We start from the raw sequence: 115,343 nt of genomic DNA, 5'->3' as shown, positions 1-115,343 counted from the left end.
AGCAGAAGCCGGCCGGGGTGCTCTCCGGCGGCGAGCGCAACCGCCTCAACCTGGCGCTCACCCTCAAGCAGGGCGGCAACCTGCTGCTCCTCGACGAGCCGACCAACGACCTCGACGTGGAGACCCTCTCCTCGCTGGAGAACGCGCTGCTGGAGTTCCCCGGCTGCGCCGTGGTGGTCTCCCACGACCGCTGGTTCCTGGACCGGGTCGCCACCCACATCCTCGCCTACGAGGGCGAGAGCAAGTGGTTCTGGTTCGAGGGCAACTTCGAGTCCTACGAGAAGAACAAGGTCGACCGGCTCGGCGCCGAGGCCGCCCGGCCGCACCGCGCCACCTACAAGAAGCTCACCCGCGGCTGATCCCGCAGGCGAGCAGACGGACGCCGGCCGGTGGCCCCGCCCCTCGGGGCGGGGTGCCGCGCCGGCGCCGGTGGGTCGGCACCGGCCGCCGGAACCGGGTACGCCCGAGAGCAAGAACGAGGAGAGCACCCCCGTGGCACGCCACATCTACTCCTGCCCGCTGCGCTGGTCCGACATGGACGCCTTCGGCCATGTGAACAACGTGGTCTTCCTGCGCTATCTGGAGGAGGCCCGGGTGGACTTCATGTTCACCCAGGCTGCCGAGGCCGGTGCCGGGGAGTTCGCGGGCGGCTCGGTGGTGGCCCGCCACGAGATCGACTACCTCAAGCCGCTGGTCCACCGGCCCACACCGGTCACCATCGAGACCTGGGTCACCCGGCTCGGCGCCGCCTCGCTCACGGTCAGCTACCTGGTCAAGGACCGTGGCGAGGACGGCCGCGAGACCGTGTACGCGCGCGCCTCCACCGTGATCGTCCCCTATGACCTGGCGGCCGGCCGCCCCCGCCGGATCACTCCGGTGGAGCGGGCGTTCCTCAGCCGCTTCATGGACCAGCCCGACGACATGGACCAGCCCGACGACGCCGACCAGGTGCTCGGTGCGGTCGGTGCGGCCCGCAACGAAGAGGCCGAACGGATCGAAGGGGCAGTGGTCTGAACACCGCGCCCGCCATGACCACGCTCCAGCTCGCGGACCAGGGCGAGGCCGCCGACCTGGCGGCCTTCCTCGCCCGGCTGCTCCGCTACGACCGGGCCGCCGCCGTCCGGCTCCAGGCTGCCCCGGCTCCGGGTGCCCCCGCCGCTGCCGCTGAGCCCGCCGCCGCCGAGTCCATGGCCGCCGAGTCCACGGCCGCTGAGCCCGTCGGGTCTGCCGAGCCCGCAGCGGGGGTGCTGGCGGTCTTCGGCCGACTGCCGCTGGGCAGTGCCGGGGCGGTCGTCGTACGCACCGCCCGGCTCGCCGGCCTGGGAGAGCGGCTGGACGCGACCGTCTCGGCCGGGCAGCTGCTGGAAGCCCTGGACGAGCCGGCGGCCGCGCTGCGCGTCCCGCCCACCGTCACCGGCCCCGCCTGGGCCGGGCTGCTGCCGCCCCGTACCGGCTGGCGGCGCCTCGCCTCGCCCGCCGCCGCCCCGGTGGCCGCCGCCGTGGCCCAGGCGGTCGCCGAGTTCCGTGCCCGCAGCGAGGCGCTGAAGTCGGGCAGCCGTACCCGCGCCGCGCTGGACGCGCTGGCCGACGAGATCTGGTCCCGACCGCTGGAGGCGGCCCCGGCCGTCCCGCTGCGGGCCGCACACGCCGCCCAGGTGCTCGGCTTCATCCGTCCGGGCACCGGGCTCGCGGTCTTCGCGGCGGGCGGCTGGCTGCGGCTCAGCGCACCGCACGGGTCGGTCGCCCTGCGCAGCTCGGCCGCTCCCGGGAGCGGCCTCGGGCTGACGCCGATCGGCTGAGCGGCCGGGAGGACGGCTGGGGCGGACGGCTGGGGCTGGTGGCGCAGGCTGGCGGCGGGGGCCGCTCAGGCCGGGTCGTCCAAGGTGTTGATCATGGAGGCGGCGGCGTAGGTGAGGTAGTCCCACAGCTGGCGCTCCAGGTCGGGGCGGAGCTCTGCCTCGTCCAGGGCGGTACGCATATGGCGCAGCCACGCGTCATGGGCGGCCCGGTCCACCCGGAACGGCACATGCCGCATCCGCAGCCGGGGGTGGCCGCGCCGGTCGCTGTAGGTGCGGGGGCCGCCCCAGTACTGCATCAGGAAGAGAGCGAAGCGCTCCTCGGCCGGGCCGAGGTCCTCCTCCGGGTACATGGGCCGGAGCAGCGGGTCCTCCGCCACCCCCTGGTAGAAGCGGTGCACCAGGCGGCGGAAGGTCTCCTCGCCGCCGACGGCGTCGAAGAACGTCTCCTCTTCGGCGGGTCCTCGTCCGATCTCTGTCACCCCACCATGGTCGCAGAAGCCACGGGCGGGCCGGGAGGGGACTCCTCCCCTGCCGGCCCGCCCGGTCGGTGCGCGGCTCCCGCCGGGCCATCCGTGGCCGGTGGCTACGCCTCGTCCCAGCTGAAGAAGCGCCAGGCGATGGCGGTCACCACGGCCGCGAACAGCAGCAGGCCGCCCATGGTGGGCAGCGCGTCGCCCAGGCCGCCGCCCCGGGTGAGCACGCTCTGCACGGAGCTCACCAGGTAGCGCAGCGGCATCACGTCGGAGATGGTGCGCAGCCACTTCGGGGCGTCGTCCAGCGAGAAGAACGACCCGGAGAGGAACGACATCGGCAGCACGATGATCTGCGCCATGCCGTTCGCCGCCTCCTCGGTCTTGGCCACCGCGCCGACCAGCAGGCCGATCGACATGAAGGCGATGGTTCCGCAGATCACCAGCGGGATCACCAGCCACCAGTTGCCGGTCAGCTTCAGCCCGAAGTAGGGCAGGGTGGCCACCACCACGAAGATCGTGGTCTGGAGGAGGGAGGTCAGCATGCTGACCCCCACCCGGGAGGCGACGATGGCGCCCGCGCTCACCGGGGCGAGCCGGAGTCGGCGCAGGATGCGCTTCCTGCGCCAGGAGACCAGGGTCAGTGCGGCGCTGAAGACGGCACCGGTGGCGAGGGCCCAGCCGAGCAGTCCCGGGGTGAAGAACTGGATCGGCTTGATCGACTCGTCCTCGACCTGGACCGCCTTCAGGGTGTACGCCGGGGGCTTGCCGGTGGCCTCCTGGTTGGCCTGCTGGACGAGCGAGTTGACGATGCCCTGTACGGTCCCGGAGCGCACCTGGTCGGCGGCGCTGAAGTGCAGCACCACGGTGCCGTCGGCGCCCTGCTCGATCAGCGCGTCCAGGTCGCCCTTGCGGACCTTGCCGAGCGCGTCGGCCTCGTCGGGCTCCCGGGAGACGGTGAGGACCTGTGCCAGGTCCTCTCTGGCCTTGCCCTGTACGGAGTCCAGCACCTTCACGGCGCCGACCTGGCCGACCTTGGCGTGGGGGGTGCTGACGCTCTTGAAGAGCGCGCCGAAGATCAGCAGGAACATCAGCGGGAAGATGATCACGAAGAAGAGCGCCGCGCGGTCCCGCAGGAAGGTGACGATCATGACCCGGGACAGGCTGCGGAAGGCTTGTACGCCGCCTCCGGTCACTCGGGTCGGAGTGGGTGGGGCCGGGGCCGGGGCCGGGGTGGTGGTTGGGGTGGTTGGGGTGGGGGTGGTGGGCTCGAGGTTGGTCACGCCCGGTACTCCCGTCCGGTCAGGTGGAGGAAGACGTCCTCCAGCGTGGCGCCGCGCACCTCCAGGCCGCGCAGTGCGCCCTGCTCGGCGAGTACGGACAGGACGGGGGCGGGCTGGTGGGTCGCCACGGAGAGCGACACGCCGTCGTCCTCGACCGAGGCGACCTCGGCTCCGGCGGTGGCCAGCAGGTCCCGTACGACGGATGCCTCGACCACGCCGGACTCGACGGTGATCCGGGTCGTCTGGTCCAGTTCGCGGACCAGGGCGGCCGGGGTGCCCGTCTTCAGGACCTTGCCGTGGTCCATGACGGAGACGCGATCGCAGAGGATTTCGGCCTCGTCCAGGTAGTGGGTGGTGAGGATGACGGTGCGGCCCTCGGCGTTGATGTCGCGCAGCAGGTCCCAGAGGTTGCGGCGCGCCTGGGGGTCGAGACCGGTGGTGGGCTCGTCCAGGAACACCAGCTCCGGGTTGTGGACCAGGGCACAGGCGATGGAGAGGCGCTGGGCCTGGCCGCCGGAGAGCTTCTCGGCCCGTACGCCGCCGAGGTCGGACAGGCCGACCCGGTCCAGCATGGCGTCGGCCGGCTTGGTACCGACGCCGTAGAGGGAGGCGAAGGTGTGGATGGTCTCGCGGGCTGTCAGGCGGTCGAAAAACGCGGATGCCTGGAACTGGACGCCGATGCGGGGCAGCAGGTGCGCGTTGCGCGGCCAGGGGTTCATGCCCAGCAGTTCGACGTGGCCCTCGTCGGCCTCGCGGATGCCCTCCAGGATCTCCAGGGTGGTCGTCTTGCCGGCCCCGTTCGGCCCCAGGATGCCGTAGAACTCGCCCGTCTCGACGGTCAGGGTGACGCCGTCGACCGCTTGGATGTCCCCGTACCGCTTTCGGATTCCGTCGGCGGTTATCGCAGCTTTCATGTAGCAACACCCTAGGGACGGGAGGGCTCTGGGGGGAGCTCGTTTTTGCAACGGGCCCGGGGTTCTGCGGGGGCGTGGTGGGGGTGGGTGGGGGTGTGTGGGTGTCGGCCGGTCCGGGGTGGGGGTCCCGGGCGTCCGGTCTTGTCGGCCCGCCGACCGCGAGGAACGAGTGGTCGGCGCTCCGACGTCGATCCATGGGCCCCTCCTCGCCGAAGGCGGGCAAGGAGGGAGGGTGCCCGGGACCCCCACCCCTCCCCGTCCGCCACCCTTCCGCCCGGAGGGGGGGAGGGAGGTCCGTGCGTGGTGGCTGTTGGTGGGCTGGGGCGGGTTGGTGGGGGGAGGAGGAAGGTTTGAGTGGGGTTGGGGTGGGTCGGTTGGTGCGGGTTGGTGGGGGTCAGGAGCAGTGGATGGTGATGGTGGTCCAGGCGCCGACGTGGATGCGGTCGCCGTCCTTGAGGGGGATGGCGGTGTGCGGGGCGATGGTGTCGGGGGCGCCGTTGACGGTGGTGCCGTTAGTGGAGTCCTGGTCGACCACGATCCAGTTGCCGTCCGGCTGCTCCTGGAGCAGGGCGTGCTGGTGCGAGGCGCCCGGGTCCTCCGGGGGGACGGAGAGGTCGATCTCGGGGACGGTGCCGCGGTGGTGGCTGCGGCGGCCGATCCGGAGCTGGCCGCGCCCGGTCATGGGGATGCGGCGCTCGGGGCAGTACGGCGGGAAGTACAGCCCCTGGGCCTCGGGGCCGCTGCGGGACATCATCTGCGTGAAGTACTCCCGGTCGGCGCTGACGACCGCCACCCAGGTGGCCCGGCTGGGCGGAGGCTCCGGGCTCTGCGGGGGCTGCGGCACGGGCGGGGTGAGCCGGAAGTCGGTGTCATAGCCGCCGTAGGAGGGAGCGGGCTGCGGCGATGATTGGTGTGGTACGTCCTGGTTCGGGGGGTAGTTGCCGAACAGGTCGGGGCTGGGCTGCGGCGGGTAGTTGTAGCTCTGCTGCTGAGGCGGCTGGGGCGGGTAGCCGTAGCCCTGCTGCTGCCGGGGGGCCTCGGCCGGGGGGCGGTGGGCGCCGGGGAGGTCGTAATCGTAGCCGCACTCCTCGCAGTATCTGCCGGTCTGCGGGGTGCGGCAGATCGGGCAGTTGGCCAGGCCGCCGGTGGCCTCGGGGTCGGCGAACGGCGGAGGAGCCATGCCCTGGGCGGGCCGGGCGCCGTACGTCCCGGGGGCGCCCGATGGCGGTGCCATCGGGAAGCCGCAGACGTCGCACCAGTCCTCCGCCTGCGAGTCGTGACCTCTCGGGCAGATCGGCATCAGAGCCCCCCAACTACTTCTTCACGCGTACGGTCTTCGTGGAGCGGGTTTCGAGGGTCATCTCGTCGGCCTCGCTCACATGCTTGCGGAACCGAACGGTACCTTCCTTCGCGTCGACCACGTCCACCACCTTCTGCAGCAGTTTGAAGGTGCCCTCGTTGCCGGACGCCTGGGCGAGCCGAACTGCCTTGCCCAGCTGGGCGGTGGCGAGATCGAGGTCGCCGTCGCGGTGGGCCGCCAGGCCCTGCTGGATGGACTCGGTCAGCTCGGCCTGGCCGGTGTAGTGGGCGACCTGGGGGCTCATTCGGGTGGAGGAGGCCAGGTCGTCGGTCCAGACGGCCTTGGCCAGGCCCTGGGCGAGCACCTCGGTGGAACCGTCGGGCTGGGGGAGCACCAGGCTGATCCGGGCGGCGAGCATCTCGTTGCCGACCGCCGCGGCGGGGACCCGTACGCAGAGGTGGAAGTCGCGGCTCTCGTCGCCCCAGGAGCCGGTGGGGTAGTCGCCGGCCCGGGGCCCGGCCTCGGTGCGGCGGTCGGTGAGGTCGATGACGGTGGGCGCGACCTGCTTGACGAAGACGACGGTGGCGTTCTGCGGCGTCCAGACGCGCAGGCCGACGTCGGCCACCCCCTTGCCCATGGCCGTCTCCATCATGGCGCGGAAGTCGTCGGCCAGGCCGGCGGGGTCGGCGACGATGTCCACGCTGCCGAGGAGGGCGGTGGAGATCCGGCGCAGCTCGGCCACCGTCCAGTCGGTGCCGACGCCTCGGCAGTCGCAGGTGAAGTGCCCGCTGACGGCGTCGAGGGTTTGACCGAGCACCTCCGGCTTCTCGTGCTCGTTGCGGCCGTCGGTGAGCAGGATGCCGTGCCGGATGGAGATGTCGCGGCGGCTGAGGAAGAGGCTGTCGGCCTTGCGCAGCCAGGTGCCGATGGCCGTGCCGCCGCCGGTGGTGAGGCGGCGGAGCGCCTGCTTGGCCGTGGCGCGGGTGCTGTCGTCGGCGACCGCGAGCCGGCCGTCGCCGGGGTAGACCTCGCGGGCCTCGTGGCTGCCGGCGACGACGGCGAAGGCGACGCCGTCGCGCAGGGTGTCGATGGCGGCGGCGGTGGCCTCGCGGGCGGCCCGCATCTTGGTGGGCGGGTAGTCCATGGAGCCCGAACAGTCCACCATGATCACCACGGCGGCGTCCGGTCCGTCGGCCAGCGGGCGGCCGCCGGAGGTGCCGCCGCCGGTGGCGGTCACGGTGGCGATGGCGTTGACTTCGACGGCGCCCTCGGGGAGGTACTCGTTCTGGAAGACCTCCACGGCGAAACTCGGAAGATTGGACTTGGACAGCTTGGCCATCGCCGATGCTCCTGTCGCGGGAATGTCAGGTGGTGGGAGGCACCACGGGCAGGTCGACCACGGTGGGGGTCCGCTCGACGCTCTCGGGGCGCCGGACGGGGGCGGGCGGGAAGGGCAGCACGGCGACGGTGATGTTGTCGTGGCCGCCGCCGGCCAGCGCGAACTTCACCAGCTCCTGGGCGGCGCGCAGCGGTTCGGTGCGGGCGTCGGCCGGGACGGCGTCGGCGAGGGCGGTGGCCGCCTCGGCGTAGTTCCACAGGCCGTCGGTGCAGACCAGCACCACGCCGGGGACGTGCGGGGTGAAGCTGAGGGTGTGCGGGTCCAGCTCCCCGGCGTCGGCGCCCAGCCAGCCGGTGATGGCATGGGCCCGGGGGTCGGCGTACGCCTCGGCCTCGGCCATCAGGCCGGCCGACACCATCCGGGCCGCCCAGGAGTCGTCCTCGGTCAGCCGGTACGGTTCGGCGGTCTCCCGGTCGTCCGGGACCCAGTACGCCCGGCTGTCCCCGATCCAGCCGATGGTGACCGTGCCGCCGGTCGCCACGGCGGCGACGCAGGTGCAGGCGGGGGAGTTGTGGTGGCCGTCGCCGGGGGCCGGGCCGGTGCCGTCGTACGCCAGGGCGTCCACCGCGCGGGCGGCGTCCAGCAACGCGTCGTGCATCGCGCGGAGCGGCTCGGTGCCGGACTCCAGCGCGGTGAGCAGCGACTCGGAGGCGGTGTCCGAGCCGGACTGGGACGCCTCGTCCGGCCGGGTGGCGGAGGAGACACCGTCGCAGACCACGGCGACCACGGCGGAGGCGCCGTCGGGCAGTGAGGTGGCGGCGACGGTGAAGCAGTCTTCGTTGCGGTGGTGCCGGACGCCCCGGTCGCTCACCCCCGCCACGCCGTCCAGGGCCCGCTCCATGTGGTCGCGGGGGCGGGGCTGGGCGGCGCCGCAGCTGTCGCAGTAGCCGTCGTCGGCGATGTGGCCGCCGTCGCAGCGGGTGCAGGGCGGGCCGGCGGCGGCTGACTCGTCCTCGTCGTCGAGCAGGAGGTGGGCGGGGGCGGCGAGGACGAAGTCCCCAGTGGTGGAGGCGGAGTCCCCAGTGGTGGAGGCGGAGTCCCCGGTACCGGAGTCGCCGGTGTCGGGGGTGGGGGCTGGCGGTGGGTCTGCCAGGTTGGTTCCGCACGCGCCGCAGAACACGTCTTCGGGTTCCAGCGGCTCCGCGCAGGACGGGCACACGGTCATCTGCGGCATCCTTGTCACACCCATGTCCTGGGCCGGGTACGGTTCGCCTGCTCCACGAGGGCGAACCGGGTCTCCTGCCGGTCCGCCAACCGGGCCAGCACCCGGTAGGAGTCCTCCAGGGCCCCGCGCAGTTCCCGCTCGGTCGCGGGATGCCCCAGCAGAGTGATCCGCCGGGCCGGGTCCTGCTGGTCCGGGCCGCCTCCGGCGAGCACCCAGCCGAGCGCGGTGCCCAGCACCTCGACGGACAGCTCCGCGCGCCGGCGGGTGTCCAGCAGCAGGCCGGACAGCGCGGTGGAGCAGGCGTCGAGGTCGGCGTGGAGCGGCTCGGCGGCGGAGCGGCCGCGAATCCGGGCCCGTACGGCGGCGACCCGGGCCGCGACATGGTGGCTGGAGGTCTCCGGCACCGACTCCAGGACGTGGACGGCCGCGTCCCGGTCGCCCGCCGCCAGCCGCACCCGGGCCAGGCCGAAGGCGGCGCTGACATAGCCCCGGTCGGTGGTCCAGACCCGGCGGTAGAAGTCGGACGCCGCCTGCGGCAGGCCGCGCAGCTCGGCGCAGAGGCCCAGCGCCAGCTTGGGCGCGGCCTCGCCCGGGAAGGCGGCGTACACGGCGTGGAACGCCTCGGCGGCGGCCGCGAGCGAGGCGTCGTCGGGGGCGTCGGCGGCGAGTGCGGCCAGGCCCCGGTACCAGATGGCCCGCCAGTCCGCCGAGCGGTCGTCGTCCAGTTCGGCCAGGGTGCTCCGGACGGCGGCCGGGTCGCCCTGCTCGATGTGGGCCCGCAGCTCGCGCAGCCGCAGCTCCGGCGAGGCGACGGCGGCGCTGCGCAGTGCGGTGATCACCTCGCCCGGGGAGGTCGCGACCAGGGCGGCCAGGAAGCCCGCGTTGGGGTCGGCCGGGTCGATCCCGGGCACCGGCAGCGACAGCGCGGCTGCCCGCGCGGCCGGCTCGACCACGCGCGGCGGGCCGCTGGGGGCGGCCGGGAGCGCGGCCGGGCGGCCACGGCGGCCACGGGCCGCCGCCGGGGGCTCGGGCGCGGCGTCCGGCGGTACCAGGTCGGTGTCCACGACGCGCAGTTCCGGCCCGAAGAGCAGGGACGGGGCGGGGCGGGGGCGGCCGTCGTGGAGGCTGAGCACTTCGCGCAGCACGCCGGTCAGCTGGTCGGCCATCTCCTCGGCGAAGGAGAACCGCTGGTCGGGGTCGGGGTCGGTGGCGCGGGCCAGCAGCCGGTAGAAGGAGTCGTAGCGGGCGAAGACCTCGACCTGCTCGGGGCCGGGCAGGCTGTGGCGGTGGGTGGTGGTGTAGCCCTGGAAGTCGAAGGTGAGGACGGCCAGGGTGCGGCCCACCGTGTAGAGGTCGGAGGCGGGCGAGGGGCCCTCGGTGGCGATCTCGGGCGCCTGGTAGCCGACCGTGCCGTAGATCGGCCCGTCGTCGTCCAGGCGGCGGACCGCACCCATGTCGATGATCTTGAGCGTGTCCTCGCTCTGGATCACGTTGTCGATCTTGAAGTCGCAGTAGACCAGGCCCAGGCTGTGCAGATGGCCGAGCGCCGGCAGCGCCTCCAGGGCGAAGGCGATGGCCTGCTCGACCGGGAGCGGTTCACGGCGGCCGTCGGGCCCCCGGCGGGCGTCGGCGATCTCCTTGAGCGACTTGCCGCCGACGTACTCCATCACGATGTAGCCGTCGGTGGACCCGGTGCGGCTGTCCGGGTGCTCCACGAAGTTGATGATGCGGACGATGTTGGGGTGGTCCACCTCGGCGAGGAAGCGGCGCTCGGCGATGGCCACCGCGAGGGCGTCCTCGTCGCCGGTGTCCAGCAGGCCCTTGAGCACCACCCAGCGGTCGTTCACCCGGCGGTCGATGGCCAGGTAGATCCAGCCGAGGCCGCCGTGCGCCAGGCAGCCCACCACCTCGTACTGGCCGCCCACCAGATCGCCGCGCAGCAGCTTGGGGGAGAAGGAGTAGGTGGTGCCGCACTGGGTGCAGAAGCCCTCGCTGCGGCCCGGCTGGTCGCCCCGGCCCCGGCCGACCGGGGTCTCGCACTTGCTGCAGAACCGCTTCCGCTCGGGGACCTCGGGGTTGTCCAGCACCGCCGCGCGCGGGTCCGGGCGCGGTATCGGCGGCACTGCCACCAGCCCGGCGCCCAGTCGGCCCCGGGTGCGGGTGCCGCCGGTGCTGCGGCTGCCGCGCACCGAGAAGGAGCGGCGGGAGCCGCCGGCGGTCGGGCCGGTGGTGGCCGGGCCGGTGGTGGTGGTCGGGCCGGTGGAGCCGGCGGACGGTTGGGCGGTGCCGGCCGGTGCGGGGGCGGGGGATGCCGGGGCCAGGCCGCATTCGGTGCAGTAGCCGTCGGCGTCGATCTCGCCGGTGCAGCCGGGGCGGGCGCAGCCGGTACCGGGCGCGGTGGCACCGGCGGAGCCGGTGGTGGCGGCGGACGGTTGGGCGGTGCCGGTCGGTGCGGAAGACGGCTGGGCGGTGCCGGTCGGTGCCGGGGCCAGGCCGCATTCGGTGCAGTACCCGTCCGCGTCGATCTCGCCGCCGTCGCACCCCGGCCGCGTGCACGGAACGCTCATGAGCTCCATCCCCCTCGCCCGCTAGTCCGCAGGCCGTCCGTCGGACGGCTGCCCGTCCGCACTCCCGGCCGCCGAGCCGGCGGCCGGTTCCGACACCGGGCGCAGCGCCTGCTGGTAGCGCCCCACCGCCGACTCCGCGGCCCGCAGGTCGCACGGCGCGCTCCACAGCAGCCGGCGCGCCTTCTCGTACCGCTCGGTGATCTCCGGGTCCTCGGCCAGCCCCAGCCGGGCGCCCATCGCCCGGTAGGCGTCCAGCCGGCCGCGCAGCTCCGCCCGGACGGCGAGCGGCCGGGTCACCGAGGTCAGCGAGTGCCGCGCCCGCAGCAGCTCCTTGTCCGCCGCGTCCTCCAGCGAGTCCAGCAGCGGCGCCAGCCGGTGCCACTGGCCGTGGTGCCGCAGCTCGGCCGCCGCCGCGATCCGCTCCCGCAGCGCCGACGCCGGGCCGGGCACCGCCGGCACCTCGGTCGCGGCTATCTTGGCCAGCACCTCGCCGCGCGCCCGGCGCGCCTCGGCCAGTGTGGCGTCGGCTCGGGCCAGCACCTCGCCGACCTGCTGCAACCGCTCCTCCGCCTCGTCGCGCAGCCGCAGCAGCGCCTCCAGCTCCACCCGGATGCCGTCCAACTCCCGGGCCGCCCGGTCGAACCGGCCGGTGTCCACCGTCCCGGCGGCCGCGCCGCGCGGCTCCTCGGGGCGGTCCCCGGCGGGCTCCCAGAGCGACAGCGGATCGGAGAGCACCTCGCCGCGCAGCGCGAGCAGTTCCCCGCCCAGCTGCTCCAGCGCGTCCCCCGCCGGGTGCACCCCGGGGCCCACTCCCACCGAGCGGGCCAGCGCCCGCACCCGTTGCAGCTCGGCCACGAGCAGGTCTATCCGGGCGGGCAGCGCGGACCAGACCGCGTCCGCCGCCGCCACCACGTCGATCACCGCCGCGTACCAGGCGTTCATCCGCTCGACCAGCTGGGCGAGGCTCAGTTGCTCGCTCAGCCGCGCCGGGCCGGCCAGCCCCCTGGTGGCGTCCGGCAGTTGGCCGCCGGAGACGGTGACCCCGGCGCCCTGGAGCAGTTCGGTGAGCTCCACCAGCTCGGCCTGGCCGGGCCGGGTGCGGCGCGAGCGCACCGCGCGGGCGGCGGCCAGTGCCTCGGCGTACCGGTCGAAGAGCGACCAGAGCAGCGCGCCGCCCTGCTCGACGACGGTCCAGCGCTCGGCGGTGCGCCCGGTCAGCTCGGCGCCGTCCAGCAGCCGTCGGCCGGGGTGGTCCTGCAACGCGAGCAGCGCCGCCTCGATCGCGTCGCGCTCCGCGCCCAGCCGTACCAGAGCGCGGTCCACCTCCTCCCGGTTCATCACCGGGCCCGCAGGTCCCGTCAGCGCCATGCCCCGCCTTCCTCGACTCCCCGTGTGCTCGTACGTCCTACGGAAGTTACCGCGCCTTCGGCGGTCCGGCCGACGGCCCCAGGTACGGCTCCAGCCAGTGGTGGTAGCTCCGCTGCCAGCCGCCGTGCCGGTAGTCCTCCAGCACCTGGTTGACCCGGGCCACCAGATCGGTGTCGCTCTTCTTCATGGCCACACCGTACGGCTCGTCGGTGAGCGGTTCGCCGATCAGGTGCACGGTGGGGTCCTGGGCGACCTGCCCGGCGCCGAGCGCGTTGTCGGTCATGGTGGCGTCGACCTTGCCCAGTTGCATCAGCACCAGGCAGTCCAGCTGGTTGTCCACCAGGCGGACGGTGGCGCCGTGCGCGTCCCGCTTGAGCTCGTCCTGCGCCGTCGAGCCGTCGGCGGCGCAGACCGTCTTGCCGTGGAGCGCCTGGTCGACCGTCCGCGCCCCGGAGGACCGGGGGACGATGATCTGCTGCCCCGCCTCGAAGTAGGGGGTGGAGAAGGCGACATCGCCCAGCCGGTCGCAGGCGATCGACACGGTACGGACGATCAGGTCGACGTCGCCGGACTTGATCGCGTCCCACCGTTTGGCCGTGGGCACGGTCTTGAACTGCACCTCGGCCCCCGGTTCGCCCAGGATCGCGTCGGCGATGGCGTGCACCAGGTCGATGTCGAAGCCCTCGAAGTTGCCGCTGGCGGGATTGCGGTAGCCCCAGCCGAAGCTGTTCTGGTCGACCCCGGCGATCAGATGGCGGCGCCTTTTGATCTCCTGGACCTTGGGCCCGCTGTCGTCGGTACTGGGGGGCACGCTCCGGGGCATGTTCCCCGTGGTGCAGCCGTCGGCGGCGGCCTGTACTGCGGCGGCGGGTGCGCTGCGCGTCACCGGCGCCGCCGCGGGCCGCGCCGGTGACGCGCAGCCGGCCAGCGCCAGCGCCATCGCGAGCGCCGCCGCCGAGCGCCGTGCCCGGCGCGGCAGTCTCATCTGTGCCATCCCGATCCCCCTCACCGGTACTCGGCCAGTCGGCGGCCGATGCCCAGCAGTGCCCCGGCGGCGGCGAGCACCGCGAGCACACTCGCGCCCACTGCCAGCCCGGTGACCGCGTCGCGGCCGTTGTCGGCCGCCGCCAGGAAGTCCTGCTGCTCGTGCTCGACCGCCGCCGCCAGGCTGTGGTCCATCCGCTCGAAGGCGGCTTCGGTGGTCGGCGCCTTGCCCTGCCCCACCGTGTCGTTCACCGCCGTCGTGTACTCGCCCTTGTCGTTGGCGGCGGCTGCGGTGTCGTGCAACCCGTCCCAGCTGCGGAAGTCGGCCACGGCGGCCTGCACCTGGGACCTGCTCGCCGGGTCACCGGACGTCAGCGACAGCGCCTGGCTCAGAGTGCCGCCGGAACCGTCGCCCCGACTGCCCGCCAGCTGGGTGCTGACCGCCTGCCAGCGCTCGGCGTAGGCGGTGGTGGAGCCGCGCGCCACCAGGTTGAGGTTCTCCGCCCCCCGGCACTGCAGCGCCTGGATGCGGGCCTGGTCCAGCGCCCGCAGCGGCGCCGCGCCGCCCCGGTCGCTGGCCGCGAGGTCCGATCGGGCCACCCCGTGGCCGACCAGCACCCAGAGCAGCGCCGCCGCGACCGCCGCCGAGGCGCCCAGCAGGCCGGGGTTGAACACCCGGTTGGTCCGCCGGAAGAGCAGCCACTGGAACCGGACCAGCGCCGCCAGCGCCAGCACCCCGAGCAGGATCGAGGCGTACGGCACAGCCCGCGCGTCGGCGTAGTCCTGCCGCACCTGCCGGTTCTGCGCCTCGTACAGCTGCTGCGCGGCCGCCAGCATGCCGTGCGCCTTGTAGCGGTCGTCGGGGGCCAACTGGTCGCGCTGCTGCATCAGGGCCGAGGCGAAGCGCAGATAGGCGCCGCCGAGCGGCAGCCCCGAGCGGTTGTAGGACCGGGCGGTCTCCACCAGGCCCGCGTAGACCGGGAGCTGCTCATTGAGCGCGGTCAGCCACTGCTGGCTCCCGGACGACGCCGTGGTGCGGGCGGCCGCCTGTGTCAGCAGGCGCGAGGCGCGGTCCAGATCCTGTTCATAGCGCTCCCGAACGGCCTTGGGCTCGCTCCCGGCCAGCAGGAACCCGGTCGCGGCGGTGGTGTCCGCGTCGGCCAGCGAGCGGTAGATCTCCGCCGCGTCCTGGCTCAGCGGCTGGCTGACCTCCACCAGATGGTCGGCCGCCCGTGCCCGCCGGTCGACCTGCCACCCCGTCACCGCGCCGAACGCCAGCACCAGCACGGTCAGCACCAGCCCCGCGACGCGCAGCCGCCCCGGCGCGGTGCGCGCCACCTGCGGCAGCCGGCGCCACGCCTCGGCGAACGCCGTCGGCCGGCGGACCGGTGCTCCCCGGCCGCCGGGCCCACTCGGCGCGCCGACCGGGGAACCGGCCTGCGTCTGTGTGCTCGTCACACACCCCACCCCTCCCCTGCGGACCGCCAGGCAGGAGGGGTTTCGGCCCCTCCGCCAGCAGTATGGCCACCAGGTACGACAGCGACACCGGAATTGCGCTGGACTTGAGCTTCGACCAAGCGGGCAACCCCGGATGTTCCGTGATCAGACGACGCCCCGGGCCCCGGCGGTGGTTCCCGGCGGACGGCGGGAGGCGGGGCGGCCCGCTCACGGTCCGGGGAGCAGCCACCACAGGGGCGCGTGGTGCGACTCGACCGCCGGGGCACGTGCGCCGGAGCGCCCCGCCGCCGGCCCGCGCCGGGGGGCGGGCAGTGGGGCGGGCAGTGGGGCGGGGCGCTCCGTTCGGCCGTGGCGGGCGAGGTCAGGCGGCGGGCCGCCGCCCGGCGTACGAGGCGCGCAGCCGCTGCTGCGCGGCCGGGCCGCCGCCCAGCCCCTCGACGGCCAGGTGGTCCAGGCCCAGCAGGGCGGCGCCGACCACCGGCGGCGTGGTGACCACGCGCGGTACGGCCAGCGGCGCCCCGGCGGCCAGTCGCGCCCGGACGGCGTCCAGCAGCAGCGGCTGCCGGGAGGCCAGCACCCCGCCGCCCAGCACCACATCGGCGGGGGCGTCCAGGAGCTCCAGGCGGCGCAGGGCGACCAACGCGAGCCGGGCGACCTCCTCGGCCTGCCGCTCCACCAGATCGAGGGCCACCCGGTCGCCGCCCTCCGCCGCCGCGAACAGCAGCGGCACCAGCTCGTGCAGCCGCACCTCCGCAAGCCGGCCCAGGTGCACCGCCTCCGCCACGGCGGTCGCCGACGGCAGCCCGAAGTATCCGGCGGTCGCGGCGGCCAGCGCGGTGGCCGGACCCCGCCCGTCCTCGGCCCGTACCGACCACCACATCACTTCGAGCGCCAGCCCGCTGCCGCCGCCCCAGTCCCCGGTGATGGTGCCCAGCGCCGGGAAGCGCGCGGTGCGGCCGTCCGGCAGCAGCCCGGCGCAGTTGATGCCCGCGCCGCAGACCACCGCGACCCCGCGCGGCGCGTCCGTACCGGCCCTGAGCAGCGCGAAGGTGTCATTGGCCACCACCGCCGTGCGGCTCCAGCCCCGCGCGGCGAGTGCCTGCTGCAACCGCTGCTCCTCCACCGGCAGGTCGGCGTTGGCCAGGCAGGCGGAGAGGTGGGTGACCAGTGGTCCGATCCCGGCGGCGGTGTCGAGCCCCGCCTGGGCGGCGGCTGCGGCGACCAGCGGGGCCAGCCCGGCGACGGCCGCCTCGGCGCCGACCAGATGGGGGGTGAAGCCGCCGCCGCGTGCGGTGCCCAGTACGGTGCCGTCCGCCGTCACCAGCGCCACGTCGGTCTTGCTGTTCCCGGCGTCCACCGCCAGGACGCCGGAGACCAGCTCCGGCTCCGTGGTGCCGACCGTCCCCGCGCCGATCGGATTGCCCACGGTGTCTTCCCTCGCCGGGCCGTCGGCCCTGCGGTCGTTCTCCATGCTCTGCTCCACACCGCCCCCGTCCTGCTCCGCCGCGATCTGCCGGGTACCGCCGCCGAGGCTCATGCCCAGGCCAGATGGGCTCGGTTGTGGGCGAGCAGCCGGTCCGTCAGCTGGTCGGCCAGCTCCAGCTGGCCGACCAGCGGATGGGCGAGCAGCGCGTCGAACACCCGGTCGCGGCCGCCGTGCAGCGCGGCCTGGAGCGCCAGTTGCTCGTACGCGGTGACATGGGCGATCAGGCCCGCGTACAGCGGGTCCACCGGGCGCTGCGGCAGCGGCCGGACGCCGGTGGCGTCCACCAGGGCGGGGACCTCCACCACCGCGTCGGCGGGCAGGAAGGGCAGCGTGCCGTCGTTGCGGACGTTGACGACCTGCACCGACCCGCTGTCACTGCCGAGCAGCGCCGCCACCAGGGCCACCGCCGCCTCGGAGTAGTAGGCGCCGCCGCGCTTGGCGAGCAGCTGCGGCTTCTCGTCCAGCGCCGGGTCGGCGTACATCTCCAGCAGCTGCCGCTCGATGGCGGCGACCTCGGCCGCCCGGGAGCCCTTGGCCAGCAGCTCCTGGACCACGGTGTCGTGCTGGTAGAAGTAGCGCAGGTAGTACGAGGGCACGACGCCGAGCCGGCGGACCAGGTCGAGCGGCAGGTCGATGTCCGCCGCGACGGCCGCGCCGTGCGCCGCCAGCAGCTCGGGCAGCACCTCGCGGCCGCTCTCGCCGCCGGGGGCGTCCAGCAGGGTGACGCCGCGCTCCCAGGTGAGGTGGTTGAGGCCGACGTGGTCCAGCCGGACGCGCTCCGGCGCCACGCCCAGCAGGGCGGCGAACCTGCGCTGGAAGCCGATGGCGACGTTGCAGAGCCCGACCGCCCGGTGCCCGGCGGTCTGCAGGGCGCGGGTGACGATGCCGACCGGGTTGGTGAAGTCGACGATCCAGGCGTCCGGGTTGGCCCGGCGGACCCGCTCCGCGATGTCCAGCACCACCGGTACGGTGCGCAGCGCCTTGGCCAGCCCGCCGGCGCCGGTGGTCTCCTGGCCGACGCAGCCGCACTCCAGCGGCCAGGTCTCGTCGCGGCCCCGGGCGGCCTGGCCGCCGACGCGCAGCTGGAGCAGCACGGCGTGCGCGCCGTCCACGGCGGCGTCGATGTCGGAGGTGGTGGTTATGGTCGCGGTGTGGCCCTGCTTGGCGAAGATCCGCCGGGCGAGGCCGCCCACGAGTTCCAGCCGGTCGGCAGCCGGGTCGACCAGCACGAGTTCGCCCAGGGGGAGGGTGTCGCGCAGCCGGGCGAAGCCGTCGATGAGTTCCGGGGTGTACGTGGAGCCGCCGCCGACGACGGCGAGCTTCAGCGAACCGGGGGAGGTGGTGGACATGTCAGCCCTTGACCCCTGTCAGTGTCACGCCTTCGATGAAGGCCTTCTGTGCGAAGAAGAAGAGGACGATGACGGGCGCCATGACCAGCAGGGTCGCGGCCATCGTCAGATTCCAGTTGGTGTGGTGGGCGGCCTTGAAGGACTCCAGGCCGTAGGAGAGGGTCCAGGCCTTCTCGTTCTCGCCCGCGTAGATCTGCGGGCCGAAGTAGTCGTTCCAGCAGAAGAAGAACTGGAAGAGGGCGACGGCGGCGATGGCCGGCCTGGCCATCGGCACGACCACCCTGAGCAGGGTGCGCAGCTCGCCGCACCCGTCGATCCGGGCCGCCTCCAGGTACTCCCGGGGGATGGTCAGCAGGAACTGCCGCAGCAGGAAGATGGAGAAGGCGTCACCGAAGGCCATCGGGATGATCAGCGGCCACAGGGAGCCGGACAGATGCAGCTGCTTGGCCCAGAAGAGGTACATCGGGATCACGACGACCTGCGGCGGGAGCATCATCATCGAGATCACGGCCATCAGCGCGATCCGCCGCCCCCGGAAGCGGAACTTGGCGAGCGCGTAGGCGACCGGGAGGCTGGAGAGGATGGTCAGCACCGTGCCGAGGCCCGCGTACAGCAGGGTGTTGCGCCACCAGGTGAGGAAGCCCGGGGTGTGCCACACCTTGGTGTAGTTGCCCCACATCCAGTGGTGCGGCCACAGGTCGGCGGTGAGCGCCTGCTGGTCGGTCATCAGCGAGGTGAGGAGGAGGAAGACGAACGGCAGCAGGAAGAACAGCGCGGCGGCGATGCCCAGGGCGTGCACGGCGATCCAGTGCAGCACCGTGCGGCGGCGGGCCGCGCGGGCGGCCGGGGTGGGCTGGGCGCGGAGCGCCGGGGCGGGGAGTACGTCGGTCATCTGATCGCGGCCCTTCTCAGTCCTCGGGGCCGATGAGGCCGGAGCGGCGGCGCAGCAGCAGCGCGGTGAAGGCCATGGCGACGGCGAACAGCAGCAGCGCCACCACGCTCGCTGAGCCGTAGTCGAAGCGCTGGAAGCCGAGGTTGTAGACCATCTGCGGCAGGGTCCAGGTGGAGCCCGCCGGGTAGCCGGGTTCGAACTGCTGCCCGGAGTTGCCGACGATGCCGCTGGCGACCTTCCCGGCGACGATGGCCTGCGTGTAGTACTGGAGCGTCTGGATGACCCCGGTGACCACGGCGAACATCACGATGGGGGAGATGTTCGGGTAGGTGACGAACCGGAAGCGCTGCCAGGGCCCGGCGCCGTCCAGCTCGGCCGCCTCGTACTGCTCCTTGGGGACGTCCAGCAGAGCGGCCATGAAGATGACCATCAGATCGCCGATGCCCCACATGGCGAGCAGGGTCAGGGTGGGCTTGGACCAGGTCGGGTCGGTGAACCAGCCCGGCTGCGGCAGCCCGAGACTGCCCAGCAGATGGTTGACCGGCCCGGTGCCGGGGTTGAACAGGAAGGCGAAGCCGATGGTTGCGGCCACCGGCGGTGCCAGGTACGGCAGGTAGAACGCGGTGCGGAAGAAGCCCGCGCCGGTCTTGATCTTCGTGATCAGCAGCCCGATGCCCAGCCCGAACAGCACCCGCAGCGTCACCATGACCACGACCAGCCAGAGGGTGTTGCGGACGCCCTGCCAGAAGTACGGGTAGTCCTGGAGCACATACCGCCAGTTCTTCAGCCCGCTGAAGGTCGGCGCGGCGAAGCCGTCATAGTGCATGAAGGAGAAGTAGGCGGTGGAGATCAGCGGATAGGCGAAGAAGACGCCGAAGCCGATCAGCCATGGCGAGAGGAAGGCCAGGGTGCGGGCCGCCTCCCGGCGGCGCTTGCTGCGCAGCGCCGCCGGGACGGGGAGCGGGGTCGCCATCGCGGTCACTTGGCCTGGTCGATGGCGGCGTCGATCTCCTTGTCGACGCCGGCCAGGCCCGCCTTCAGGTCGGAGACCTTGCCGGCTTCGTAGGCGTAGCCGAAGTTCTGCAGGCTCACCTGGTAGGCGCCGCCGTTGATGCTCGCCGGGGTGGTGCTGGAGTCGGCGTTGCCGGCGATGTCCAGGAAGGTCCTGAAGTTCGGGTCGGAGTCGACCTTGGGCGACCGCAGCGCCGCGAAGGTGCTGGGCACGTTGTGGATGGCGTTGGCGAAGCCCACCACCGCGTCGGTGTCGGTGGTCAGGTACTTCACCAGCTCCCAGGCGGCGTTCTGCTTGGTGCTGGTGTGGGCGATGCCGATGATGGTGCCGGTCTGGTAGCCGCGGCCGTAGCTGCTCGCCAGGTCGTCCGGCACCGGGAAGGGCGCGGTGCCCCAGTCGAACTTCACACCGTCGGCCTGGAGGTTGGCGATCCGCCACTCGCCGTCGATCGCCATCGCGACCTGGCCGGTCTCGAACGGGTTCTTCTCCGAGAACTCCTCACCGAAGCCGCTCCGGTACTTCTCCAGCTTCTTGAAGCCGCCGAGGTCGGACACCAGCTTCTGCTGCCACTGGAACATGGCGGTGACCTTGGGGTCGTTCGCCAGGTTGGACTTGCCGGCGGAGTCGAAGTAGGTGGCGCCCCACTGGCCCAGGAAGTGGGTCGGGGTGGACTCGTAGCCGTGGAAGTCCGGCATGAAGCCCAGTCGGCTGTAGCCGTCGCCGGAGGTCTTGGTCAGCTTCTTGGCGTCCTCGGCGAACTCGGAGAGCGTCTTCGGCGGGGCGGTGATGCCGGCCGCCTTGAAGGCGTCCTTGTTGTAGTACAGCCCGTAGGCGTCGGCCAGCAGCGGCAGTGCGCAGCGGGTGCCGTTGAACTGGGTGTACTGGGCCATCGCGGCCGGGAAGGTCTTGGCGACGTCGATCCCGGACTTGGCGAGGAACGGCCCCAGGTCCGACCAGACGCCGGAGGAGCAGAACTTGCCGACGTTGTCGGTGGTGAAGGAGGACACCACGTCGGGGGCGTCGGAGCCGCCGGCCCGCAGCGCCTGGTTGATCTTGTCGTCGGTGACGTTCTTGACCACATTGACGTGGATGTTGGGGTGGGCCTTCTCGAAGGCGGCGATGTTGTCGTTGATCGCCTTCACCTCGTTCGCCTGGCTCCAGCCGTGCCAGAAGGTGAGGGTGACGTCCTTGGAGGCGTCGTCGTTCGCGCTGCCCTCGCTGCTCCCGGTGCACGCCCCGGCGAGCAGGGCCAGCGAGGCGGTGCAGGCGAGGGCGGCGGCGGTTCTGCGCGCTCGGCGCGTGGTCGTGGTCACGGGGGTGTCCTCCTGGAGGGCGTGGCGGGCGACGGTGCCCGGCCGCGTGAGGGAAGGGGAAGAAGAACCGTGGACTGCTGAGCTGCTGAGCTGCTGGATCGCTGGGCTGCCGGGTCGGCGGGGTTGCCGGGTCGGCGGGGTTGCCGGGTCAGTGGGTGGTGAAGGCCGCCTCGCGGGCGGTGGCCAGCGCGCTCTGCAGCGCGCCATGGACGACCGGTGATCCTTCGAGGGCGCTCACCCGCAGCCGTGGCCGGGGTACGGCCAGCCCGGTCAGCTCCTCCTGTACGAGGGCGCGCAGCCGTTCGCCGCCGGCCCGGGGCACATCGCCGGAGAGCACCACCAGCTCCGGGTCGATCACCGCGACGATCGCGGCCAGCCCGGTGGCGAGCCGGTGCGCCAGCTCGGTGAGGACGGCGTCGCCCGTCGGCGCGGTCAGCGCCCGGGTGACGGCCTCCTCGGCGCTGCGGGCACTGATCCCGTGCTCCCGGGCCAGCGCCACCACGGCCGGTGCCCCGGCCAGTTCCTGGAAGCCGCCGGAGTTCTCCCGGCGGACGTTGCGGATCAGCGGTGCGCCGGGCAGCGGCATGTAGCCGACCTCCCCCGCCCCGCCGGTGAAGCCCCGGTGCAGCCGGCCGGCGATCACGATCGCGGCTCCGATGCCCTCGGCCGCCCACAGCAGCACGAAGTCCTCGCAGCCCCGGGCCTCGCCCAGCGCCTGCTCCGCGACGGCGGCCAGATTGACGTCGTTCTCGAAGGCCACCGGGCAGCCGAGCTCCGCCGCCAGGTCGGCCAGCAGCCGGGGGGAGTGCCACCCGGTCAGGTGCGGCGCGTACCGCAGCCGGCCGGTGAGTGGGTCGATGGCCCCCGGCGCGCCGATCACGGTCTGCGCCAGCTGCCCGCGCTCCAGCCCGGCCTTGCGGACCGCCTCGTCCACTGCGGCGGTCACCCGGGCGACGGTGCCCGCCGCGGCCTGGCGCCCCGGGGTGGGCAGCCGGTGCTCCCCGACCACCCGGCCGGTGATGTCCGCCACGGCGACCCTGATCCGGGCCGGGGTGACGTCCAGCCCGGCGACATGGGCGGCGGTCCGGTTCAGCTCGTACAGCTGGGCGTTGGGGCCCGGACCGCCGGCGGTGGTACCGACCGGCACCACCAGCCCGGCGGCCTCCAACCGGGCCAGCAACTGGGAGGCGGTGGGCTTGGACAGACCGGTGAGGGTGCCGATCTGCGTCCGGGAGAGGGGGCCGCGCTCCAGCAGCAGGTGCAGTGCGGCGCGGTCGTTGATGGCGCGCAGCAGGCTGGGGGTGCCGGCGATCGGGGTGGCCGATGCGGGGTTGCCGCCGGTGCCGGTCACTCGCCACCTCCTGGGCTGGACGCTGAACTGTTAGGAAACTTTCCTATCGGTGGCAGGAAGGTAGGACCGCCCCGTCGGCGGTGTCAATGGCCGTCGGCGGGGTGGATGCCGAAGCGTTACCGGGTGGACGAGTGACCGGATGGCAACGCTCGGTAAAAGTGTGCTGCGAGTCACACGCACTGACACTCCGTCACGGTGTACGCGCGACGGGCGGCGAAAATAGCGGGGAGCGGCCATTTGCGAACGCATTCGCCACTACCCAACGTCATGGATTCTTCAGGATTGAACATATGGACCGGAAGGCCGGTTTGACGGGCGATGGCCATCAGTGAAGGATCTCAGTCGTGCCGCACACGGAGCAGTCCGCAGCGGTGCGAGGGGTGCGGACGGTCGTACGGGAATGCCCTTGGAGGCGCCCGATTGCGTGTATCACCGGGCAGTTTCCGGCCTGCCCGGCGATGGCGTGAAATAACGGCAGACCGTATATCCGGGAACCGGCGCGGCGGAACCCGGGAAAGGGGTGGATACGGCTGTCGCCGCCCGCCCGCACTCCGGCCGGTCGCGGCGGGGCCTGCTCCAGGCCCGCCGGCGACCGGCGCGGTGCCGGCCGGGGGGCCGGCCGGCACCGCAGCCTCTCCGCCCGGGTGGGGTGGACAGCAGACGGCCCCGGCACCCTCACGGGCGCCGGGGCCGTCCCACGTCCCGGGGCGGTCAGCCCTTGCCGAGGTCGCGGCCCGCGCCCGACCCCGAGCCGCTGCGCGGCTGCGGCGCCACCGGCGCGGCGGTGTCCAGCGGCCGCGCCGCCAGCGACTGCGGGGAGTCCGGGTCGGCCAGCGCCGACGGCGGCGCCGCCTCGGCCCCCGGCGCCGCAGCGGGCGCCGCAGGACCGTCGGACGCCGGCCCGGACTGGTGCTGGAGCGTGATCCCGGCCTCGTCGAAGGCCGTCTTCAGCCGGGCCCGCAGCGTCCGGGTGTAGCTCCCCGCCTTCCCCGGCATGGTGCGGGCCGCCACCCGCAGCACCACCGAGTCGGCCGCCACCGACTCCACGCCGAGCACCTGGGCCGGCTCCCAGAGCAGCTCGTCCCAGGGCGCGGACTTGGCCAGGTCCTCCGCCGTCGCCAGGATGACCGTCTGCACCCGGTCCAGGTCCTCCCGGTAGCCGACCTGCACATCCAGCGTGGCGGTGGACCAGCCCTGGCTCATGTTGGCGATCCGCTTGACCTCGCCGTTGCGGACGTACCAGATCTCGCCGTCCGCGCCGCGCAGCTTGGTCACCCGCAGCCCCACCTCCAGCACCGTGCCGCTGGCCACCCCCGCGTCGATCTCGTCGCCGACGCCGTACTGGTCCTCCAGGATCATGAAGACGCCGGAGAGGAAGTCGGTGACCAGGTTGCGGGCGCCGAAGCCGATCGCCACCCCGGCCACCCCGGCGCTGGCCAGCAGCGGCGCCAGATTGACCCCCAGCGCGGAGAGCACCATCAGCGCGGCGGTGCCCAGGATCACAAACGACGACACGCTGCGCAGCACCGACCCGATGGCCTCCGAGCGCTGCCGCCGCCGCTCGGCGTTGACCAGCAGCCCGCCCAGCCGCCCGGTGATCGCGGCGGACTCCTCGGTGGACCGGGTCATCCGGCTGATCAGCTGGGTGATCAGCTTGCGCAGCACCGCCCGCAGCACCAGGGCCAGCAGCACCACGAAGACGATCCGGACCCCGCCCGCGACCCAGTCCTGCCAGTTCTGGTCCACCCAGCTGGCCGCCTGGTTGGCGCTCTGCTGGACCTCGGTGAGGCTGGTCGGGGTGTTGCCGAGCAGGCCGCCGCCGGGGGTGGCGCCGGGGGAGGGGGACGGCGACGGGCCGGCGCCCGCAGCGAGGAGGCCGGTGGTACCGGACCAGGTCACGGCGAGAACCCTTCGGTTCGGGGGTGGTACAACGCATCACCCTACCGGCGTACCGATTCCGCTCCCCGTCCCCCCACCGGGGCGCTCGGCCGCCGCCCGTACGCCGGGCCGGTACCCCGCGCGCCCCCGGTGGCGGGGACAGTGCGCCACCGGCCGGTGGCACTGGGCGACCGGGTGAAGTGAATCAAGGCGCCGCGCTGGGCATATCCGTTGTGGGAGAACACACACCCGGTCCGTTACACGGGATTGGTGGCGCCGTGTGGAGGCATACGGCGACACTGAGGGGAGATCGCGTAGCGATACGCGACCACCCGCTCGTCCCGGCGCGAGCCACGCGCCGTAGGCGTACAAGGAGGCATCCGTGCCGCATGTCCTCGTCCTCAACGCGTCGTACGAGCCACTCGGCGTCGTATCGATGCGCCGCGCACTCATCCTGGTCCTCAACAACAAGGCGGTCAGCCTGGAGGACTCCGGGATCACCATGCACAGCGCCACCAGCGTCGTCACGGCGCCGTCAGTCGTCCGTCTGACCCGCTTCGTGCGAGTCCCCTTTCGCGGCCCCGTGCCGCTCACCCGGCGGGCGCTGTTCGCCCGCGACAACGGCCGCTGCGTCTACTGCGGCGCCGCGGCCACCAGCGTCGACCACGTCGTGCCGCGCAGCCGCGGCGGCCAGCACCGCTGGGACAACGTGGTCGCCGCCTGCCGCCACTGCAACCACGTCAAAAGCGACCGCCACCTCTCCGAACTCGGCTGGCGGATGAAGCGACCACCCGCGCCACCCACGGGGCTCGCCTGGCGCATCATCGGCACCGGGCACCGGGACCCGAGGTGGCGTCCCTATCTGGAACCGTACGGCGGCCGGGAGCAGCTCGGAGAGTCGGACCACACCGACCACATCGGGCACCACGGCCAGCCGCCCGTCCCCCTCGACCGCTCCCCCCAGGGGCGGACCCTCCACGACCGCCGCGGACAGCCCGCACAGCAGCTCTCCGCCTGACCCCGCTGCCGGGTCGCTCGGCCGGTACGAGCACCGGCACGGCATGCCTCATGGGCCGGCGGCGCCTCCGCGAAGGACGCGCCGCCGGCCCGCCGCATGTCCGGCGCCGCTACGGCAGCGGGCCGTCCTCCACCGGCGGCTCGGAGCCCTCCGGCGCGGGGGGCGCCGCGGGAGGGGAGGCGAACGGCGAGTCGGTGGGGTCGGCCGGCGGGACGACCGGCGGGTCCGCCGGGCCGACGGGGTCGACCGGGGGCGTGGCCACCGGCGGGGTGGTCACCGGGACGGGCGGCGTGGTCGGGGTCTGGGACCCGGTGACCGCGTACGCCTCGATCCGGGAGAGCGAGTAGCCGAACCGGTTGGCCGCCAGCACCCCCTGGACGCGCAGATAGCGGGCCCCGGGGGCGTCGAAGCGGACCGTCTCGGTGCCGCCGTGCCCGTCCGCCACCGCCGCCGCCGTGGTCCAGATGACACCGTCGGCCGAGGTCTCGATCCGGTAGGCGACCGCATAGGCGTTCTGCCAGCTCAGCACGGCGTCGCTCTGCCAGTGCAGCACCACCTGGCCCAGCCGGGCCGGCTGCGGCAGCTCCAGCTGCACCCAGGAGTCGTCGCCGCCCGAGGAGGACCAGCGGGTGTCCGGGTCACCGTCGGTGACCGCGCTCGCCGGGTGGCTGCTGCCGCTGTCACCCGAGGAGCCGGCGACGGCGCCGAGCGCCAGGTCGGGGCCGGAGGTCGGCGGGACCACCCGGACGTCCAGCTCCTGCTGCACCGTACGGCCGCCGGAGGTGAAGGAGACCGGCACCCGATACTCCCCGGTCGGGGTGTCGGCGGCGGCCGAGACCCGCAGCGGCGCGGCGAGCCGGCCGCCCCGGGGCACCGTCAGGTCGCCGGGCGCGGAGACCCTCAGCCCCTTGGCCTCCTTGGGCACGTGCACGGCCAGCCGGCCGGCCGCCGCCCCCGCCCGGGTCGCCTCCAGGACGGCGTCGACCGTGGCCGGCCGGTCCTCGCCCGCGACCACGTCCAGCGTCGCGGGGGAGACCTCCAGCCGGGCGACCGGGGTGTCCGCGTACCAGGGGACGATCTCGTTGACGACCGGCGCCGTGGCGCCGCCCGCCCAGGTCAGCCGGATCGCGTCCGCGTCCCGGCCGCCGGCGGGCAGCTCGGTGTAGCCCGGCCGCAGCTCGCCCAGCCGGACCCAGTCACCGTCGGCCCGCCGCACCTGCACCACCGCGCGGGCCGGCACGGACGGGTCGGTGAGCACCGACACCCGGTCCAGCGGCCGCAGCGCCCCCAGGTCCACGGTGAGCTGCTGGTCGGTGCCGTCGGCCGGGGCCGGAGCGGCGCGGAAGGCGGTGTCCGGGTCGCCGTCCACCGCCGCCTCGGCGGAGGAGCCGGCGGCGGCGGGCGGACCGGCGCTGACCGTCGGCCGCTCCGTCCCCGGGGCGGTCACGGTGAACTCCCGGACCGAGACCGTCGTCTCCTGCGTCTCGGTGGCGCGCAGCCGCACATAGCGGGCGACCGTGCCGGCCGGCAGCGCGGCGGAGACCGTCCGCTGGTCACCGACCTCGGTGACCCGGTGCCAGCCGCCGGAGCCGGTGGAGTACTCCAGCACGGCGTGGCGCAGATAGCCGTCGTCCACCGCCTCGGCGGTGTCCGCGCCGACCGGCGCCGCGTCCCGGGCGCCCATCCGCACCTCGATCCGGCCGATCGGCTGGTCGGAGCCCAGGTCGACGCCGACCGAGTCGTCCCGCTGCGGCGGGGCGTCGCTCCAGAAGAAGGTGCCCGGGTCGCCGTCCGTCATCAGCGCCGCGCCATGGCCGGGCTCCGGGCCCATGGTGGTGGTCGCCCGCGCGCCGCTGCCGCTGACCCCGGACCAGCTGTCCGCCGTCTTCAGCACCCGCTTCAGGAACGGGTCGAGCACGCCGTCACCGATCGTGGCCGAGCCGTGCCCGATCTCCGCCATCACGCCGCGCAGCGTCAACCGCGCCTGCCAGGCGCCCGCGCCGTCCCCGGCGCGCTGCGCCAGCAGCATCGCCACGGCCGAGCGCCCTGCCCTGCCGTACCGGGCGAGCTGGTCCAGCCACGGCCCGGCCTCGGCGGCCAGCGCGCCGTCCGCCACCGACCGCAGCGCCTGCGGCGCCTGCTCCATCGCGCCGAAGGCCGAACTCAGCGCGGCGGCCGCCTGCTTCAGCCGCTGCTCGTCGGCGGCCGCGCCGCCGCTCGGCGCGACGGTCGGCTCCAGCGCCGCCCAGAAGCGGTGCAGCAGCGGCTGGAGGTAGCCGGACTCCTCCTCGGACAGCGGGGAGGAGGAGCTGTTTCCGGCCAGCGTCTGCAGTGCGCCGCCCGCCGCCGTGTCCGTGTCGCCGGCCAGCGCCCGCAGTGCGCCGCGCCAGGAGTCCTGCGGCTGGTAGCCGGCGGGGTTCCAGGCGTAGTCGGCGGCGGTGAACAGGGCGATCCGGGAGGCGACCGGCTGCTCCATCGCGTTGACCAGCAGGGCGGCCGAGCCGGTGGCCACCCCAGCCTCGCGCCCGGTGTACGGGCCCAGGTAGAGCCGGTCCTCGGACCAGTCGTTGACCGGGTAGTTGTCCATGGTGACCAGCCGGTGGGCGAGCACCGCCTCGGTGTCCCGCAGCTGGTCGGCGCTGATCTTCGCCGGCACCACCCCGACGCCCGTCCACACCACCTGCACCGCCCCGGGCAGCGCCTTGGCCAGCGCCTCCCGGTACGGCGTGGCGCCGTCCTGGTGGTACTCGGTCGGCAGCACCGAGAGCGGCGCCAGGCCCTGCCCGGCGTGCCGGGCCGCGAAGCGGTCCAGCACCTTGCCGACCAGCTCGCCCTGCGCTCGGGCCGCCGCCTGCGGCCCGGTGCCGTAGGTGCTGCGGTCGCCGTCGCAGTGCCACTCGTCGTACGACACGTCCTGGAACTGCAGCTGGAAGGAGCGGAAGCCCAGCTTCCACAGCGACTCCAGCTTGGCGACCAGCGCCGCCGCGTCCTGCTCCGAGCTGTAGCAGAGCGACTGGCCCGGGGCCAGCGCATAGCCGAGCACCACGTGGTTGCGGGCGGCGCGGTCGGCCAGCGCCCGCAGCTGGGCCTGCTGGCCCTCCGGGTACGGCTCGCGCCACTGGGACTGCCGGTACGGGTCGTCACCGGGCGCGTAGAGGTAGCTGTTCTGCTTGGTACGGCCCAGGAAGTCCAGCTCGGAGAGCCGCTGCTCCGCCGTCCAGGGCTGGCCGTAGAAGCCCTCGACCGTGCCGCGTACGGCGGTCGACGGCCAGTCGCGCACCGACACGCCCGGCAGCCCGCGCCCGGCGGCGGCCGACTGGCCCTGCCCGGCCGGCACCGCCGTGACCAGCTGGCGCAGCGTCTGGGCCGCGTCGAAGGTGCCCTCGGCGTCCACCCCGGCCAGCACCACGGCGCCATAGCTGCCGCCGCCCGGCGCGGGCAGCTGACCGGCTGACAGCACATAGCCGCCGGCCGGCAGCCCGGCCGGGGACGGCGCCTCGGTGTCCGGACGGCCCGCCGCCACCGCCAACTGCCGCAGCAGCCGGTCGGTCTGCCCGTCGGCGCCCTCGGCGAGGCCGCCGACCAGCACGGTGAGGCTCCCGGCGGTCGGCACCGGCGGCTGCCGGACCACGGACACCTCGGTGGCCCCGGCGCCGCGCAGCACCTCGGCCACCGCGTCCAGCGCGCTCCGGTCGGCCGCCGGGGTGGCGACCACGGCCGCCCGGCGCGGCACGGTGACGGCGCGCCCGGCGGCCCGCTGGTCCTGCGGGCGGGGGAAGACGGCGGGGACGGCGACCGTGCTGCGGGTGCCGCTGTGCTCGTCCGCCGTGACGGCGGTCCCGGCGCCGGTGGCGCCACCCGGATTCGCGGCGGCGGGCTGCGCCCCGACGACCAGGCCGCCGACCACGGCGGCGGCGGACAGCGCGGCGGTGGCCCGCAGCGCGGCGCGGCGGCCGCTCTGGCGCTGCGGCGGCCGGGCGGCGCCCTCGGCCCGCTCCCGGCGGACCCGCTCCAGCAGCGGTTCGGTGCCCTTGAAGTCGGCGATCAGCCGGTCGGCGGCCAGCGGGGCGACCCGGCGGGCCGTCCTGGCGGTGGTGCGGCGGGCGGCGAGCGCCGCCGGGTGCTGGAGCGCCTCGCGCAGGGCGGCGCTGCGCTCCATCCGACGGCGGAGCTCGGCCCCTGCCACGGCGGGGACCGAGAGGCGGCTCTGCACGGGTCCTCCTCGCAGCGGGTCGTCCAGGGGGCGCACCGGTCACGGCGGGCCGGGCGGCCCCCGGGGACCACCTGTGCACCGTGCGCGGATTCGGCAAGAGCCCACCACCCGGACGGGCCGAGTGTCAACGCCTCCGACGCCTATGCCCGGTTTGTCGGTCAGGTATCACGCTGATGGGTCCCGGACGACGTGCGACAACGCGTATGACGTACCGTCAGACGGCCTTTTGCCGCAGGTACGCGACCACCGACCGGCCCGCCCGGGTTCACCCGCAGCGGGGAACCCGGGCGGCGGCGGGGCGCGGCGGAGTGCCGGGCGGCGGCGGCCGGGGTAGGGGTCTAACCGTCATCTTTTCCGTACGGCGTCGCCGACCCCGAGGAGCCCGACGTTGGCCGCATCCCTCGACAGTCCCCCCGCGTCCGACGACGGCGCCGCCGACCCCGGCCCGCCACCGCTCCCCGAGGACCTCGCCGAGCTGGCCCGCGTCCACCGGGTGGACACCACCCGCGACACGAGCGGCGGCGCCGTCCCCGTCCCGGGGGAGACCCTGGTGGCGGTGCTCGCCGCCCTCGGCGTGGACGCCGCCACCCCGCGGGCCGTCCGCGCCGCCCTGGAGCAGCACCGCCACCGCGAGGCCGCCCGGCTGCTGCCGCCCTGCGTGGTCGCCAGGACCGGCCGCCCGGTGGCGGTCGCGGTACCGGGCGGCGCCGAGCTCTGGGTCGAGCTGGAGGACGGCGGCGTACGGCAGGTCGCGGCCAGCGCCGGCACCCACGCCCGGGTGCTGCCCGACCTGCCGCTCGGCCGGCACACCCTGCACGCCCGGCTGCCCGACCGGTCCGCCACCGCCCCGCTGATCGTCGCCCCCGCGCGGCTGGCCCCGCTGCCCGGCCGCAGCTGGGGGTTCCTGGTCCAGCTGTACTCGCTGCTCTCCGAGCGCTCCTGGGGAATGGGCGACCTGGCGGACCTCGCGGACCTGGCGCAGTGGTCCGGTCATGCGCTCGGCGCCGGCTTCGCGCAGGTCAACCCGCTGCACGCGGCGCTGCCCGGCGCGCCCTCCGACCCCTCCCCCTACCGGCCGTCCTCGCGGCGCTTCCCCGACCCGGTGCACATCCGGGTGGCGGCCGTCCCCGAGTACGCCTACCTGCCGCCGGACGCCCGGCAGCGGGCCGACGCGCTGGCCGCGCGCGGCGCCGCGCTGCGCGACACCGTGCTGCTGGAGGAGGGCCTGATCGACCGGGACGCGGTCTGGGAGCTCAAACGCCAGGGCCTGCACCTGGTCCACCAGGTCCGCCGCAGCACCGGCCGGGAGGCCGCCTACCGGGCGTTCCTGGCCCGGGAGGGCGCCCGGCTGGAGGACTACGCCACCTGGTGCGCCCTGGCCGAGCAGCACGGCGCCAACTGGCGGGACTGGCCGGCCGAGCTGCGCGACCCCGCCGCCCCGGCGGTCGCCCGCGCCCGCGAACGCCACGCCGACGCCGTGGAGTTCCACCGCTGGCTGTGCTGGGTGGCCGACGACCAGCTGGCCGCCGCCCAGCGTGCCGCCACCGACGCGGGCATGGCGGTCGGCCTGATCCACGACCTGGCCGTCGGCGCCCACCCCGACGGCGCCGACGCCTGGGCCCTCCAGCGCTACCTGGCCGACGGCATCTCGGTCGGCGCCCCGCCGGACGCCTTCAACGCCCACGGCCAGGACTGGGGCCTGCCGCCCTGGCGCCCCGACACCCTCGCGGAGACCGGCTACGCCGCCTTCGCGGACCTGCTGCGCGGCACCCTGCGGCACGCCGGAGCGCTGCGCATCGACCATGTGATGGGCCTCTTCCGGCTCTGGTGGGTCCCCGAGGGCCTGCCGCCCACCCAGGGCACCTACGTCCGCTACGACCACGAGGCGATGCTCGGCGTCCTCGCCCTGGAGGCGCACCGGGCCGGCGCCGCCGTCATCGGGGAGGACCTGGGCACGGTCGAGCCGGGGGTGCGCGAGGAACTGGCCGAGCGCGGCATCCTGGGCACCTCGGTGCTCTGGTTCGAGCGGGACTACGGCCCGGACGGCACCGGCGGCCCGCTGCCCCCCGAGCGGTGGCGCGAGCAGTGCCTGGCCACCCTCACCACCCACGACCTGCCGAGCACCGCCGCCCGGCTCTCCGGCGAACACGTCGAGCTGCGCCACCGGCTCGGACTGCTGGCCCGGCCGCTGGAGGAGGAGCAGGCCGAGGACGAGGCCGAGCGCGAGGAGTGGCTCGGTGAACTCGCCCGGCAGGGGCTGCTGACCGTCCCGCCGTACGGGGAGGGGCCGGCCGCCGACGGCGACCGGCCCGACCCGGGGCCGCACCTGCCGGAGCCGGTCGCCGCCCTGCACCGCTGTCTGCTGCGCACCCCGGCCCGGCTGGTCGGCGTCTGGCTGCCGGACACCCTCGGCGACCCCCGGCCGCAGAACCTCCCCGGCACCTGGGACCAGTACCCCAACTGGCGGCTGCCGGTCGCGGACGCCACCGGGCGGCCCGTCACCCTGGAGGAGCTGGCCGCCGCCCCCCGCACCGCCGAACTGGCCGCGCTGTTCGGCGGACCGGGCGGCCTGCGGGACTGAGCGGCGCGGGGCCGCCGGGGGGCCATCGGGGGGCCATCGGGGTGGCCGGGGACGGTTGGGGCGACCCCGGCGCGCGGAGCCGCCACGGGGGTCGCTACCTTAGGAAACGTGGACAAGAGGAATGCCCTGCGTGCCGGAGCGGTCTCGGCCGTCGCCACGCTGATGCTGCTGATGACGTCGCCCGCCTTCGCCAACATCCGGGACGACGGCGACGACCCGGGCAAGGGGCTGAGCGTCGGGGAGACCGTCGGCCTGTACGTGGTCATCCCGATCGTGGCGTTCCTGGTGATCGCCGGCCTGGTCGCGCTGCCGTCGATCACCGGCAGGAAGAAGAAGTCCTGACCCCGTTGCGGTAGGACCCCCGCAGCCGTACCCCGGAGCACCGCCGGCCCGCCCGGCGGTGCTCCGGCATGCCCGGCCGCTCCCGGATGCCCGGCCGCTCCCGGATGCCCGTGACACCGTCCAGGATGGGAACCGACATCCGGCGAGCCGTCCTTGGCAGAGCGGCGCGGTGCGGGGGCTGGCGCCCGTGGGCCTCGGCGGCGGACCGCCCGGCCACCCCGATGCTCCCGGAAGGCCACCGGCCGGCGCGGGCAGCGCCGGCGTAATGGGTGGCGGCTCAGCCGTCGTGCCCCGGGGGCGGGGTGTCCGCCGGGCCGACGATGTCGCGCAGCAGGGCCGTCCGCTCCTCGGCGCCCTCGGCCGAGAGCAGTGCGGCGAGCACCGCGATCCGGGCCTGGGCGGCCCGCAGCCTGCCGGTGAGGACGCCGCCGGCCGCCGCCAGGTCGACCGCCCCGCCGCCGGTGTACAGCGGCGTGACCGCTCCGGCGGGCACCCGGGTGGTGACGGCCACCAGCACCCCGGCCCGTACCGCCCGAGCCACCGCCTCGGTGAACTCCGGCGTCGCGTTCCCCGCACCCGTACCGACCAGCACCACGCCCTGCGCGCCCGCCGCCACCGCCGCGTCGAAGAGCAGCGGGTCGGCGTCGCAGTGGTGCGCCACGATGTCCACCCGGGGCGCGGCGGCGTCGGCGGCGGGCAGCGGCAGCGGCGCCCGCCGGGGCAGCCGGGGCAGCGGGCCGACCGCGCCGAAGCCGACCTTGCCCAGCGGCGGCCGGCACGGGTCGGCGAAGGCGTCCGGTGCCACGGTGTGCATCTTCACCGTGCCGCGTGCCGCGTGCACCAGCCCGTCGAAGACCACCAGCACCCCGGCGTCCCGCACCCGGGAGGCGGTCAGCAGCGCGTCGTGCAGATTGGCCGCCGCGTCGCTGTCCGGGTCGTCCAGCGGCCGCTGCGCCCCGGTGAGCACCACCGGGCGCGGGTCGCGGTGGTAGAGGTCCAGCAGGAAGGCCGTCTCCTCCAGGGTGTCGGTGCCATGGGTGACCACCACCCCGTCGACCTGCGGGTCGGCCAGCGCCTCGCGTACGGCGTGCACCACCGCCAACTGGTGCCGGGTGGTCAGCCGGGAGCTGTTGACGGTGAACAGGTCCACCACCCGGACGTCGACGCCCTCGGGGAGCGCGGCGGCGGCGAGCACGTCCCGGCCGTGCGCCTCGGCGGCGTAGCCGGTGCCCTGCCACCGGCTGGCGATGGTGCCGCCGGTGCTCACCACGACGACCCTGCGCTGCTCGGTCTTCTCCATATGGGAAGAATATCCGAATTGTTCTGGCATATGGTTGCCAAGACAACCCGTCCGGAGGCCATTCGGTGGCAGGAGGATGCGCGGTGGACGCGATCGACAGAAGAATCCTGCGCGAGCTCCAGGCGGACGGCAGGCTGACCAACCAGGAGCTCGCCCAGCGGGTGGGCCTCTCCCCGTCGCCCTGTCTGCGGCGGGTCCGGCGGCTGGAGGAGGACGGGGTGATCCGCGGCTACCGGGCGGCGGTGGACCCCGCCTCGGTGGGGCGCGGCTTCGAGGTCTTCGTCACCGTGGAGGTGCGGCGCGACCGGCGGGCGGTGGAGGCGTTCGAAGCCGAGCTGGCGGGCATCCCGGAGGTGATCGAGGCGTACCGGCTCTACGGCGCGCCCGGCTGCCTGCTGCGGATCGCGGTCGCCGACAGCGAGGAGTTCGAGCGGTTCTGGATCGAGCGGCTGACCGCCCTGCCGGGGGTCAACGAGGTCAACTCCCAGTTGATCATGAAGCGCATCAAGGACCCGGCCGGCCTCCCGGTCGACTGAGGCCCCCAGCCCAGCCCAGCAAGCCCAGCCCAGCACAAGGCAGCGCGGGCGGGGCCGCCCTCCGGCCCCGCCCGCGCTGCGCACCCCTCCCGGGGGCTACTCCACCGAGGTGTCGCAGACCAGCCGGCGGCGGTGGTCCACAGTCCGCTCCGGCCCGGTCAGCCGCAGCCGCACGGTGTGCCGCAGATCGGCGCTGGAGGCGCCGAACCGCAGTTCCAGGTCGCCGGGCTCCACGATCCGGCGGCCGGCCAGACCGGTGAAGGACGACAGGTCCGCGTGGAAGCGGAACCGCACCCGGCGCTCCTGCCCGGCGGCCAGCGGCACCCGGGTGTAGCCGATCAGCCGGACATCGGGCCGGGTGGTCTGGGCGACCGGGTCGTGCAGGTAGAGCTGCACCACCTCGGTGCCGTCCCGGTCACCGGTGTTGCGCACGATCAGCTCGATGTCGGCCGAGCCGTCGGTGGGGATCTCGGCCGGCACCTCCGTGTCGGCGAGCTCCCAGGCGAACGAGGTGTACGACAGCCCGTGCCCGAACGGGTAGAGCGGTGTCGGGTCCAGGTTGCTCACCCCGCCGGCCAGCCCGAGCGGCGGCTGGAGGTACGTCCACGGCTGGCCGCCCGTCCCCTGCGGCACGCCGACCGGCAGCCGCCCGGACGGGTTGATCCGGCCGGAGAGCACTCCGGCCAGCGCCGGGCCGCCCTCCTCGCCGGGGAAGAACGCCTGCACCGTCGCCGCCAGCCGGTCCGCCCAGCGGCCCAGCGCGTACGGACGGCCCGTCACCAGCACCAGCACCACCGGCTTGCCGGTCGCCAGCAGCGCGTCCAGCAGCTCGCCCTGCTTGCCGGGCAGCGTCAGGTCGGCCGCGTCGCAGCCCTCACCCGAGGTGCCGCGCCCGAACAGCCCCGCCCGGTCACCGAGCACCGCCACGCAGACGTCGGCCGCCTGGGCCAGCTCGACCGCGGCCGCGATGCCGGAGGTGTCCGGGCCGTCCACGTCGCAGCCCTGCGCGTACTCCACCGTCGCGTCGGGGAACTCCGCGCCCACCGCGGCCAGCACCGTGGGGATGTCCACGCCCAGCGGCACCTCGGGGTGCGAGACGCCGACATGGCTGGGGAAGGAGTAGCAGCCGAGCATCGCCAGCGCGTCGTCGGCGCGCGGCCCGACGACCGCGATCCGGGCGTCGGCGGCCAGCGGCAGCGTGCCGCCGGGGTTGGCGAGCAGGACGCAGGACTGCTCGGCCAGCAGCCGGGCCAGCGCCCGGTTCTCCGGCGGGTCCAGGTCCACCGTGCCGCGTGCCTGCTCGGGGTCGACCCCGACCAGCCCGGCCGGCAGCGGCGACCAGTCCGGGTCCAGCAGGCCCAGCTCGCACTTCTGCAACAGCACCCGGTGCAGCGCCCGGTCGACCAGCTCCTCCGGCACGCTTCCGTCCCGTACGGCGCCGACCAGCGCGTCACCGTACGCCCGCACGGTGGGCAGCTCCACGTCGACGCCGGCGGTGAGCGCCAGCCGGGCCGAGTCGGGGCGGTCGGCGGCGACCCGGTGCAGGATCTCCAGGAAGCCGATGCCGAAGTAGTCCGCGACCACGGTGCCGGTGAAGCCCCAGGTGTCACGGAGCAGCCCGGTGAGCAGCGAGACGTCGGCGGCGGCGGGCACCCCGTCGATCTCGGCGTAGGAGTGCATCACCGAGCGGGGGCGGCCCTCCTGCACGGCCATCTCGAACGGCGGCAGGATGACGTCGGCCAGCTCGCGGGCGCCGGCCCGCACCGGGGAGAGGTTGCGGGCGCCGGCCGAGGCCGAGTAGCCCGCGAAGTGCTTCAGGGTGGCGACGATCCCGGCGGACTCCAGCCCGCGCACATAGGCGGTGGCGACGGTGGCGACCAGGTACGGGTCCTCGCCGATGGTCTCCTCGACCCGGCCCCAGCGCAGGTCGCGCACCACGTCGAGCACCGGGGCCAGGCCCTGGTGCACGCCGACCGACCGCATGTCGCGGCCGATCCGGTGGGCCATCTCCGCGACCAGTGCCGGGTCCCAGGAGGCGCCCCAGGCCAGCGGCACCGGGTAGGCGGTGGCCCCCCAGGCGGTGAAGCCGGCCAGGCACTCCTCATGGGCGAGCGCGGGGATGCCGAAGCGGCCGGCCGCGATGATGGCCTGCTGGGCGCGGGCCAGCGACACCGAGCCGACGCCGGGGTCGACCGGCGCGGTGCCGAACGGCCGGGTGAGCTGGCCCAGCCCCCGGGGGATCAGGGTGTCCCAGTCGACGTCGTCGACCATGTCGTTCTGGTGCGGTGCGACCCCGTCGCCGTCGGCGTCGGCGCCCACCCAGATACCGTAGAGCTGGGCGGACTTCTCCTCCAGGGTCATCCGGCCGATCAGGTCGGCCACCCGCGCCTCGGGGGCGAGCGAGGGGTCGCGCCAAGGGCCCTCTGCGGGCGGACCCGCGGCGGCCTCAGGGGCTTCCGGGGTGGGGTGGATTGCCATCGGACAGGGGTTCCTCTCGGTAGTGGCAGGTCTGCGGCGGCGGGGCGGGCTACTTGCCGCCAACCCCCATCAAGCCGTTGATCAGGGCGCGCCGGGCGACGAGGTAGACCGCGAAGATGGGGATCGCGGAGAGCACCACGGCGGCCAGCAGGCCGGGTACGTCGAGGCCGTACTGCCCCATGAAGTTGAAGAGTCCGAGGGTCAGCACATGCTTCTCGTCCGACTGGGTGAAAATCAGCGGGAATAGGAAGCCGTTCCAGGCCTGGATCGCGGAGTAGATGCCCACCGTGCTGATGCCGCTCTTGGAGAGCGGCACCGCCAGCTGGAGCAGCATCCGCAACGGCGACGCACCGTCCAGCGCCATCGCCTCGTACAGCTCCTCCGAGATGTCGCGCAGCGTGCCGGTGAGCACCAGCACGGACACCGGCATCGCGAAGGCGGCGGTGGGCAGGATGATCGCGGGGAGCGTGTCGTACAGGCCCATCTTGCTGATGAGCAGGTAGAGCGGCACCACCACGGCCTGGGCGGGGATCGCCACGCCCAGCAGGAAGATCCGGAAGGCCAGGTTGGACCACCGGTTGCGGTTGCGCACCGCCACGTAGGCGACGGGCACCGAGAGCACCAGGACGATGGCGACCGTCGCCACCGCCACGATGACGGTGTTGAACAGCCACGAGAAGTAGCCGGTGTCCACCGCGGTGCCGTAGTTGGCCAGCGTGGGGTGGGTGGGGAAGGCCAGCGGGTTGCCGGTGAGGGCGTCCTCGCGGTGCATCAGCGAGGCCGAGATCATGGTGTAGACCGGGACGAGCACGATGACCAGCCAGACCAGCGAGCCGAGGCCGGCCAGCGGGTTGGCCTTGAGGCGCCACCGGCGGCGCGGGGCGGCGGCCGGAGCCGGGGCGGGAGGCGTCACGGGCGGAGCCGCGGGGCGGGTGTCGGTGGACATCTCGTCACATCCCTTCCCGGGTGGACCGCATCGAACCGAAGCCGCTGAAGCGGACCAGCACCAGCGACAGACCGGTGGCCAGGATGACCAGGGCGGTGGCGATGGCACTGGCATAGCCGAGGTCGTAGGTCTGGAAGCCGGTCCGGTACATCAGGTAGGGCAGCACCGTGGTGTCGGTGCCCGGACCGCCCCTGGTCATGATCAGCACGGTCTCGAAGTAGGTCAGCGAGCCGACGATCATCAGCACCGAGGAGGTGGTGATGGTGTTGCGCAGCTGCGGCAGGGTGATGTGGAAGAACTGCCGGTACCGGCCGGCGCCGTCGATCGAGGCGGCCTGGTAGAGCACCTCCGGGATCTGCCGGGCGCCGCCCTGGTAGAGCAGGGTGTGGAACGGCATGAACTGCCAGCCACCGACGAAGATCACGGTGAGCAGGGCGCCCCGGGAGGAGCCGAGGACGTTGGGGGAGATGCCCAGCCAGGGGCCGATCTCCTTGATCACGCCGAAGTTGGGGTCCAGCAGGGCGTGGAAGAGCAGTGCGACGGCGGTGCTGGAGAGCAGCAGCGGGATGAAGAAGACCGCCGACAGCACGGCCCGGTTGCGCTGCCGCCCAGCCGCCCAGACGCCCAGCAGCAGCGAGATGGGCGTCTGGAACACCCAGCTGATGGTGGTCAGCAGGAAGCTGAGCCAGGCGGCCTGGCGGACGTCCGGGTCCTTGAACAGCTTGGTCCAGTTGTCCACCCCGATGACCGTCGGCGAATTCAGGCCGTCCCAGTGGCAGAAGGACAGGTACACGGCCAGGCCCAGCGGGACCACCGCGAACATGGCGAAGAACAGCACGCCCGGCAGGGCCCAGGCCGCGTGTGGGCGGCCGGCACTGTCACCGGCCGCCACACGGCCCCGCTGCTTCTGGAGCGGAGTTGCGATCGTCATCGTTACTTGAGGGCCTTCAGCGCAGCCACGAACTGCTCAGGGCTGGACTTGCCCGCGAACAGCTTGTTGATCTCGGTCAGCATCGGGGTGGCGATGTTGGCCTCAAGGGCCTGGTCCCAGGAGAGGGTGAAGCTGGGGGCCTTCTGCACCATCTGGTACTGGAAGGTGGCGAACTCGGGGTTGGGGGCGGAGCCCAGCTCGGACTCGGCGGAGGTGGTGGTGGGGATGTCACCGTTCTCCAGCAGCGCCTTGGAGTAGGACTGGGCGGCCATCGTCTTGACGAACGCGATGGCGGCGTCCTGGTGCTTGGTCTTGGCGTTGATCGACCAGTAGTTGTTCGGGTTGCCCACCACGTCGTTGACGTCACCGACGCCGCCGGTCACGCTCGGGAAGGTGGTCCAGCCCAGGTCCTTCTTGGCGAAGTCCGGGAACTTGCCGAGCTGGGTGGAGTACTCCCACGAGCCCATCAGGTGCATCGCGGCCTTGCCCTGCGCGAACAGCGCGGGCGCGCCGCCGCTGCCGTAGCCGACCGAGGTGAAGTTGGAGCCGAAGGCGCCCTCGTCCACCAGCTGCTTGACGGTCTGCGCCGCCTTGAGCACCGCCGGGTCGCCCCAGCCGGAGGAGTCGCCGTCCTGGATCTTCTTGAAGACCTCCGGACCGCCGATCCGGTCCACCAGGTACTCCAGCCACATCAGCTCGGGCCAGGTGTCGGAGCCACCGAGCGCGAACGGCGTGATCTTCTTGGCCTTCAGGGTGGTGATGTCCGCCTGGAGCTCTTCCCAGGTCTTCGGCGGCTGAAGGTTGTTCTGGGCGAACACGGCCTTGTTGTAGAAGAGGATGACCGGCTGCATACCGCGCATCGGGATGCCGTACATCTTGCCGCCCAGGCTGCCCGCGGCCATGACGGAGGGCAGGAAGCCGCTCTTGAGCGTCTCGTCGCTCTCGATGGTCGAGGTGAGGTCGACCAGCTGACCGGCGTCGGCGTACGGCTTGATGGAGCCGCCGCCCCAGTTGAAGAAGATGTCCGGGGCGTTGGGGGAGCCCATCGCGGTGCGGAGCTTGTTGACGTAGTCGGTGCCGGGGATCGAGACCAGCTTCACCTTGACCTTGGAGGTCTTGTTGAACTCGTCGACCGCAGTCTTCTGGATCTTGACCGAATCGTCACCGTAGACATAGGCAGTGATGGTGCCGCCGCCACCACCGCTGCCGACGCTGCCACTGGAGCTTCCGCACCCGGCGAGAACGGCCGTCAGTGCCGTCGCAGCGGCAACCGCGGTCAATCTCTTCGTACACGTACCGTTGCTGGAAAAGCCCGACCGCATGGTGGCGCACCTCTGTCGAATGTTTCGGCGGATATTGCGAATGTTGCCGGAACCGTACGGGGGTGTTTCCGAGCCGTCAAGGGGGTAGGCCACACTGGATGCGGGCGGTGGAGGGGGGCTTGAGCTGTGCCGACAGGCCGCTACCATCCCTCCATGAGTACCGCAGAGGTCCAGCCTCGCAAGGAAGAGCCGCCGTCCGCCGGATCCTCCGCAGGGGGTGCGACACTGGCTGAGATCGCCAGGGCTGCCGGGGTTTCGGCTCCGACAGTTTCGAAAGTGCTCAACGGCCGCGCCGATGTGGCGCCCGCCACGCGCAGCCGGGTCGAGGAGCTGCTGCGCCGGCACGGCTACCGGCGGCGGCGCAGCGGCAGTCAGCAGCTCCAACTGCTGGACCTGGTCTTCCACGAGCTGGAGAGCTCCTGGGCGATGGAGGTCATCCGGGGCGTGGAGAACGTCGCCCGCGAGGAGGGCTTCAGCCTGGTGCTCTCCGAGAGCGCCGGTCGGCTGATGCCCGGTCAGACCTGGGTGGACGGCGTGCTGGCCCGTCGGCCGGTCGGGGTGATCCTGGTGCTGTCCGACCTGGACGCGGACCAGCGCACCCAGCTGATCAGCCGTGACATACCGTTCGTGGTGGTCGATCCGGCGGGCGACCCCGGTGATGACGTGCCCTCCATCGGCGCCACCAACTGGCACGGCGGCCTGGCCGCCACCCGCCACCTGGTGGAGCTGGGCCACCGCCGGATCGCGGTGATCGGCGGCCCCTCCTCGATGATGTGCAGCCGGGCCCGGATCGACGGCTACCGCGCCGCCCTGGAGACGGCGGGCATCGCGGTCGACCCGGAGCTGGTCCGGGAGGGCGACTTCCACCATGAGTCCGGCTACGCGGTCGGGCTGGAGCTGCTGCGGCTGCCGGAGCCGCCGACCGCCGTCTTCACCGGCAACGACCTCCAGGCGCTGGGCCTGTACGAGGCCGCCCGCGAACTGGGCCTGCGCATCCCCGAGGACCTTTCGGTGGTCGGTTTCGACGATCTGCCGATCGCCCGCTGGGTGGGGCCGCCGCTGACCACCGTCCGCCAGCCGCTGACCGAGATGGCCGAGGCCGCCGCCCGGCTGGTGCTGGACCTGGGCCGGGCCGGCCCCACCGCCGCCACCCGGGTCGACCTGGCCACCACCCTGGTGGCGCGGAGCAGCACCGCCCCGCCGCGACGCTGAGCGGGGCCGCCGCCCGGCCGGTGCCGCCATCGGCCCGCGCAGATGTATTGACGGTCGCGGAAGCAGAGCCGTAACGTCTCCGAAGCAGATCGGACGGGAGATCGAAAGTTTCGGTCCCTCAATCTGCTTCTTCTGCCCCGGTATCCGGGTAGGAGCGGCCCGGCCCCCGCACTCGCCCGATGCGCGAAGGGAGGCGTGCGGCCCCGCAACTCGCGACCCGTCACCGCTCTGGGTCGCCCGATCGGGTCCGCACCCGCCATATGTCCCGACCCCAGTCACCCCAGCAGTCTGCCAGTGCCCGCAATCCCGTGCTGCCGGGCTTCTACCCCGATCCGTCCGTCTGCCGGGTCGGCGACGACTACTACCTCGTCAACTCCTCCTTCGAGTACTTCCCCGGGTTGCCCCTGCACCACAGTCGCGACCTGGTCCACTGGCGGCCGATCGGCCATGCCATGGACCGCCCCGAGCAGCTGCCGTTGGACGGCGTGCGCCCCTCGGGCGGCCTGTACGCCCCGGCGCTCACCCACCACGACGGGCGCTTCCACCTGGTCTGCACGCTGGTCGACGGCACCCGGGAGTCGGGCACCTTCCTGCTCACCGCCGACGACCCGGCCGGCCCCTGGTCGGACCCGCTGTGGCTGCCCGAGGCCCCCGGCTTCGACCCCTCCCTCTTCTTCGACGACGACGGCTCCGCCCACCTGCTGGGCACCCGCCAGATCGACCAGGCCGGGCACACCGAGATCTGGATGCGCGCCCTCGACCCGGCGGCCGGCCGGCTCACCGGCCCCGAACACATCCTCTTCCGGGGCGCCCTGGTCGACGCCGTCTGGGCCGAGGGCCCGCACCTGATCCGGCATGACGGCTACTACTACCTGCTGCTCGCCGAGGGCGGCACCTTCCACGAGCACGCCGTCACCGTCGCCCGCAGCCACACCCTCACCGGCCCGTACGAGAACAACCCGCGCAACCCGGTACTCACCCACCGCCACCTGGGCCGCGCCTTCCCGGTGACCGGCACCGGCCACGCCGACCTGGTCCGCACCCAGCACGGCGACTGGTACGCCCTGCTGCTGGCCTCCCGTCCCAGCGGCGGGGACTTCGTCAACCTGGGCCGGGAGACCTTCCTCGCCCGGGTGGTCTGGGAGGACGGCTGGCCAGTGGTCAACCCCGGCGTCGGACGGCTGGAGGAGACCGCCCGGACGGCCCTGGAACCGCACCCCTGGCCCGCGCCCGACCCGGTCGACCACTTCGACGCACCCGAGCTCGGCCCGCAGTGGAACCTGCTGCGCACCCCGCGCACCGAGCTGTACAGCCTCACCGAGCGCCCCGGACACCTGCGGCTGCGGCTGCTCCCGGAGACCCTGGACCGGCAGGTCACCCCGGCCTTCGTCGGCCGCCGCCAGCAGCATCTCGACTTCACCGCCGAGACCGAGCTGGACTTCGAGCCCGGCGCCGACGAGCAGGCCGGGCTGGTGCTGCTCCAGAACCACGACTTCCACATCCGGCTCACCGTCACCCGGACCGCCGACGGCGCCAAGGCCGCCTGGCTCACCGTCCGCAGCGCGGGCGCGGACATCCAGCGGGCCGAACTGCCGCTGGCCGCCGGTCCGGTCCGGCTGGCCGTCCGGGCGCACGGCCAGGACTACACCCTGCTCTGCTCCCAGCGGCCCGACCACTGGGAGACGCTCGCCACCGTCGACGGACGCGTGCTCAGCAGCAGTGTGGCCGACAGCTTCACCGGCGCCTATGTCGGCCTGTACGGCACCGGACCGGCCGGCGGCGGCTCACCCGGCGCCGACTTCGACTGGTTCCGCTACGCCGGGGCCGACCGCCCATGGGCGGCCGAGCACGAGTCGGCCCCCTGAGCCGCCAGGCCGGCTGACCCGGCCCCTCCCCAGACCACCGGCGGTGCGGGACCCGACCCCGCTTCTGTGCCGCACCGCCGGTTTCACCCGAACCAACTGTCATGACCCTGCCCAGCGCATCCCCAGCCCCCGCCGGCCCCGGCCGGCGGACGCACCACCGTTCGTGTTTCGCCACCCCGGAACCAGGGCCCGCTCCCAGCGCGCCCACAACGGAAGGGACATACCCCACCATGCGCCACCCGCTCACCCCCAGGACCGCGAGATGGCCCAAGGCCGCCGTCGCGATCGCGGCCTGCGCCGCCACCGCCATCGGCGTGGCCGTGCTCCCGTCGAACGCCCAGGCCGCAGGTAGCTCGCTGGGCAGCCTCGCCGCCGCCAAGGGCATCTACTTCGGCGTGGCGGTCGCCAACGGGACGCTCAACAGCAACACCACCTACAAGAACCTCGCCGGGACGCAGTTCAACTCTGTCACCCCGGAGAACGAGATGAAGTGGGACACGATCGAGTCCTCCAAGGGCTCGTTCAACTACTCGGGGGCGGACTCCATCGTCTCCTTCGCCCAGGGGAACAGCCAGAAGATCCGTGGCCACAACCTGGTCTGGCACTCCCAGCTGCCCGGTTGGGTGAGCAGCCTGCCCACCAACCAGGTGCAGGCCGCGATGGAGAACCACATCACCAACGAGGTCACCCACTACAAGGGCAAGATCTACGCCTGGGACGTCGTCAACGAGCCGTTCGACGACAACGCCAACCTGCGCACCGACGCGTTCTACAACGCGATGGGCAGCGGCTACATCGCCGACGCGCTCAAGACCGCGCACGCTGCCGACCCCAGCGCCAAGCTCTACCTCAATGACTACAACATCGAGGACCTGGGCGCGAAGAGCAACGCCATGTTCAACCTGATCAGCTCGCTCAAGCAGCAGGGCGTGCCGATCGACGGCGTCGGTCTGGAGAGCCACTTCATCGTCGGCCAGGTGCCGTCCACGCTGAAGGCCAACATGCAGCGCTACGCCGACCTCGGCGTGGACGTGGCCATCACCGAGCTGGACGTCCGGATGCCCACCCCGGCCTCCGCCGCCAACCTCAACCAGCAGGCCACCGACTACGCCAACGTGGTCAACGCCTGCCTCCAGGTGTCCCGCTGCGTGGGCGTCACCGCCTGGGACCTCGACGACGGCCACTCCTGGGTGCCGGACACCTTCTCCGGCCAGGGTGCCGCCACCCTGTACGACGCGAACTACAACCCCAAGGCCGCCTACACCGCGGTTCAGAACGCCCTCGGCGGCGGCACCACTCCGCCCACCAACCCGCCGACCACGCCGCCCACCACGCCCCCGACCACGCCGCCCACCACGCCTCCCACCACTCCCCCGGGTGGCGGCGGCAACGGCTGCACCGCGACCTACACCGTTGCCAGCCAGTGGGACATCGGCTTCACCGGCAACGTCGACATCAAGTGCGCCCCCGGCTCGTCGCTGAGCAAGTGGACGGCCAGCTGGACCTTCGGCTCGGCGAACCAGAAGGTCACCCAGGCCTGGAACGCCGACTGCACCCAGAGCGGCACCAAGGTCACCTGCAAGAACCTGTCCTACAACGGCACCGTGCCCTCGGGCGGTACCACCTCCTTCGGCTTCAACGGCAACTGGAGCGGCAGCAACCCGATCCCGACCGTGACCGTCAGCTGACCGGCTGACCCGGACGGACCGGGGGGAGGGGAGGCGCGGACCGCGCCTCCCCTCCCCCCTCGTGTGTCGCTGTGCCGCTGTGCCGCCGTCCGGCGTCAGCGCCCGCCGGCCGCCCGGTCGGCGGCCTGCGCCCGCAGCGCCCGCTCCACCCCGGCCCGGGACTCCACCACCATCCGGCGCAGCGCCGGGGACGGCTCGGCCGCGGCCAGCCAGGCGTCGGTGGCGTCCAGCGTCGCCTGCTCCACCTGCGTCGCCGGGTACAGCCCGACGATGATCTGCTGGGCGATCTCATGCGTCCGCGACTCGAAGACGTCCTTGATCGCGGCGAAGTACTTCGCGGTGTACGGCGCCAGCAGCTCCCGCTGCTCCACCTGTACGAAGCCGCCGATCACGGCCTCCTGCACCGCGTTGGGCAGGGTGGCCGCCTCCACGACGCTGGCCCAGGCCTCCGCCTTGGCCGCGGCGGTCGGGCGGGCGGCCCGGCAGGTCGCGGCATAGCGCTCGCCGGCCGCCGTCCGGTCGCGCTCCAGCTCCGCGTCCACCGCCTTGTCGTCGGCCACCCCGGTCGCCACCAGCCGCAGCAGCAGCGCCCAGCGCAGCTCGGTGTCGACGGCCAGGCCGGCCACCGACCGCGAACCGTCGAGCAGGCCCGACAGCAGCGCCAGGTGCTCCGGCGAACGCGCCACCCCGGCCAGCGCCCGCGCCCAGGCCAGCTGGTGGTCGCCGCCGGGCGCGGCGGCGTGCAGCTGCTCCGCGCAGGCGTCGGCCCAGCGGGTCAGGCCCTCCTCGCGCCACTCCGGGGCCGCGTACAGGCCCAGCGCCAGCTGGACCTGGCGCTGCACCGTCTGCACCACGCCGATGTCGGACTCCCGGCCGAGGCCGGAGAGCACCAGCGACAGGTAGTCGCGGGTCGCCATCTCGCCGTCGCGGGTCATGTCCCAGGCCGAGGCCCAGCACAGGGCGCGCGGCAGCGAGTCGACGAAGCCGCCCAGGTGCTCGGTGACCACGGCCAGCGACTCCGCGTCCAGCCGAACCTTGGCGTACGACAGGTCGTCATCGTTGAGCAGGAACACCGCCGGGCGGGCCCGGCCGGCCAGCTGCGGCACCTCGGTGCGCTCGCCGTCCACGTCCAGCTCGATCCGGTCGGTGCGGACCAGCGAACCGTCCCGCAGCTCGTAGACGCCGACCGCGATCCGGTGCGGCCGCAGCACGGCCGCGCCCTTGGCGCCCTGCGGCAGCGCCGGGGCCTCCTGGAGCACGGTGAAGGAGGCGACGGTGCCGTCCGCGGCCAGCTCGATCTCCGGGCGCAGGATGTTGATGCCCGCAGTCTCCAGCCATGCCTTGGACCATGCCTTGAGGTCGCGGCCGGAGGTCTCCTCCAGCGCCCCCAGCAGGTCCACCAGCCGGGTGTTGCCCCAGGCGTGGCTCTTGAAGTACGCCTGTACGCCGCTGAAGAACTCGTCCTGGCCGACGTACGCCACCAACTGCTTGAGCACCGAGGCGCCCTTGGCGTAGGTGATGCCGTCAAAGTTGACCTGGACGTCCTCCAGGTCGTTGATCTCCGCCATGATCGGGTGGGTGGACGGCAGCTGGTCCTGCCGGTATGCCCAGGTCTTCATGGAGTTGGCGAAGGTCGTCCAGGCGTGCGGCCAGCGGCTGCCCGGCGCCTCCGCCTGGCAGATGATGGAGGTGTAGGTGGCGAACGACTCGTTCAGCCAGAGGTCGTTCCACCACTCCATGGTGACCAGGTCGCCGAACCACATGTGGGCCAGCTCGTGCAGGATCGTCTCGGCCCGCGCCTCGTACGCCGCGTCGGTCACCTTGGACCGGAAGACGTACTGGTCGCGGATGGTGACGGCGCCCGCGTTCTCCATCGCGCCGGCGTTGAACTCCGGCACGAAGAGCTGGTCGTACTTGGCGAACGGGTAGACCTGGTCGAACCGCTCCTGGAAGTAGGCGAAGCCCTGCTTCGTCACCTCGAAGATCTGCTCGGCGTCCAGGAACTCCCGCAGCGACGGGCGGCAGTAGACGCCCAGCGGCACCGTCTGGTCGCCGTCCCGGTAGGCGTCGAAGACGCCGACGTACGGACCGGTGATCAGCGCGGTGATGTAGGAGGAGATCCGGGGGGTCGGCGCGAACGCCCACCGCTGGGTGCCCTCGGCCTCGCCCGCCACCGGCTCCGGCGTCGGGGAGTTGGAGACCACCGTCCAGCCGGCCGGCGCGGTCACCGTGAAGCGGAACTCCGCCTTGAGGTCCGGCTGTTCGAAGGACGCGAACACCCGCCGCGCGTCCGGCACCTCGAACTGGGTGTAGAGGTACGTCTCCCCGTCCACCGGGTCCACGAAGCGGTGCAGGCCCTCACCGGTGTTGGTGTACGCGCAGTCCGCGACCACCCGCAGTTCGTTCTCGGCGGCCAGCGAGGGCAGCGCGATCCTGCTCTCCGCGAACACCTCGGCGGGGTCGAGGGCGGTGCCGTTGAGCACCACCTCGTGCACCGCCGGTGCGACCAGGTCGATGAAGCTCGCCGCCCCGGGCTCGCGGGCGGTGAACCGGACCACGGTGGTGGAGCGGTAGGTTCCGCCGTCCCGGGCGCCGCCCAGGTCGAGCTCGATGTCGTAGGCGTCCACGTGGAGGAGCTGGGCCCGGGTGCGGGCCTCCTCACGGGTCAGGTTGGTGCCAGGCACGTCGCGTGACTCCTTCGTCGTCGTTCCGGGGCATCCTCCCACGCCCCCACCCGAGCCGCCCGGCCATCTCCGCCCCGGTCGGTGCGCTTGCCGCGAACGCGGCGGGGCCGGGCGCGCGGGGCCGGATCAGCCCCCGTCGGCCGCGTACCCGGACAGCGGGGAGCCGACCGTGGTCTGCGGCGCGACCACCACCTGGGCCGGGCCCAGCCACACCCTGCTGTAACGGAGCGTGAAGGAGACGGCGTCCTTGGGGAGCGTGGCCAGCGGGGTGGCGGCCCCGGTCGCCGGGTCCAGCGTCACCAGCCGTGACGGCTCGTCGTAGGTGCCGTACGACACCGCCTGCACCCGGCCGTCCGCCGTGAGCCCGACCGCTCCGGCGCCGTCCTTGCCGCTGCCCGACCAGTGCCACAGCTCGCGGCCGGAGGCCAGGTCGTAGGCGATGACGGCCGGCCGCTCGCGTTGCTCCTCGGAGCGGGCGAACAGCGTGCCGCCCCGGACGAAGGACTCGGGCACCGGGTCGCCCAGCTCGGTGAAGCGCAACTTGCCGTAGGCGCCGTCCGGCAGCGGGATCTTCGCCTGCGGTCGGCCGCCGGAGTCGAAGCTCAGCAGGTACTCGTTGTCCGGCTCCTGGACCAGGTCCACCACCACCGGCTCGGCGGACAGCAGCCGGGACACATTGGGATACCGCCCCGGGAGCGTCCACTTCCAGCGGGTGCGGCCGGTGCCCGCGTCCAGCGCGCGCAGCTGCGAGCGCTCGGCCTTGCCGCCGCAGAAGTCGTCCACCACCACGGTGTCGCCCCCGCCGCGCAACTGCGACAGGCAGATGTCGTCGCGGTCGTGGAACGTCCAGGCGGTCGAGCCGTCGGTGATCCGCAGGCCGCCGGAGGCATTGGGGTTGCCGATCACCACGGTGCTGTCGGAGACGAACACGTCGGTGCTGCCCACCTGGTCGCCGTGGAGCGGCTTGACGGTGTGCGTCCACCGGATGCGGCCGGTCGCCGCGTCCAGCGCGGAGACCAGGGCGCAGTTGTGCTTGCCCCGGTCGAAGGCGACCGCCGCGACGCCGTCCTTGTTCGGGGCGGGCGCCATCGCGCAGACGTCGGTGGCGCCGGCCGGTGGCGTGAGCGTCCACAGCGGGCGGCCGGTGGACAGGTCGTACGCCCGGACGCCGGTGGCCGAGCCCCGGACGATCGCGCCGGGCAGCAGCCAACTGCCCATCAGCCGGTCGTCGATGTCCACCTTGGCCGGGGCGGGCAGCTGCCAGGCGGCCGCGAGGGTGCCGCCGAGCGCCGGCCGCTCCGTCCCCGGGGCGGTCGGGCCGGAGCCGCCGCCGGGCGTCGCGGTGCCCGTGGCGACCACCCCGGGGGCGGTGGCCTGCCGGCCCTGATCCTTGCCGTCAGCCAGCAGCACCACCCCCAGGCCGATCAGCGCGAGCACCACCACCCCGGCGACGATGCCCCCGATCAGCCCGGCCCTGCTGCGGCCCGGCACGGGCGCGGGCCCGGGGAACGGGGCATAGCCGGGCGGGCCGCCCGGGTGGCCCGGGGGCTGCTGCCCGTACGCCGGGGGCTGCTGCCCATACGCCGGGGGCGGCGCCGGATAGCCGTACTGGTGCGGGTGGCCGTACTGGTGGGCGTGGCCGGGCTGCTGCTGCGCCGGATAGCCGTACCCCGGGGGCGCCGGGTAGCCGTACCCGGGCGGCGCGGCCTGCGGCGGGGCGTACGGCTGGTCGAGCTGCGGCTGCGCCGACTGCTGGGCCGGTGGCGCCCAGGGGGCCTGCGGCTGCTGCGGGGGACCGGCCGTCAGCGGGCGTGCCCCGGCGGCGGCGGGCACCGGCGGCGCGGCGGCCGGCCGGGTGGGCTGGTCGGCCACCGCCGCCTGCGGCGACGGTGCGGGCGGCGGCGCGGCCGCTGCGGGCGCGCTCGGCGGTTGCAGCGCGAAGTCCTCCTCCGCCCCGCCGCCCCGCTTGCCCAGGGTCACCCCGCGATGGGGGCGGGGTGGCCGGGCCTGGGCGGCGCCGCCGCCCTGAGTGGGTGAATCCCCCGTCATGCCTGGTTGCGCTTCCGTTCGGTGTCGCTGACCCCGCCGCGCCTGCCGGCCGCGAAAGGTGAGGACATCGTAGAGGCGCCCACTGACAGCCCGGTCACCGGGCGCGACCGGCCCCCGCACACCCGGTGACCGCCCGTCAGCCGTGCGGCTGGCCCGGCGGGCTGCCGACCCCTGTCTTGCATGAGCAGTGCTCGACGCCGTCCCCGCGACCACGGCCGCGGCCCCCCGGCCGCACTTGACTTCAACCGCCCTTGAAGTTGCAGCCTCAGGGGCGGAACCGACGATCGACCGGAGGCGGACAGGATGCGCGCGGTGTGGATGAGGGAGTTCGGCGGGCCGGAGGTCCTGGTCGCGGGGGAGGCGCCGGACCCGGTGGCCGGGCCGGGGCAGGTCGTGGTGGAGGTGGAGTTCGCCAACATCACCTTTGTGGAGACCCAGTACCGGGCGACCGGCGCCGGTCCGTTCCCCGCCCGGCCGCCGCTGGTCCCCGGCAACGGCGTCGGCGGCGCGGTCGCCGCCGTGGGCCCCGGGGTCGACCCGGCGCTGATCGGCAGGCGGGTGGTCAGCGGCACCGGCGGTTCGGGCGGCTACGCCGAGCGGGTCGCGGTCGCGGCGGACGGGCTGGTCGCGGTGCCCGCCGGCTTGGCCATGGACACTGCGGTGGCGCTGCTGGCCGACGGCCGTACGGCGCTGTCGCTGGTCCGGGCGGCGGCGCCGCGCCCGGGGGACCGGGTGCTGGTGGAGGCGGCAGCGGGCGGCGTGGGCACCCTGCTGGTCCAGCTCGCCGGGGCGGCCGGTGCCACCGTGGTCGCGGCGGTGGGCGGCCCGCGCAAGGCCGATGTCGCCCGTGGGCTGGGCGCCGCCGTGGTCGTCGACTACCGGCAGCCGGACTGGTCGGAGCGGGTGCGGGAGGCCGTCGGCGGTCTGGACGTGGTCTTCGACGGCGTGGGCGGTGCCATCGGCCGCTCGGCGTTCGAGCTGGTCGAGCGCGGTGGGCGGATGTACAGCTACGGGCTGGCCGGGGGCAGTTGGGCGGACGTCCCCGACGAGGCCGCCGCCGCCCGCGAGGTGACCATCCGCCGTGGCCCGCCGGGCAACCCGGCCCGACTGCTCGCCCTCACCGCCGACGCGCTGGCCGAGGCGGAGGCGGGCCGGCTGCGCCCGCTGATCGGCCAGCGCTTCCCGCTGGAGCGCGCCGCCGACGCGCATCGCGCCATCGAGACCCGCGCCACGGTGGGCAAGACCCTGCTGACCGTCCACCATCCCTGATGGATGGTCAGCCGCTCTCGGCGTCGATCCAGGCCAGGTATGCGGCGCTGCCCCGCTGGATGTCCACCGCGATGATCTCCGGGGTGTCGTAGGTGTGGTGCTCCTTGACCACCTGCTCCAGCGCGGCGTAGCGGGCGGCGGTCGTCTTGTAGAGCACCCGCCACTCCTCGTCCAGCCGGACGGCGCCGTCCCACCGGTAGACGGAGCGGATCGGCCCGTCGATCTGCGCGCAGGCGGCGACCCGGGCCTCGACGGCGGCGCGGGCCAGCAACTCGGCCCGCTCGGCGCTGTCGGTGGTGGTCAGTACGGTGAGGTGGTCGGTCATCGTGCCCCTCTCGGGTGCGCGGCGGCCGCGTCGCACGCCTGGGCGCGCAGCGCTCGGGCGAGGTCGTCGCGGCACTCCAGGACCAGGCGGCGCAGGGCGGGGGCCGCGCCGGGGTGGGCGGTCAGCCAGTCGTCGGTGGCGGCGAGCGTCCGCTCGGTGGTCTGGAGGCGGGGGAAGAGGCCGCTGACGATCCGCATGGCGATCTCGATGGAGCGGTTCTCCCAGACGTCCTCCAGCACCGCGAAGTACCGGGGTGCGTACGGCGCCGTCAGCTCCCGCTGCGCGGACCGCTGGAAGCCGCCGATCCGGGCGTCGACCAGCGCATTGGGCAGCTCGTCGGACTCCACGACCGCGCGCCAGGTCTCGGCCTTGGCCTCGGCGGTGGGCAGCGACGCCAGGGCGAGGGTCTGTAGGCGGCGACCGCTGGCGGTGTCGTCCCGCTCCAGCTCGGCGGCCAGGTCGGCCTCGGTGGCCGGCCCCGCGCCGGCCAGCGCCTGCCACAGCGTCCAGCGCAGCTCCTGGTCGACGTCCAGGCCGTCGATCCGGGCGCTGCCCGCCAGCAGGCCGCTCACCAGTTGCAGATGCTCGGGCGAGGACGCGGCCTGGGCGAACGCCCGGGTCCAGGCGAGCTGGTGGTCGCTGCCGGGGGCGGCGGCGCGCAGTTCGCGCAGCGCGCCGTCCGCGAGCAGCCGGCCGGCCTCCGCGCGGTGGTCGGCGGCGGTGAAGAGTTCCACCGCCGTCCACGCCTGCTGGTGCAGCGACTGGAGGACGCCGATGTCGGACTCCTGCCCGGCGAAGCGCAGCACCAGGTCCAGGTAGTCGCGGGCGGGCAGCAGGCCGTCCCGGGTGGAGTTCCACAGCGCGGACCAGGCCAGGGCGCGGGCCAGCGGCTCGGTGATGTCACCGAGCGCGTGGCGCAGCGTGCCGAGCGAGGTCTCGTCGAAGCGGATCTTGCAGTACGTCAGGTCGTCGTCGTTGAGCAGCACCAGTTCCGGCCGGGGCCGGCCGGCCAGCTCGGTGACGGCGGTGCGGGCGCCGGCCACGTCGAGTTCGGCGCGGGCGGTGCGGACCAGGGCGCCGTCCGGGTCGCGGTTGTAGAGGCCGACGGCGATCCGGTGCGGGCGCAGCTCGGGGTGGTCGTCGGCGGCTTCCTGGAGGACGGCGAGCTCGGTGATCCGGCCCTCGGCGTCCACGGTCAGCTGCGGGGTGAGCGTGTTGACCCCGGCCGTCTGCAGCCAGGCGCGCGACCACTCGGCCATCGCCTCGCTGCCGCGCCCGGAGGTGTCGGCGAGCACGGCCAGCAGGTCGTCGAGCACGGTGTTGCCGTACGCGTGCCGCTTGAAGTAGCGCCGCGCGCCCTCGAAGAAGGCGTCCCGGCCGACGTAGGCGACCAGCTGCTTGAGCACCGCGGCGCCCTTGGCGTAGGTGATGCCGTCGAAGTTGAGCTTGGCGTCCTCCAGGTCGCGGATGTCCGCGGTGACCGGGTGGGTGGTGGGCAGCTGGTCCTGCCGGTACGCCCAGGCCTTGCGGCGGTTGGCGAACGAGATCCAGCCGCTGTGGTACCTGGTCGCCTCGACCAGCGAGAAGGTGCCCATGAAGTCGGCGAAGGACTCCTTGAGCCACAGGTCGTCCCACCACTGCATGGTGACCAGGTCACCGAACCACATGTGCGCCATCTCGTGCAGGATGACGGTGGCGCGGCCCTCGTACGCGGCGTCGGTCACCCGCGACCGGAAGACGTACTCCTCGCGGAAGGTGACGCAGCCCGGGTTCTCCATGGCGCCGATGTTGTACTCGGGCACGAACGCCTGGTCGTACTTGCCGAACGGGTACGGGTAGTCGAACTCCTGGTGGAAGAAGTCCAGCCCCTGCTTGGTGACGGTGAAGATCTCGTCGGCGTCGAAGTGCTTGGCCAGCGACCGGCGGCAGAGCGCGCCCAGCGGGATCTCCAGGGTGCTGCCGTCGGCCAGCTCGCGGCGGTAGCGGTCGCGCTCCACGTGGTACGGACCGGCGACGACGGCGGTGATGTAGGTGGAGATCGGCTGGGTGGGTGCGAACCGCCAGCGGCGCAGCCCCTCGCCGTCCGCGACCGGCTCGGCGGCCGGGGCGGAGTTGGAGAACACCTCCCAGTGGGCGGGCGCGGTGACGGAGAAGGCGAACGGCGCCTTGAGGTCGGGCTGCTCGAAGTCGGCGAACACCCGGCGGGCGTCGGCCGGCTCGTACTGGGTGTACAGATAGGTTTCGCCGTCCACCGGGTCGGTGAAGCGGTGCAGGCCCTCGCCGGTGCGGCTGTACGCGCACTCCGCGTCCACCACCAGCTCGTTGACCGCCGCCAGGCCGTCGACCGCCACCCGGGCGCCGTCGAAGACCTCGGCCGGGTCCAGCGCGCGCCCGTTGAGGACGACGGAGTGGACGGCGGGGGCCAGCAGGTCCAGGAAGGTGGCCGCGCCGGGCTCCGAGCAGCGGAAGCGGACCGTGGTCCGCGAGCGGAACGTCCCTGCCGTGCCGTCGGTGACCGGCACCACGGCGGAGCGCAGGTCGAGGTGGACGTCATAGCCGTCCACGGTCAGGATGCGGGCCCGCTCCCGGGCCTCGTCACGGGTCAGGTTTCGTCCCGGCACTGCGGTACTCCTTTGTCCGGCTTGTGGCGGTATGCGATTGAGGGGCGGGTACGCCGTCCGCATCCTTTCACGCCATCCGCGCCCAGGGCCGCCCCAGGGGAATGGGCCGCCGCCGGGCCGCGTTGCAGCACTGCGCTACCACTGTGAGTCCCGTTGCGGCGAGACCCCGTTCAGAAGGATTGCGACCTTGAGCGTCGAAGAGACCAAGACAGCCGACTTCTGGTTCGACCCGCTGTGCCCCTGGGCGTGGATGACCTCCCGCTGGATGCTGGAGGTGGAGCAGATCCGCCCGGTGCGGACCCGCTGGCACGTCATGAGCCTCGCCGTCCTCAACGAGGGCCGCGAGGACCTGCCCGAGCAGTACCGCGACTTCCTGAAGACCGCCTTCGGCCCGGTGCGGGTCTGCATAGCCGCCGCCCAGCAGCACGGCGACGACGTGCTCGGCCCGCTCTACACCGCGCTCGGCACCCGCTTCCACAACCAGGAGCAGCCGCGCGACCGCGCCACCATCGAAGCCGCGCTGGAGGAGGTCGGCCTGCCCCGCGAGCTGGCCGACGCCGCCGACACCGACGCGTACGACGACGCGCTGCGCGCCTCGCACAAGGAGGGCATCACCCTGGTCGGCGAGGACGTCGGCACCCCGGTGATCGCCGTGCCCGGCCCGGACGACGAGCGGATCGCCTTCTTCGGCCCGGTGGTCACCCCCATTCCGCGCGGCGAGGCGGCCGGCCGGCTCTGGGACGGCACGCTGCTGGTGGCCGGCACCCCCGGCTTCTACGAGATCAAGCGCACCCGCACCGCGAGCCCCTCCTTCGACTGACGGACCGGCCCACCGGTACGGACCGGCCCCGGCGGAGGATGCCTCCGCCGGGGCCGCCCTGCCCGCCCGGAACGGCGCGGGTGGAGGACCGGGGCCGATCCGGACTGGTCTCCACCGGAAGGACGCGGCCGGACCCGCAATGGTTCCCGTACGTGACCCCGAGGGCGCGCAGCGTGACGCGAGCGCCCTCGCCGGGCGCCGCAGCGCCCGCCGTTGCCGGAACTCCACAACGCCCCGCGCTGCGGCTTTGTCAGCACCGGCCGGGGTGCCGGACCGGGGCCGACCAGTAGGTTCACAAGGGTTAACCCACCGCCTGCCCCCCACCTCCAGCGGAGACCACCAGCATGAGCACCGCCACCGCCTCGATCCGCCCCGGCGCCGTCCTCGCCGACCTGCTGCCGGCCGCCGCCGGGGCCCGCGCCCTGGCCCGCGACACCGCCCTGGTCGTCGGGGGCGCCGCGCTCACCGGCCTCGCCGCGCAGTTCAGCCTCCCGGTGCACGGCTCGCCGGTGCCGGTGACCGGCCAGACCTTCGCCGCGCTGCTGGTCGGCACCGCCCTGGGCGCCCGGCGCGGCACCGCCTCGCTCGGCCTCTACCTGCTCGCCGGTATGGCCGGGCTGCCCTGGTTCTCCGAGGGCGCCTCCGGAGCCGGCCTCGCCACCCTGGGCTATGTCATCGGCATGGTGCTCGCCGCCGGACTGGTCGGTGCGCTCGCCCGGCGCGGCGCGGACCGGGGACCGCTGCGCACCGCCGGCGCGATGCTGCTGGGCAACCTCGCCATCTACGCCGTGGGCGTGCCCTACCTGGCCGCCTCGATCCACGTCCCGCTCAGCCGCGCCGCCGACCTCGGCCTCTACCCGTACCTGCTGGGCGACGGCCTGAAGATCGCCGTCGCGATGGGCGCCCTGCCGCTCGCCTGGCGCCTGGTCGGCCGCCGGGGCTGACCCGCCCGGACCGGCGGCGGCCGGGCCCCGGCCCCCGGGCCCGACCGCCCCGCTCGGCCGACCCTGGGCACTCCCCGGGGCGCCCGCCGTGCAACACTCCTGGGTATGCGCGTGTACCTGGGATCCGACCACGCCGGATACGACCTGAAGCAGCACCTCGTCCAGTGGCTGAAGGACGCCGGCCACGAGCCGGTCGACTGCGGGCCGCACCTCTACGACGCCGAGGACGACTACCCGCCGTTCTGCCTGCGCGCCGCCGAGCGCACCGCCGCCGACCCGGAGGCGCTGGGCATCGTCATCGGCGGCTCGGGCAACGGCGAGGCCATCGCCGCCAACAAGGTCAAGGGCGTACGGGCGGCCCTCGCCTGGAGCGAGGAGACCGCCACCCTCGGCCGCGAGCACAACAACGCCAATGTGCTCAGCATCGGCGCCCGGATGCACACCGAGGAGCAGGCAACCCGTTTCGTCGAGGTCTTCCTGGCCACGCCGTTCTCCCCGGCCGAGCGCCACAGCCGCCGCATCGCGATGCTGACCGAGTACGAGACCACCGGCGCGCTGCCGCCCATCCCGGCCCACCACCCGCAGGAGTCCTGACCGCCCCGTGCCCGAGGGACACACCATCCACCGGCTGGCCATCGAACACCTCCGGGCGTTCGGTGGCCGGCCCGTTCGCGCCACCAGCCCGCAGGGGCGCTTCGCCGCGAGCGCCGCGCTGCTCGACGGCCGGGTGCTGGACGGCGTCGAGGCGCACGGCAAGCACCTCTTCCTGGGCTTCGGCGGGACCGGCTGGGTCCACGTGCACCTGGGCCTGTACGGCACCGTCACCTTCGGCGCCGCGCCCGCGCCGCCGCCGGTCGGCCAGGTGCGGCTGCGGCTGGCCGGCGCGGACGGCTACGCGGACCTGCGCGGGCCCGCCGCCTGCGAGCTGATCACCGCCGCCGAGAAGGACGCCCTGCACTCCCGGCTCGGCCCCGACCCGCTGCGGCCGGCGGACGACCCGGAGCGGGCCTGGCAGCGGATCTCCCGCAGCCGCAGCCCGGTGGCCGCGCTGCTGATGGACCAGAAGGTGCTGGCCGGGGTCGGCAACGTCTACCGGGCCGAGGTGCTCTTCCGGCTCGGCATCAGCCCGCACCGGGCCGGCCGCGACCTCACCCGCACCGAGTGGGACGCCCTCTGGGCCGACCTGGTCGAGCTGATGCGCGCCGGTGTCGCGGCGGGCCGCATCGACACCGTACGGGCCGAGCACACCCCGGAGGCGATGGGCCGGCCACCCCGGGTGGACGACCACGGCGGCGAGGTCTACGTCTACCGCCGCACCACCATGCCCTGCCTGATATGCACCACCCCGGTCCGCACCGAACCCCTCGCCGCCCGCAACCTCTTCTGGTGCCCCACCTGCCAGCAGCGCTGACCGCGGAATCCGCCCCCAGCCAGGCACCCGCCCTGCCGCCGTGGTCCCCCGGCGCCCCCGGGCGGCCCGCACGCCGGACGGCGGCGCGCGGTGGCCCCGGGGCGCCCCCTCGCGCACCCCGCGCCGACCCGCAGGCCGCCCGGCGCACGGCCGACGGATACTCCCTGGCGTGCGCCGTTGCGCCGCCTCCGCCGCCCAGACCCCCACTCGGTGCGAAACGGCCGAAGTCCGGCCCTCCGCCGGTACCGGCCGTCGACGGCCAGCAGGAGTGCTGGATAAGGTCAAGGCCCATGGCAGGCAGCACGCCGGGCACCACCCCCCGGTCAACCGCGACGGCCCGGGTGCGCAAGGCGCTCCGCCGGGCCTATCGCAGGCTGCGCAGAACCGGCGTCGACTACTTCCGCGGCGATGCCTCCGACTGGCTGGCCTTCGGCGTGCTGCTGGTGCTCTGCCCGATCCTGGTGGTGCTCAACATCGGGGTGCCGGTCTGGTGCCCGCCCACCGCCCTGGTGCTGCCGATCCTGGCCGGCGCCTTCCTGCTGCGGCCCAGCAGTCTGGTGCTGCTGTACGCCACCGCCGCCGCCGGGCTGTCCGTGGAGTCGGTGGTGCACGCCACCGCGCGCAGCATCAGCCACCACGCCGGCTCCTACCCCGAGGGCGTCACCCCGGGCGCCGCGCTGGTCGTCGGCGCGGTGGGCGTGGCCGGGCTGCTGCTCGCCCAGTTCCGCAACCGGGTCGGCGTGCCATGGCGCGGCGGCGGCTCGATGCTCTTCGACCTGCGCGAACGGCTGCGGGTGCAGAGCCAGATCCCGCTGCTGCCGGACGGCTGGCACGCCGAGATGGCGCTGCGCCCGGCCGGCGGCCAGTCCTTCTCCGGCGACTTCGTGGTGGCCGCCCGTACCGGGTCCGGCAGCAGCGTGCTGGAGGCGGTGGTCGCGGACGTGTCCGGCAAGGGCATGGACGCGGGCTCGCGGGCGCTGCTGCTCTCCGGCGCGTTCGGCGGTCTGCTGGGCTCGCTGCCGCCGCACGACTTCCTGCCCGCCGCCAACGGCTATCTGCTGCGCCAGGAGTGGGAGGAGGGGTTCGCCACCGCCGTCCACCTCGCCCTGGACCTGGACACCGGCGAGTACGAGCTGCTGTCCGCCGGCCATCTGCCGGGGATGCAGATGTGCGCCGGAGCGGGGCAGTGGAAGCTCAAGGAGGCCGCCGAAGGGCCGCTGCTCGGCATATACGACGGCGCCAAGTTCGAGGGCGTACGGGGCAGACTGGACCACGGTGACCTGCTGCTGCTCTGCACCGACGGCATGGTGGAGGCGCCGGGCCGCGATCTGGCCGAGGGCATGGACCGGCTGATGGGCGAGGCCGACCGGCTGGTGGCCGGCGGCTTCGAGGGCGGTGCCTGGCGGCTGATAGAGACGGTGGCCAAGGACATCAACGACGACCGCGCGCTCCTGCTGATCTGGCGCGACTAGCCGCCGCAGGGCGGGGTGGCGCCCTGTCAAACCGCCGAGTCGATCTTCGGACAATTCGCTGCGGGTCGCCGCGCCCTCGCGACCGCCCGCTCGGCTCCGGGGTCGTCCGTGCACCGCGTACTGCGGGCGCCGGAACGGCGGGCGGCCGTGCCGGGGCCGAATACCTGCGCCACGCACCGTGTTCGGCGCATTTTCGCTGTGACGGACGTGTCGCGATGTGACGCGTGCGACGAGTCCTTTACGGAGTGCGTACGGCAGACCAGACTGGGGTCGGGCGGGACCGGGCGGGTGCTCGGGGGGAAGTCGTCGGACGGCACACACGGCGGCGGAACCACGAGGGCTTCACCGGTCGTCCCTGCCCCGGGGCCGTCAGCACCGGTCCCTGAGCAGTCGCGACCGAGGAAGTGAATCCGGGTGGTCTTCTCCGTCTCCGCGTTGGTCCTGTTCGCCATCATCCTGATCATCCTGATCAGAAACAAGACGATGAAGCTGGCGCACGCGATACTCGGTGCGCTCTTCGGCTTCTTCCTCGCGCAGTCCTCGGCGGCGTCGCCGCTCCAGGATTTCTTCAGTCAGATCGCCAAGACCCTCAACGATCTGGCGAGCTGACCGGCTGACGACCCGTCGACCTCACCGGCTGCCCCTTCACCGGTCGGCCCTTCACCGGTCGGCCCGCCAGGCGCCCCACCAGCGGCGCAGCAGCCCCCCGCCCCGGGGCGCCGGCGGCCGTGGACCGGCGGGTGCCCGGCCGGGCGGCGCGGGGTCGGTGAGCGGGCTCAGCTCCGCCGTCCGCAGCGCCGCCGCATCGGTGCCGTCCGCCAGCAGCAGGACGTAGATCCTGGCCCAGCACAGGCGCTCACCGCGCGGCCAGTCCAGGGTGCGCAGCGCGGCGGAGGCGGCTTCCGACACCTCGCCGCCCACCCGCACCTCCGCGACGTCGTCCCCGGCCCGGCCGCCCAGGAACAGCTTGACGCCGTTGAGCAGCGGATGGTCGAGCGCCGGGAGCAGCTGTTCGGCCAGCGCGGGCAGTATCTGGTTGTCGCGCAGCCACTCCGCCAGCGCATCGCTGCCGAAGCCGAAGACGCACGCCGGGCCCTGCACCGCGTGCCAGCCCGGCACCCCGCCCGGCCGGTCCGGCCCGTAGTGGTCGCCGTGCTCGCCGCGCCGGTCCAGCAGCTCGACCACGGTGGCGGCGGTGGTGGTTCCCCACATCCGTACGGCGTTGTCGAGCTTCTCCTCCTCGGTCTTGCCGAGGCCGGCCGCGCAGTCCCAGAGCACCGGTGTGTCGGAGCGCCCGAGGTGCAGCACAAAGCCCAGGTCGACATGGCCGCCGGTGGCGTCGGGGTGCTCCCGGACCGCCACCGCCGTGGTCCCCGGGCCGCGCACCACGGCGCCGTCCGCCCGGAACTCCCGGCCGTAGCGGGCCATCTCGCGGACCACGCTGCGCTGTATGACGTCCAGTCGCTCCTGGGGACCCAAGGCGCACTCCTCTGGTCTCGAAGGGACGGTCGACCGGTCGAACACCTGTGAGGCTAGCGGCGCCGCCGCCCATCGGCGAAACTTTCGCCGGTCGGCCGCGCCCGGCCGACCGCCGCCGACGCTCGATCAGATCCCCGCCGGACCACGCGGATGGGCCGCCCGGCCCGCCGTCGTACGCACCGGGCACCGGGCACCCTATGCCGGTGCCCGTACCAAGCAGTCAGGCCCCGGGCCAGCGATCGACTCGCTGGCCCGGGGCCTGACAGGGTGGAGCGGGCGACGGGAATCGAACCCGCGTAGCCAGTTTGGAAGACTGGGGCTCTACCATTGAGCTACGCCCGCGTGTGCGTACGCCGGAGACGTACCGCCCCGGGATCGCGGCCGACCCCGAGGACGCGCTCAGCCTACCCGGTCGGCCTGCCCCGATGCACACCGCTCGCCGATCCCGGCGGAGGTGGCCCCGCGTAATTCGGGGGGACCTCCCAGGTGAGCATGTACGCTACCTGTCGTTGCAACGGGGTGTGGCGCAGGTTGGTAGCGCGTCCGCTTTGGGAGCGGAAGGTCGTCGGTTCAAATCCGGTCACCCCGACAGCACGGGAAGTCCCCCGCCCGCCCGGGTGGGGGACTTCCGCCGTACCGGGCCGGTCTCCGGGGCTCAGCTGCCCGTCGGCCGTCCGTCCGGGTTTGTGGTACCGGTAGGATGGATCGCTGGCGACCGCTCGTGTGGCATGCTCACCGTTCGGCCGTCCGAGGGCGAGGAGCACGCTCACCGTCCGTACGGGAGATGCCGCTCCATGTGGCCCATCGCCCGTCTCGCCGGCCGCCCAAGCCCTCACGGGCCCCCGCCCGGCGGACAACCCGACCGCAAAGCCCCAAGGAGACCCAACCGTGAAGAGCGCCGTGGAGACTCTGAACCCGACCCGGGTTCGACTCACCGTCGAGGTGCCCTTCGAGGAGCTCAAGCCCAGCCTCGACGCGGCGTACAAGAAGATCAACCAGCAGGTCACGGTTCCGGGCTTCCGCAAGGGCAAGATCCCGGCTCGCGTCATCGACCAGCGCTTCGGCCGTGCGGCGGTGCTGGAGGAGGCCGTCAACGACGCCCTTCCGCGCTTCTACACGCAGGCCGTCGACGCGGGCAAGATCGAGGTCCTCGGCCAGCCCGACATCACCGACATCGCCGGCGTGGAGCACCTCGCCGACGGCGGCGACCTGAAGTTCACCGCCGAGGTGGACATCCGGCCGGAGATCACCCTGCCCGAGTTCGCCGGCATCGAGGTGACCGTCGACGCGGTCGAGGTCACCGACGAGGACATCGACGCCTCCCTGGAGCAGCTGCGCGAGCGCTTCTCCTCGGTCAAGGCCGTCGAGCGCGCCGCCGCCGACGGCGACGTGGTGGTCGTCGACCTGGAGGCCAAGGTCGACGGTGAGGTGCCGGAGGACGGCACCGCCACCGCCGTGTCGTACGAGATCGGCTCCGGCCGCTTGCTCGACGGCATCGACGAGGCCGTCATCGGCGTGGAGGCCGGCGGCACCGCTACCTTCACCACCGAGCTCAAGGGCGGCACCCAGGCCGGCCAGGAGGCCGAGGTGACGGTCACCGTCACCGCCGTCCAGGAGAAGGAGCTCCCCGAGCTGGACGACGAGTTCGCCCAGCTGGCGAGCGAGTTCGACACCCTGGAGGAGCTGCGCGAGGACTCGCGCAAGCGGCTGGCCCGGATGAAGGAGTTCGACCAGGCCACCCAGGCCCAGGAGCGCGTGCTCGAGGCGCTGCTGGAGCAGGTCGAGATGCCCTTCCCGGAGAAGCTGCTCGCGGACGAGATCGAGACCCGCAAGCACAACCTGGAGCACCACCAGCTCGCCCAGATGGGCCTGGACCTCGAGACCTGGCTGAAGACCCAGGACAAGACGGTCGAGGAGTTCGAGCAGGAGACCGAGGACCAGGCGAAGAAGGGCATCAAGACCCAGTTCGTGCTGGACCAGATCGCCGCCGACGAGGAGCTCTCCGTCAGCCAGGAGGAGCTCACCGAGCACCTCATCCGCCGCGCCGCCGGCTCGGGCCTCAGCCCCGACCAGTTCGCGCAGCAGATCGTCCAGGGCGGCCAGGTGCCGCTGCTGGTCGGCGAGGTCGTCCGGGGCAAGGCGCTGGCGCTGGTCGTCGAGGCCGCCAAGGTCGTCGACACCGAGGGCAACGCCGTCGACTTCGAGGACGACGAGGACGCGGACGCGGAGACCGTCGAGGCCACCGCCGAGGCCACCGAGTCGGCCGAGGGCGACACCGAGGCCTGATCCTCCCCGGTCGCCGCGCGCGATCCCGAGTACCACCCGGCGGGCCCGGGTGCGGCCGAGTGCCGCACCCGGGCCCGCCGTGCCGTCGGCGCCCTGGTCACGGGCTGTGCAGCCTGCGCTCACAGCGAACAGTTCTGTGTGGGGGATGGCCCGGCCCAACCCGCGCGTTAGGGTCCATGAGAAGGAACAATCAGCACAGCAGACGCCGTGGCGGCCGGGGGCCGGCCGCCCGATTCAACTGAGCAGGTGGCTACGTGACGACTCCCCAGATCGCGACCCCGGGCCTCATGGCGCCCCGCGCCGCCGGTGACATCCCCGGCGTCGGCCTCGGCGACCAGGTGTACAACCGTCTGCTCGGCGAGCGCATCATCTTCCTGGGCCAGGCGGTCGACGACGACATCGCCAACAAGATCACCGCCCAGCTGCTGCTCCTCGCGGCAGACCCTGAGAAGGACATCTACCTCTACATCAACAGCCCCGGCGGCTCGGTCACCGCCGGCATGGCGATCTACGACACCATGCAGTACATCAAGAACGACGTGGTGACCATCGCCATGGGCCTGGCGGCCTCCATGGGCCAGTTCCTGCTCACGGCCGGTGCCAAGGGCAAGCGCTTCGCCCTGCCGAACGCCGAGATCCTGATGCACCAGCCCTCGGCCGGCCTGGGCGGTTCCGCGACCGACATCCGCATCCAGGCCGAGCAGCTGCTGCGCACCAAGCACCGGATGGCCGAGCTGATCGCCTTCCACAGCGGCCAGTCGCTGGAGCAGATCACCAAGGACTCCGACCGCGACCGCTGGTTCTCCGCCGACGCGGCGAAGGACTACGGCCTCATCGACGAGGTCATGCACCACGCCGCGGACGTCCCCGGCGGCGGTGGCACGGGCGCCTGAGCCCCCGGCAGCCCATCAGCAGCACGACACCGCCCCACGACAGTCCGTACGCAACGGAGGCCAGAACCCATGAACATTCCCAGCCTGATGGGCGAGGCCCACGAGCGCCTGCGCGCCGAGGGCCGCTACATCGTCCCCCGCTTCGTCGAGCGCACCTCGCAGGGCATCCGGGAGTACGACCCGTACGCGAAGCTCTTCGAGGAGCGGGTCATCTTCCTGGGCTCGCAGATCGACGACGTCTCGGCCAACGACATCATGGCCCAGCTGCTCTGCCTGGAGTCGATGGACCCGGACCGGGACATCAACCTCTACATCAACTCCCCGGGCGGCTCCTTCACCGCGCTGACCGCGATCTACGACACCATGCAGTTCGTGAAGCCGGACATCTCCACCGTCTGCATGGGCCAGGCGGCCTCGGCGGCGGCGGTGCTGCTGGCCGCCGGTACGCCCGGCAAGCGGATGGCGCTGCCCAACGCCCGGGTGCTGATCCACCAGCCGTACACCGAGACCGGCCGCGGCCAGGTCTCCGACCTGGAGATCCAGGCCAGGGAGATCCTCCGGATGCGTGAGCAGCTGGAGACCCTGCTGGCCAAGCACTCCAAGAAGGAGATCGAGGAGATCCGCGAGGACATCGAGCGGGACAAGATCCTCACCTCCGAGGAGACTCTGGAGTACGGCCTGATCGACCAGATCGTCTCGACCCGGAAGAGCTCGCTCATCGGCTGAGCGGGACGATGCGTCGGCCGCGACCCACCCCCGTCTACCGGGGCGGGTCGCGGCCTGGCACCATCGGACACCAAGGCGGTGCACTGCGCACGCGCCCGGTGGCACCCGCCGTCCCCCTCGGTCCCTCGATCACGGATTCGCCCAGGGCGTACGGCCAAGCCGCTGAAGACGGCCGATCGGCGGGCCCGACGGAGTACCGTCGGATACCAAGCACCAGGCTCCGACCCCCACGGGGCCTTTGGCGAAGGGGAAGCACCTCGTGGCACGCATCGGAGACGGTGGCGACCTGCTCAAGTGCTCGTTCTGTGGCAAGTCCCAGAAGCAGGTGAAGAAGCTCATCGCCGGCCCCGGCGTATACATCTGCGACGAGTGCATCGACCTCTGCAATGAGATCATCGAGGAGGAGCTCGCCGAGACCTCCGAGGTGCGGTTCGAGGAACTGCCGAAGCCGCGCGAGATCTACGAGTTCCTCGACCAGTACGTGGTCGGCCAGGACACCGCCAAGAAGTCGCTCTCGGTCGCCGTCTACAACCACTACAAGCGAGTGCAGGCCGGCGAGAGCGGGCGGCACGGCGGCCGCGACGACGGCATCGAGCTGGCCAAGTCCAACATCCTGCTGCTGGGCCCCACCGGCTCCGGCAAGACGCTGCTGGCCCAGACCCTGGCCCGGATGCTCAATGTGCCGTTCGCCATCGCGGACGCCACCGCGCTGACCGAGGCCGGATACGTCGGCGAGGACGTCGAGAACATCCTGCTGAAGCTGATCCAGGCGGCCGACTACGACGTCAAGAAGGCCGAGACCGGGATCATCTACATCGACGAGATCGACAAGGTGGCCCGCAAGAGCGAGAACCCGTCGATCACCCGCGACGTCTCCGGCGAGGGCGTGCAGCAGGCCCTGCTGAAGATCCTGGAGGGCACCACCGCCTCGGTGCCGCCGCAGGGCGGCCGCAAGCACCCGCACCAGGAGTTCATCCAGATCGACACGACGAACGTGCTGTTCATCGTGGGCGGTGCCTTCGCCGGTCTGGAGCGGATCATCGAGGGCCGGGCCGGCAAGAAGGGCATCGGCTTCGGCGCCACCATCCGCTCCAAGCACGAGATCGACGCCGGCGACATGTTCCGCGCGGTCATGCCGGAGGACCTGGTGAAGTTCGGGATGATCCCGGAGTTCATCGGCCGCCTCCCGGTGATCACCTCGGTGCACAACCTGGACCGCGAGGCGCTGCTCCAGATCCTCACCGAGCCGAAGAACGCGCTGGTCAAGCAGTACCGGCGGCTCTTCGAGCTGGACGGCGTGGAGCTGGAGTTCTCCCGGGACGCCCTGGAGGCCATCGCGGACCAGGCCATCATGCGGGGCACCGGCGCCCGCGGCCTGCGCGCGATCATGGAGGAGGTGCTGATGTCGGTGATGTACGAGGTGCCCTCCCGCAAGGACGTGGCCCGCGTCGTGGTCACCGGCGACGTCGTCTCCAAGCACGCCATCCCCACCCTGGTCCCGCGCGACATGATCAAGCGGGAGCGGCGCGAGAAGAGCGCCTGACCCCGGCCGACACGCAGTGGGCCCCGCACCGGTTCGGTGCGGGGCCCACTGCGTCGGTCGGGCGTTCCTGCGGCTACTTGGGGACCTCGGTGAGCTCACGGAAGGCACGCACCTGGGCGGCGGCCGCGTCCAGGTTGCGCCGTACGGCTGGGGCGCCGCGTACGGCGGTGGGGCGGCGCCGTACGGCGGGGAAGGGGTGCCGTACGGCTGCGGGGCGGGGGCTGCGGTGCGGCGCCGGGCGCCGCCCATATCCCGGGGTCGCCCGGCTGCTGGTCCGGCAAGGTCCGTCCGGTGCCGGTGCTGTCAACCGGCCGCCGGACGGGCTACCGGTGCTGCACCACGCCGTCGCGGATGGTCCGGGTCTGGTCCGCCGCCTTCGCCAGGTCGAGCGGCTGCGCGGTGCCGCCGTCACTGGTCGGCTGGAGGGTGAAGATCACCAGCGACATGGTCGCGTGGTTCGCCCAGAAGCAGACCGGCATGTCGCCCTTGGAGGTCTGGAGCTGGCCGCAGCGCAGCAGCCCGCCGCTGTCCCTGGGGTCCTTGGCGGGGAAGTTCCGCAGCGGCTCGCTGAACCTGGTCTTCTTCTCGGCCAGCGTGGCGTTCAGCTTGGTGGTGATCGCCTGCTCCGGATCGGCGATCTTCCCGTAGGCACCGGCCAGGGTCAGCAGCGCCCGGGGCGAGCCGCCGACGTACTCGGCGCCCACCGTGGTCATCTCGGTGCCGAAGCCGGCGGTCTGGCTGTCGCTGGCCGGTGCCTCCTTGTGGCTGGCGACCGCGTAGCCGCCGGGCAGCGTCGCCGGAGTGGCGATCTTGTACTTGCCGCTGATGTCCTCGTCGCCGCCGCCGGACAGCATCGCGGCGGCCACACCGCCGACGCCGAGCACCACCACGGCCGCGACGATCCCGATCACCAGGCCCTTGCGGCTCCTGGGCTGCGCCACCGGCGGTCGGCCGCCGCTGGGCGGGCCGTAGGGCGGCTGCTGCTGCGGGTAGCCCTGCGGCGGCCGGCCGTAGGGCGCCTGGCCGTAGGGAGGTTGACCGTAGGGCTGGCCCCCGTAGGGCGGCTGGCCCCCGCCGTAGGGCTGACCGCCGTACGGCGGCTGCTGCGGCTGGCCGTACGGACCGCCGCCCCCGTAGCCCGGGGCGCCCTGCGGCGGCGCGGCCGGTGCACCGTACGGCTGCTGCTGCTGCTGGGGCTGCTGGGGCTGCTGGGGCGGCGGCGGATAGCCGCCACCGGGCGGCGGGCCGTAGGGGTTCGGCTGCGGCTGCTGTCCCGGGGTCTGCGGATACTGCGGTCCCTGCCCGTACATGCGGTGTCTCCCCCGGCCGCCCCGGGGCGGCGCGTCGTGGTCCTCGTACGCCCCGCCGGCGGTCCGTCAGATGCCGGGCCGGCAGGCGCACCCCCGTCGTGGTCGAATATCCGGCACGCTATCCCACCGCACCCCCCAGCGTCGCCAGGACCAGCGGTGCGGCACCGCCCCCACACTTCCGTAAACTGTGTGTCGTGACCGACATGACGAACCAGCGCCCCGAGGCCGACCAGGCCGCGGACCACAGTGCCGCCGCCACCCTGCCGACCCAGTACGCACCGGCCGAGGTAGAGGGGAAGCTGTACGAGCGCTGGGTAGCCGCTGGTTACTTCCGGGCCGACGAGAAGAGCGAGAAGCCGCCCTACACCATCGTCATCCCGCCGCCGAACGTCACCGGCAGCCTCCACCTGGGCCACGCCTTCCAGCACACCCTGATGGACGCCCTCACCCGCCGCAAGCGGATGCAGGGCTACGAGGCGCTGTGGCTGCCCGGCATGGACCACGCCGGCATCGCCACCCAGAACAAGGTCGAGCAGCAGCTCGCCGAGGAGGGCCTCTCCCGGCACGACGTGGGCCGCGAGGCGTTCGTGGACCGCGTCTGGCAGTGGAAGGAGGAGTACGGCGGCCGGATTCTCGGCCAGATGCGCCGGCTGGGTGACGGCGTCGACTGGTCCCGCGAGCGCTTCACCATGGACGAGGGCCTGTCCAAGGCCGTCCAGACCATCTTCAAGAAGCTCTTCGACGACGGCCTGATCTACCGCGCCGAGCGCATCATCAACTGGTGCCCGCGCTGCCACACCGCCATCTCCGACATCGAGGTGGAGCACGAGGAGAGCGCCGGCGAGCTGGTCTCGATCCGCTACGGCGACGGCGACGATTCCATCGTGGTGGCCACCACCCGGGCCGAGACGATGCTCGGCGACACCGCCGTCGCCGTCCACCCCGACGACGAGCGCTACGCCCATCTGGTGGGCAGGACCATCCCGCTGCCGCTGACGAACCGTCGCATCCCGGTGGTGGCCGACCAGCACGTCGACCCGGAGTTCGGCACCGGCGCGGTCAAGGTCACCCCGGCCCACGACCCCAATGACTTCGAGATCGGCCAGCGCCACGACCTGCCGTCCCTCACCGTGATGGACGAGGACGCCCGGATCACCGTGCACGGCCCCTTCCTGGGCCTGGACCGCCACGAGGCCCGCGAGGCCGTGGTGGGCGCGCTGCGCGAGCAGGGCCGCATCGTCGCGGAGAAGCGTCCGTACATGCACGCGGTCGGCCACTGCTCCCGCTGCAAGACCACCGTCGAGCCCCGGCTCTCCATGCAGTGGTGGGTCAAGGTCGGCCCGCTGGCGCAGGCGGCCGGCGACGCGGTGCGCGACGAGCGGGTGCGCATCCACCCCAAGGAGATGGCGGGCCGCTACTTCGCCTGGGTGGACAACATGCACGACTGGTGCATCTCGCGCCAGCTGTGGTGGGGCCACCGCATCCCGGTCTGGTACGGCCCGGACGGCGAGGTCGTCTGCGTCGGACCGGACGAGCAGCCGCCGAGCGGCGCGGGCTGGACGCAGGACCCCGACGTGCTGGACACCTGGTTCTCCTCGGCGCTGTGGCCGTTCTCCACCCTGGGCTGGCCGGAGCGCACCGCCGACCTGGAGAAGTTCTATCCGACCGATGTCCTGCTGACCGGCCACGACATCATCTTCTTCTGGGTCGCCCGGATGATGATGTTCGGCCTGTACGCGATGGACGGCGTGGCGCCGTTCCACACCATCGCGCTCACCGGCCTGGTCCGCGACGAGCACGGCAAGAAGATGTCCAAGTCCAACCCCAACTCGGTGGACCCGCTGGACTGGATGGACGCCTACGGCTCCGACGCGGTGCGCTTCACCCTGGCCCGGGGCGCCAACCCCGGCGCCGATGTGCCGATCGGTGAGGACTGGGTCCAGGCGTCCCGCAACTTCGCCAACAAGGTCTGGAACGCCACCCGGTTCGCCCTGATGAACGGCGCCACCGTCACCGGCCCGCTGCCGGAGCTGGAGGACCTCTCGGCCGCCGACCGCTGGATCCTCTCCCGGCTGAACGCCACCGTCGCCGAGGTGGACGCGCTCTACGACGACTACCAGTTCGCCAAGCTCTCCGACGCGCTGTACCACTTCGCCTGGGACGAGGTCTTCGACTGGTACGTGGAGCTGTCCAAGACCACCCTGGCCAAGGGCGGCGCCCCGGCCGACGCCTCGCGCCGGGTGCTGGGCGAGGTGCTGGACGTCACGCTGCGGCTGCTGCACCCGGTGGTGCCGTTCGTCACCGACACCCTGTGGACCACCCTCACCGGCCGCGAGTCGGTGGTCACCGCCGAGTGGCCGACCGACCGGGGCTTCCGCGACCCGTCGGCCGAGGCGGAGATCGCCACCCTCCAGCAGGTGGTCACCGAGGTCCGCCGGTTCCGCGCCGACCAGGGCCTCAAGCCGGGGCAGAAGGTGCCCGCCCGGCTGGAACTGGCGGGCACCCCGCTGGTCGCCCACGAGGACGCCATCCGCTCGCTGCTGCGCCTCCAGCCGGCCGGTGACGGCTTCACCGCCACCGCTTCGCTGCCGGTGGCCGGCGCCACCGTCTCGCTGGACCTCTCCGGCGCCATCGACGTGGCCGCCGAGCGCAAGCGGCTGCTGAAGGACCTGGCCACCGCCGAGAAGGAGCTGGCCCAGACCACCGCCAAGCTCGGCAACGACGGCTTCATGGCCAAGGCCCCCGAGCAGGTCGTGGTGAAGATCCGCACCCGCCAGGCCACCGCCGAGGCCGACATCGCCCGGATCACCGCCCAGCTGGCGGCGCTGCCCCAGGCGTGACCCGCAGCCCGACGCGGCGCCGGGCGCGGCGCCGGACTCCCCACCGGGAGCCCGGCGCCGCGCCCGCCCCGGTCCGCCCCGGCGGGGCGGCCACCTGTGTCGGGGAGCGCCACCGCACTCCGTAGACTTGCGCTGTGAGCGACAAATCCCGCAAGACCCCCGACCACCCCGCCGAAGAGCTCCAAGCCGGACTGCGGGAGGTGGAGGCGGAGCTTGCACGTCGCTGGCCGGAGAGCAGGATCGAGCCCTCGCTGGACCGGATCGCCGCCCTGATGGACATCCTGGGCCAGCCGCAGCGCTCGTACCCGGCGATCCACATCACCGGCACCAACGGCAAGACCTCCACCGCCCGGATGATCGAGCAGTTGCTGCTCGCCTTCGAGCTGCGCACCGGCCGCTACACCAGCCCGCACGTGGAGTCGGTCACCGAGCGGATCAGCCTGGACGGCCTGCCGATCACGGTCGAGGGGTTCGTGGAGACCTACCGCGACATCGCCCCCTACATCGGCATGGTCGACCAGTCCCAGCCGGTCCCGATGTCCTTCTTCGAGGTGCTCACCGCCATGGCGTACGCGGCCTTCGCCGACGCGCCGGTGGACGTGGCCGTGGTCGAGGTCGGCATGGGTGGCAGCTGGGACGCCACCAATGTGATCGACGCCGCCGTCTCGGTGATCACCCCCATCGCGCTGGACCACACCGACAAGCTGGGCCGCACGCCCGGCGCCATCGCGGTGGAGAAGTCCGGGATCGTCAAGAAGGGCGCCCTCGCCGTGGTCGCCCAGCAGCCGCTGGACGCCGCCGAGACCATCCTGCGCCGCGCGGTCGAGGTGGACGCCACCGTGGCCCGGGAGGGCATGGAGTTCGGCCTGCTGCACCGCAGCCTCGCGGTGGGCGGGCAGCTGATCACCCTGCGCGGTATCGGCGGCGAGTCGTACGAGGACATCTTCCTGCCGCTGCACGGCGCCCACCAGGCGCACAACGCGGCGCTGGCGCTGGCGGCGGTGGAGGCGTTCTTCGGCGTCGGCGGCGCGCACAACGGGCAGTTGGACGCGGACAAGGTCCGGCAGGCGTTCGCCGCCGTCACCTCCCCGGGGCGGCTGGAGGTGGTCCGCCGCAGCCCCACCGTGCTGCTGGACGCCGCCCACAACCCGGCCGGGGCGCAGGCCACCGCCGAGGCGATCAGCGACTCCTTCGGCTTCACCCGGCTGGTCGGCGTGGTCGCCACCAGCAGCGACAAGGACATCCGAGGGTTGCTGGAGCAGTTCGAGCCGATCTTCGCCGAGATCGTGGTCACCCAGAACTCCACCCATCGCGCCACGCCCGCCGACCAGTTGGCCGAGCTGGCCGTCGAGGTGTTCGGCAGCGACCGGGTGCAGGTGGAGCCGCGCCTGGACGACGCCATCGACGCCGCCGTCGCCCTCGCGGAGGAGGGCGGCGACCTGGGCGGCGCCGGCGTGCTGGTGACCGGCTCGGTCTACACCGTGGGCGAGGCCCGCATCCTGCTCGGTCGGAACTAGGGAGACCGCCACCATGCGCACGCTGTGTTCCGCCACCCTGATCGGTGAGGCCCTGGTGGTGCTGTTCGCCGCCCTGGTCGCCATGCAGCTCTCCGACGTCCCGCACGGCACGCTCTGGGCGGTGAGCGGGGCCGCCATGGTCCTCTGCGTACTGCTGTGCGGCGCGCTCGGCCGCCGGGGCGGGGTCGAACTGGGCTGGGCGTTGCAGATCGGACTGATCGCCAGCGGCGTGGTGGTGCCCACCATGTACGGGCTGGGCGCGGTCTTCGCCGGCCTGTGGTGGTGCTCGGTGCACTACGGCCGCCGGATCGACGTCATCAAGGCGGCCCGCGCCGTGGCGGCGGACGAGGCCGAGGCCGCGGCCCCGGCGTCCTGACCAGCGGCGGGGGCCGGTCCGGGTGCCGGCCCCGCGAGGACGGCGGGTAACCTCCTGCTAAAGCCCGAATCACCCCTGGAGTCGCCCCGTGTCGCAGCGCACCCTCGTCCTCCTCAAGCCGGACTGCGTCCGCCGTGGTCTGATCGGCGAGGTCACCAGTCGGATCGAGCGCAAGGCGGACTGGGTCATCAGGGCGCTGGAGCTGCGCACCTTCGACCGCGCCACCCTGGAGCAGCACTACGCCGAGCACATCGGCCGGCCGTTCTACGAGCCGCTGTTGGAGTTCATGACCTCCGGCCCGTCGGTGGCGATGATCGTCGAGGGGGAGCGGGTCATCGAGGGCATCCGCGCGCTGGCCGGTCCCACCGACCCGATCGTGGCCGCGGCCGGCACCATCCGGGGCGACTTCGCGACCATCACCCGGGAGAACCTGATCCACGCCTCCGACTCCGAGGCGTCGGCCGAGCGCGAGATCAAGATCTTCTTCCCGACGTACGCCTGACCCCTGCCGACCCCGGGGCGCCCCGGCCCGCCGCCCCGTTCGGCGGCGGGCCGGACCGGTGATTGCCGAAATCGTCCGACCGGTGGAACCCCGGGCACCGACACGTGCGTCCCAATACCAGGAGAACAGTCCCCCCGCACCGACAATGGGCGAACGGTGTGCGTAGGCGTCCCCGAAGCGGGCGTGGCTACGATGGGGGACGGCTCACGGGCTGCCCGCCCGGTGCGGCGATGCCAAAGGCGCAGCACGTCGGCACGGCTGTCCGGCCGCCTGCCACCCCCACCCTCTTCGAGTTCGGGAAGGCCCTCTGATCCCATGGCGAACAACATGTCGTTCATCGGCCGTGACATGGCTGTCGACCTCGGCACCGCCAACACGCTGGTGTACGTCAGGGGTCGGGGCATCGTCCTCAACGAGCCGTCGGTCGTGGCGGTGAACACCAACACCGGCGGCATCCTCGCGGTGGGTGCCGAGGCCAAGAAGATGATCGGCCGCACCCCCGGCAACATCGTGGCCATCCGGCCGCTGAAGGACGGGGTGATCGCGGACTTCGAGATCACCGAGCGGATGCTCCGCTACTTCATCCTGAAGATCCACCGCCGCCGCTACCTGGCCCGCCCCCGGGTCGTGGTCTGCGTGCCCAGCGGCATCACCGGAGTCGAGCGCCGCGCCGTGATCGAGGCGTCCTCGCAGGCCGGCGCCCGCCAGGTGCACATCATCGAGGAGCCGATGGCCGCCGCGATCGGCGCCGGGCTGCCGGTCCACGAGGCCACCGGCAACATGGTGGTGGACATCGGCGGCGGCACCACCGAGGTCGCGGTGATCTCGCTCGGCGGCATCGTCACCGCGCAGTCCATCCGGGTGGCCGGTGACGAGCTGGACAACGCGATCGTCCAGCACATCAAGAAGGAGTACTCGCTGCTGCTGGGCGAGCGCAGCGCCGAGCAGATCAAGATGTCCATCGGCTCCGCCTACGGCATGGACGGGGAGAAGGACGAGCACGCCGAGATCCGAGGCCGCGACCTGGTCAGCGGGTTGCCCAAGACCGTGGTCATCTCCGCCGCCGAGGTCCGCACGGCCATCGACGAGCCGGTGAACTCGATCATCGACGCGGTGAAGACCACCCTGGACCAGTGCCCGCCCGAGCTGGCCGGCGACATCATGGACCGCGGCATCGTGCTCACCGGCGGTGGCGCCCTGCTGCGCGGTCTGGACGAGCGGCTGCGCCGGGAGACCGGCATGCCCATCCACATCGCGGAGAACCCGCTGGACTCGGTCGCGCTCGGCTCCGGCAAGTGCGTCGAGGAGTTCGAGGCGCTCCAGCAGGTCCTGGACTCGCAGCCGCGTCGTTAGCCCATTCCGGGGACCGCCGCAGCCGGGCCCGAGGCCCGGTGGGCGGCCCCTGGTCAGACCCCAGAGACGAAGGGCTCGTCCGAGCACGTGAGGGACACACGAGAGAGCCGGCTGCTGCTCATCCTGCTGGTGGCCATCGCCTTCGCCCTGATCACCGTCGACATCCGGGGCGGCGACGACTCGCCGCTGAACGGCGCCCGGGACACCGCCTCGACCGTGCTCGGCCCGGTCGAGCGGGGTGTCGCCTCCGCCGTCGACCCGGTGGCCGACGGGGTCAGGTCGATCCGCGACGCGGGCTCCCACCAGAACCGGCTGCGCCGGCTGGAGCGTCAGAACGCCGCGCTCAAGCAGCGGCTGGCCTCCTCCGACATGGCCTCCAGCCGTACCAAGCAGCTGGACAGCCTGCTGAAGACCGCCGGCTCCGGCCAGTACGCCATCAAGGCGGCGCAGGTGATCGCCATAGGAGCGGCCCAGGGCTTCTCCTGGACCGTCACCATCGACGCGGGCAGCGACGACGGCATCACCCGTGACATGACGGTCATCAACGGCTCCGGCCTGGTCGGCCGGGTCACCACGGTCGGCCACACCACCGCGACCGTCCTGCTGGCCTGCGACCCCGACTTCACCGCCGGCGCCCGGATGGAGGGCAGCGAGGAGATCGGCTTCGCCAGCGGCCAGGGCACCCGCCCGATGAAGGTGCAGCTGCTCAACGGCCGGGCCCAGGTCAAGCGGGGCGACCGGCTGGTGACCTTCGGCTCGGAGAAGGGCCGCCCCTTCGTCCCCGGCGTACCGGTCGGCACCGTCACCTCGGTGGAGCCCACCCCCGGCGAGCTGACCAAGACCGTCATGGTCGAGCCCTTCGTCTCCTTCACCAAGCTGGACCTGGTGGGCGTGGTGGTCGAGGAGCCGCGTACCGACCCCCGGGACACCGTGCTGCCGCCCAAGCCCCGGCCCGCGGCCACCACCACCCCCCCGGCCAAGGCCGTGACCACCGCGAACAAGAAGGGCTGACGATGCGCCTGAACCGCGTGCTGCTCTCCGCCGTACTCATCGTGGTGGCCCTGGTCGTGCAGGTCAGCGTGCTGGCCCGGCTCCAACTGCCCGGCGCCGTCCCGGACCTGCTGCTGCTGGTGGTGCTCGCCCTGGGCCTGGTGTACGGGCCGACCGGCGGTTGCATCGTCGGCTTCTGCGCCGGTCTGCTGGCCGACATCGCGCCGCCGTCCGACCACGCCATCGGCCGCTATGCGCTGGTGCTCTGCATCCTCGGGTACGCGGCCGGGCTGGCCCGCCCGGAGAGCGGCCGGCTGCGGTCGGTCACCGGGCCGCTGCTGGTGGTCGCGGTCGGCGCGGTCGCCTCCACGCTGCTCTACGCGGCGGTGGGCGCCCTGGTCGGCGACACCGCCGCCCGGCACGTCGGCCTGGTCGGACTGATCGTCACCGCCCTGGTGTACGACGTGCTGCTGGCCCCCTTCGTGGTGCCCGGCGTGATGGCCCTCGCCCGCCGGGGCGAGCCCGACCCGGTGGTCTCGGTCGGCGGCATCGGCAGCGGCGGCGGCAGCGCCGGGGGCACGCTCGGCACCCTGTCCAAGTACGCGCGCGGCACCTCCTACGGCGGCCGGAAGAAGAGCCGGGTCTCGGGCCTGGTCAAGCGCCCATGACCCCCGCCCCGGCCGCCGCAGCACCCGTGTGGTCGCGAACTGCCCCTCAGGAGCGCCCGTGAGCAACATCCCGGAGACCGGCCGCACCCGGCGGGTGACGATCCGTCTGGTGGTCCTCCAGGTCCTCGTCCTGTCCCTGCTGGCCACCCTCGGCGGCCGGCTCTGGTACCTCCAGATCCGCAACGGCCAGGAGTACACCGCCGCCGCCTCGCAGAACCACATCCGCGAGGTCGTGGAGCCCGCCGTGCGCGGTGAGATCCTGGACGCCTCCGGCCGGGTGCTGGCGGGCAACACCACCAAGCTGGTGGTCTCGGTCAGCCGTACCTCGCTGCTCCAGCAGAAGGACGGCGGCAGCGCCGTGCTGGACCGGCTGGCCGCAGTGCTGGGGATGCCCGAGAAGGACGTCCACGACAAGGTCCGGCTCTGCAACGCCACCACCCCGCAGCCCTGCTGGAACGGTTCCCCCTACCAGCCGATCCCGGTCACCACCGAGGCCACCACGCAGCAGGCCATGCAGATAATGGAACGCCGCGAGGACTTCCCCGGAGTCACCGCCCAGCCCACCGCGCTCCGCCAGTACCCCGCCCCGTCGGGCGCCAACGCCGCCCAGATGCTCGGCTACCTCTCGCCGGTCACCGACGAGGAGGTCAAGAAGACCGCGGACAAGGTCGGCCGGGAGAAGTACCAGCCCGCCGACCAGATCGGCCGCGCCGGTCTGGAGTCCGTCTACGACGACGACCTGCGCGGCACCAGCGGCGTCAACCGGCTGGAGGTCGACAACCTCGGCCGGGTGATCGGCAGCGCCGGGATCACCCCGCCGGTCTCCGGCAACAACGTGGTCACCAGCATCGACGCCCGGGTGCAGAGCCTGGTGGAGAAGGAGCTGCTGGAGGCCATGAAGGCGGCCCGCCAGGTGTACGACAGCAGGACCAGGGCCATGTTCAAGGCCGACTCCGGCGCCGCCGTGGTCATGGACGTGCACACCGGTCGGATCATCGCCATGGCCAGCGCACCCAGCTACGACCCCAACCTCTGGGTCGGCGGCATCTCCGCGAAGGACTACAAGAGCCTCACCGACCGGAAGTCCAACTACCCGCTGCTCAACCGGGCCACCCAGGGCCTGTCGGCCCCCGGCTCCACCTTCAAGGTGATCTCCACCTCGGCCGCCGTGCAGGCCGGCTACCCGCTGGACGGCAAGTACCTCTGCTCGCCCAGCGTGACCATCGGCGACCACGTCTTCAACAACGACGAGGGCGAGAGCTACGGCATGATCAGCCTGGAGCGGGCGCTGGAGGTCTCCTGCGACACCGTCTTCTACGGCCTGTCGTACGACCAGTGGAAGAAGGACGGCGGCACCAGCCCCAAGAAGCCCAAGGACTGGTTCTACAAGACCGCCCACCAGTTCGGTCTCGGCGCCACCACCGGCATCGACCTGCCCAGCGAGGTGGCCGGCCGCGTTCCGGACCGCAAGTGGAAGCAGGACTACTGGGACGCCAACCACGACGAGTGGTGCAAGCTGAAGAACAGCCCCAAGACCGATGAGGCCACCCTGATCGCCAAGGAGAACTGCGTCGACGGCTATGTGCTGCGCGCCGGTGACTCGGTCAACTACGCGATCGGCCAGGGTGACACCCTGGTGACCCCGATCCAGATGGCCCGGATCTACTCCGCGCTCGCCAACGGCGGCACCCTCTACCAGCCCGCCGTCGCCAAGGCCATCGTCGGCCCGGACGGCAAGCTGGTGCGCGAGATCAAGCCGAAGGCCGTCGGCAAGCTCCCGGACGACAAGAAGACTCTCCAGTACATCGACCAGGCCACCGCGGGCGTGATCACCGAGGGCACCGCCGCCTGGAAGTTCGCGGGCGCCGGCTGGCCGCAGGACAAGATCACCCTGCACGCCAAGACCGGTACCGCCGAGGTCTCCGGCAAGCAGTCGACCTCCTGGCTGGACACCTACAGCGACGACTACGCGGTGATCATGACCATCTCCCAGGGCGGTACCGGCTCCGGCGGTTCCGGTGACGCGGTCCGCAAGATCTACGAGGGCCTGTACGGCGTCAAGGACGGCAAGGTCGACCCCAAGAAGGGCCTGCTGCCCAAGCCGCAGTCCGCCCTGCCGAAGTTCAACGCCGACGGCAGCGCGGTCGTCAAGACCGCCTACGTCCCCGCCGACACCATGCTGATCCCGGCCGACGGGCCCACCGCCCCCGGGCCGAGCGCCCTGCCGCCCTACCGCCGCGAGCTGTGGGCCGACCCCCGGCGCCCGCTGCACCCGGCGCCCGCCACCGGCACCCGGCTGAGCGGGGGACTGGCATGACCGGCCTGACGTCCTCGTACCGCGCCGTCCGGCTGGCGCCCCGCCGCAACGCCCTGCAACGGCTGCTGAACCGCGACTCGCCGGTGCGCCGGATGGACTGGCTGCTGCTGCTCTGCGCGCTGGCGCTCTCGCTGGGCAGCTCACTGCTGGTCTGGTCGGCCACCCGCAACCGCACCGACCTCAACCACGGCGACCCGCAGTACTTCCTGCTGCGGCACCTGCTGAACACCGTCATCGGGCTCGGCCTCTTCGCGGTGGTGATCGCCATAGGGCACCGCCGGCTGCGTACCGCCGTGCCGTTCCTCTATGTGCTCTCGCTGCTGGTACTGCTCTCGGTGCTGACCCCGCTCGGGGCCACCATCAACGGCAACCGCAACTGGATCGTGCTGGGCGGCGGCTTCTCCATCCAGCCGTCGGAGTTCGCCAAGGTCACCATCATCCTGGGCATGGCGGTGCTGCTCTCCGCCCGGGTCGACGCGGGGGAGCGGGAGAGCCCGGACCACCGCACCGTGCTCCAGTCGCTGATCCTGCCCGCCGTCCCGATGGGCATCATCATGATGATGCCCGACCTGGGCTCGGTGATGGTGATGGTGGTCATCGTGCTGGGCGTGCTGCTCGCCTCCGGTGCGCCCAACCGCTGGGTGCTCGGCCTGATCTCGGCGGGTGTGGTCGGCGCGCTGGCGATCTGGAAGCTCAAGCTGCTCAGCCAGTACCAGATCGACCGGTTCGCCGCCTTCGCCAACCCGGCGCTGGACCCGGCGGGCGTCGGCTACAACACCAACCAGGCCAGGATCGCCATCGGCTCCGGCGGGCTGATGGGCAAGGGCCTCTTCCACGGCACCCAGACCACCGGCCAGTTCGTGCCCGAGCAGCAGACCGACTTCGTCTTCACCGTGGCGGGGGAGGAGCTGGGCTTCATCGGCGCCGGGCTGATCCTGGTGCTGCTGGGCGTCATCATGTGGCGGGCCTGCCGGATCGCCCGTCAGGCCGGCGACCTGTACGGCACGGTGGTGGCGGCCGGGGTCGTCGCCTGGTTCGCCTTCCAGGCGTTCGAGAACATCGGCATGACGCTCGGCATCATGCCGGTCGCCGGCCTGCCGCTGCCCTTCGTCAGCTACGGCGGCTCGTCGATGTTCGCGGTCTGGATCGGCATCGGGCTGCTCCAGTCGGTCCGGATGCAGCGCCCGATCTCCGCCTAGCCGTCCCTCCCCCCGGGGGCGGCGGGCGGAGTCCCCGCGCCGCGTTACCCTTGGGGGTCACCCTGCTCACGTCACGAAAGACGACCTGTCTGATGCCTGTCGAGTCGGTCTTCCCGCGCCTGGAGGCCCTCCTCCCGCACGTCCAGAAGCCGATCCAGTACGTCGGTGGCGAACTCAACTCGACCGTCAAGGACTGGGACTCCTGTGACGTTCGCTGGGCCCTGATGTACCCGGACGCCTATGAGGTCGGGCTGCCCAACCAGGGCGTCATGATCCTCTACGAGGTCCTCAACGAGCGCGAGGGCGTGCTCGCGGAGCGCACCTACAGCGTCTGGCCGGACCTGGAAGCGCTGATGCGCGAGCACGGTGTGCCGCAGTTCACGGTGGACGGGCACCGGCCGGTCAAGGCGTTCGACGTCTTCGGGCTGAGCTTCTCCACCGAGCTGGGCTACACCAACATGCTCGCCGCGCTCGACCTGGCGGGCATCCCGCTGGAGGCCCGGGACCGCACGGTCGACGACCCGATCGTGGTGGCGGGCGGCCATGCCGCCTTCAACCCGGAGCCGATCGCGGACTTCGTGGACTGCGCGGTGGTCGGCGACGGCGAGCAGGCGGTGCTGGACATCACCGGCCTGGTCCGCGGCTGGAAGGCCGAGGGCCGCCCCGGCGGCCGCGACGAGCTGCTGCTGCGGCTCGCCCGGACCGGCAATGTGTACGTCCCGAAGTTCTACGACGTGGAGTACCTGCCGGACGGCCGGATCGCCCGGGTGGTGCCCAACACCCCCGGCGTGCCGTGGCGGGTCTCCAAGCACACCGTGATGGACCTGGACGAGTGGCCGTACCCCAAGCAGCCGCTGGTCCCGCTCGCGGAGACCGTGCATGAGCGGATGTCGGTGGAGATCTTCCGGGGCTGCACCCGGGGCTGCCGCTTCTGCCAGGCCGGCATGATCACGCGCCCCGTGCGGGAGCGAAGCATCACCGGCATCGGCGAGATGGTGGAGCGGGGCCTGAAGGCGACCGGCTTCGAGGAGGTCGGCCTGCTGTCGCTCTCCTCCGCCGACCACACCGAGATCGGTGACATCGCCAAGGGCCTCGCCGACCGCTACACCGACGACAAGATCGGCCTGTCGCTGCCGTCCACCCGGGTGGACGCCTTCAACATCGACCTGGCCAACGAGCTCACCCGCAACGGCCGCCGCTCCGGCCTCACCTTCGCCCCCGAGGGCGGCAGCGAGCGCATCCGCAAGGTGATCAACAAGATGGTGTCGGAGGAGGATCTGATCCGCACCGTCGCCACCGCCTACGGCAACGGCTGGCGCCAGGTGAAGCTGTACTTCATGTGCGGCCTGCCCACCGAGACCGACGAGGACGTGCTCCAGATCGCCACCATGGCGGCGAACGTCATCGCCAAGGGCCGCGCGGTCACCGGGCAGAACGACATCCGCTGCACCGTCTCCATCGGCGGCTTCGTGCCCAAGCCGCACACCCCCTTCCAGTGGGCGCCGCAGCTGGGCGTGGCGGAGACCGACGCCCGGCTGGCCAAGCTGCGCGACGCCATCCGCGCCGACCGCAAGTACGGCAAGAACATCGGCTTCCGCTACCACGACGGCAAGCCCGGCATCGTGGAGGGCCTGCTCTCACGCGGCGACCGCCGGATCGGCAAGGTCATCCGGGCCGTCTACGACGACGGCGGTCGCTTCGACGGCTGGCGCGAGCACTTCTCGTACGACCGCTGGATGGACTGCGCCGACAAGGCCCTCGCCCCGTTCGGCGTGGACGTCGACTGGTACACCACCCGCGAGCGCGGCTATGAGGAGGTCCTGCCCTGGGACCACCTGGACTCCGGTCTGGACAAGGACTGGCTCTGGGAGGACTGGCAGGACGCCCTGGAGGAGGTCGAGGTCGACGACTGCCGCTGGACGCCGTGCTTCGACTGCGGCGTCTGCCCCCAGATGGACACCTCCATCCAGATCGGCCCCACCGGCAAGAAGCTGCTCCCCCTCACCGTGCTCAAGTAGCCCCGCGCGGCCCCGCACCGGCCCGTCTCCGGCCCCCCGGAGGCGGGCCGGTCCCGTGCGACCGGGCGGGGTCGGACGCCGGGCTGAAGCGCCCGGGTGGGGGGTGGGGCCGGGGCCGCGTACGCTTGGGGTGTAAGGGTTCGGCCCGGGAGGGCCGGGCATTGGCCACTCATGAGGGACTGAGCGACACTGGCACGCCGTATGCCCGAAGGTCCGCCGCCCGCTCCGGCGGTGCAGCGCATCAGGCTGCGCTACACCAAGCGCGGCCGACTCCGGTTCACCAGCCACCGTGACTTCCAGCGGGCCTTCGAACGGGCACTGCGGCGGTCGTCGGTCCCGATGGCCTACTCCGCGGGGTTCACCCCGCACCCCAAGGTCTCGTACGCCAACGCCGCCCCCACCGGCGTGGCCAGCGAGGCCGAGTACCTGGAGATCGCGCTCACCGAGGCCAGGGACCCGGAGCAGTTGCGGGCCCAGCTGGACGAGTCGCTGCCGACCGGGCTGGATGTGATCGACGCGGTCGAGGTGCACACCTCGAACTTCGCCGACCAGCTCCAGGCGTCGGTCTGGGAGATCCGGCTCGACGGCGTGGCCGTCGAGGAGGCGGCCAAGGCGGCGGAGGTCTTCCTCGCCGCCGAGCGGGTCGAGGTGGAGCGGCTCACCAAGAACGGCGTGCGCAGCTTCGACGCGCGCGGTGCGGTCGCCGCTCTGGCGGTGTCCGAACCGCAGGCGGCGGTACAGCCAGACGGCGGTACCGATATCCGGTCGGGTCGGGCCTGTGCGATACTGCGCCTGGTAGTGCGGCACGCCACACCCGCCGTACGACCTGACGACGTCCTGTCCGGTCTTCGTGCGACGGCCGACCTCGCGCCGCCGGTCCCCGCAGCGGTGACCAGGCTGGCGCAGGGGCCGCTCGACGGGGAGTCCGGCACGGTGACCGACCCGCTGGCGCCCGACCGCGCCGCAGCCACGGCCGTCCCAACCGCGACCGCCGGGCCGCGCGCCGCCGCGACGGCCTAGCGCCGGTCCTGCCGCTCAGCCGAGTGCGCGAGCGTCGTCACAACAACGAGGGACCTGCCCTCCTTGCCCCGCCACCGGGGTAGGAGGCCCCTCCGTACCCGCGGATCGGGTGCGGAGAACCCTCCTCCCGCCGCGGCCGAGGCCGAAGGGACGCGAGGAGAGGTCCTGGCCCCAGGGAGCCACCCGGGGTTGGGGACCGTGCACTTTGAGAAGACTGGTCAGACCAGAAGACTTTCGGAATCCCCTGGTGGGACGCCGAGTGAGACAACGAGCCCCCGTGCGGCCTCGCGCCCGCATGGCGGCACCGTGAGCCGGCTTTCGCTGCCGGCACCGGTGCCATGCCGTGCCCGGTCGCGGAGCCCGGGGGCCTGACGGGAGATACGCCCGCATGCTCGAAATCAACGAGCCGCAGGATTCGGCGTCGGACGGCACTGCCGCCGGCGCACCCAACAACGAGACCGGTGCCGGGGAGAGCGCGTCCGCCGCGCCGCCGCGCCGCCGCAGGCGCGCCGTGTCGCGCCCGGCGGGGCCGCCGCAGGGCGCGGAGCCCGAGGCGCCTGCCGCGCCCGAGCCGGTCGAGTCCGCGCCCGCTGAGTCGGTGGCTGCTGAGGCGGCGCCGGTCGAGGAGGCCGTGGCGGAGAAGCCGAAGCGGGTGCGGCGTACCCGTAAGAAGGCCGAGCCGGCCCCGGAGCCGGTGGCCGAGACGCCTGCCGCGCCCGAGCCGGTCGAGTCCGCGCCCGCTGAGTCGGTGGCTGCTGAGGCGGCGCCGGTCGAGGAGGCCGTGGCGGAGAAGCCGAAGCGGGTGCGGCGTACCCGTAAGAAGGCCGAGCCGGCCCCGGAGCCGGTGGCCGAGACGCCCGCCGCGCCCGAGCCGGCCGAGCCGGTGGCCGCTGAGGCGGCGCCCATCGAGGAGCCCGCAGCCGAGGAGCCCGCAGCCGAGGAGCCGGTCGAGGCCGCCGTCCCCGAGCCGCAGCCCGAGCTCGACCCGGAGCCCGCCCCCCGGCCCCGCCGCCGCGCGGTGCGCCCGCCGACCGCGATCTTCCAGCCGCCGGTCTTCCAGGAGCCCGTCGTCATCACCGCGCCCGCCGCGCCGTCGCACCGCGACGACGAGGAGGAGGCCGAGGACGTCGAGCAGGGTGGTCGTCGCCGGCGCCGCCGCCGGGCGGCCACCCCGGCCGGTCCCGCCGCCGTGGTGGAGGCGGCCCCGGCCGCGCCCGCCCCCGCCGCAGTCGAGGACGAGGCCGAGCCGGAGCACGAGGAGGAGCCGGAGGGCCGCGAGGCCGAGCACGGCGAGGACGACGGCCGCCCCTCGCGCCGCCGCCGCCGTGGTGGCCGCCGCCGTCGTCGCGGCGACGCCGAGGACCGGGGTGAGGCCGAGGACCGGGGCGACGAGGACCACGACGAGCAGGAGGACGAGTCCGCCGAGGGCGCCGCCCAGGAGCCCGACGAGGACGACGAGGAGGACGACCTGGCCGCCGGGCTGGCCTCCTCGCGCCGCCGTCGCCGTCGCCGCCGTCGCAGCGGTGACACCGGCCCCGAGCTGGACGCCGCGGGCACCGACGACCCCGAGCGCACCGTGGTCAAGGTCCGCGAGCCGCGCAAGAAGGCGTCCCATGAGCCCGCCTTCGACCCGGACGAGGTGCAGTCCATCAAGGGCTCCACCCGGCTGGAGGCCAAGAAGCAGCGCCGCCGCGAGGGCCGTGAGCTGGGCCGCCGCCGGGTGCCGATCATCACCGAGGCCGAGTTCCTGGCCCGCCGCGAGTCGGTGGAGCGCGTGATGGTGGTCCGGCAGAGCGGCGAGCGCACCCAGATCGGCGTGCTTGAGGACGGCGTGCTGGTCGAGCACTACGTCAACAAGGAGCAGGCCACCTCGTACGTCGGCAATGTCTACCTGGGCAAGGTCCAGAACGTGCTGCCGTCGATGGAGGCCGCCTTCGTCGACATCGGCAAGGGCCGCAACGCCGTGCTGTACGCGGGCGAGGTCAACTTCGGCAGCCTGGGCGGCCATGGCGGCCCGCGCCGGATCGAGTCGGTGCTCAAGTCCGGCCAGTCGGTGCTGACCCAGGTCACCAAGGACCCGATCGGCCATAAGGGCGCTCGCCTGACCAGCCAGGTCTCGCTGCCCGGCCGCTACCTGGTGTACGTCCCCGAGGGCTCGATGACCGGGATCAGCCGCAAGCTGCCCGACACCGAGCGCACCCGGCTGAAGCAGATCCTCAAGAAGATCGTCCCGGATGACGCGGGCGTCATCGTGCGCACCGCCGCCGAGGGCGCCAGCGAGGAGGAGCTGACCCGGGACGTGCAGCGGCTCCAGTCGCAGTGGGAGGACATCCAGAAGCGGGTGTCCGGCGGCAATGCGCCAACCCTGCTGTACGGCGAGCCGGACATGACCGTCCGGGTGGTCCGCGACATCTTCAACGAGGACTTCAAGAAGGTCATCGTCCAGGGCGACGAGGCGTGGGGCACCATCCACGAGTACGTCAGCCACGTGGCCCCGGACCTCGCCGACCGGCTCCAGCGGTGGACCTCGGACGTGGACGTCTTCGCCACGTACCGGATCGACGAGCAGCTGATGAAGGCGCTGGACCGCAAGGTGTGGCTGCCCAGCGGCGGTTCGCTGGTGATCGACCGCACCGAGGCGATGGTCGTGGTCGACGTCAACACCGGGAAGTTCACCGGCCAGGGCGGCAACCTGGAGGAGACGGTCACCAGGAACAACCTGGAGGCGGCCGAGGAGATCGTCCGGCAGCTGCGGCTGCGCGACCTCGGCGGCATCATCGTCATCGACTTCATCGACATGGTGCTGGAGTCCAACCGCGACCTGGTGCTGCGGCGGCTGCTGGAGTGCCTGGGCCGGGACCGTACCAAGCACCAGGTGGCCGAGGTCACCTCGCTGGGCCTGGTGCAGATGACCCGCAAGCGGGTGGGCCAGGGCCTGCTGGAGTCCTTCTCCGAGCCGTGCGTGCACTGCAACGGGCGCGGCGTCATCGTCCACATGGACCAGCCGACCGCCCCCGGTGGTGGCGGCGGCACCTCGGGCAGCGCGAGCAAGCGCCGCCGCCGGGGCAAGGGCGGCGCGGGCGCGGGCGAGCAGCACCTCCACGAGCACGAGCTGGACCACGACGGGCACGAGGAGCCCGAGGAGGAGCCCGAGCACCTCGCGGCCGAGCAGCCGGCGGCGGAGGCCGTCGAGGCGGCGGTCGTGGCGGAGGTCGAGGCCCCCGAGCCGGTCGAGGCCGTCATCGTGCCCGAGCCGGTCCCGGCCGCGACCCCCGCCGAGGCCCCGGTGGCAGCGGCGCCCGAGGCGGCGCAGCCGGTGGAGGCGCCCGCCGCCCCGGCCGGCCGTCCCCGCCGCCGCGCGGTGCGCAAGGCCACCGCTCCGGCCGGTCCGCCGGCCGAGGCGCAGGCCGGTGTGCTGGTCCTGCCGTCCCGTACGGCGGACACCGGGGCAGCGGAGACCGGGGCAGCGGACACCGGGGCGGCGCAGCCCGCAGCGGCGGCCGAGCCGGTCGCGCCCCAGGCCGAAGCCGAGCCCGCCGCCCCGGCGGAGATCCCGGCCGAGATCCCGGCCGAGCCGGTCGCGCCCGAGGCGGAGGCCGAGCCCGCGCCCCGCAAGCGCGCCCCCCGCAAGGCGGCCGCGAAGAAGACGACCACGGCGGCCAAGAAGACCACCGCGGCGAAGAAGACCACCGCCCGCAAGACCGCCACCAAGCGGTCCACGGCGGCGAAGAAGACGGCCGCGAAGCCGGAGGGCGAGCCCTCCGCCCCGGCGGCCGAGTAGTCGGTACCGGGCCCGCCCGCCCCGCCCGTCCGCCCCTTCGGGGGTGCGGCGGGCCCGGGGCGGGCGGGTCCGGTTTGCTCCCCGACCAGCGGGTCCGTATTCTTGGCCCTCGGCGTGTCTGCGCCATGCTCCCGAGCAGTGACCTCCCGGGCAACCGGGGGAGGCCTCCTGTGTACTCGCCAGGAAGGCTGGCATCGGGGGTTCCGACCGAGTAGAGAAAGCAGGTACCGCGTGTACGCGATCGTTCGCGCCGGCGGCCGCCAGCACAAGGTCGCCGTCGGCGACGTGCTGGAGATCGACCGTGTTGATGTCAAGCCCGGTGACTCGGTCGAGCTCTCGACCATCCTGGTCGTGGACGGCGAGGCCGTCACCAGCGACCCGTGGGTCCTGGCCGGCATCAAGGTCCGCGCCGAGGTTGTCGACCACACCAAGGGCGACAAGATCACCATCCTGAAGTACAAGAACAAGACCGGTTACCGCAAGCGGATGGGTCACCGCCAGAAGCACACCGCGGTCCGTATCACCGGCATCGACTCCGCGAAGTAAGGGGCAGGGAGACATGGCACACAAGAAGGGCGCTAGCTCTACCCGCAACGGCCGCGACTCGAACGCCCAGCGCCTCGGCGTGAAGCGCTTCGGCGGCCAGGTCGTCAACGCCGGCGAGATCATCGTCCGCCAGCGCGGCACCCACTTCCACCCGGGCGCCAACGTGGGCCGCGGCGGCGACGACACGCTGTTCGCGCTGTCCGCCGGTGCCGTCGAGTTCGGCACCCGTCGCGGGCGCCGCGTGGTCAACATCGTCGTCGGCGAGTGACCACGACCTGACGCAGCATCAGGAAGGGTGGACCGGAATGCCCGGTCCACCCTTCCCGTTTAACCACCGGGCCCTTCCGCCCCGGTTTGCACGCATTCCCCTTCCTGGAGGCACTTCCCATGACCACCTTCGTGGACCGCGTCGAGCTGCACGTCGCCGCGGGTAACGGGGGCCACGGCTGCGCCTCCGTCCACCGGGAGAAGTTCAAGCCGCTGGGCGGCCCCGACGGCGGCAACGGCGGCCGGGGCGGTGATGTGACGCTGGTGGTGGACGCCAACGTCACCACCCTGCTCGACTACCACCACTCCCCGCACCGCAAGGCCACCAACGGCAAGCCCGGCGCCGGCGGCAACCGCTTCGGCGCCGACGGCCAGGACCTGGTCCTGCCGGTCCCCGACGGCACCGTGGTGCTCGGCGCCGACGGCGAGGTGCTGGCCGACCTGGTCGGCCACGGCACCGCCTTCGTGGTCGCCGCCGGCGGCCGGGGCGGCCTCGGCAACGCCGCCCTCGCCTCCGCCCGCCGCAAGGCCCCCGGCTTCGCGCTGCTGGGCGAGCCCGGCGACGTCCGCGACATCGTCCTGGAGCTGAAGACCGTCGCCGACGTGGCGCTGGTCGGCTACCCCAGCGCCGGCAAGTCGTCGCTGATCTCGGTGCTCTCCGCCGCCAAGCCGAAGATCGCGGACTACCCCTTCACCACCCTGGTCCCCAACCTCGGCGTGGTCACCGCCGGCGAGGTCGTCTACACCGTCGCGGACGTCCCCGGGCTGATCCCCGGCGCCAGCGAGGGGCGCGGCCTGGGCCTGGAGTTCCTGCGGCACGTCGAGCGCTGCGCCGCCCTGGTGCATGTGCTGGACTGCGCCACCCTGGAGCCCGGCCGCGACCCGCTGAGCGACCTGGAGACCATCGAGGCCGAGTTGGCGGCGTACGGCGGCCTGGAGGACCGGCCCCGGCTGGTCGCCCTCAACAAGACCGACGTGCCCGACGGCCAGGACCTGGCCGACATCGTCCGCGCCGACCTGGAGTCGCGCGGCCACCGCGTCTTCGAGGTGTCCGCCGCGTCCCGCAAGGGCCTGCGCGAGCTGAGCTTCGCCATGGCCGGTGTCGTCGCGGCGGCCCGCGCCGCCGCCCCGGTCCAGGAGGCGACCCGGGTGGTGCTGCGGCCCACCGCCGTGGACGACACCGGCTTCACCGTCACCGTCGAGGACGGCTTCTACCGGGTGCGCGGCGTCAAGCCGGAGCGCTGGGTGCGGCAGACCGACTTCGCCAACGACGAGGCGGTCGGCTACCTCGCGGACCGGCTGGCCCGGCTCGGCGTCGAGGCCGAACTGTGGAAGGCCGGGGCCAAGGAGGGCGCCGAGGTCGTCATCGGTCCGGACGAGAACGCCGTGGTCTTCGACTGGGAGCCCACCATGGCCACCGGCGCCGAGATGCTCGGCCGCCGGGGCGAGGACCACCGCTTCCAGGGCCAGCGGCCCGCCGTGGACCGCCGTCGCGAGCGGCAGCTGGGCCGCGACGACGCCGACGCCGAGTACGCCGCCTTCGACCCGCTGTCCTCCGGCCGGGCCGCCGACGAGGACGCCTGACGACGCTCGCTCCCGTCCGGGTGAAGCGTCCGGGGGGTGACATGGGCGGCCGGACCGGTCGGCCCATCGCGTAGATTGCGGTATGGCGGGCGGACGCGCGAGCGGACCGCCCGCCGGACCAGCGGATCTGGGTGGGAGCGAGGGCGTGGCGGTGGCCGCAGCGGAAGCCGGGGACGGACACGGCGGGGAGCAGCTGCGGGACGACGTCCTGCGGGCCCGGCGGATCGTGGTGAAGGTCGGCTCGTCCTCACTCACCACCGCCGCGGGCGGGTTGGACGCCGACCGGGTGGACGCCCTGGTCGACGTGCTGGCCAAGGCCCGTACGCCGCGTGGCGCCGACGCGCAGCCGACCGAGGTGGTGCTGGTCTCCTCCGGCGCCATCGCCGCCGGGCTGGCCCCGCTGGGCCTCGCCAGCAGGCCGCGCGACCTGGCCCGGCAGCAGGCCGCCGCCAGCGTGGGCCAGGGCCTGCTGGTGGCCCGCTACACCGCCTCCTTCGCCCGGTACGGCCTGCGGGTCGGGCAGGTGCTGCTGACGGCGGAGGACGCCAGCCGCCGGGTGCACTACCGCAACGCCTACCGCACCCTGGACCAGCTGCTGGCGATGGGCGCGGTGCCGATCGTCAACGAGAACGACACCGTGGCCACCGCCGAGATCAGGTTCGGTGACAACGACCGGCTGGCCGCCCTGGTGGCCCACCTGGTCCGCGCCGACCTGCTGGTGCTGCTCTCCGACGTGGACGGCCTGTACGACGGCGACCCCAGCCGCCCCGGCACCAGCAGGATCGACCAGGTACGCGGCCCGCAGGACCTGGCGGGCGTCGAGATCGGCAGTAGCGGCAAGGCCGGTGTGGGCACCGGCGGCATGGTCACCAAGGTCGAGGCCGCCCGGATCGCCACCGGCGCGGGCATCCCGGTGGTGCTCACCGCCGCCAGCCAGGCCGCCGACGCGCTGGCCGGACGGTCGACCGGCACCCTCTTCCACCGCACCGGCGAGCGGGCCGCCGACCGGCTGCTCTGGCTGGCGCACGCCAGCAACCCGCGCGGGGCGCTCACCCTGGACCCGGGGGCGGTCAAAGCCGTGGTGGAGCGGCGCAAATCCCTGCTCCCGGCGGGGCTGACGCGCGTCGACGGCGATTTCGCCGCCGGCGATCCGGTGGACCTTCTTGACGAAAACGGCCACATCGTCGCGCGCGGACTGGTCAACTTTGATGCGAGGGAGTTGCCCCGCCTGCTGGGCCGGTCCACCCATGACCTGGCGCGGGAGCTGGGTCCCGCCTATGAGCGCGAGGTCGTCCACCGCGACGACCTGGTGGTGCTGCGCGACTGAGGCGCGGCGCGAGCAGGTGAGCAGCGGGCCCGGGGGCGATCGGGACCGGAGACGACATCGCCGGACAGGAGGTCCCCGGTGGGACGCAGGCGCCAGGACACACTGCCGGGAGCACCGTCGGCCGGAGCACCGCTGGGGCGGGCGCTGACCAGCATCGAGGGTGGTCTGGGCAGCGCGTCGGCGGAGTGCCGGCGGCAGGGCGACCCGGCGGCGGTCCCCGACCCGGACCGGCTCTGGCACGTGGTGCTCAGCGTGGCCGGGCGCAGCGTCCCGCTCGGTGAGCTGCGCAGCGGCCTGGAGCAGCTGGCCCAGGACCACCCCTTCCTGCTCACCGCCCGGTACGCCGCCGACCACGCCGAGGTCCGCTACTGGGAGCAGGCCCGCGATCTGCATGACGCCGCCGCGATGGCGCTGCGGCTGTGGGGGGAGCACCGGGCCAGCGCCGGGCTGCCCGCCTGGGAGATCGTCGGTCTGGAGGTGGTGGACCGGGCGACCTACCACAAGCGGGTGGCGGAGGGGTACGGCGAGCCGCCGGCCTTCCGGGGCGGCGTGCATCCGTATTGAAGGCCGTCGACTGAAGGCCGTCGAACGTCCGCGCCGGTGTCTCATTCACTGATAAGCCGGCCGCAACGGCCCGTCGGCTCAGTACGCTTCCGTCATGAGCAGCGCTGACTCCTTCGCCACCGACTCGCCCGTACTCGCCGCCGCGCGCCGCGCCCGGGAGGCGGCCGCCGCACTCGCCCCACTGCCGCGCGCGGCCAAGGACGCGGCGCTGCTGGCCGTGGCGGACGCGCTGGTGGCCCGGTCCGGGGAGATCACCGCCGCCAACGCCGAGGACGTGGGCCGGGCCCGTGAGGCGGGCACCGCCGAGTCGGTGGTGGACCGGCTGACGCTGACCGACGAGCGGGTCGCCGCCATCGCCGCCGACGTCCGGGACGTGGTGGGCCTGCCCGACCCGGTGGGCGAGGTGGTGCGCGGCTACACCCTGCCCAACGGGCTGGACGTCCGCCAGGTGCGGGTGCCGCTCGGCGTGGTCGGCATCATCTACGAGGCCCGGCCCAATGTGACGGTGGACGCCGCCGCGCTCTGCCTGAAGTCCGGCAACGCGGTGCTGCTGCGCGGCTCGGCCTCCGCCTACCGCTCCAACACCAAGCTGGTCGAGGTGGTGCGGGACGCGGTGGCCGCCGCCGGGCTGCCCGCCGACAGCGTGCAGCTGGTGCCGGGCGAGAGCCGGGACTCGGTCAAGGAGCTGATGCGCGCCCGGGGCCTGGTCGACGTGCTGATCCCGCGCGGCGGCGCCTCGCTGATCCGTACGGTGGTGGAGGAGTCCACCGTGCCGGTGATCGAGACCGGCACCGGCAACTGCCATGTCTATGTGGACGGCCAGGCCGACCTGGGCACCGCCGTCGACATCCTGATCAACTCCAAGGCGCAGCGGGTGAGCGTCTGCAACAGCGCCGAGACGCTGCTGGTGCACCGGGACAGCGCCGACGCCTTCCTGCCGCTGGCGCTGGACGCGCTGGCCGAGGCGGGAGTGACGGTGCACGGCGACGAGGCGGTGCTCGCCGCCGCCCGGCGGCACGGCGGTGCGGCCACCGTGGTCCCGGCCACCGAGGCGGACTGGGAGACCGAGTACCTGTCGTATGACATCGCCGCCGCCGTGGTGGACTCGCTGGAGGACGCGGTGGCGCACATCCGGCGCTGGTCCTCCGGGCACACCGAGGCGATCGTCACCACCTCGCAGGCCGCCGCGCGCCGGTTCACCCAGTTGGTGGATGCCACCACGGTCGCGGTGAACGCCTCCACCCGCTTCACCGACGGCGGCCAGTTCGGCTTCGGCGCCGAGATCGGCATCTCCACCCAGAAGCTGCACGCCCGGGGCCCGATGGGGCTGCCGGAGCTGACGTCCACCAAGTACATCCTCACGGGGGACGGACATGTGCGCGGCTGAGCCGGGCCGGGTGGCGTGATCCGGACTGCTCCGGGTGGGGCATTCCCGGGACCCACAGACAAACGGGCCGCGCGGTAATACGCTGAGTCCGTGCCCGACGATGTGGGGGGTTCGCCGTACCCGGACGGCGCCGACCACGGTGGTGCGGACGATGCGTTCGCAGCCGTGGTCTTCGACGAGTCGTTCATCCGCGCCGCCACCGTCCACGAGCCGTCCGCCCATGAGCGGATGCTCGCCGCCGTCGAGGCCCGGCTGGAGTTGGAGGCCACCGGCGGTGGCCGGGTCTACGGCGGGGCGGACGACGGCGCGGAGCCGGTCGACGACGGCCTGCCGGAGGAGTTGCGCCCGTACCGGGGCGACGCGGCCGGTGTCCACTGGGGCGGCTCGGCGTACCCCGTGCGCAGCAGCCGGTTCGGCCGACCTGGGCGCCGGGGCGGTCGGCACGCGCCGGCGCACATCCGCTGGCATCGGCCGGTGGCGTGGTTCCTGGCGGTGATCATGGGAGTGAGCGTGATCGCGGTCGCCGTGGCGGCGGTCTACCGGGGGACCGGTGGCGGTGCCTCCTCGCCGCCCCGCCCGAACACCGGGAACATCGGCACTCCGGCGGTCGACCAGCCCCAGCAGCCGCAGCTGACCGGGCTCTCCGGCGGCGTCGGCGGCTGACCGGCCGGGCGGCGAAGCCGCTCGAACCGCTGCGGACTGCGGCAATCGGTCCAATCCGGTCGCTTCTCCATGAAGTCCTGTCAGAACTCAACCCCTCCCGGCCTCGTTCACCATCGCCCGGGAGACTTACCCTTGACCTCATGGGTGACCGGGAGGAGCCTCCGGAGGGCGTGCCCGAGGGCGTTCCCGGCGGCGACGATGAGTTCCGTTCCGTGGTGTTCGACGAGTCGTTCGTCCGGGCTGCGCGCATCCAGGAGCCCGCGGCCAGTGAGCGTGTCGGCTCCGCCGGCCACGGGGTGCGCCGCCGCGTCGGCCGCCCGTTCGTCACACTGCCCCGCCAGGCGTTCGCGCTGATGCTGCTGATAGCCATGGCCTTCGCCGCCGCCGTCTACCTGGGCATCCGCCACCCCTACCGGGAGCCGGAGGCGGACGGCAGCCGGCTGACCGCGAACATCGTGCCGCTGGCCCCGGCGAGCGGCACCGCCGCGCCCGCACCGGACTCCGGAGACCCCTTCGCCCAGCTGGAGCGGGTGCCCGGCGCCGCCTTCTACGACGGCAGCGTGGGCCTGACGCCGCCGGTCGCCACCGCCACCAGGCACTTCTCCGACGATCAGGTGAGCCGGGCGCTGGCCGCCGTCCAGCAGTACCTGGTCGCCTCCTCGCTGGACTCCAAGGTCCTGGTGGAGGGGAGCACCGGCGCCGTACGGGACCTGCTGTCACCCGGGCAGCAGGCCCAGTTCGACGCCGCCGTCAGCGACCCCAGGGACGATCAGCACCATGAGGCGACCGGCTGGCTGGTGCGGTTCGACCCGGCGCAGGTCACCCTGGCGGTCTCCCGGGTCAAGGTGGCGGGCGGGATGACCTTCGGTGAGTCCGACGACCGGACGCTTGAGGTGCTCACCGACCACACCTTCGTCTACGCGTTGCAGGCCGCGCCGCACGACGGCCGGACGTCCGCCGACACCGTCACCGGCACCCCCACGGCCGGACCGGAGCCGACCTGGTCGGCCACGGCGAGCCCGACCCCGGCGATCCCGGCCGGAGCGCCCGGCCCGACGGTGCCCGCCGGACCGCTCGGGCCGGGGTCGGTCTCACCGGGGGCCTCACCGGGGTCGGCCTCGCCGGACCCCGAGGAGGCGCTGCCGGACCAGCGGTCGGTGCCCGGTGAGCCGGTGACCCTGTTCACTGTCCGCCGCGAGCTGCGCTTCCGCTTCGACCGCGCCGACATCAGCGACGCGCGGGTGGAACTGGTCGACTCGGTGCTCCAGGCCGGCCCGATGGCCTGCGACGCGCACGCCGAGCAGTATCTGCGCCCGGTGCTGGCCGACCGTCCCGCCCCCGGCGCCACCCGGTCACCGCACGCCCGGGGCAGCGCCACCGCGCCCCCGCCGCTGGGCAGCACCCAGGCCGGGATAGACCCGCTGGACCGGCTGCACCGCCCCGCCTGGCAGGTGTGCGGGGTGCTCAGCGGGCCGATGGCGAACCTGCCGACCGGCTCGACCGGCTGAGCACCCCGGGCACCGCACCCGGCGCCGGAGTCAGCTCTCGGCGCCCTGCGGCTCGCCGCCGGCCGCGTCCCCGCCGCTGCGCGAGCCGGTGAAGACGTCGCGGAGCTTGCTGCCGACCTCCCCGGCGCCGCCGGTGATGTCCCGGATCAGGCCCATCAGCGGGTCCTTGCTCTCCTTGACCGACTTGGCGTACGACTCCGCCGTGGCCTTCCACTGGTCGGTCACCGAGGCGTCGGCGTCGTCGGTGCGGCGCGGGTAGGCCCCGGCCAGCACCGAGCGGTACTCCTCACTGGCCGCCCACTTCTTCAGCTGCGCCACCCGCACCGCCGCGAACGGGTGGGTCTGCGGCAGCACCTGGAGCAGCTTGATCACGCCGTCCCGCAGGTCACCGGCGCGCTCGTACTCCTCGGCCTGCTCGATGAAGGCGTCCACGTTCATCTCGGCCAGGTGGTGGCCGCCCGCCAGCTTCATCAGCCCGCGCATGGAGGCGTTGAGGTCCTGCCCGGCCAGCAGCCCCGCCCGGTCGCAGGAGAGCTCCGACTTGCGGAACCACTCCTTGAGTGCGGTGATGATGGCCATGATCGCTATGTTGCCCAGCGGCAGCCAGGCGATCCGGGTGGCGATGTTGCTGAGGATCAGCAGCATCGTCCGGTAGACCGCGTGGCCGGACATGGCGTGCCCGACCTCGTGGCCGACCACGGCCCGCATCTCCTCCTCGTCCAGCATCTCCACCAGCCCGGTGGTCACCACGATGATCGGGGTGTCCATGCCGATGCACATGGCGTTGGGCTGCGGGTCCTGGGTCACATACAGCTCCGGGACCTTCTCCAGGTCCAGGATGTACGCCGCGTCGCGCACCATGTCGTACAGGTGCGGGAACTGCCGCTCGGAGGTCCGCACCGCCGTGGCCAGGAACATCAGCCGGACGCTGCGCTCCGACACCAGGCCGGCCAGCTTCTTGAGCACCTCGTCGAACCCGGTGAGCTTGCGCAGCGCGACCAGCGCGGAGCGGTCGGCCGGGTGCTCCCAGGCCCGGGTGGAGATGCCGGGGAACCGCTTGCGGTTGCGACTCGGCACACTGCTGTTGTCCGTGGGGTCCGTCATCTTCTGAGTACCTCCTGGTCGACGCCGGTCCCGTGCTCCCGGGCCCCCGCCGTCCGCTTCGTCCGTCGCCTTCTCGTACTCGTCCCCGCCGTCACACTACGGTGCGGGGTCCCGCCGCGTCCCCCCTCCGGGGGGTGGGGCGCCCTCGGCTGTCCGGTACGCCCCGGTCTACGCTGGAGGCGCACTGCCGACCGAGGAGCCTGACGATGCCGCCCGAGACCCTGATGATGCTGGCCCACCCCATCTCGCAGGAGAACGGCCCCGGCCTGTTCCTGCGCGCCGTGCTGCTGGTCGCCGTGGTGGGCGTGGTCCTGCTGGCCTGGGCCATCGCCCGCGCCGGGCGCAACAACCGCTGAGCCGGGCGAGGCCCACCCCACGCCGGATCAGACGCGTGGAGCCGCCGCGCGGTTGCGTTCGGCGCACCCGTACCATGAGCACGCGGGCCCACCGGCGCCCCTGCGACGCCGGCCGCCGCCGGTTCGGCCGGAGCCGGAGACCCGCGCCCGCCCGCCCCGAGCCGAGAAGGTCCTGCCGACGATGACCACTGCCGCAGCCCCCGCCCTGAGCCTGCTCGCCGAAGGCGGCACCCACGACAGCCTGAACCCCATCCTCACCGGTGGCGGGGCCCTCTTCGCCCTGGTGCTGCTGCTCTTCATCGCCACCCGCTTCAACCGCGACCGCTGAGCCGCGGCCCCGCGCCGCGACCGTCCGGCCGAACCGTCCGGCACCACCCTCGTACGGCGCCGTGGGAACCGGCCCTCCGCCCGCACGGGTGGAGGGCCGGTTCCGTACGTGCACGCATCCCGTAAGGTGAGTCGGCATGGAACAGCAGGTCGACGGCGGCGGTGCGCCGGTGAAGAAGCGCCTCGGGGTGATGGGCGGCACCTTCGACCCGATCCACCACGGGCACCTGGTGGCCGCCAGCGAGGTGGTCAGCCTGTTCGCGCTGGACGAGGTGGTCTTCGTCCCCACCGGGCAGCCGTGGCAGAAGAGCGAGCAGCGGGTCTCCCCGGCTGAGGACCGCTATCTGATGACGGTCATCGCCACCGCGTCCAACCCCCAGTTCTCGGTCAGCCGGATCGACATCGACCGCGAGGGCCCGACGTACACGGTGGACACCCTGCGCGACCTGCGGGCCGAGCATCCCGACGCCGACCTCTTCTTCATCACCGGCGCGGACGCGCTGGAGCAGATCCTGTCCTGGCGGAACGCCGAGGAGATGTTCGGGCTCGCACATTTCATCGGAGTGACCCGTCCGGGGCACACTTTGACGAACCCTGGACTGCCCGAGGGCGGGGTGTCCCTGGTCGAGGTGCCGGCGCTGGCCATCTCGTCCTCGGACTGCCGCTCCCGGGTCGCCCGAGGGGAGCCGGTCTGGTACCTGGTCCCCGACGGGGTGGTGCGCTACATCGACAAGCGCGCGCTCTACCAGCGCAGGGGCGGCCAGGCCGCCGCCGGCGGCTGACGCGCCGCGCCAACGCAATCGGAAGACCTTGAGGGGCGGCGTGACCGGAACGGCAGACCGCAGGGGACCGGGGGGCGACGACTGGTCCACGGGGCACTATCCGCCCCCGGACCAGTATGACCAGTATGAGCAGGACGCCCGGGATGACCGGTCGGGCGCCTGGTCACCCGGTGCCCAGGGCGGTTCCGTGCCGCCCCAGGGCGGCTACACCGACCCGTACGCGCCGGACCCGTATGCGACCGGGCAGTATCCGGCGGCCGATCCGTACGGCGGCTACGGCGGCCAGGGGCAGCAGCAGTACGACGCCCAGGGCTTCCCGGTCGGGCAGTACCAGCCGCAGCCGCCGCCGCAGGGCGGCTACGCGGACCCGTACGCGCCGGACCCGTATGCGGCGACGACCGGGCAGTATCCGGCGGCCGATCCGTACGGCGGCGGCTACGGCGTGCCGGAGCAGCGGCAGTACGACACCGGCGGCTTCCCGGTCGGCCAGTACGCGCAGCCGCAGCAGCCGACCGGGTACGCCGACCCGTACGGGACCGGCCAGCAGCCGCCCGTCGAACAGCCGCCTGCTGAGCAGCCGCCTGTCGAGCAGACGACCGGTCAGCAGTCGACCGGTCAGCGGTCGGCTCCCGCAGCGGGTCGGCCGCAGTCGGCCGCACCCCGGGGCGGGCAGCGTGCCACCGTGCCCCGGCAGGGTGGGGGCGGCGCTGCCGGGGAGGCCGACTCGGAGTTCACCTTCGTCGACGACGCGGAGGAGTCCGAGGACGTCATCGACTGGCTGAAGTTCGCCGAGACCCGCAGCGAGCGCCGCGACGAGCGCAGGCGGCGGGTCCGCAACCGGGTGATCGCCCTGGTGGTGGTCCTGGTGCTGGCCGTCGCCGGCGGCGCCGGATACCTCTGGAAGACCGGGGCGTTCGGCGGTGCGGACGACGTCGCCGTCCCCGGCGGCAAGCGCGAGGTGATCGTCGTCCATCTGCACGACCTGAAGGGCACCACCACCACCGCGCTGCTGGTCGACGACGCGGCCGGCGGCAAGGGCTCCGCCCTGCTGGTGCCCGGCACCCTGCTGCTGCCCAGCGACGGCGGGGACTCCGGCAGCACCACGCTCGGCCACTCCCTGGACGACCAGGGCGCGGGCGGCACCCGGGACTCGCTGACCACCGTGCTCGGCGCGCCCATCTCCGGCACCTGGCGGCTGGACACCCCGTACCTCCAGATCCTGGTGGACCAGCTCGGCGGGATCACCCTGGACAGCGACGCCAGGATCACCCAGGGCGGCAAGACCCTGGTGGCGGCCGGCAAGTCGCAGGACCTCAACGGCCAGGCCGCCGTGGCGTACGCCACCTACCTCGGCGCGGGCGAGCAGCCCGCCGCCCAGCTGGCCCGCTTCGGGCAGGTGCTGGACGCGGTGCTCAAGGTGATGCCGACGGACGCCGTGTCCGCCACCGGCACCGTCAAACGGATGAACGCCGTGATGGACCCCTCGCTCTCCGAGCAGCAGCTCGGCGCCACGCTGGCGGCGCTCGCCAAGGACAGCGGCGCGGGCCACTTCGCCGTGCGCACCCTGCCGGTCAAGGCCGACGGCACGGTGGACGAGAACGGCGCGGGCGCGCTGGTCAAGGAGGTGCTGGGCGGCACCGTGCACAACGCGGACGTCGGCAGCGGCCCGGCCAGGGTCGCCGTGCAGGACGGCACCGGCGCCAAGGGCCGGGCGGACGACGCCCAGGTGCAGGTGGTCAACAGCGGCTACACCTTCGTACCGCCGATCGGGAAGGCCGCCGCCCCCGTCGACCGGACCGAGATCCGCTACACCGACGACGCGCGGGCCCAGGCCGCCAAGCAGCTCGCCCTCACCCTGGGCCTGCCGAAGAGCGCGGTGAAGAAGGTCACCAGCGCCCAGACGGCCGACATCGTGGTGGTGCTCGGCAAGGACTACCAGGGCAGGCCCAAGACCGACCAGTGAGCGGCCCGCCCCGCCGTCCGGCCGCCGCACCCCGCCCGGGGGTGCGGCGGCCGTGCCGTCCGGGCGGCCGATCGGCGTTCCCGGCGGCTCCCGGCGGCGTGAGATCCTGGGACCCGAACCCGTTTCCTACCGAAAGCCGATCGTGACCGCTACCGACCGTGCCGTAGAGCTCATCAACACCGCCGCCCAGGCGGCCGCCGACAAGCTCGCCCATGACGTCATCGCCTACGACGTCAGCGAGGTGCTCGCCATCACCGACGCCTTCCTGCTGGCCTCCGCGCCCAACGACCGCCAGGTCAAGGCGATCTCGGACGAGATCGAGGAGAAGCTGCTCAAGGAGCTCGGCGCCAAGCCCGTCCGCCGCGAGGGCGAGCGCGAGGGCCGCTGGATCCTGCTGGACTACATCGACATCGTCGTCCATGTGCAGCACTCCGAGGAGCGCTCCTTCTACGCCCTGGAGCGGCTCTGGAAGGACTGCCCGGAGCTGGCGCTGCCCGCCGACGCCGTCGCCACCCGCAACCGCCCCGACGCGCACACCGACGCCAGGGGCAACGCGCTGGAGGCCGCAGACCGGAGCCTCAGCTGAACGGCACACGGCGCGGACCGCGCGTCGTCTTCTGGCGGCACGGTCAGACGTCGTGGAACCTGGAGGGCCGCTTCCAGGGCAGCACCGACATCCCGCTCACCGGGACCGGTGTCGCCCAGGCGCGGCGGGCCGCCCGGCTGCTCGCCGCGCTGGGGCCGGACGCGATCATCGCCTCCGACCTGCGGCGGGCCGCCGACACGGCGGCCGAGCTGGCCGCCGTCACCGGACTGCCGGTCAGCCACCACGAGGGCCTGCGGGAGACCTACGCGGGGGTCTGGCAGGGGTTGACCAACGACGAGATCCAGCGGAAGTACGGCGAGGACTACGCGGCCTGGCGGCGCGGCGAGCCGGTGCGGCGCGGCGGCGGCGAGTTGGAGACCGAGGTCGCGGACCGGGCCGTCCCGGTGATCCAGGCGGCGGTGGCGGAGCTGCCGACCGACGGCACGCTGGTGGTGGTCAGCCACGGCGGTGCGATCCGCACCAGCCTGGGCCGGCTGCTGGGTCTGGAGCCGTTCCACTGGGAGTCGCTCGGCGGCCTGTCCAACTGCTGCTGGTCGGTGCTGGGCCGGGGCGGGCGCGGCTGGCGGCTGCTGGAGCACAACGCCGGCACGCTGCCGCAGACGGTCATCGGTGACGACACCTGACGGCGCCCGTCCGGTGGGTCCAGGCGGGCCGGGGCTGCGAGAGATCGTCGGATTTCGCAGTTCCGTGCCCCAGCCGCTAAAGTCTTCCTCGTTCGCAGCCGACTGGTTCGGCGGCGGGGCCTTAGCTCAGTTGGTAGAGCGCTTGCATGGCATGCAAGAGGTCAGGGGTTCGAATCCCCTAGGCTCCACGGGGCTTTAGCTCAGTTGGTAGAGCGCTTGCATGGCATGCAAGAGGTCAGGGGTTCGAATCCCCTAAGCTCCACAACGGTCATCGGGCCGCCTCCCTCAGGGGAGGCGGCCCGTCGGCGTTCCTCAGCCTCAGTGGGTGTGAGCCTCAGTGGTTGTGGTCGGTCAGTGGGTCCGGTCGGTCAGTGGGTGTGGTCGGCCGCCGGGGCGTCCGGGTGCGCCAGCAGCCAGCGAATCCGCTCCGCGCTCTCCTCGTCCAGCGGCGTGTAGACCAGCACCCGGGTCTCTGGCGCCCGGTTCACCGCCGACAGGCTGATGCTGGACATCCGTACCTCGCCGCCCGAGAAGTGCCGGAAGACCTTCGTCCGGCTCCCCGGGTCGGCCACCTCGTGCCGCTGCCACATCGCCGCGAACTCCGGGCTGGCCGCGCTCAGCTCCCGGATGAACCGCTCCCACACCGGCTCCCCGACATGCCGCCCGTAGCCGCCCCGCAGCACCGCCACCATCCTGGGCAGCTCCGCCTGCCGGTTGAGGAACGGATTGCAGCAGTCGGGCACCGTGAAACAGGACCACAGCGCGTTGCGCCGAGCGCCGCGCTTCAGCACCGGGAACAACGCGTCGTACGCGGCGTTCTGTAGCAGCACGTCCCAGCGGGCGTTGTAGACCACGGCGGGCAGCGGGCAGAGCGCGTCCAGGATCACCTGGAACTCGGGGTCTAGCTGGTCGCAGCCCGGGGTGGGGAGCGGCGGGCCCGCGTCCGCCAACTGGAAGAGGTGGTCGCGCTCGGCGCGGTCGCCCGTGCGCTGGGCCGGGTGGCGCCCGCCGACGCGGCGGATGCCAGCGGAGTGCTGGTGACCGTCGTCCAGTTGGGCCAGGTGGTGGGGGTGGCGCTGCCCGGCACCCTCTTCCTCAGCCGGGTCGTCTACCCGGCCACGGCGGCCCGCTCCGGGCACGCGCTGGCCGACACCCTGTTCGTCACCGCGCTCGCCCTGCTCGCCGCGGTGGCCTTCGCCGCCCGCACCGGCCGCGCACCGGTCCCGCCGGCCCGCTGACTCCGGCCGCCGCCCACCGCTTTCGGCCCACTGCCGGGGGCGGTGGGCGCGCCGGGAACGGATTCGTGGACCGCTCGTCCGACCGTGTAGAGTAAGCGATGTCGCCAGGGGGCAATCACTGCTGGTGACAGTGCGGGTCGAGGGGCTTTAGCTCAGTTGGTAGAGCGCTTGCATGGCATGCAAGAGGTCAGGGGTTCGAATCCCCTAAGCTCCACAGTATCGATGAACGGCATCCTCCGCAGAGGGTGCCGTTTCGGCATTCCCGGCCCCTTTCTCGGACCCGGCCGCACCAGTGTCGCGCTCCCCGCCCGCCACCCGTCCGGCCCAGGGCCCGGGGCGCCGATCCGGCCCGCAGGCCGGCGCGAGGATGCGATCACCGCCGGCCGGCGCTCCAATGGGGCACGGACGGGATTGTGCGGACCACGGCCCCGTCCGGACGGCCGCCCACCCCCCACCAGGCCCACGCTGCGACATCCCCGCACCCCGGGCGGCCCGACGACCCCTCCACCCCCAGATCCTGCCGCGCGGTGCGAAGAAGGAGACCGGAATGGAGAAGCGTGCTCCGATCGGAACACTGCTGGCAGGAGCCGTCGGCCGGCTGCATCTCATCTTCGAGTCCGCCTGCGACCGCACGCCGTCGGCCATCGCGCTCGAATGCGGGCGCCAGGAACTGACCTACGCCGAGCTGGACGCGCGTGCCAACCGGCTCGCCCACCATCTCCGCGGCCTCGGCATCGGCCCGGAGTCGCGGGTCGCGATCCTGCTGCCCCGGTCGGTGGACACCTATGTCTCGCTGCTCGGCGTGGGCAAGGCCGGTGCGGCCTTCGTGCCGATCGACCCGGCGTCGCCGGCGGACCGGGTCGCCTACATCGCGGCGGACGCCGGGGCGGACCTGGTGGTCACCACCTCCGACCTCGCAGCGGCCACCGCAGGGGTCTCCTGCCGGGTGGTCGCCCTCGACGCGTGCGCACCCGAACTCGCCGCCGCGCCCGCCACCCGCCCCGAGCCGCCCGGGTCCGCCGACGGCGACCCGCTCGCGTACATCATGTACACCTCCGGCTCCAGCGGTCGGCCCAAGGGTGTGGAGATCGCCCAGTCGAGCATCTGCAACTTCCTCGACATCGTCCCCGGGACGTACGACATCCAGCCGCACGACCGGGTGTACCAGGGCATGACCATCTCCTTCGACTTCTCGGTGGAGGAGATCTGGCCCACCTGGTCGGTCGGCGCCACGCTCGTCGCGGGCTCGGGCGACTCCGGGCGGCTCGGCGCCGAACTCGCCGACTTCCTGGCGGAGCGCGAGATCACGGTGCTGTACTGCGTGCCGACCCTGCTGGCCACCATCCCGAGGGAGCTGCCGCGCGTACGGACCATCGTGGTGGGCGGTGAGGCCTGCCCCGGCCGCCTCGTCGAACGCTGGAGCAGGCCCGGACGCCGGATACTCAACACCTACGGCCCGACCGAGGCCACCGTCACCGCGACCTGGGCGGAGCTGCTGCCGGGCCGGCCCGTGACCATCGGCAGACCGCTGCCGACCTACGCGGTGCTGCTGCTGGACGAGCAGCGCCGCGTCGTGCCCGACGGCGCGGCCGGTGAGATCTGCATCGGCGGACCCGGCGTCGCCCGAGGCTACGTCGGCCGTCCGGAACTGACCGCCGACCGGTTCATCGACCACCCGCTGGCCCCGCAGGGCAGCAGGCTCTACCGCACCGGCGACCTCGGCCGGATGACCCCGGACGGCGAGATCGAGTACCTGGGCCGGGCCGACGCCGAGGTGAAGATCCGGGGCTACCGGGTCGCCCTCGGCGAGATCGACAACGTCCTGCTGGAGGACCCCGGCGTGGCCGAGGCCGTCACCACGCTGGTGGCCGGACCGGCCGCCGACGGGGACGGCGGGGCGCTCTCCGCCTACGTGGTGCCGGTGCCCGGCGGCACGGACGGCGAAGAGGCCCTGATCACCCGGCTGCACGAGCGCCTGCGGCGCACACTGCCCGCTTATATGGTGCCGTCCTTCCTGGACGTCCTCACCGAGCTGCCGGCCATGCCGAGCGGCAAGGTGGACCGCAAGCGGCTGCCCGCGCCGACCGGCCGCCGCCTGATGGGCGGCGGCCCGGTGGTCGCCGTCCGGGACGAGCTGGAGCAGCGGGTACGGGACGCCTGGGCGGAGGTGCTCGGCGTCGAGCCCGAATCGCTGTCCGCCGAGGCGGACTTCTTCACCGACCTCGGCGGCCACTCCCTGCTCGCGGCTCGGGCGGTGTCACTGCTGCGCAGCCGGGACGCCGCCACCGGCCCCACGATGCGCGACCTCTACGCGCATCCGACCGTACGCGGCCTCGCCGCCCGGCTGCGCGACTCGGCGGGCACCGCGCGACCGGCCGCACCACCCCACCCGGAGCCGATCCGGCACGGCGGCGCCCGGATCGTGGCGGCCGGGACCGCGCAGGCCGGGGCGATCTACCTGCTGCTGCTCCTGATCACGCTGCCGGTGAGCTGTGCGTACAGCTGGCACCGGGGCAACCTCTCCAGCCGGGAGGCGGTGCAGGTGACGACCGCCGCCCTGATCGGCTACCTCGGCGTGCGCTGGATCGCACCCGTGGTGCTGGTCCGCCCGCTGACGGCCGGTATCCGACCGGGGCACTACCGGCTGTGGGGCCGGACCTATCTGCGGCTCTGGGCGTCGGGCCTGCTGCTGGCCGTCAGCCCGGTGCAGGTGCTCAGCGGCTCCCCGCTGATGGCCGGCTACCTGCGGCTGCTCGGCGCGCGCATCGGGTCGCGCACCACGATCGCCACCGGCCTGGTCGCCCTGCCCGCCATGCTCCGGATCGGCGGTGGCGCCTCGGTCGGCTACGGTGCGTCACTGCGCCCCTGGCAGGTGGCCGGCGGCTGGGTGACGGTCGCCCCGGTCGAGATCGGCCCGCACGCGTACGTCGGAGCCAACGCCGTCCTGGAACCCGGCGCCCGACTGGGGGCACGGTCCGGGCTCGGTGCGCAGTCCGCCCTCGGCCAGGGCGAGGCGGTGCCCGCCGGGGCGCGCTGGGCTGGATCACCGCCGGGCCCGGTCGACGCGCTGGCGCCCGGCGTGGAGCGGATGCTGCGTACTCGCGGCGGTACGGACCGGCGGCGGCCGGGCCCGCTCGCCGGTGCGCTGCTCGGCCTGGTGCTGCTGGAGCTGGCCGCGCTCGCCACGATCCTGCCGGGCATCGCGCTGTTCTGGTGGGCGTGGCTGCGCTGGGGCGTGGCGGCGGGCCTCGTCGCCACCGTGCTGTCCGGGCCGGTGTCCGTGGTCACCGTCTGCTGTGTGGTCGCCGTCGGCAAGCGCCTGGTCCTGCCCAGGGCGCCGATCGGCGTCCATCCGCTGCGCTCGTCGCTCGGGGTGCGCAAGTGGGTGTCGGACAAGCTGCTGGAGATGAGCCTCACCTTCACCAACACGCTGTACGCCACCCTCTACACGGTGCCGTGGCTGCGGCTGCTCGGTGCCCGGGTCGGCCGGGGCTCCGAGGTCTCCACCGCCGCGCATCTGGACCCGGACCTGCTCACCCTCGGTGAGGGCAGCTTCGTCGCGGACATGGCCAGCATCGGCGCCGCCACCTTCGCGGCCGACCAGGTCTCCTTCGAACGCACCGAGGTGGGCCGGCGGGCCTTCGTCGGCAACGCCGCCTTCATCCCGGCCGGGACGCGGCTGGGGTCCGGGTCGCTGGTCGGGGTGGGCACCGTACCGCCGCCGGACGGGGTGCCCGAGGACACCACCTGGCTCGGCTCGCCCGCGATCCACCTGCCGGTACGCCAGAGCAGCGGCTCGTTCCCCGAGGAGCTGACGTTCCGGCCGACCCGCAGGGCGGTGCTCGGCCGCCTGGCCGTCGAGTACTTCCGCGTCACGCTGCCCGCCTCGCTGCTGGCCATGAGCGTCTACCTCTACCTGGTGGCGCTCTCCGACGTGGCCCGCTCGCCGGGCCTCGCACTGCCGGTGGCCGTGTCGCCGGTCCTGGCGATGGCCTCGGGGCTGGCGGTGATCGCGTGCTGCGCGGTGGTCAAGTGGCTGCTCGTCGGTGCCTACCGGCCACGGGTCGAACCGCTGTGGAGCCTCTTCGTGCGGCGTACCGAGCTGGTCACCGGCCTGTACGAGGCGGCGGTCGTACCGGCCGGGGCGGGCATCCTGACCGGAACCCCGTTCCTGGCGCCGGTGCTGCGCTGCTTCGGCGCCCGCATCGGCAGGCGCACCTGGATCGGCACCACCTTCCTCACCGAATTCGACCTGGTGGAGATCGGCGACGACGCGGCGGTGGGGGTCGGCGTATCCTTGCAGACCCACCTGTTCGAGGACCGCGTCATGAAGATGTCGCGGGTCACCGTCCAGGCGGGCAGCAGCATCGGCACCCGGGCGATCGTGCTCTACGACGCGGTGGTCGGCAGCGGAGTGCGGCTCGGTGCGCTGTCGCTGCTCATGAAGGGCGAGCGCCTCACCCCGGGCACCAGTTGGCGCGGTATCCCCGCCCAGAGCCTCGCCGACCCGGAACCGCCGCCGGCGCCCCCTCCCCAGTAGATCCGCGCCGGCGTGGATCTGCTCCGGCGTAGATCCGCTCCGGCCTCCGCCCACGCTCCGGATGACGTTGTGAGGCACCCGTGACACCCCTCCTCGACTCCCTCCGCCGGGCGTTCGGCACCCGCAGTGCCCCCGCCCCGATCACCGAGGGCCGTCCGCTGGCACTCGTCTACCGGGGCCCGGCGTCGCTGCCGGGCTGCCCGGAGGCGGTGGCCGCGCTGCTGGCCGCCGGCCGCTGGGACCTGGACGTCCGCTACACCGGCCCCAGGGAGGCGCTGCCGCTCTCGGCCGAGTCGCTGGCCCACGCCTCGGTGTACGCGCAGCCCGGCGGCGGCGAGCTGTCCGACGCCTACCGGCACCTCAGACGGCAGCGGGACGTCATCCGGGACTACGTCCAGGGCGGCGGGCGCTACCTGGGCTTCTGCCTCGGCGGCTACCTCGCCGGGGCCACCCCGGGGTTCGGCCTGCTGCCCGGCGACACCGACCAGTACATCGCGTCACCGGGCGCCACGGTCGACCACGAGAACGACACGCTCGTCGAGGTGGAGTGGCGCGGTCGGCCACGCACCCTGTTCTTCCAGGACGGGCCGTACTTCGTGCTGGACGAGGCCGCCGACGTGAAGATCCTGGCCAGCTATCCGAACGGCTCGCCCGCCGCGCTGGTCACCCGGTTCGGCGCGGGCCTGGTCGGCGTCGTCGGGCCGCACCCGGAGGCCACCGACGACTGGTACACCGACACCGGCCTGCCGGTCCAGCACACCCGCGACCTCGGCCTCGACCTCGCGGGCGCGGTGCTGACGGACTGAACGCGGGCCACCGCCGGGTTCCGGACAGCGCTCGTGCGGCTCACGGCAGCCGGCCGAAGAGACAGTGCCGAAGAGACAGTACGGCGCCCTGGCGGGGCGGCCCCGATGCCTGCCGCTTCGCCGGGGCCCTGTCGGTCACGTCCGTCTTCGGGCGGTATTCGTGCTGCCGCAGACAGCCGCATCATGCGGACATGCGGGACGTTTCCCGGCGCTGAGGATGGCTGATTCCCAGGGTTGCCGAAGATAAGTATGTACTCATACGGTCGGAGTGCCAATACGTCACTCGCGCCTTGGGGGAGAAAAGAAGGAAGGAAAGGGTGAAAAGGGCATCGGCACCCTTGCGGCCATGTCGGCAGCGGCCGCGGGGGAACCGGTGGTGCCCCCGGCCGTGAGTGCGAGTGCGTCCACCTGGGTCTGCGGCTCCCTCGCCGACTCGTACCGCGCTCGGACCCGCACCTCCACTCGTCGATCCATTGGAGTTGACATGCGAAAGAACCGGTTACTGGCTGCGGTCGGAATCAGCGCGCTGTTCGTGGCGGGGGGCGCGGCAACGGCACAGACGGCGTCCGCCGCGTCCCTCTCGGCTCCCGGATGTACCGGCTCCGCACTGTGCGAGTGGTACAACTCGAACTACGGCGGAGGGGCGATCAGCTTCTTCGACCCGGGCAGCAACGGTGGCAAATACTGCATACCGTCGTACTCCGGGTACAGCTTCAGCGACGGGAACCCCGTCGCGAACAACCAGGCGTCGGTGCAGAACCACAGTTCGCACTACACGGCCTTCCTCTTCATCAACCACCTGCCCACCTCGTGCGACCCCACGGACGTGTACCAGCCGCACGCCCCGCTGGAGGTGGACCCGGGTGTGAAGATCACCCAGCTGGACCCGATCTACTACAAGAACAACCTCATGGCCAACACCTGGTACTAGGCATCGCATGCGCATCCGTATCAGGTCTGCCGCTTCCCTCCTCCCGGCCGCGCTGGCGTTGGCCACGGCCGTCTCGTGCGGCTCCGGGGGCGGCCCGGCGCGGCCGTCGGAGTACGCCGCATCAGTGCCGGTCCCCACGATGGCGCCGAGCGTTCGGGTGGCGGACCCGAGGACGGGGGTGGTCGGGGACGTCAGACTGCCGCTGGACGCCTACACCCCGACCCCCGACCAGAAGCTCGTGCTCGACAATGCGCGCATCGCACTCGAGAACTCCTGCATCCACAGGTTCGGTTTCTCCGAGACCATTCCGCCGAAGAAATCACCGCCGAGTTTTCTCGCCCATATAAATGCAGGGCTCTTCGGTCCGACGGACGTTGCTGTCGTCAAGGTCCACGGATACCGGGTGCCGGACCCGGGCGGCGGTGCCGGAACGTCGGCGCAGAACCCACCGCAACTGTCCGACGCCGTGGTGGGGCTGCTGACCGGTACGGGCCCCGGTCGAGTCCACGGCATGAGGGTTCCGGCCGGCGGCTGCGTGGGGGAGGCGCTGCGCGCGCTGTCCAAGGGCGGCCCGGCGGCGCCGAACGACACGAGTTACGCCAACAACCTGGCGGCGAGCCTCGGTGATTCCGTGGACAAGGACCCGCGAGTCCTGGAGGTTCAGCGCCGGTGGAGTTCGTGTATGAAGTCCCAGGGCTACTCCTATGAATCGTCGATCCAGGCGATGGGGGATTCGCGGTGGCAGGGGCGGGTTCCGTCGCGCATCGAGATCGACACAGCGCTCGCCGATGTCGAGTGCAAGCGGAGAGTCGATCTGGAGGACATCGGGATCGCCGCCTGGGTGGCCTATGAGAACGAGCAGATCAAGGCCCACTCGGCTCAGCTGGACACCTATCTGAGCTGGCTCCGCAACGCGCTCGGCAACGCCCGGTCGCTGGCGAACGGAACGGCCTGACCGCCCGGGGGCGTCCGAAGACAGTCCGCGTCTTCGGACGCCCCCGCTTCGGGGTGCCCTGCGCCTCGGACGCGGGAGCCGTCAGCCCTTGCCCTGGAGCGCAGACGGCTGCCTGCCCGAGCTCTTCGGCAGGTCCTGGATCAGCTTCCCCCACACGACCAACCGGTATGTCGAGTGGAAATCCGGTGTGCAGGTGGTCAGCGTGATGTAGCGGCCGGGCCGGGTGAACCCGGACTGCGGCGGGATCGGCTCGATCACCGAGACATTGGTCGGCGGGGTCTGCTCCAGCTTCTTCGTGACCTCGTACGTGTAGTAGTCGTAGGCGGTGGCCACCACGACCTTGTCGCCGGGTTCCAGCGTGTTGATGTAGCGGAACGGCTCACCGTGGGTGTTGCGGTGCGCGGCCAGGGCGAAGTTGCCGGGGGATGTCCACGGGAACGCCGTCTCCTGCTGCCCGGTGTAGTGGCCGACCAGGCCGTTGTTGAGGATGCTGTCCCGGTCCGTGCCCTCGGCGATCGGTGTCTTCACGTCCAGCTTCGGGATGTAGATGATCGCGAACCTGGTGCCGAACGGGACGGACTTCGGGTAAGGAGGGTGCTTCTTGCCCTTGCCGCCGGTGCCGGCCCACTGCTGCTCCAGCTTCGACCGGGTCTTGTCCGCGTAGTCGTCGGCCCGGACGTTGGTCCACCACAGCTGGTAGGCCACGAAGAGGCTCAGCACCAGGCCCAGCGTGATCAGGCACTCGCCGAACAGCCTGACGGCGATCAGCCCCGGCCCGTCGCGGCGGCGCCTGGCCTCCCGGCGCCGGGCCGCCCGCCCGCCGGCCGTCGGCCCGGGGGCCGCGCGCGGCATCAGCGTGCCGTCGCCGTCCCGCAGCGGGGTGTCGGCCCGGCCCGCGGCGCTGTGCTCCTCGTCCTGCCCGGACCTGTCGTACTCATCATGAGCGCCGCGCTCCGACCGCAGCTCGGTCACGCGACGACCGCCCTGCCGATCAGCGGCGCCGGTCCGTAGGAACGTCTGGCCGCCCCGGACCCGGCGCCGGGCCGGTGCGGGTACGGGAGCACGCGGGGGACGAGGCCGTCGAAGGTGTCGTCGCAGGTGTCGAGGACAGGGATTCGGGCGGTCATCAGGCAATGACTCCGGTCCGGGCGAGGGTGGGACGGTGGGAGCGGTGCCGTCGGGCGGGCTGCCCACGACGCGCCGCCCGGCCGGACGCGGCGGTGGGGCTGCTGCCCGGTGTGCCGGGCGACCGACTGCTGTCCGAGACGGCCGTCCGCCGCGATCTCGCTCCCGGGCGGCGCGATCGGCTCCGCTTCCGGGGCGGCCCGCTGGAACAGCGCCGGGACCACGGCCGGAAGCAGCTCCCGGCAGGTCAGCGCCCGTACCAGGGACTTCCCCGGGCAACCTGTGCCAGAGCCGGCCGTACTTCGCCCTCCCACCGCCGACCTGTCAGGTGCCGGATCAGTGTATCGAGCGGCAGGCCGGCGCACCGGTGCAACGCCGAGTCCCGGTGCGCACCGCGACCGCCCGGACCCGGGCCTACCTGCGCGGTGCCCTGCGGGTTACCGTGCGAGGCATGGCCGACTTGTCACCCCGGCAGAACCACGAGCTGATGCGCCTGCTGACCCACCTCGGATGGGGACCGGAGCGGCTGGCGGCCGAGGTCAACGCCGCCGTCGGCGGCGGCCACGCCGCGATCAACAAGACGACCCCGTACCACTGGCGCGACCGGGGCCGGGTGCCGAGGCCGCCGTACGACCAGGTGGTGTGCGAGGTGCTCAGCCGGGCGCTGGGCATAGCCGTCACGTACCAGCAGCTGTGGTCCGCGATGGGCCCGGCGCGCGGCGCCCGGACGATCTCCGCGCGGCTGCTGACCGACGCCTGGACGCCCGAGTTCGCCCGCGCCGCCCTGGTCGAGGCGGCCGCCGCCGGGGCGCCGGTGCGGCTCCAGCGCCCGGCCGACCTCTTCCGCCCGGAGGACCTGCACCTGGTCGCGCGGCAGTGGGCGGACAGCGAGTGCCCGCCGCCGGTCGGCCACGGGCCGCTGCCGGTCGGGCCGGCGCACGTGGCCGAGCTGCGCGGCTCGGCCGACGGCAAGGACCGGCTGGAGATGGCGTTCGGCGGCGGCCTGGTGCTGGAGACGGCCCGCCGGGAGGTCGGCGTCCTGGTGCAGCTGCTGGAGCTGGGCGCGTACGACGAGCGGACCGGCCGCGAGCTGTACGCGGTGGCGGCCCGGCTGGCCCGGCTGGCGGGCTGGGCCGCCTCGGACGGCTGCGACGAGGTGACCGCGCAGCGCTGCTTCGTCGCCGCGCTGCGGGCCGCGCACGTCTCCGGGGACGTCCGGACGGGCGCGTCGGTGATGGGCTGCCTGGCCGCGCAGGCGACGTTCCTGCCGGGCCGGGAGCGGGAGGCGGTCACCCTGCTGACCATGGCGCTGGCGGCGGCCGACGGGGTGGACGGCGCGGCGGAGCGGGCGTTGCAGTACGGCAGGATGGCGCGGGCGCTGGGCCGGCTGGGGGAGCGGCCCGGGGCGGAGGAGGCGGCCGAGCGGGCGTTCACCGAGGCGGCGGCGGGTGACGCCGATCCGCAGGACCTGGCCGACCTGCACAAGCTGGTGGGGGAGAGCCTGCTGTTCCTCGGCCGCCCGAAGCCCGCCCGGCACCACCTGGAGCTGGCGGCGGCCGGGATCGCGCCGGAGCGGGCGCGCACCCGGGCGCTGGCGCTGGTGCGGCTGGCCGAGTGCCTGCTGCTGGGCGGTCGGCGGGCGGCGGCCGTCGAGGCGGCGGACCGGGCGCGGGAGCTGGCGGCCGGCATGCTGTCGGTACGGGTGGCCAAGGTGCTCAAGGAGTTCGACCGGGCCTGCCGGCCGTAGCCGCCGGGGCAGGGCAAGGGGCGCGCGGGCGCCGTGGGCGCTGCGGTACCCTGAGCCCATGCGAACCGTGCGCCTGCTCCTTAGCCGGCCGCGCTGACCAGCACCGGCCGACGCCTGGCGCAAGGGCCGGAGTCGGCGCGGCGACCCCTCATGTGAGGGGTTTTTTCATTTCCGGCCGCCGATTCGCTATCTGACACCGATGGAGTCCTGAAGACGATGAGCGAGACGACCCCTGCTCCGGGCGCGGCCGAGGCCGCCGGCGAGCCCTTCCGGTACACAGCCACCCTGGCGGCCGACATCGAGGCGCGCTGGCAGGACCTGTGGGAGAAGGAGGGGACGTTCAACGCCCCCAATCCGACCGGCCCGCTGGCCGACCCGGCCGCCGGGGACGTCTCCGGCAAGCCGCACGCCTTCATCATGGACATGTTCCCGTACCCGTCCGGTGCGGGCCTGCACGTGGGCCACCCGCTGGGCTACATCGCCACCGATGTGTACGCCCGCTACAAGCGGATGACCGGCCACAATGTGCTGCACACCCTGGGCTACGACGCCTTCGGCCTGCCCGCCGAGCAGTACGCGGTGCAGACCGGCACCCACCCCCGGGTCTCCACCGAGGGCAACATCGAGGTCTTCCGCGCCCAGCTGCGCCGCCTGGGCCTGGGCCACGACGCCCGCCGGTCGATCTCCACCATCGACCCGGACTACTACCGCTGGACGCAGTGGATCTTCCTGCGGATCTTCAACTCCTGGTACGACGAGCAGGCCGGCCGCGCCCGCCCGATCGCGGAGCTGGTCGAGCAGTTCGCCACCGGCGGCCGCGCCACCCCGGACGGCCGCCCCTGGGCCGCGCTGTCCCCGGTCGAGCGCGACGAGCTGCTGGGCGAGTACCGGCTGGCGTACGCCAAGGAGGTGCCGGTCAACTGGTGTCCCGGCCTGGGCACCGTGCTGGCCAATGAGGAGGTCACCGCCGACGGCCGCTCCGAGCGCGGCAACTTCCCGGTCTTCAAGTCCAAGCTGCGCCAGTGGATGATGCGGATCACCGCCTACGCGGACCGGCTGATCTCCGACCTGGACCTGCTGGACTGGCCGGACGCCATCAAGCTCCAGCAGCGCAACTGGATCGGCCGCTCCGAGGGCGCCCGGGTGGACTTCGCGGTGGACGCCGACGGCGGCGCCGCCATCACCGTCTTCACCACCCGCCCCGACACCCTGTTCGGCGCCACCTACATGGTGCTGGCCCCCGAACACGAGCTGGTCGACCGGATCGCCCCCGCCGCCTGGCCCGACGGCGTACGCCCGGACTGGACCGGCGGCGCCGCCACCCCCGCCGAGGCCATCGCCGCCTACCGCGCCGAGGCCGCCGCCAAGTCGGACGTCGAGCGGCAGGCCGACGCCAAGGTCAAGACCGGCGTCTTCACCGGCGCCCACGCGGTCAACCCGGTGAGCGGCGAGCGCGTCCCCGTCTTCATCGCGGACTACGTGCTGATGGGCTACGGCACCGGCGCCATCATGGCGGTGCCCGCCCACGACTCCCGCGACTTCGCCTTCGCGCGGGCCTTCGGCCTGCCGATGCGCTGCGTGGTGCAGCCGAGCGACGACCGGGGCACCGACCCGGCCGACTGGGACGACGCCTTCTCCTCGTACGACGCGGCGATCACCGCCTCCGCCAACGACTCGGTCTCGCTGGACGGCCTGGGCGTGGCCGAGGCCAAGAAGCGGATCACCGACTGGCTGGCCGAGCGCGGCCTGGGCGAGGGCACCGTCAACTACCGGCTGCGCGACTGGCTGTTCAGCCGGCAGCGCTACTGGGGCGAGCCGTTCCCGATCGTCTACGACGAGGACGGCGTGGCCCACCCGCTGCCCGAGTCGATGCTGCCGGTCGAGCTGCCCGAGATCGACGACTACTCGCCGCGCACCTTCGCCGCCGACGACGCCGCCACCTCCCCGGAGACCCCGCTCTCCCGGGCCGAGGAGTGGGTCCACGTCGAGCTGGACTTGGGCGACGGGCCCAAGCGCTACCGCCGCGAGACCAACACCATGCCCAACTGGGCCGGTTCCTGCTGGTACGAGCTGCGCTACGTCGACCCGGTCTCCAGCGACCGGGTGGTCGACCCGGCCGCCGAGCAGTACTGGATGGGTCCGCGGGCCGGCAAGCCGGCCGGTGGCGCCGACCTGTACGTCGGCGGCGCCGAGCACGCCGTGCTGCACCTGCTGTACGCGCGCTTCTGGCACAAGGTGCTGTTCGACCTGGGGTACGTCTCCTCCTTCGAGCCGTTCCACAAGCTGTACAACCAGGGCATGATCACCGCCTATGTCTACCGCGACGACCGGGGCTTCCCGGTCCCGGCGGCCGAGGTGGAGGAGCGGGCCGACGGGTACTACTGGCAGGGGCAGCCCGTCCGCCGCGAGGCGGGCAAGATGGGCAAGTCGCTGAAGAACACCGTCGCCCCCGACCAGATCGCCGAGCAGTACGGCGCCGACACGCTGCGGCTGTACGAGATGGCGATGGGCCCGCTGGACGTCTCCCGGCCCTGGGAGGACCGCGCGGTCGTCGGCTCGTACCGCTTCCTCCAGCGGCTGTGGCGCAACATCGTGGACGAGGAGACCGGCGAGCTGGTCGTCATCGACGAGCAGCCGGACGACGCCACCCTGCGGGCGCTGCACCGGGCGATCGAGGGCATCAGCGCCGACATGGCGGGGCTGCGCTTCAACACGGCGGTCGCCAAGGCCACCGAGCTCAACAACCACCTGGTCAAGCGGGGCAGCACCCCGCGCACGGTGGCCGAGCAGCTGGTGCTGCTGGTCGCCCCGCTGGCCCCGCACATCGCGGAGGAGCTCTGGCGGCGGCTCGGCCACCCCGAGTCGCTTGCCTTCGCCGACTACCCGGTGGCGGACCCGGCGTACCTGGTGGACGAGACGGTGACCTGCGTGGTGCAGATCAAGGGCAAGGTCAAGGCCCGGCTGGAGGTGCCGCCGGGCATCGGTGAGGCCGAGCTGGAGGCGGTGGCGCTGGCCGACGAGGCGGTGGTCAAGGCGATCGGCGGCGCGGCGGTGCGCAAGGTGGTCGTACGGGCGCCCAAGCTGGTCAACATCGTCACCGGCTGACCGGTCCTGCTGGGGCCGGGCGGGGGTGCGACCCTCCGCCCGGCCCCTCGGTATGTCGGGGGAAACCCGGAACTGTCCCTGAACTCCCCGACCGTGTCCGGATTGTCCGCCCATTCGGCGGACAGACGCGGCTACGGTGGAACGCACCGGTACATCAGCACCGGATCGAAGCGGGCCCGCCCGGCGGTCCCGTCCCTCAGCGCGGAGGTGGCATCCCATGGAGGCGATCGGCATCCTGGTCGGCGTCGTGGCGCTGTTCGTCCTCGTGATGACCGCCCTGCTGGTGGTGGCCGCCGTCAGGGGCGGGCGCGCGGTCGGCCGCAAGGTCGAGCAGCACGGCGCCCAGGCCCGCCGCGCCGTGGAGGACGCCACCCTCAAGGCCCGCAAGTACACCCAGGCGGGCCCGCAGGGCCGGATCGCCGCCCTCAGGCTGGAGGTGCGCGAGTCGCTCGCCGGGACGCGGCGGGTGCTGGAGGCCGGTGTCCAGGGCGACTCGCAGCTCGCGGACGCGCTGCAACTGCTCCGGCAGCTGGAGGAGCACGCCGGGCAGGTCGACGGCGAGCTGCGGATGCTGGAGCGCGAGCCGGGCACGGCGCGGCTGGACGCCAAGCTGCCCGAGCTGCGGGAGCGGGCCGAGCGGATCACCCACGCGGCGGAGTCGCTGCGCTGGGCGGCGCAGGACCGGGCGCAGCGGTTCTCCGAGGACGAGCTGACCCGGCTGAGCCGGGAGTGCGAGACCGAGGCGGGGGCGCTGCGGCACTGGGCGCCGGCCGCGCCGCCTGCTGGGTCTGGCGGGTCTGGTGAGTCTGCTGGGTCTGGCGGGCCTGCGTCGGCCTCGCGATCGGAGGGGTCGGTGGGTACGTCGGACGGCTCGGCTCCGGCCGGGCGGGAGCGGCGGGCCGGGCTCGGCAGCGGGCGGGGTGTCGGCGCCGCCGAGGCGCTGGGGCTGGGCGACCCCCGGGTGCGGTTCGCGGAGCGGCTGCGCAAGCCCCGTACGGGGCCGGGGAGCCCCGCTGCCTGATCGGTGGCCCTCACCGGTTGTCCTGACCGGTTGTCCTGACCGGTGCCCTGTCGGCTCTGTCGGGCGGGTCACGGCTGCGGGAGGTCACCCGCCGCTGTCCCCGGCCGCCACCGGCGGGTAACCTCCCGCACATGTCCGCCCACGTTGCGCTTGTCACCGATTCCACGGCCTATCTGCCGCAGGACGCAGTGGACCGCCACCGGATCGGCGTGGTGGCGCTCAGCGTGGTGATGGGTGACGAAGTGCTGGCCGAAGGCATCGAGGTCTCGCCCAAGGACGTCGCGCACGCCCTGCGCGCCCGCCGGGCGGTGACCACCTCCCGGCCCAGCCCGGAGTCCTTCTCCGCCGCCTACCGGGCCGCCGCCGAGGCCGGCGCGGACGCCGTGGTCTCGCTGCACCTCTCGGCCGAACTGTCCGGCACGTACGAGGCGGCGCTGCTCGCGGCCGAGTCGGCCGAGCTGCCGGTACGGGTGGTGGACACCCGCATGGTCGGGATGGCCCTGGGGTACTGCGTGCTGGCCGCCGCCACGGCGGCCGAGGCGGGCGGCGATCTCGGGGAGGTCGCGGCGGCGGCCGAGGCGCGGGCTGCCGCCACCACGGGCTTCTTCTACGTCGACACCCTGGAGTATCTGCGGCGCGGCGGCCGGATCGGTGCGGCTCGGGCGCTGCTCGGCTCCGCGCTGGCCGTCAAGCCGCTGCTGCACCTGTCGAGCGGGCGGATCGAACCGCTGGAGAAGGTCCGTACGGCGTCCCGGGCCATCGCCCGGCTGGAGGAGATCGCCGTGGACCAGACCGGTACGGCCGAGGTCGACATCGCCGTGCACCACCTCGCCGCCGAAGACCGGGCCGAACCCCTGGCCGAGCGCCTGCGCAGCCGCATCCCCGGCCTGCGTGACCTGTACGTGGGCGAGGTCGGCGCCGTCATCGGCGCCCACGTCGGGCCGGGCCTGCTGGCGGTGGTGGTCTCGCCGCGCTGACCGTTTTCCACCCGAGTGGGTGAACGGAGTTATCCACACCCCCGGGTTGTCCACAGGCGGCGGACGACTTTTCCCGGGGCCGGCCGGACACGCCTAGCGTCCCCTGCCATGCGCACCATCACCCTGCCCGGCGCGGCCCGCCGTCGGCAGACCACCACAGCCCTCCGCCACCGCCTGGCCACCGTCCTGCCCCCACCCCCTGCCGCCGCCGAGACCCCCGCCGCCTGCCGCCCTGCCCCCATCCCCGGCTCGCGGCCGGCCAGCTATCGGGTGGGCTCGTCTTCTGTCCCTGGCCCGTTGCCTGCCTCTGGCGCCGCCGAGGCATCTGCTGCCTGCCGGCCTGCCCGTATTCCGGGTTTGCGGCCGGCCAGCTATCGGGTGGGCTCGTCTTCTGTCCCTGGCCCGTTGCCTGCCTCTGGCGCCGCCGAGGCATCTGCTGCCTGCCGGCCTGCCCGTA

90 protein-coding genes and 5 tRNA genes (1 of these 95 running past the window's edge) are annotated in these 115,343 nt (G+C 73.2%); 60 read left to right on the top strand and 35 right to left on the bottom strand.

All coding sequences use genetic code 11. The features are described 5' to 3' along the window. From ettA to ACIQGZ_RS18370, 3 genes are all read left to right on the top strand, one after another. A protein-coding gene (ettA, locus tag ACIQGZ_RS18380; protein ID WP_402602952.1) for an energy-dependent translational throttle protein EttA crosses the window boundary here: on the top strand, nucleotides 1-359 show its final stretch. 1,306 nt of this gene lie to the left of the window's left edge; the window shows 359 of its 1,665 coding nt (coding positions 1,307-1,665); its start codon lies beyond the left edge, outside the window; the stop codon is at nucleotides 357-359. Between the two features lie 133 nt (nucleotides 360-492). Then, the gene (locus tag ACIQGZ_RS18375; RefSeq protein ID WP_402602951.1) at nucleotides 493-1,014 is read left to right on the top strand and encodes an acyl-CoA thioesterase; all 522 of its coding nucleotides are present in this window, start codon (nucleotides 493-495) and stop codon (nucleotides 1,012-1,014) included. A gap of 14 nt (nucleotides 1,015-1,028) precedes the next feature. Beyond that, nucleotides 1,029-1,799, top strand: coding sequence for a hypothetical protein (locus ACIQGZ_RS18370; RefSeq protein WP_402602950.1), 771 nt, complete (start codon nucleotides 1,029-1,031; stop codon nucleotides 1,797-1,799). A 65-nt stretch (nucleotides 1,800-1,864) separates the two neighbouring features. On the opposite strand, the gene ACIQGZ_RS18365 is transcribed toward ACIQGZ_RS18370, so the two are convergent. The 17 genes from ACIQGZ_RS18365 to ACIQGZ_RS18285 all read right to left on the bottom strand — a co-directional run bounded on the left by ACIQGZ_RS18365 (nucleotide 1,865) and on the right by ACIQGZ_RS18285 (nucleotide 24,009). After that, nucleotides 1,865-2,278 (bottom strand): globin, encoded by a 414-nt coding sequence (locus ACIQGZ_RS18365; RefSeq protein WP_402602949.1) that lies wholly within the window; start codon nucleotides 2,276-2,278, stop codon nucleotides 1,865-1,867. A gap of 104 nt (nucleotides 2,279-2,382) precedes the next feature. After that, complete coding sequence (locus tag ACIQGZ_RS18360; protein ID WP_402602947.1) at nucleotides 2,383-3,420, bottom strand: ABC transporter permease; 1,038 nt, start codon at nucleotides 3,418-3,420, stop codon at nucleotides 2,383-2,385. Nucleotides 3,421-3,548: 128 nt separating this feature from the next. Further along, on the bottom strand, nucleotides 3,549-4,466 hold the full coding sequence (locus ACIQGZ_RS18355) for an ATP-binding cassette domain-containing protein (RefSeq protein ID WP_402602946.1): 918 nt from the start codon (nucleotides 4,464-4,466) through the stop codon (nucleotides 3,549-3,551). A 394-nt stretch (nucleotides 4,467-4,860) separates the two neighbouring features. Next, a complete protein-coding gene (locus ACIQGZ_RS18350) occupies nucleotides 4,861-5,700 on the bottom strand; it encodes an FHA domain-containing protein (RefSeq protein WP_402602945.1) in 840 nt (279 codons plus the stop codon). A 79-nt stretch (nucleotides 5,701-5,779) separates the two neighbouring features. Continuing rightward, entirely contained in the window at nucleotides 5,780-7,105 is a 1,326-nt protein-coding gene (locus ACIQGZ_RS18345; RefSeq protein ID WP_402602944.1) for a VWA domain-containing protein, read from the bottom strand. A 25-nt stretch (nucleotides 7,106-7,130) separates the two neighbouring features. Then, complete coding sequence (locus ACIQGZ_RS18340; RefSeq protein ID WP_402602943.1) at nucleotides 7,131-8,330, bottom strand: PP2C family serine/threonine-protein phosphatase; 1,200 nt, start codon at nucleotides 8,328-8,330, stop codon at nucleotides 7,131-7,133. Nucleotides 8,331-8,344: 14 nt separating this feature from the next. Beyond that, a complete protein-coding gene (locus ACIQGZ_RS18335) occupies nucleotides 8,345-10,897 on the bottom strand; it encodes a tetratricopeptide repeat protein (RefSeq protein WP_402602942.1) in 2,553 nt (850 codons plus the stop codon). A gap of 21 nt (nucleotides 10,898-10,918) precedes the next feature. Continuing rightward, nucleotides 10,919-12,265 carry a hypothetical protein gene (locus ACIQGZ_RS18330; protein ID WP_402602940.1) on the bottom strand — a complete coding sequence of 449 codons (1,347 nt, stop codon included), beginning with the start codon at nucleotides 12,263-12,265 and terminating at the stop codon, nucleotides 10,919-10,921. 46 nt (nucleotides 12,266-12,311) lie between these two features. After that, nucleotides 12,312-13,259 (bottom strand): glutamate ABC transporter substrate-binding protein, encoded by a 948-nt coding sequence (locus tag ACIQGZ_RS18325; RefSeq protein ID WP_402602939.1) that lies wholly within the window; start codon nucleotides 13,257-13,259, stop codon nucleotides 12,312-12,314. Nucleotides 13,260-13,270: 11 nt separating this feature from the next. Next, nucleotides 13,271-14,707, bottom strand: a complete 1,437-nt coding sequence (locus ACIQGZ_RS18320; RefSeq protein WP_402602938.1) for a hypothetical protein — start codon at nucleotides 14,705-14,707, stop codon at nucleotides 13,271-13,273. 361 nt (nucleotides 14,708-15,068) lie between these two features. Then, entirely contained in the window at nucleotides 15,069-16,244 is a 1,176-nt protein-coding gene (locus ACIQGZ_RS18315; RefSeq protein WP_402602936.1) for an N-acetylglucosamine kinase, read from the bottom strand. Further along, entirely contained in the window at nucleotides 16,241-17,518 is a 1,278-nt protein-coding gene (locus tag ACIQGZ_RS18310; protein ID WP_402603124.1) for a 6-phospho-beta-glucosidase, read from the bottom strand. Before ACIQGZ_RS18310 ends, ACIQGZ_RS18315 begins: the two co-directional genes overlap by 4 nt. A 25-nt stretch (nucleotides 17,519-17,543) precedes the next feature. Beyond that, nucleotides 17,544-18,434: a carbohydrate ABC transporter permease gene (locus ACIQGZ_RS18305; RefSeq protein WP_402602934.1), complete on the bottom strand. Its 891-nt coding sequence runs from the start codon at nucleotides 18,432-18,434 to the stop codon at nucleotides 17,544-17,546. A gap of 16 nt (nucleotides 18,435-18,450) precedes the next feature. Continuing rightward, the gene (locus tag ACIQGZ_RS18300) at nucleotides 18,451-19,407 is read right to left on the bottom strand and encodes a carbohydrate ABC transporter permease (RefSeq protein ID WP_402602933.1); all 957 of its coding nucleotides are present in this window, start codon (nucleotides 19,405-19,407) and stop codon (nucleotides 18,451-18,453) included. A 5-nt stretch (nucleotides 19,408-19,412) separates the two neighbouring features. Continuing rightward, on the bottom strand, nucleotides 19,413-20,759 hold the full coding sequence (locus ACIQGZ_RS18295) for an ABC transporter substrate-binding protein (RefSeq protein ID WP_402602931.1): 1,347 nt from the start codon (nucleotides 20,757-20,759) through the stop codon (nucleotides 19,413-19,415). A gap of 148 nt (nucleotides 20,760-20,907) precedes the next feature. Beyond that, entirely contained in the window at nucleotides 20,908-22,110 is a 1,203-nt protein-coding gene (locus ACIQGZ_RS18290) for an ROK family protein (RefSeq protein ID WP_402602930.1), read from the bottom strand. Between the two features lie 711 nt (nucleotides 22,111-22,821). Further along, nucleotides 22,822-24,009, bottom strand: coding sequence for a mechanosensitive ion channel family protein (locus tag ACIQGZ_RS18285; protein ID WP_402602929.1), 1,188 nt, complete (start codon nucleotides 24,007-24,009; stop codon nucleotides 22,822-22,824). Between the two features lie 361 nt (nucleotides 24,010-24,370). On the opposite strand from ACIQGZ_RS18285, the gene ACIQGZ_RS18280 reads away from it, so the two are divergent. Continuing rightward, nucleotides 24,371-25,006, top strand: a complete 636-nt coding sequence (locus ACIQGZ_RS18280; protein WP_402602927.1) for an HNH endonuclease — start codon at nucleotides 24,371-24,373, stop codon at nucleotides 25,004-25,006. Nucleotides 25,007-25,115: 109 nt separating this feature from the next. Here the strand turns inward: ACIQGZ_RS18280 and ACIQGZ_RS18275 are convergent, their stop codons facing one another. Next, nucleotides 25,116-29,219, bottom strand: coding sequence for a beta-N-acetylglucosaminidase domain-containing protein (locus ACIQGZ_RS18275; RefSeq protein ID WP_402602926.1), 4,104 nt, complete (start codon nucleotides 29,217-29,219; stop codon nucleotides 25,116-25,118). Between the two features lie 388 nt (nucleotides 29,220-29,607). On the opposite strand from ACIQGZ_RS18275, the gene malQ reads away from it, so the two are divergent. Beyond that, a complete protein-coding gene (malQ, locus tag ACIQGZ_RS18270; protein ID WP_402602925.1) occupies nucleotides 29,608-31,800 on the top strand; it encodes a 4-alpha-glucanotransferase in 2,193 nt (730 codons plus the stop codon). A gap of 108 nt (nucleotides 31,801-31,908) precedes the next feature. After that, on the top strand, nucleotides 31,909-32,142 hold the full coding sequence (locus tag ACIQGZ_RS18265) for a hypothetical protein (protein WP_402602923.1): 234 nt from the start codon (nucleotides 31,909-31,911) through the stop codon (nucleotides 32,140-32,142). 277 nt (nucleotides 32,143-32,419) lie between these two features. On the opposite strand, the gene ACIQGZ_RS18260 is transcribed toward ACIQGZ_RS18265, so the two are convergent. Beyond that, the gene (locus tag ACIQGZ_RS18260) at nucleotides 32,420-33,442 is read right to left on the bottom strand and encodes an asparaginase (protein ID WP_402602922.1); all 1,023 of its coding nucleotides are present in this window, start codon (nucleotides 33,440-33,442) and stop codon (nucleotides 32,420-32,422) included. 83 nt (nucleotides 33,443-33,525) lie between these two features. Between ACIQGZ_RS18260 and ACIQGZ_RS18255 the strand changes: the two genes are divergently transcribed. Next, entirely contained in the window at nucleotides 33,526-33,978 is a 453-nt protein-coding gene (locus ACIQGZ_RS18255; protein ID WP_402602921.1) for an Lrp/AsnC family transcriptional regulator, read from the top strand. A 96-nt stretch (nucleotides 33,979-34,074) separates the two neighbouring features. On the opposite strand, the gene ACIQGZ_RS18250 is transcribed toward ACIQGZ_RS18255, so the two are convergent. Genes ACIQGZ_RS18250 through ACIQGZ_RS18235 form a run of 4 tightly spaced genes read right to left on the bottom strand, consistent with a single transcriptional unit; the run spans nucleotide 34,075 to nucleotide 39,655 of the window. Beyond that, a complete protein-coding gene (locus tag ACIQGZ_RS18250; protein WP_402602919.1) occupies nucleotides 34,075-36,456 on the bottom strand; it encodes a glycoside hydrolase family 3 N-terminal domain-containing protein in 2,382 nt (793 codons plus the stop codon). Between the two features lie 49 nt (nucleotides 36,457-36,505). Beyond that, nucleotides 36,506-37,402 (bottom strand): carbohydrate ABC transporter permease, encoded by an 897-nt coding sequence (locus ACIQGZ_RS18245; RefSeq protein ID WP_402602918.1) that lies wholly within the window; start codon nucleotides 37,400-37,402, stop codon nucleotides 36,506-36,508. Nucleotides 37,403-37,406: 4 nt separating this feature from the next. Next, entirely contained in the window at nucleotides 37,407-38,333 is a 927-nt protein-coding gene (locus tag ACIQGZ_RS18240) for a carbohydrate ABC transporter permease (RefSeq protein WP_402602917.1), read from the bottom strand. Between the two features lie 2 nt (nucleotides 38,334-38,335). Further along, complete coding sequence (locus ACIQGZ_RS18235) at nucleotides 38,336-39,655, bottom strand: extracellular solute-binding protein (RefSeq protein WP_402602916.1); 1,320 nt, start codon at nucleotides 39,653-39,655, stop codon at nucleotides 38,336-38,338. 153 nt (nucleotides 39,656-39,808) lie between these two features. On the opposite strand from ACIQGZ_RS18235, the gene ACIQGZ_RS18230 reads away from it, so the two are divergent. From ACIQGZ_RS18230 to ACIQGZ_RS18220, 3 genes are all read left to right on the top strand, one after another. Next, entirely contained in the window at nucleotides 39,809-40,867 is a 1,059-nt protein-coding gene (locus tag ACIQGZ_RS18230) for a LacI family DNA-binding transcriptional regulator (protein ID WP_402602914.1), read from the top strand. Nucleotides 40,868-41,127: 260 nt separating this feature from the next. Further along, a complete protein-coding gene (locus tag ACIQGZ_RS18225) occupies nucleotides 41,128-42,732 on the top strand; it encodes a glycoside hydrolase family 43 protein (RefSeq protein ID WP_402602912.1) in 1,605 nt (534 codons plus the stop codon). A 230-nt stretch (nucleotides 42,733-42,962) separates the two neighbouring features. Continuing rightward, nucleotides 42,963-44,420: an endo-1,4-beta-xylanase gene (locus tag ACIQGZ_RS18220; protein WP_402602910.1), complete on the top strand. Its 1,458-nt coding sequence runs from the start codon at nucleotides 42,963-42,965 to the stop codon at nucleotides 44,418-44,420. A gap of 95 nt (nucleotides 44,421-44,515) precedes the next feature. On the opposite strand, the gene pepN (ACIQGZ_RS18215) is transcribed toward ACIQGZ_RS18220, so the two are convergent. Both pepN (ACIQGZ_RS18215) and ACIQGZ_RS18210 read right to left on the bottom strand, forming a co-directional pair. Further along, nucleotides 44,516-47,104, bottom strand: coding sequence for an aminopeptidase N (gene pepN, locus ACIQGZ_RS18215; protein WP_402602908.1), 2,589 nt, complete (start codon nucleotides 47,102-47,104; stop codon nucleotides 44,516-44,518). A gap of 126 nt (nucleotides 47,105-47,230) precedes the next feature. Further along, nucleotides 47,231-49,084, bottom strand: coding sequence for a PQQ-binding-like beta-propeller repeat protein (locus tag ACIQGZ_RS18210; protein ID WP_402602906.1), 1,854 nt, complete (start codon nucleotides 49,082-49,084; stop codon nucleotides 47,231-47,233). A 387-nt stretch (nucleotides 49,085-49,471) separates the two neighbouring features. On the opposite strand from ACIQGZ_RS18210, the gene ACIQGZ_RS18205 reads away from it, so the two are divergent. Beyond that, nucleotides 49,472-50,422 carry a zinc-binding dehydrogenase gene (locus ACIQGZ_RS18205; protein ID WP_402602904.1) on the top strand — a complete coding sequence of 317 codons (951 nt, stop codon included), beginning with the start codon at nucleotides 49,472-49,474 and terminating at the stop codon, nucleotides 50,420-50,422. Between the two features lie 7 nt (nucleotides 50,423-50,429). Here ACIQGZ_RS18205 and cutA read toward each other — a convergent pair whose 3' ends face one another. Next, complete coding sequence (gene cutA, locus ACIQGZ_RS18200; RefSeq protein ID WP_402602902.1) at nucleotides 50,430-50,747, bottom strand: divalent-cation tolerance protein CutA; 318 nt, start codon at nucleotides 50,745-50,747, stop codon at nucleotides 50,430-50,432. Further along, entirely contained in the window at nucleotides 50,744-53,368 is a 2,625-nt protein-coding gene (gene pepN / locus ACIQGZ_RS18195) for an aminopeptidase N (protein ID WP_402602901.1), read from the bottom strand. The genes cutA and pepN (ACIQGZ_RS18195) overlap by 4 nt, the downstream gene beginning before the upstream one ends. A gap of 187 nt (nucleotides 53,369-53,555) precedes the next feature. Between pepN (ACIQGZ_RS18195) and ACIQGZ_RS18190 the strand changes: the two genes are divergently transcribed. The 6 genes from ACIQGZ_RS18190 (at nucleotide 53,556) to ACIQGZ_RS18165 (ending at nucleotide 58,624) form a co-directional block, all read left to right on the top strand. Further along, on the top strand, nucleotides 53,556-54,188 hold the full coding sequence (locus tag ACIQGZ_RS18190; RefSeq protein WP_402602899.1) for a DsbA family protein: 633 nt from the start codon (nucleotides 53,556-53,558) through the stop codon (nucleotides 54,186-54,188). A gap of 344 nt (nucleotides 54,189-54,532) precedes the next feature. Further along, nucleotides 54,533-55,132, top strand: a complete 600-nt coding sequence (locus tag ACIQGZ_RS18185; protein WP_402602898.1) for a biotin transporter BioY — start codon at nucleotides 54,533-54,535, stop codon at nucleotides 55,130-55,132. Nucleotides 55,133-55,237: 105 nt separating this feature from the next. Continuing rightward, nucleotides 55,238-55,726, top strand: a complete 489-nt coding sequence (locus ACIQGZ_RS18180; protein ID WP_402602896.1) for a ribose-5-phosphate isomerase — start codon at nucleotides 55,238-55,240, stop codon at nucleotides 55,724-55,726. Between the two features lie 7 nt (nucleotides 55,727-55,733). Further along, nucleotides 55,734-56,543 (top strand): Fpg/Nei family DNA glycosylase, encoded by an 810-nt coding sequence (locus tag ACIQGZ_RS18175; protein ID WP_402602895.1) that lies wholly within the window; start codon nucleotides 55,734-55,736, stop codon nucleotides 56,541-56,543. Nucleotides 56,544-56,833: 290 nt separating this feature from the next. Next, nucleotides 56,834-58,015: a PP2C family protein-serine/threonine phosphatase gene (locus ACIQGZ_RS18170; RefSeq protein ID WP_402602893.1), complete on the top strand. Its 1,182-nt coding sequence runs from the start codon at nucleotides 56,834-56,836 to the stop codon at nucleotides 58,013-58,015. Nucleotides 58,016-58,429: 414 nt separating this feature from the next. Beyond that, a complete protein-coding gene (locus ACIQGZ_RS18165; protein ID WP_402602892.1) occupies nucleotides 58,430-58,624 on the top strand; it encodes a hypothetical protein in 195 nt (64 codons plus the stop codon). Nucleotides 58,625-58,675: 51 nt separating this feature from the next. On the opposite strand, the gene ACIQGZ_RS18160 is transcribed toward ACIQGZ_RS18165, so the two are convergent. After that, entirely contained in the window at nucleotides 58,676-59,494 is an 819-nt protein-coding gene (locus ACIQGZ_RS18160; RefSeq protein ID WP_402602890.1) for a DUF6348 family protein, read from the bottom strand. A gap of 268 nt (nucleotides 59,495-59,762) precedes the next feature. Continuing rightward, nucleotides 59,763-59,836 (bottom strand) — tRNA-Gly (locus ACIQGZ_RS18155). A 173-nt stretch (nucleotides 59,837-60,009) separates the two neighbouring features. Between ACIQGZ_RS18155 and ACIQGZ_RS18150 the strand changes: the two genes are divergently transcribed. The 5 genes from ACIQGZ_RS18150 (at nucleotide 60,010) to clpX (ending at nucleotide 64,942) form a co-directional block, all read left to right on the top strand. Then, nucleotides 60,010-60,083, top strand: a tRNA-Pro gene (locus ACIQGZ_RS18150). A 299-nt stretch (nucleotides 60,084-60,382) separates the two neighbouring features. Then, a complete protein-coding gene (gene tig / locus ACIQGZ_RS18145) occupies nucleotides 60,383-61,780 on the top strand; it encodes a trigger factor (protein ID WP_402602889.1) in 1,398 nt (465 codons plus the stop codon). Between the two features lie 287 nt (nucleotides 61,781-62,067). Next, nucleotides 62,068-62,673 (top strand): ATP-dependent Clp protease proteolytic subunit, encoded by a 606-nt coding sequence (locus ACIQGZ_RS18140; protein WP_402603122.1) that lies wholly within the window; start codon nucleotides 62,068-62,070, stop codon nucleotides 62,671-62,673. Between the two features lie 69 nt (nucleotides 62,674-62,742). Next, the gene (locus ACIQGZ_RS18135) at nucleotides 62,743-63,399 is read left to right on the top strand and encodes an ATP-dependent Clp protease proteolytic subunit (RefSeq protein ID WP_402602888.1); all 657 of its coding nucleotides are present in this window, start codon (nucleotides 62,743-62,745) and stop codon (nucleotides 63,397-63,399) included. Nucleotides 63,400-63,658: 259 nt separating this feature from the next. After that, entirely contained in the window at nucleotides 63,659-64,942 is a 1,284-nt protein-coding gene (gene clpX / locus ACIQGZ_RS18130; protein ID WP_402602887.1) for an ATP-dependent Clp protease ATP-binding subunit ClpX, read from the top strand. Between the two features lie 73 nt (nucleotides 64,943-65,015). Here clpX and ACIQGZ_RS18125 read toward each other — a convergent pair whose 3' ends face one another. Both ACIQGZ_RS18125 and ACIQGZ_RS18120 read right to left on the bottom strand, forming a co-directional pair. Beyond that, nucleotides 65,016-65,249 (bottom strand): hypothetical protein, encoded by a 234-nt coding sequence (locus tag ACIQGZ_RS18125; RefSeq protein WP_402602886.1) that lies wholly within the window; start codon nucleotides 65,247-65,249, stop codon nucleotides 65,016-65,018. A gap of 16 nt (nucleotides 65,250-65,265) precedes the next feature. Beyond that, the gene (locus ACIQGZ_RS18120; protein WP_402602884.1) at nucleotides 65,266-66,252 is read right to left on the bottom strand and encodes a hypothetical protein; all 987 of its coding nucleotides are present in this window, start codon (nucleotides 66,250-66,252) and stop codon (nucleotides 65,266-65,268) included. Nucleotides 66,253-66,455: 203 nt separating this feature from the next. Between ACIQGZ_RS18120 and ACIQGZ_RS18115 the strand changes: the two genes are divergently transcribed. From ACIQGZ_RS18115 to ACIQGZ_RS18020, 20 genes are all read left to right on the top strand, one after another. After that, the gene (locus tag ACIQGZ_RS18115; RefSeq protein WP_402603120.1) at nucleotides 66,456-69,092 is read left to right on the top strand and encodes a valine--tRNA ligase; all 2,637 of its coding nucleotides are present in this window, start codon (nucleotides 66,456-66,458) and stop codon (nucleotides 69,090-69,092) included. Nucleotides 69,093-69,226: 134 nt separating this feature from the next. Next, nucleotides 69,227-70,609 carry a bifunctional folylpolyglutamate synthase/dihydrofolate synthase gene (locus ACIQGZ_RS18110; RefSeq protein ID WP_402602883.1) on the top strand — a complete coding sequence of 461 codons (1,383 nt, stop codon included), beginning with the start codon at nucleotides 69,227-69,229 and terminating at the stop codon, nucleotides 70,607-70,609. A 13-nt stretch (nucleotides 70,610-70,622) separates the two neighbouring features. Next, nucleotides 70,623-70,985 (top strand): DUF4233 domain-containing protein, encoded by a 363-nt coding sequence (locus ACIQGZ_RS18105; protein ID WP_402602882.1) that lies wholly within the window; start codon nucleotides 70,623-70,625, stop codon nucleotides 70,983-70,985. A gap of 88 nt (nucleotides 70,986-71,073) precedes the next feature. Continuing rightward, complete coding sequence (ndk, locus tag ACIQGZ_RS18100) at nucleotides 71,074-71,487, top strand: nucleoside-diphosphate kinase (RefSeq protein WP_402602880.1); 414 nt, start codon at nucleotides 71,074-71,076, stop codon at nucleotides 71,485-71,487. A 327-nt stretch (nucleotides 71,488-71,814) separates the two neighbouring features. Then, nucleotides 71,815-72,840, top strand: a complete 1,026-nt coding sequence (locus tag ACIQGZ_RS18095; protein WP_111493389.1) for a rod shape-determining protein — start codon at nucleotides 71,815-71,817, stop codon at nucleotides 72,838-72,840. A gap of 87 nt (nucleotides 72,841-72,927) precedes the next feature. Further along, on the top strand, nucleotides 72,928-73,851 hold the full coding sequence (gene mreC, locus ACIQGZ_RS18090) for a rod shape-determining protein MreC (protein WP_402602878.1): 924 nt from the start codon (nucleotides 72,928-72,930) through the stop codon (nucleotides 73,849-73,851). A gap of 2 nt (nucleotides 73,852-73,853) precedes the next feature. Continuing rightward, nucleotides 73,854-74,498, top strand: coding sequence for a rod shape-determining protein MreD (gene mreD / locus ACIQGZ_RS18085; RefSeq protein WP_402602876.1), 645 nt, complete (start codon nucleotides 73,854-73,856; stop codon nucleotides 74,496-74,498). Nucleotides 74,499-74,556: 58 nt separating this feature from the next. Next, on the top strand, nucleotides 74,557-76,815 hold the full coding sequence (gene mrdA, locus ACIQGZ_RS18080; RefSeq protein WP_402602875.1) for a penicillin-binding protein 2: 2,259 nt from the start codon (nucleotides 74,557-74,559) through the stop codon (nucleotides 76,813-76,815). Continuing rightward, complete coding sequence (gene rodA / locus ACIQGZ_RS18075) at nucleotides 76,812-78,014, top strand: rod shape-determining protein RodA (protein ID WP_402602874.1); 1,203 nt, start codon at nucleotides 76,812-76,814, stop codon at nucleotides 78,012-78,014. The genes mrdA and rodA overlap by 4 nt, the downstream gene beginning before the upstream one ends. 92 nt (nucleotides 78,015-78,106) lie before the next feature. Then, nucleotides 78,107-80,032, top strand: a complete 1,926-nt coding sequence (locus ACIQGZ_RS18070; RefSeq protein ID WP_402602872.1) for a TIGR03960 family B12-binding radical SAM protein — start codon at nucleotides 78,107-78,109, stop codon at nucleotides 80,030-80,032. A gap of 231 nt (nucleotides 80,033-80,263) precedes the next feature. Beyond that, a complete protein-coding gene (locus ACIQGZ_RS18065; protein ID WP_402603117.1) occupies nucleotides 80,264-81,052 on the top strand; it encodes a TIGR03936 family radical SAM-associated protein in 789 nt (262 codons plus the stop codon). A 388-nt stretch (nucleotides 81,053-81,440) separates the two neighbouring features. Continuing rightward, entirely contained in the window at nucleotides 81,441-84,833 is a 3,393-nt protein-coding gene (locus ACIQGZ_RS18060) for a ribonuclease E/G (RefSeq protein WP_402602871.1), read from the top strand. A 231-nt stretch (nucleotides 84,834-85,064) separates the two neighbouring features. Continuing rightward, nucleotides 85,065-85,379 carry a 50S ribosomal protein L21 gene (gene rplU / locus ACIQGZ_RS18055; RefSeq protein ID WP_402602870.1) on the top strand — a complete coding sequence of 105 codons (315 nt, stop codon included), beginning with the start codon at nucleotides 85,065-85,067 and terminating at the stop codon, nucleotides 85,377-85,379. Nucleotides 85,380-85,392: 13 nt separating this feature from the next. After that, on the top strand, nucleotides 85,393-85,647 hold the full coding sequence (rpmA, locus tag ACIQGZ_RS18050; protein ID WP_402602869.1) for a 50S ribosomal protein L27: 255 nt from the start codon (nucleotides 85,393-85,395) through the stop codon (nucleotides 85,645-85,647). Nucleotides 85,648-85,766: 119 nt separating this feature from the next. Further along, nucleotides 85,767-87,230, top strand: coding sequence for a GTPase ObgE (obgE, locus tag ACIQGZ_RS18045; RefSeq protein ID WP_402602867.1), 1,464 nt, complete (start codon nucleotides 85,767-85,769; stop codon nucleotides 87,228-87,230). 145 nt (nucleotides 87,231-87,375) lie between these two features. Continuing rightward, entirely contained in the window at nucleotides 87,376-88,557 is a 1,182-nt protein-coding gene (proB, locus tag ACIQGZ_RS18040; protein WP_402602866.1) for a glutamate 5-kinase, read from the top strand. A 78-nt stretch (nucleotides 88,558-88,635) separates the two neighbouring features. Beyond that, nucleotides 88,636-89,121 (top strand): hypothetical protein, encoded by a 486-nt coding sequence (locus ACIQGZ_RS18035; RefSeq protein WP_402602864.1) that lies wholly within the window; start codon nucleotides 88,636-88,638, stop codon nucleotides 89,119-89,121. A gap of 94 nt (nucleotides 89,122-89,215) precedes the next feature. Continuing rightward, entirely contained in the window at nucleotides 89,216-90,508 is a 1,293-nt protein-coding gene (locus tag ACIQGZ_RS18030; protein WP_402602863.1) for a glutamate-5-semialdehyde dehydrogenase, read from the top strand. A 90-nt stretch (nucleotides 90,509-90,598) separates the two neighbouring features. Further along, a complete protein-coding gene (locus tag ACIQGZ_RS18025; RefSeq protein ID WP_402602861.1) occupies nucleotides 90,599-91,171 on the top strand; it encodes a hypothetical protein in 573 nt (190 codons plus the stop codon). 140 nt (nucleotides 91,172-91,311) lie between these two features. Further along, nucleotides 91,312-92,679: a hypothetical protein gene (locus tag ACIQGZ_RS18020; RefSeq protein ID WP_402602860.1), complete on the top strand. Its 1,368-nt coding sequence runs from the start codon at nucleotides 91,312-91,314 to the stop codon at nucleotides 92,677-92,679. Between the two features lie 30 nt (nucleotides 92,680-92,709). On the opposite strand, the gene ACIQGZ_RS18015 is transcribed toward ACIQGZ_RS18020, so the two are convergent. After that, on the bottom strand, nucleotides 92,710-93,783 hold the full coding sequence (locus ACIQGZ_RS18015) for a M48 family metallopeptidase (protein ID WP_402602859.1): 1,074 nt from the start codon (nucleotides 93,781-93,783) through the stop codon (nucleotides 92,710-92,712). Between the two features lie 206 nt (nucleotides 93,784-93,989). Between ACIQGZ_RS18015 and ACIQGZ_RS18010 the strand changes: the two genes are divergently transcribed. From ACIQGZ_RS18010 to ACIQGZ_RS17975, 8 genes are all read left to right on the top strand, one after another. Further along, a complete protein-coding gene (locus ACIQGZ_RS18010; protein ID WP_402602858.1) occupies nucleotides 93,990-94,139 on the top strand; it encodes a hypothetical protein in 150 nt (49 codons plus the stop codon). 181 nt (nucleotides 94,140-94,320) lie between these two features. After that, nucleotides 94,321-94,467: a hypothetical protein gene (locus ACIQGZ_RS18005; RefSeq protein WP_402602857.1), complete on the top strand. Its 147-nt coding sequence runs from the start codon at nucleotides 94,321-94,323 to the stop codon at nucleotides 94,465-94,467. A 136-nt stretch (nucleotides 94,468-94,603) separates the two neighbouring features. Then, nucleotides 94,604-95,248, top strand: a complete 645-nt coding sequence (gene nadD, locus ACIQGZ_RS18000; protein WP_402602856.1) for a nicotinate-nucleotide adenylyltransferase — start codon at nucleotides 94,604-94,606, stop codon at nucleotides 95,246-95,248. A 187-nt stretch (nucleotides 95,249-95,435) separates the two neighbouring features. Further along, the gene (locus ACIQGZ_RS17995) at nucleotides 95,436-97,211 is read left to right on the top strand and encodes a LytR C-terminal domain-containing protein (RefSeq protein WP_402602855.1); all 1,776 of its coding nucleotides are present in this window, start codon (nucleotides 95,436-95,438) and stop codon (nucleotides 97,209-97,211) included. A 142-nt stretch (nucleotides 97,212-97,353) separates the two neighbouring features. After that, nucleotides 97,354-97,797, top strand: coding sequence for a ribosome silencing factor (rsfS, locus tag ACIQGZ_RS17990; RefSeq protein WP_402602854.1), 444 nt, complete (start codon nucleotides 97,354-97,356; stop codon nucleotides 97,795-97,797). After that, nucleotides 97,794-98,441, top strand: a complete 648-nt coding sequence (locus ACIQGZ_RS17985; RefSeq protein ID WP_402603115.1) for a histidine phosphatase family protein — start codon at nucleotides 97,794-97,796, stop codon at nucleotides 98,439-98,441. The genes rsfS and ACIQGZ_RS17985 overlap by 4 nt, the downstream gene beginning before the upstream one ends. A gap of 115 nt (nucleotides 98,442-98,556) precedes the next feature. Next, nucleotides 98,557-98,629 (top strand) — tRNA-Ala (locus ACIQGZ_RS17980). 1 nt (nucleotide 98,630) lies between these two features. Beyond that, nucleotides 98,631-98,703, top strand: a tRNA-Ala gene (locus ACIQGZ_RS17975). Nucleotides 98,704-98,809: 106 nt separating this feature from the next. Here ACIQGZ_RS17975 and ACIQGZ_RS17970 read toward each other — a convergent pair. Then, entirely contained in the window at nucleotides 98,810-99,391 is a 582-nt protein-coding gene (locus ACIQGZ_RS17970) for a hypothetical protein (protein WP_402602852.1), read from the bottom strand. 9 nt (nucleotides 99,392-99,400) lie between these two features. Between ACIQGZ_RS17970 and ACIQGZ_RS17965 the strand changes: the two genes are divergently transcribed. The 6 genes from ACIQGZ_RS17965 (at nucleotide 99,401) to ACIQGZ_RS17940 (ending at nucleotide 106,911) form a co-directional block, all read left to right on the top strand. Then, nucleotides 99,401-99,679 (top strand): hypothetical protein, encoded by a 279-nt coding sequence (locus ACIQGZ_RS17965; RefSeq protein WP_402602850.1) that lies wholly within the window; start codon nucleotides 99,401-99,403, stop codon nucleotides 99,677-99,679. Between the two features lie 141 nt (nucleotides 99,680-99,820). Continuing rightward, nucleotides 99,821-99,893, top strand: a tRNA-Ala gene (locus ACIQGZ_RS17960). Between the two features lie 333 nt (nucleotides 99,894-100,226). Then, a complete protein-coding gene (locus ACIQGZ_RS17955; protein ID WP_402602849.1) occupies nucleotides 100,227-104,219 on the top strand; it encodes a Pls/PosA family non-ribosomal peptide synthetase in 3,993 nt (1,330 codons plus the stop codon). Nucleotides 104,220-104,299: 80 nt separating this feature from the next. Continuing rightward, a complete protein-coding gene (locus ACIQGZ_RS17950; RefSeq protein WP_402602848.1) occupies nucleotides 104,300-105,025 on the top strand; it encodes a BPL-N domain-containing protein in 726 nt (241 codons plus the stop codon). Between the two features lie 484 nt (nucleotides 105,026-105,509). Beyond that, on the top strand, nucleotides 105,510-105,956 hold the full coding sequence (locus ACIQGZ_RS17945) for a hypothetical protein (RefSeq protein ID WP_402602846.1): 447 nt from the start codon (nucleotides 105,510-105,512) through the stop codon (nucleotides 105,954-105,956). A gap of 7 nt (nucleotides 105,957-105,963) precedes the next feature. Continuing rightward, nucleotides 105,964-106,911, top strand: coding sequence for a hypothetical protein (locus ACIQGZ_RS17940; protein ID WP_402602845.1), 948 nt, complete (start codon nucleotides 105,964-105,966; stop codon nucleotides 106,909-106,911). Nucleotides 106,912-106,992: 81 nt separating this feature from the next. Here ACIQGZ_RS17940 and ACIQGZ_RS17935 read toward each other — a convergent pair whose 3' ends face one another. Next, nucleotides 106,993-107,883, bottom strand: coding sequence for a class E sortase (locus ACIQGZ_RS17935; RefSeq protein WP_402602844.1), 891 nt, complete (start codon nucleotides 107,881-107,883; stop codon nucleotides 106,993-106,995). Then, complete coding sequence (locus ACIQGZ_RS17930) at nucleotides 107,880-108,038, bottom strand: hypothetical protein (protein ID WP_402602843.1); 159 nt, start codon at nucleotides 108,036-108,038, stop codon at nucleotides 107,880-107,882. Before ACIQGZ_RS17930 ends, ACIQGZ_RS17935 begins: the two co-directional genes overlap by 4 nt. A 449-nt stretch (nucleotides 108,039-108,487) precedes the next feature. Here ACIQGZ_RS17930 and ACIQGZ_RS17925 point away from each other — a divergent pair, with 449 nt between their 5' ends. The 4 genes from ACIQGZ_RS17925 to ACIQGZ_RS17910 all read left to right on the top strand — a co-directional run bounded on the left by ACIQGZ_RS17925 (nucleotide 108,488) and on the right by ACIQGZ_RS17910 (nucleotide 114,886). After that, nucleotides 108,488-109,783 carry a hypothetical protein gene (locus ACIQGZ_RS17925; protein WP_402602842.1) on the top strand — a complete coding sequence of 432 codons (1,296 nt, stop codon included), beginning with the start codon at nucleotides 108,488-108,490 and terminating at the stop codon, nucleotides 109,781-109,783. A gap of 216 nt (nucleotides 109,784-109,999) precedes the next feature. Then, the gene (gene leuS / locus ACIQGZ_RS17920) at nucleotides 110,000-112,888 is read left to right on the top strand and encodes a leucine--tRNA ligase (RefSeq protein ID WP_402602841.1); all 2,889 of its coding nucleotides are present in this window, start codon (nucleotides 110,000-110,002) and stop codon (nucleotides 112,886-112,888) included. Between the two features lie 217 nt (nucleotides 112,889-113,105). Then, nucleotides 113,106-113,909 carry a hypothetical protein gene (locus ACIQGZ_RS17915; protein ID WP_402602840.1) on the top strand — a complete coding sequence of 268 codons (804 nt, stop codon included), beginning with the start codon at nucleotides 113,106-113,108 and terminating at the stop codon, nucleotides 113,907-113,909. 131 nt (nucleotides 113,910-114,040) lie between these two features. After that, complete coding sequence (locus ACIQGZ_RS17910) at nucleotides 114,041-114,886, top strand: DegV family protein (RefSeq protein ID WP_402602838.1); 846 nt, start codon at nucleotides 114,041-114,043, stop codon at nucleotides 114,884-114,886. The last annotated feature ends 457 nt before the right edge of the window (nucleotides 114,887-115,343 follow it).

This window comes from Streptomyces sp. NPDC092296 (assembly GCF_044755465.1).
Classification (GTDB): Bacteria; Actinomycetota; Actinomycetes; order Streptomycetales; family Streptomycetaceae; genus Peterkaempfera.
The sequence above is the reverse complement of the archived record's forward strand: the minus strand, read 5'-3'. Positions and strand labels throughout refer to the sequence as shown.

What these genes read in the sequence shown, in the direction of transcription:
- ACIQGZ_RS18240 (WP_402602917.1), bottom strand. Translation starts at nt 38,333, where the DNA reads ATGACGATCGCAACTCCGCTCCAGAAGCAGCGGGGCCGTGTGGCGGCC.
- ACIQGZ_RS18005 (WP_402602857.1), top strand. Translation starts at nt 94,321, where the DNA reads ATGACCACTGCCGCAGCCCCCGCCCTGAGCCTGCTCGCCGAAGGCGGC.
- ACIQGZ_RS18335 (WP_402602942.1), bottom strand. Translation starts at nt 10,897, where the DNA reads ATGAGCGTTCCGTGCACGCGGCCGGGGTGCGACGGCGGCGAGATCGAC.
- ACIQGZ_RS17945 (WP_402602846.1), top strand. Translation starts at nt 105,510, where the DNA reads ATGCGAAAGAACCGGTTACTGGCTGCGGTCGGAATCAGCGCGCTGTTC.
- ACIQGZ_RS18170 (WP_402602893.1), top strand. Translation starts at nt 56,834, where the DNA reads ATGGCAGGCAGCACGCCGGGCACCACCCCCCGGTCAACCGCGACGGCC.
- ACIQGZ_RS18360 (WP_402602947.1), bottom strand. Translation starts at nt 3,420, where the DNA reads ATGATCGTCACCTTCCTGCGGGACCGCGCGGCGCTCTTCTTCGTGATC.
- ACIQGZ_RS18325 (WP_402602939.1), bottom strand. Translation starts at nt 13,259, where the DNA reads ATGGCACAGATGAGACTGCCGCGCCGGGCACGGCGCTCGGCGGCGGCG.
- ACIQGZ_RS18225 (WP_402602912.1), top strand. Translation starts at nt 41,128, where the DNA reads ATGTCCCGACCCCAGTCACCCCAGCAGTCTGCCAGTGCCCGCAATCCC.
- rodA (WP_402602874.1), top strand. Translation starts at nt 76,812, where the DNA reads ATGACCGGCCTGACGTCCTCGTACCGCGCCGTCCGGCTGGCGCCCCGC.
- ACIQGZ_RS18300 (WP_402602933.1), bottom strand. Translation starts at nt 19,407, where the DNA reads ATGGCGACCCCGCTCCCCGTCCCGGCGGCGCTGCGCAGCAAGCGCCGC.
- ACIQGZ_RS18330 (WP_402602940.1), bottom strand. Translation starts at nt 12,265, where the DNA reads ATGGCGCTGACGGGACCTGCGGGCCCGGTGATGAACCGGGAGGAGGTG.
- ACIQGZ_RS18115 (WP_402603120.1), top strand. Translation starts at nt 66,456, where the DNA reads ATGACGAACCAGCGCCCCGAGGCCGACCAGGCCGCGGACCACAGTGCC.
- ACIQGZ_RS17930 (WP_402602843.1), bottom strand. Translation starts at nt 108,038, where the DNA reads ATGACCGCCCGAATCCCTGTCCTCGACACCTGCGACGACACCTTCGAC.
- ACIQGZ_RS18305 (WP_402602934.1), bottom strand. Translation starts at nt 18,434, where the DNA reads ATGACCGACGTACTCCCCGCCCCGGCGCTCCGCGCCCAGCCCACCCCG.
- ACIQGZ_RS18260 (WP_402602922.1), bottom strand. Translation starts at nt 33,442, where the DNA reads ATGGAGAAGACCGAGCAGCGCAGGGTCGTCGTGGTGAGCACCGGCGGC.
- ACIQGZ_RS18315 (WP_402602936.1), bottom strand. Translation starts at nt 16,244, where the DNA reads ATGAGCCTCGGCGGCGGTACCCGGCAGATCGCGGCGGAGCAGGACGGG.
- ACIQGZ_RS18070 (WP_402602872.1), top strand. Translation starts at nt 78,107, where the DNA reads ATGCCTGTCGAGTCGGTCTTCCCGCGCCTGGAGGCCCTCCTCCCGCAC.
- ACIQGZ_RS18230 (WP_402602914.1), top strand. Translation starts at nt 39,809, where the DNA reads ATGAGTACCGCAGAGGTCCAGCCTCGCAAGGAAGAGCCGCCGTCCGCC.
- ACIQGZ_RS18140 (WP_402603122.1), top strand. Translation starts at nt 62,068, where the DNA reads ATGGCGCCCCGCGCCGCCGGTGACATCCCCGGCGTCGGCCTCGGCGAC.
- ACIQGZ_RS17925 (WP_402602842.1), top strand. Translation starts at nt 108,488, where the DNA reads ATGGCCGACTTGTCACCCCGGCAGAACCACGAGCTGATGCGCCTGCTG.
- ACIQGZ_RS17915 (WP_402602840.1), top strand. Translation starts at nt 113,106, where the DNA reads ATGGAGGCGATCGGCATCCTGGTCGGCGTCGTGGCGCTGTTCGTCCTC.
- ACIQGZ_RS18185 (WP_402602898.1), top strand. Translation starts at nt 54,533, where the DNA reads ATGAGCACCGCCACCGCCTCGATCCGCCCCGGCGCCGTCCTCGCCGAC.
- ACIQGZ_RS18105 (WP_402602882.1), top strand. Translation starts at nt 70,623, where the DNA reads ATGCGCACGCTGTGTTCCGCCACCCTGATCGGTGAGGCCCTGGTGGTG.
- ACIQGZ_RS18370 (WP_402602950.1), top strand. Translation starts at nt 1,029, where the DNA reads ATGACCACGCTCCAGCTCGCGGACCAGGGCGAGGCCGCCGACCTGGCG.
- mreD (WP_402602876.1), top strand. Translation starts at nt 73,854, where the DNA reads ATGCGCCTGAACCGCGTGCTGCTCTCCGCCGTACTCATCGTGGTGGCC.
- ACIQGZ_RS18180 (WP_402602896.1), top strand. Translation starts at nt 55,238, where the DNA reads ATGCGCGTGTACCTGGGATCCGACCACGCCGGATACGACCTGAAGCAG.
- ACIQGZ_RS18340 (WP_402602943.1), bottom strand. Translation starts at nt 8,330, where the DNA reads ATGACCGTGTGCCCGTCCTGCGCGGAGCCGCTGGAACCCGAAGACGTG.
- ACIQGZ_RS18235 (WP_402602916.1), bottom strand. Translation starts at nt 39,655, where the DNA reads ATGCGGTCGGGCTTTTCCAGCAACGGTACGTGTACGAAGAGATTGACC.
- ACIQGZ_RS17910 (WP_402602838.1), top strand. Translation starts at nt 114,041, where the DNA reads ATGTCCGCCCACGTTGCGCTTGTCACCGATTCCACGGCCTATCTGCCG.
- rpmA (WP_402602869.1), top strand. Translation starts at nt 85,393, where the DNA reads ATGGCACACAAGAAGGGCGCTAGCTCTACCCGCAACGGCCGCGACTCG.
- ACIQGZ_RS18245 (WP_402602918.1), bottom strand. Translation starts at nt 37,402, where the DNA reads ATGTCCACCGACACCCGCCCCGCGGCTCCGCCCGTGACGCCTCCCGCC.
- obgE (WP_402602867.1), top strand. Translation starts at nt 85,767, where the DNA reads ATGACCACCTTCGTGGACCGCGTCGAGCTGCACGTCGCCGCGGGTAAC.
- ACIQGZ_RS18250 (WP_402602919.1), bottom strand. Translation starts at nt 36,456, where the DNA reads ATGGCAATCCACCCCACCCCGGAAGCCCCTGAGGCCGCCGCGGGTCCG.
- leuS (WP_402602841.1), top strand. Translation starts at nt 110,000, where the DNA reads ATGAGCGAGACGACCCCTGCTCCGGGCGCGGCCGAGGCCGCCGGCGAG.
- ACIQGZ_RS17940 (WP_402602845.1), top strand. Translation starts at nt 105,964, where the DNA reads ATGCGCATCCGTATCAGGTCTGCCGCTTCCCTCCTCCCGGCCGCGCTG.
- ACIQGZ_RS18060 (WP_402602871.1), top strand. Translation starts at nt 81,441, where the DNA reads ATGCTCGAAATCAACGAGCCGCAGGATTCGGCGTCGGACGGCACTGCC.
- cutA (WP_402602902.1), bottom strand. Translation starts at nt 50,747, where the DNA reads ATGACCGACCACCTCACCGTACTGACCACCACCGACAGCGCCGAGCGG.
- ACIQGZ_RS18350 (WP_402602945.1), bottom strand. Translation starts at nt 5,700, where the DNA reads ATGGCACCGCCATCGGGCGCCCCCGGGACGTACGGCGCCCGGCCCGCC.
- ACIQGZ_RS18120 (WP_402602884.1), bottom strand. Translation starts at nt 66,252, where the DNA reads ATGTACGGGCAGGGACCGCAGTATCCGCAGACCCCGGGACAGCAGCCG.
- ACIQGZ_RS18020 (WP_402602860.1), top strand. Translation starts at nt 91,312, where the DNA reads ATGGGTGACCGGGAGGAGCCTCCGGAGGGCGTGCCCGAGGGCGTTCCC.
- ACIQGZ_RS17955 (WP_402602849.1), top strand. Translation starts at nt 100,227, where the DNA reads ATGGAGAAGCGTGCTCCGATCGGAACACTGCTGGCAGGAGCCGTCGGC.
- ACIQGZ_RS18030 (WP_402602863.1), top strand. Translation starts at nt 89,216, where the DNA reads ATGAGCAGCGCTGACTCCTTCGCCACCGACTCGCCCGTACTCGCCGCC.
- ACIQGZ_RS18205 (WP_402602904.1), top strand. Translation starts at nt 49,472, where the DNA reads ATGAGGGAGTTCGGCGGGCCGGAGGTCCTGGTCGCGGGGGAGGCGCCG.
- ACIQGZ_RS18135 (WP_402602888.1), top strand. Translation starts at nt 62,743, where the DNA reads ATGAACATTCCCAGCCTGATGGGCGAGGCCCACGAGCGCCTGCGCGCC.
- ACIQGZ_RS18015 (WP_402602859.1), bottom strand. Translation starts at nt 93,783, where the DNA reads ATGACGGACCCCACGGACAACAGCAGTGTGCCGAGTCGCAACCGCAAG.
- nadD (WP_402602856.1), top strand. Translation starts at nt 94,604, where the DNA reads ATGGAACAGCAGGTCGACGGCGGCGGTGCGCCGGTGAAGAAGCGCCTC.
- ACIQGZ_RS18220 (WP_402602910.1), top strand. Translation starts at nt 42,963, where the DNA reads ATGCGCCACCCGCTCACCCCCAGGACCGCGAGATGGCCCAAGGCCGCC.
- ACIQGZ_RS18010 (WP_402602858.1), top strand. Translation starts at nt 93,990, where the DNA reads ATGCCGCCCGAGACCCTGATGATGCTGGCCCACCCCATCTCGCAGGAG.
- ACIQGZ_RS18345 (WP_402602944.1), bottom strand. Translation starts at nt 7,105, where the DNA reads ATGGCCAAGCTGTCCAAGTCCAATCTTCCGAGTTTCGCCGTGGAGGTC.
- ACIQGZ_RS18095 (WP_111493389.1), top strand. Translation starts at nt 71,815, where the DNA reads ATGTCGTTCATCGGCCGTGACATGGCTGTCGACCTCGGCACCGCCAAC.
- ACIQGZ_RS18355 (WP_402602946.1), bottom strand. Translation starts at nt 4,466, where the DNA reads ATGAAAGCTGCGATAACCGCCGACGGAATCCGAAAGCGGTACGGGGAC.